Source organism: Myxococcus sp. AS-1-15 (assembly GCF_020037055.1).
Classification (GTDB): Bacteria; Myxococcota; Myxococcia; order Myxococcales; family Myxococcaceae; genus Myxococcus; species Myxococcus fulvus.
In genome coordinates, this window is record NZ_JAIQDF010000008.1 from 340,285 (window position 1) to 433,965 (window position 93,681).

Sequence of the window (93,681 nt, forward strand, 5' to 3'; positions counted from 1 at the left end):
GTGGGTTGAAACAGCTGCGCCTCCTGCTTCGCCGCCAGCTTGGGGGGCGCTCCTCGTGACCGCGAGGAGCGTGGGTTGAAACACCAGCAGAGGTAGAATTCAGGCGAAGTTGAAGGTCGCTCCTCGTGACCGCGAGGAGCGTGGGTTGAAACATCGGCGGCGTCTACGGCAGCCTCAACCAGCAGGGTCGCTCCTCGTGACCGCGAGGAGCGTGGGTTGAAACAGGGCCTCAAGCTCATCGTCGGTCAGCATCGGAAGTCGCTCCTCGTGACCGCGAGGAGCGTGGGTTGAAACTCAGGCGGGAGGCGCGTCAGTTTCTCGTACAGCGTCGCTCCTCGTGACCGCGAGGAGCGTGGGTTGAAACACGTGTCACCGGCCGATACGGCGTTGTCGAGAAGTCGCTCCTCGTGACCGCGAGGAGCGTGGGTTGAAACGCGCGCGCGGCCTTGTGCGCCGCGAGGTCCTTCGGTCGCTCCTCGTGACCGCGAGGAGCGTGGGTTGAAACATGTTGTTCGCACCGGCCGAGGCGGGCGGACGCCTGTCGCTCCTCGTGACCGCGAGGAGCGTGGGTTGAAACGCACCGTCCTCCGCGCCGAGTGTCTCGGCGCGGTCGCTCCTCGTGACCGCGAGGAGCGTGGGTTGAAACCCCGGGCCCGCGTTGCACAAGCTGCGCTCAGGTGGTCGCTCCTCGTGACCGCGAGGAGCGTGGGTTGAAACCAGGAGGAGATTCGCAGCATGCGCCCGGGGCAGTCGCTCCTCGTGACCGCGAGGAGCGTGGGTTGAAACCACTGGTCACGGCCGCCACGCCCAGGTGTCGGCGTCGCTCCTCGTGACCGCGAGGAGCGTGGGTTGAAACCACTCGGCGGGGAAGCGGTCCACGCGCGAAGGTGCGAAGTCGCTCCTCGTGACCGCGAGGAGCGTGGGTTGAAACTTGACCACTTGGCGCGCCTCGACCGCGCCGGAGGTCGCTCCTCGTGACCGCGAGGAGCGTGGGTTGAAACTCCGTCTCCGCTACCACCTCCCCATGCACCATGGTGTCGCTCCTCGTGACCGCGAGGAGCGTGGGTTGAAACTGGTTCGCGGTGCCCACGTCCTTGGCGCCCCGCGTCGCTCCTCGTGACCGCGAGGAGCGTGGGTTGAAACTCAGCGGTCAATGCTCATATCCGGGCGCTGTCCGTCGCTCCTCGTGACCGCGATGAGCGTGGGTTGAAACCCATGTCGAATGCGACCAAGCAGTACACGTCCACGTCGCTCCTCGTGACCGCGAGGAGCGTGGGTTGAAACTCCCCCTCGCCGCACCAGCGATGAAACGTGGTGTCGCTCCTCGTGACCGCGAGGAGCGTGGGTTGAAACACGTGCTCGGGGCGGTCGAGGGCGCGGAACAGCAGTCGCTCCTCGTGACCGCGAGGAGCGTGGGTTGAAACCAGCGAGTCGGGGCACCTCATGGGCGGCCCCCGCAGTCGCTCCTCGTGACCGCGAGGAGCGTGGGTTGAAACAACGCCGGGGCGACCGAGGCCGACATTTGGCCCGTCAGTCGCTCCTCGTGACCGCGAGGAGCGTGGGTTGAAACTTCTACGTGGCCAAGGCCTCCCGCTCCGAGCGCGGTCGCTCCTCGTGACCGCGAGGAGCGTGGGTTGAAACGATGACGTCGAACGCGGCGTCGCCGGGATCCACCGACAGTCGCTCCTCGTGACCGCGAGGAGCGTGGGTTGAAACGTGACCCCAAGGTCATGGCCGAAATCATCGAGGGTCGCTCCTCGTGACCGCGAGGAGCGTGGGTTGAAACTCTTGCATGCGTCTCTCCCGGCTGACGGTGGCGTCGCTCCTCGTGACCGCGAGGAGCGTGGGTTGAAACGCAATGGCGTCAAGCAACTCGGACTCAATGGGCGTCGCTCCTCGTGACCGCGAGGAACGTGGGTTGAAACACGGACCGCATCCTCGCGGAGAACGCCGGGCTGTCGTCGCTCCTCGTGACCGCGAGGAGCGTGGGTTGAAACCGGTTCCGGGGCCATCTGTCTTTGGCCCGCGTTTGTCGCTCCTCGTGACCGCGAGGAGCGTGGGTTGAAACCTCGATGTGGAGCCAGTCGTGCTGTTGCGTGCGTCGGGTCGCTCCTCGTGACCGCGAGGAGCGTGGGTTGAAATATCACGGACGCGGGCAACGAAATCCTGGTGAAGTCGCTCCTCGTGACCGCGAGGAGCGTGGGTTGAAACTCCATGTCCAGCCAGAGCGTGAGCTGCACCTGTCGCTCCTCGTGACCGCGAGGAGCGTGGGTTGAAACCAGGCGTCATCGTTCGACACAATCGGCTCGTCGTCGCTCCTCGTGACCGCGAGGAGCGTGGGTTGAAACGGTGCGCCGGCCCGGTGGCACCACCACGAACTGTCGCTCCTCGTGACCGCGAGGAGCGTGGGTTGAAACCAGCACGCTGGTTAGAATGCCCTGCAGATGGGGTCGCTCTCCGTCACGGCAGAGAGCCTGAGGCGCATGCCTCAACCAGATGATCTAAGGTCCAATGTCGGAGAGGGGATGGCGCGATTCTTCTGGGTAGACGAAGACAACGCGGTCGTGCGCCGGCATGGCGGTGAGGTTCATGGCGGGCGCAAGTGGAAGCTCCCTGGGTTGCTGCGGTGCCCGACGTGTGATGCCACGTGGAGTGGCTCCGGACATTTCTTCCCTGGCGTGGACCTGTCCTCGCTGCCAGAGCGTCGTGAACTCGAGAGGGCGAGGCCCGAGCCTCTTCCCGAGCTCGACCGCTTGCGTGCGCTGGTTCGCCCCTTCACCCCCTCAGGTGCCGCACTGCCTCCCGGAACAGGCTTCGGACCGCTGGAGGGAACGGGATTCGGAAAGCTCCCGGCGTTTGCCTGGGTCGTCGAGGTGCTGCTCGTCCACCAGCAAGCCCTGGAGATGCTCCAGGCGGAAGGTCTCCGAGGTCTCCAGGGGTTCCCTGCCGAGCTGAGGTTCCGACAGAAGAATCCACCAGCTCTGGTCGAGCTGCAGGCTCCGCCACTGGGACGACTGCACCCGGATTGCTTTCCTCCGAGTCATCCTCCCCCATGCCCGACCTGTGGTCGGCTGGGACTCCGGCGGCCTGATGAGCCCATCCTGGAGGCGGCTTCTCTTCCCACGGACATCGACCTGTTCCGTGTGGGCAACTTCGCCACGATGGTCATTGGCACCTCGCGCTTCAAGGAGGCAGTCGAACAACTCGGGCTCGATGGCCTCACCTTCCGCGAACTCCCCCTTCGTTGAGGCTCGTTCGGGAGACCGCGTGGGACTGTGCGAGGATGTCAGCCGCCTTCTCGACTCCAGGTCGTGGGCTTTGGCGCTCGATTGTTCCCAGCGAGGGGTGGTGGATGTCCGGTGAGAACTTCTACGACCTGGGGATTGCGGACCTCCCTCAGTGGGTCCTGGAGCTGCCTGTTCTGGCTGCTGGTGGCGAGTTGGAAGACCCCTGGATGTTCGGAGATGGAAGGCACCTTCCCGACCCAGGACCGCTGAGGAGCAGACCGTTTCGTGATGGACCGCAGCGGTCTTTCTCCGTGGCGAACGCAGGGCGAACTCCTATCGCGGATGAACAGGTCGCGAGGGTCTTTCTCACGCTGGCCCCAGACGACGTCCAGGCCTTCCTCATCGAGGTCGAGGGCGCGAAGACGGCGCTCTACATCATCAATGCAACCCGGTGCTTCAATTGCGTCGATGAGGAGAGCTCCTTGGAAGTGCAGCGCTACCCTCCAGAGGATGTCGCGCCTGAAAGGGTGGGGATGTACCGCGCTATTCACGGGCTGCGCATCGACCCGTCCAGGACAGCGGGAGCCCGTGTCTTCCGGCTACAGGGCTACTCCTCCGCGTTCATTGTCTCCGAGGAGATCAAGAGTGCATTGGAGGAAGTCGGGAATCTTGGAGTGACGTTCGAGCGCGTCACTGGACCGCGCTGAAGACGGATGAAGGTGGGGACACATGGGGCGGTTCTTCTGCATCGGTGAAGACACGGAGACCGTGGCCGGATACGGCGGGAGCTTCAATGCCGAGCATCGGTGGTTCCTGCCCGGAGTGAAGGACTGTCCCGGCTGTCGCGCGAGCTGGAGTGACCTCGGCTGCTCCTACCCCAGTGTCGACCTGTCCCCCATCGCGGAGCACCGCTCGTTCGAGGAGAACAGGTCCGAACCCTTCACGGAGTTCGTGCGACTGCGTGAGCTCGTCCGCCCGCTGCTCCCTCCCGGTTCCCCACTGCCTCCAGGCACGGAGCTCGGTCCCCTCACCGGCAAGGCGCTCGGGAAGTTCCCTTCGTTCTCCTGGTTCATCGCTTCGCTCGTCGTGAACCTCGGGGACCTGGAATCACTCCAGGAACAGGGACTGACAGGACTCGTCGGTCACCCCACCGCGCTGACGGCGCGTCAGAAGCCCGTGACGGACCTGGTGGAACTCGAGGTCCTCTCTCGCGGCTCCCTGCATCCCGCTTGCTTCCCTCGGAACACACTCGCGCCTTGCTCGACCTGCGGTCGGCTCGCGCTCCGTCGTCCCGACAAGCCCATCCTCGACGCGGCCTCACTGCCCACCGACCTGGACCTGTTCCGCCTCACGAACTCCTCCGCGCTGCTCATCGTCACCGAGCGCTTCAAGGACGCTGTCGAAGCGCTGGGACTCGATGGCCTCACCTTCGCCGAAGTGACCTCACGCTGAACCGCCCCAGGGGCGCAGGAACGCCTCCGTCTGCTCAAGGATGAAGGGCAGGGACGCGGTCAGCTCGTGGCCGTCGTCCACCTCCACCAGCTTCACGTTGCGACGGCCCTGGGCCCACCGGCGCGAGTTGGCGATGTCACACGTGTCGTCCGCGCGCCCATGGATTAACAGCGTGGGCACCCTCACGTCGGGCCAGTTCCCCAGGCGCTCGTCCAACGCCAGCGCGTCCTCGACGAAGCCCCAGTGGACTTTCGACGTGCGCTTCTCCACGAAGTCCTCCGTCGGAATCCAGCCCGTCGTCCGCCAGTGCTCCCAGAGCGCCTCGCCCATCCGCTTTCGCAGCTGCGTCACGATGTGGAACGCCGGCGCCATCAACACCAGGCCACACACCCGCGCGTCCTCCGCCGCGACTCTCGCCGCCGTCAGCCCTCCCAGGCTCGAACCCAACAACACCACCCGGTCCTGCTTCCCACCCAGCGCCGCTCTCACCGTGTCCGTGATGGCGCTCAGCTTCAGCTCCTCGAACGAGGGCACCCGCAGGTTCAACCGCTCGATGTGGACGCCCAACGGCTCGAAGTGGCGGCTCAACGCCAGACCCTTCGTCGAGTTCGGGCCGGACGCGAAGCCATGCAGATACATGAAGCGAGGAGCCAGGGGCGCGGGCGCTGGAGGAAGGTCGCTCATGTCCTCCACTGTAACGTCGCCCCGGGCCCCCGGCTCAGGTGATTCCCCGGTCACTTCACCTCACGCGCGAGCCTCGAGTCCCACGGGCACCAATGGCCACCCGGCAGGAACGCGCCCCCCGCCTCGTCCAGGTGGTCCTCCACGTACGTCATGTTCGCGTCGCAGACCTCGATGGCCACCTCGAAGAAATTGATGGTCGACGGGTCCAGGTGGAACGAGAACCTCGGGTTGTACGGCTGGGTCCGCTTCATGATGCGCCCATGCACGTGGATTCGGTTCTTCTCCTCGCCGGAGAGAATCCTCCGGGCGTGGGCAATCGTGTTCTCGTCCGTCAGCTCGATGACGAACTCGACACCGGGGGAGCTCGGCTGCGTGAAGGCGAAGCGGGCGGCGTTGGCCATGGGGCGACTCCTGTGAGGGTGAGGAGCGCCGATGTAGAGGCCCTTCAACTCCCTCACCACGCGCCCGCAGGGCAGGTGTGGAGAACCGGTGCATTCCTCGCGCTCCCCCGCAGCCTTTTCGACAGCGGGCCACTCACCCTCGCGGCTTGCGTCGCCTCGCGAGACGAGCCGCGTGCTCCGGATTCAACATCTTCACGTACGCCAGCATCCCGTCGATGCGCGCGCGCTGCTTCGCGTCCCCGCCGTCCTCCTGGTGGATCATCGCCCGCAGCTTGCGCCGCTCCTCGCGAGACAGCCCGAGCCCCGCGTTCACCGTCACGCCCGTGACGCGCTGTCGTCCACCCCGACGCTGCACCCGCGTCTTCGCGGCGTTCACCTCGAAGCCCTCGTCCCTCACGTACCTCGCGGCGAGCGCTCGCACCTTCTCCATCGCCCCCACGTCATCCCCGGAGAACGTCAGGTCATCCGCGTAGCGCGTGTACGTCGCCCCATACCTCCGCGCCAGCCCCGCGAGCCGCCGGTCCAAGCGCATCACCACCGCGTTGCACAGCCCGGGGCTCGTCGGCGCGCCCTGCACGCACGAGCGCGGCCCCACCGGCACGTGGAACACCGTCCCCTCCACCTCTACCGGCTGCCGCTCCGCCTCCGTCATCAACACCGCCAGCGTCGCCGCCACCGGATAGCCATACCCCAACGCGAGCAGCAGCCCGCGCACCCGCCCCACCGTGACCGACGGGAAGAAGTCCTTCACGTCCAGCTTCAACACCACCCGACGCCCCACGTGCGGCGCCGCGCCCGTCTTGATGGAGCGCCCCGACACGAAGCCGTGCGCGTGCTCGCTGCAAGGCAGCTTCGCCACCAGCAACGTCAGGAGCCGACGCTGCACCGCCTTGAGCTTGCGCTTGGGCGCATGCAGCAGCCGCGTGCCCCCCGAGCGCTTCGGCACCGAGAACGTCACGTAGTGCGACACCCGCTCCCGGACCCGGTGTGTCGCGTAGTGCCGGAGCTGGCCCACGGTGAGCTCCAGCGCCGCCGCCACGTCCTCCTCCGTCCGCCACACCGGCAGCCCGTAGCGCGTCAGCTGTGCCTCGTCCGTCAGCAGGTCGCGCACGTCGCGGTTGCGCGTGCGGAACGTCGTGGAGAAGAAGCGCCGCGCCTCACCCCGGGTCATCAGGGGCTTGCGGCCCGGGGTGTAGACGCGCCTGCCCTTGGGCAGGAGTCGCGCGTCCCGGATGATTTCGCGCCGGTGTCCGGGCTTCAGCGGGCCCGAGGTGGCCACCGTCTCCCGCACCACGTCCGCCGCGCGTCCGCTCGCGTCGCGCGTGGAGGCGTCGAGCCGCGAGACATCCCGCGTCACCGGCTTCGGGGTGAAGAGCCCCTTGAACCAACCCAGCGTCGAGTCGAACCAGCTCATGGTGCTCCGGGAGGGGCCAGGGGACGACCTGCGAGGCGCTGGACCCGGGGCTCCCTGCGTTCCGTACGCAGGGACCCTGGAGAAGAAGTGGGGACAAAACACCGCCGCGGCGAAACACCGCGGCACCGACGGCTCATCTGTGAGCCCCAGCCCTTCCCGTGAGCGTCACCGGTTATCGTCATCGCCGCCGTCCTCGTCAAGCGTCTCGCCCTCGCCGTCCTGGTCGCTCCGGGCCTCGGGCCTCTCCGCCTGTCGGAGCGCCTCCAGCGCGGCCTCCGAGGGCGCCGCCGAGCTCGCCCGCTCCTTGCGCCGTGCCTTCGCCACCCGCAGCAGCGCGAGCAGGTGCGCGCACGGCCCGTGGTTCATCAGGTTCTCGCGGAAGAACTCGCACTTGCACGTGCCGAACAGCAGCCGGTCCTCGTCGTTCAGCACCAGCTCCACGGCGGTCTGCGGACCCACGCTCCCGTGCACCACCCAGTCGCGATGCACGACCTCGCGCAGCACGTGGCCCTCGGGCGTCGGCAGCTTGCGCACCTTGCGCGTCTCGCGCACGTCCTCGCTCGTCACGACCACCTGGCCCACCGCCGTCAACCGCTCCGCCTCCTCGCGCCTCGGGTCCGGCGGATACATCCGTCCCAGGTCCACCGGCGTCGCGAACAGCTCACGGTGACGCCAGCGCCGCGCCTCGACGTCGAACATCACCCGTCCCGCCGCGCACTGCGCCGCCAGCGCTGTCGCCACTCGCGCCTTGTCCGCGCCCAGGGCCTGAACGACCTCCTCCGTGGACGCGTGGAAGCGCTCGCGCAAGAGCCCGAGCACGCGTGCCGCCAGCGCCTCGTCCCGCTCGGGCTCCAGGAGCAGGTCCATCCCCGCCGTGCCTGTCCACCGGTTCGCCGTCCACCCGGACAGCCCCAGCACGAAGCGCACGCGCGGCCCCAGGTGCACGCTGTAGAAGTGCGGCAGCGCGCGGCCCTTCAGGTACACGTCCACCGAGTCCGCGTACGGCAGCAGCGGCTCGAGCAAGCGCAGCCGACGCCGTCCCCACGTGCGCACCGTGCGCGGCTCCGTGTGTCCATGCACCGCGCCTCGCAGCGGCACCACCTGCTCCCAGGGCTCCAGCACCAGCCTCGCGTCCTGGTCCGGCGTGAACTCGTACCGCAGCGCTCGCGGTGACACCCGCGCCTTGGTGAACGTGAGGAAGCGCACCGCGGCGAGCAGGTCCACCGGACGCACCGTCAGCTTCGTGCCCGGCATCGCCATGCCGCCCTGGAGCTGGAGGAAGCCTCGCACCCAGTCGTCCGGCACCTCCACCTTCTGCTCGAAGCGTCCGCCCGCGCGCTCCGTGCGCACCTCGAAGCCCTCGGCGCCCACGCGCAGGTGCGTGTCCCGGCTGGTGCGCAGCTCCCCCAGCGCGGACCACAGCCACGCGGTGAAGTCCACGTTCGTCGTGCCGCAGGCCACCTCGCCCTCGGGCTCGAAGCACTCGCGGTCCACGATGACCATCCCGTACGCGCTCTGGTCCTGGCTGAACGCCTCGAAGAAGACCCGGTCCGGGTGCACGGTGATGATGGGGTCCAGCACTCCCCACCACGTCGAGGTCCACTCGTCCGAGTGCCAGATGAGCTGCCCCAGCGCCTGCAGCGCCAGTCGCAAGGGCAGCACGTCCTTCGCCACCTTCGCGTGGAAGCGCACCGGCCGGTGCTGGTCCACTGACAGGCCCAACAGTGAGCGCTCGCGCGTGGACTCGAAGACGGAGGGCGTCGCATACGACAGGCCAAAGGTCGTCACGGCGAGGTCTCCTTCGTGGGCGCTGAGAAGACGCGGGGTGTCTCGGCGGGGCCGCGCAGCTCGGGCCAGCGCCGGAGCACCTTCGCCAGCAGCTCCACCAGCTCCTCCTTGGGATAGCGCTGGTCGGGCAGCGCGAAGGCGTCGCGCATCCGGGCGAGCAGCCTTCGCGCCGTGTCCACGTCATGCAGCGCCGCGTTGGTCAGCGCGCCGAAGGCCATCAGCCGCGTGCGACGGTGCAGGGGCCGCAGGAGCGCGGCCTGGAGCACGTCCGTGTTGCTCGCGGCGAGCTCACGCGCGCGCGGGGCGTCGCGACCGAGCAGCCGGAACGCGAGCGCCTGCACGTGAATCTGCGGCGACTCCAGCAGGTCCCTCACCGCGCGCGGGTCCGCGAGGTAGAGGTCATCCGAGCGCATGAGCAACAGCCGCGCGAGCCGGTTCTGCGACAGGAGCGTCTTGTCCGCCCAGATGGCGTACGCCGGTATCGCCCCGAGCACGTTGGCGGCGCGGCGCGCGAAGACGCCGTCCTCCTTCGGCAGCTCCTCGTAGTGCGTGGCGAGCGCGTCCAGGACCCGAACCCACTCGCGCTGACGCTTGTTGCCCGCGTGCGTGGGCTGGGCCTGCGTCGCCGCGCGGCTGGCGAGGAAGTCCAGCAGCTCCTCGTCCCGGCGCTCCAGCGCGCGCCCCACCAGCTCCGGGTACGACGAGCGCCAGCCGGAGGACACGTGCATGCGGAACGGTCCGCGGAGCAGCTCCGGGAAGCGCGCGTACAGCATCACCGCCGTGGGGTCCGTCAGCGGCAGCACGCGGGTGACGCCGAGGCCGGGCCGGTTCCACTCGCCGCCGGTGCCCGCGACCTGGAGCAGCCGCCCGCGCGTCACCGCCGGGTCCGCCTTCGCGTCGTGCACCAGCTTGAGCACCTCCTGGTCGAAGGTCTCCGCCGTCGCCGACGTGCGCAGCGCCGCGCCCCACACGTCCTCCCAGCCGCGCACCCGGCACAGCTCCAGCAGGTCCGGCAGGCCCTTGGCGTTCTTGGCTCTGGCGCGAAGGCCGGCCCAACGCGGGAAGACCGTGGACAGGTGCGCGAGCAGGTAGGGCACCACGTCGCGCCCGCGCTTCTCCGCCAGCTCCACGAAGACCTCCGCCGCTCCCGTCGGCGCGACGTCCGGGTGGTGCTCCTCCAGCGCGCGCACCAGCGCCTGGGAGTCCTTCACCGACTGCGTGAGCGCGAACACGTCCGCGCGCCACGCGTCCTCGGTGACGAGCCGGCGATAGAGGGCCCAGGCGAGCTCGGTGTCGCCGCGCGCGAGCAGCCGCTCCCGCAGCGTGGTCCACATCGCGTGCTGCTTCTCCTGGGGAACCCCGGGACCCCACGCGAAGGGCAGGCGTTGACGGATGAAGGGCCGCGCCAGCTCCGCGTCCACGTCATCCAGCGCGAGCGCCGTCGCCTCGTCGAGGCGCCCCGTCTCCACGTCCAGCTTGGTCAGCACCAGCTGCCGGGCCGCCCGCGTCCTGGCATCACGGAAGCGCTGGGTGAGGTCCTCGCGCCAGCGGGCCTCGGCCTTCTTCAGGCCCAGGCCCTGCTGCCGCCACTCGTACAGCCGACGGAAGACCTCCACGTCGTCGTGGCGGTCCGCGTCCGCGAGCCACGTCTCCAGCGCGGCGGCGTTCTCGCCCTGCCAGGGGTCCACCCACTTCCCGGTCGCGGTGAGGTTGCCCACCCTCAGCCACGACAGGATGAGCGGACGGAACAGCACGCGGTCCCGCACGTGCAGCGACGGGCCCCACAGCCAGGAGAACTCCCGGAACCAGGGCCGCTGCGCGAGCGCCTCCAGCTGTGCGCGCAGCTCCGCGTTGGACTGTCTGCGCGCGAAGGTGCTCCGGATGGCGGCGTCCATCTCCCGCGCCTCGCGTCGTCTGCGCTGCTCCCAGCTCTCGCTCACACGTGGAGGTCTACACCGTCCGGCCGAGGGTGCGCACGATGGAAGGTGAGGCTCAGAAGCGGACCACCGGACCGACAATCACGGACTGGAGGAGCTTGGCGCACTCGTTCACCGACTCGCGCGTGAGCTTCACGTCGCAGAACTGGAACGCGGTGGCGGCGGAGATGCCCCAGCGCGAGCTGAACCAGCCATCCACGCCCACGCGGAAGGCCATGCTCGTGGTGTCCACGTTCTTGCGCAGGAAGGTGCCGAACTCGTCCGGCGCGAAGGTGCTGCCCCAGCTCTTCGACAGCCTGGCGCCCACCCACGGGTTGATGGGCTTGTCCCGGAAGAAGCGCAGCCGCGCCTCGATTCCCACCGCCTTGTAATCCAGTTGCGTCCGCTCCAGGCGGTCCTGCCGGGCCGCGTCCCGCAGCTCGTTGCCCCACGTCTCGGAGACCTCCGCGAGCAGGCCGATGGACAGCCCCGGCGGCGACTCCACGCCCAGGTAGCCGTGCAGCGCGGGGCCCTTCGCGCGCAGGTCGCTCAGGTGGTCCAGGGTGATGCCCGCTCCCAGCGACGCGTAGCCATGCCAGCCATCCGCCACCGCTTGCGTGCCCACACCGAGCACGCCCACCAGCGCCACCCACTTCGACATCTTTTTCATGGAACGCAGTCTATGTCCGACCTGACGCCGGGGCATGAAGAGGTGTGTCGTGTCATGAAGGCCGGTGGCGTCCCGTCACGAAGGCGCCCCCGGTCGGCCTGGGTGGGCGACCTGGCCATTCCTCTCGCGCTGGAATCCCGGCACCGCGAGGCAGGCGTGTGTCGACTGGAGGGTGTCCGGGGACTCTTCGCGCCGGCCAAGTCCGGCGGTTAGGCTTTCGTGCATGTCCGTCACCTTCGAAGCCGCGGCCAGCGCCGTCCGCGATGCCCTCTCCGACGCGGGTCGGGGGCTGGTCGAGCGCGAGGCCATGGTGGAGCTCATCGCGCTGTCCGCCGTCGCCGGTGAGCACCTGCTCGTCATCGGGCCGCCCGGCACCGCCAAGAGCGAGGCCGTCCGTCGCACCGCTCGCGCGCTGGGCGGCTCCTACTTCGAGTACCTGCTGGGCCGCTTCACCGAGCCGTCGGAGCTGTTCGGTCCGGTGGACCTGCGCAAGCTGCGCGAGGGGCTGGTGGAGACGCAGACCACGGGCATGCTGCCGGAGGCGGACGTCGCGTTCCTCGACGAGGTCTTCCTCGGCTCCACCGCCATCCTGAACACGCTGTTGGGGTTGCTCAACGAGCGGACGTTCCGGCGGGGGCACACGCGGATGAAGTGCCCGCTGCGCGTCTGCGTGGGCGCGGCGAACGCGCTGCCGGAGGACGAGTCGCTCGCGGCGTTCGCGGACCGGTTCCTGGCGCGCATCTTCGTCGAGCCGGTGCCGGACCCGCGACTGGAGGACCTGCTCACCGGCGGCGCGATGCCGTGGGACGCGGAGGGCGGGCGGTGGGTGTCGTTGGAGACGCTCGATGTGCTCTCGCGAGCGGCGCGGGAGGCGGACCTCGCGGCCGTCCGGCCGCAGCTGGCGCATGCGCTGCGCTCGCTGCGCGCGGCGGGGCTGGGGTTGTCGGACCGGCGCGCGGTGAAGGCGCAGCGGCTGGTGGCGGCCGCTGGGGTGCTCGCGGGGCGATTGGTGCCCACGGCCTCGGATTTGTGGCCGCTGGTGTACGTGGTGCCGACGAAGGAGGGACAGGCGCTCGCGCGCGATGTGCTGCGAGAGGTGCTGGCCTCGTCGGAGAACCCGGCGCTCGCGGCGGCGGCGCTGGAGGCGAGTGCCGGTCCCCGGGCGCGCGCGCAGCGGCTCGCGCAGGCGGGACAGGCGCTGCTCGCGGAGCGGCCCGCGTCGGACTCGGCGGAGGCGCTCGCGGTCTGGCGGCTGAAGCTGGAGGGCGTGGCGCGGGAGATGGACGCGAGCTTCGCTCCGGAGTCGCTGAGCGATGACCTGAAGGTGCTGCGCGCGGGGCTCACCGAGGCGCTCGCCGTGAATGGGGCGGCGACTTCCGAGACGGTGGCCCGGGTGCAAGGGGTCTGAGGCGCACCGAGGGGTCTTCTGGCCCCGGTGCTCGGACCCTGGCGAGGACAGGCTGTGGGGAGGCGTGTGTGTCGAAGCATGGACAGGCGCGGCGTGACGCGGGTGCTCGCCGGGAGCGGACGATGAGCGGGTGTGCGGCGGAGCGCGGACAGGCGCCGTGGGGCGCACGATGCCGCGCTGATGCGGCAGGCTTTCGGCTCGGAGTGCCCGGTGCGAGGCGTGTGGTGGAACACCGGCAGGCGCGGTGGGAGACAGGGCACTTCGTGGGTGCGACAGTCTGCTCGTCGGATGGCGCGCGGTGGTGCACGGACATGCGTGGTGAGTCGTGGGGCGCTTCGTGGGTGCGGCAGGCTTGCGCTTGGCGTTGCTCGTCGGACGGCGCGCGGTGGTGCACGGACATGCGTGGTGAGTCGTGGGGCGCTTCGCGGGTGCGGCACGCTTGCGCTTGGCGTTGCTCGTCGGGCGGCGCGCGGTGGTGCACGGACATGCGTGGTGAGTCGTGGGGCGCTTCGCGGGTGCGGCACGCTTGCGCTTGGCGTTGCTCGTCGGGCGGCGCGCGGTGGTGCACGGATATGCTTGGTGCGTCGTGGGGCGCTTCGTGGGTGCGGCAGGCTCAAGCTCGGCCTTGCTCGTCGGGCGGCGCGCGGTGGAACACGGACATGCGTGGTGAGTCGTGGGGCGCTTCGCGGGTGCGGCAGACTTGCGCTCGGCGTTGCTCGTCGGACGGCGCGCAGGGTGGAGCACGGGCATGAGCAGTGAGACACAGGGGGCCCTGCCGGTGCGGTGGGGCCCGCGCGCGCAGCCGCTGGAGCCGCTGGCCGTGGTGGGCGTGGGGGACGTGGCCCGTGCGCTCGCCCGGCGCGTGCTCCTGGCGGATGACGCTCGGCTGTCCACGTGGAGTGGTGTCGCGGGACGGGGTGTGCTCGTGCTGCTGGGCGCCTCCGAGTCCCTGCCGTGGGTGGATGGCGTCACGTACCTGGGGCGAGACGTCTCCGCGCCGTCGCTGCTGCTGCCGTGCGCGCTGGCTCCCGAGGTGCTGGTGTCCGTGCTGGAGCGGGCGCTGCTCTCGCGCGTGGAGGTCGGTGGCACGCCGTGGGCCGTGTTGCCCTCGGGGCCGTGGTTGCTGTCCGTCGCGTCGGCCCGGCCGGTGCACCGCGCCACGCTCGCCGCGTGGCTCGCGGACGAGGAGGGCGGGGCTTCATGAGCGCGCTGCCTCCCTCCCTGAGTCCCTGGGCCGAGTCCCTGTCGCTGTTCCCCGAGCCCCTGTCGCTCCACGTGGGCGCGTATGTCGCGCGACTGGCGGCGGCCGTGGGTGGGATGCGCTCGCGCTCCAACATGGAGGGCGGTGAGCCCGAGGGATATGACGGGCTGTCCCGGCGCGGCTCGTTCGACCGACTGCTCGTCAGTGAGTGGCTCTGGGCGCTGGAGGCTCCCGAGGAGCTGGTGCGTCGCGCCGCCTTCGGAGAGCTGTCGTACCTGAAGCCCTCGTTCCGACAGCCGCAGGGCGCGCGTCGCACGGTGGTGCTGCTGGACGCGGGGCCGGACCAGCTTGGCAACCCGCGCATCGCGCACCTGGCGCTGCTCATCGTCATGGCCCGCCGCGCCGAGGCCGCGGGGGCGGCGTTCACGTGGGGGGTGCTCCAGGCGCCTCCTCCGAAGCAGCGCCCGTACTCCGAGGTGACGTCGTCGCTGGTGTTGTCCTGGCTCGGCGCGAGGGACCTCGCGCCGCCAACGGAGGAGCAGCTCGCCGCGTGGCGTGAGGCGCTCGCGCTGGAGGCCACTCCGGAAGATGCGTGGCTCGTGGGCGATGCCCGGCTGGCGCGGCTTCCGAGCGCACGCGGGTTGTCTCGCGTGGAGGTGGGCGAGGTGATGGAGCCTGGCGAGCGCAAGCTCCAGGTGGACGTGCGCCCCGCGTCGCGTGAGGCGCGCTCGGTGGTGTTGGAGTTGCCGCCCGCGGACGACTGCGTCCGGCTCCTGAGAGACCCGTTCCAGGCGCGCGTCGCGAAGCCCGTGGTGCGCCTGTCCGAGGACCGGCCCACGTCGTTCCACTTCTCCGCGGAGGGCCGCCGGCTGGTGACGTTCCACGCGGATGGCAGTGTGTCCGCGATGGCCATCCCCGCCTCGCCGACGGCCACCCTCCCCAAGCCCCGGCGCATCAAGGTGAAGCCGAACCAGACGGTGCTGGCCGCGGGCTGGCGTCCGAATGGCGGGCTGCTCACGTTGATGGAGCGCGAGGACCGCTACGTGCTCCACGGCACGCTCTCCCAGCCGCGCATCCACCGGGGCGTGGGGTCGGCCGAAATCATCGGCGGCTGGTCGTCCGGCTATGCGCCCACGTTCCCCTCCGCGACCCCGGGACCGGGGCGCCTGTTCTCCTGGAGGGACCGGGGCCGTCACGAGATGGTGCTGCTGCTGACGCGCACCGGCGGGCTCTTCCTCGTGTATCGCGTCGAGGCCGAGCAGCGCATCGAGATGGTGGCGCTCGACTACCCGGTGACGGCGATGGTGGAGGTGGGCAACAAGCTCGTCTACATCCGTGGCGGCGCGAAGGTGCCCGTCAGCTCGCGGCTGGAGCGACTGAGGCGTGAGCCCTGGCAGACGGGGGACGCCGGCAAGCCGGTGTTCGTGCTCGCGCCGCAGGAGGATGCGCCCGCGCCTCCGCCCCGGACGTCGCTGCACGTCATGGGCACCTGGGACGCCGAGGACGTGGTGCTGAACGTGAAGCAGGGCGAGGCCTGTTTCGGTTGGGCGAGTGATGTCCCGGTGGTCCAGGGCATGGGGCTGCTCGCGGCGCGACACGCATCGAATGTGTGGCGCATGTTCCTCGCGGACCACCAGGTGGACATCACCGTGCCGGAAGGGGCGCGGGTCGTGGGCGTGGGCGTGGGCGGCTGTCACGTCGCGGAGCACCAGGTGGGACTGTTCGTCCTGGCCGCGGACCAGCGCACGCTCCTGTGGCTGACGGAGAAGCGCGAGACCGTGTTGAGGAAGGCGTCGGATGTGGTGACACACGCCGAGGTCAGCCACTCCGCGCCGCTGCTCGCGTGGCTGACGCGAAGTGGAGAGCTGGTGGTGATGGACCTGACGATGGGGCGGGTGCTCTACCGCGCGACGACGGGAGGGATGTGATGCGTCCTTCTCCCTCGCCACGTCAGCACCTGCATCGGGGCACGGTGAGCGCCGTGGCGTTCTGGTTCGACCCGGTGCTGCTCTCGGAGGACGAGGCGCGTCGGCGGGTGATGTCGCTGTGGGCGCCGGGGGCCTCCGTGCTGTGGGTCGCCAACGGGTACCTGCTGCGGCTGCCTGTCGCGCGTCGCTGTGACGCGGGGACGAGTCCGGGCCTCGCGCTCACGCTGGAGCGAGGGGTGCTCGTCTCGGCGCCGCTGTCGTCCGCGGAGTGGGAGCGGGTGGAGGCGCGGCCGGGTTCGCTCGTGCTCGTGCGAGGAGGCCGGGCCTGTGTGCATCCGGTGACGGGCGCGCTGCCGGTGGATGTGGCCTCGTGGCTGGACGTGTCGGCGTGGACGGCGGTGCCCACGCGGGGACTGGGTGCGCCACCGGCCCCCGTGGTGTCCGTGGTGGAGCCGAAGGCGCCGCTCACCCGGGCCTTCTTCGGCTCCGCGGTCCCCGAGCTGTCGACGGAGGCGAAGGAGGTGCTGGCGCGCATGCAGGGGCGCGTGGCGGAGGCGCCCGCCACGGTGAAGCCCGTGGGGTGGAGGGAGCGACTGCGCGCGGCGTTCGGACGGGGTGGTGCGATGGCGCGTGGTGGCTTGCTGTCGCGGTTGCGCGCGGCCCTCGGACCGGGGGATGAGGCGCGGCCTGGTGGGTTGTCGCGGCGCGGGAGCGATGGTTCAGGAACGCGTCCTGGGGTGTTGTCGCGACTGCGCGCGGCCTTCGGGCGAGGAGAGGGCGCTCGTCCAGGTTCGAGGTCGAGCTCGTCCGCCGCCAGGCGTGAAGGTTCGGCGGGGTGGTGGAGTCGGCTTCGCGCCGCGTTCGGCGGAGGTGCTGACGGCGCGCAGGCACGTGATTCGGCGCCGCGGGCCCGGTCCTCCGGTGGGAGCACGGACGGCTGGCTTGGCCGGTTCACCGCATGGCTCGGGAGCGGTGGCACCACGAGCGACGGCGCGCTCACCTCGGGAAAGCCGTCCTGGTTGGGTCGATGGTTGTCGTCCCTGTTCTCCACCGTGGAGGACGCGCAACCTTCGGGCACTCGCGCCCAGGCTCCGGGGCCGCGTCCCGCTCCTCCGAGCCCGGGTGTGTTCTCGCGCCTGTCCCAATGGCTCATCCACCAGTCTCCGCTGAGCCAACTGCTCCTGCGTCGCAAGGCGGAGTACCTGCGCCGCCTCTTCGAGATGTTCGAGGACGGGGACCTGAGAGAAGCCCTGCGCCACGCCGTGCCGCTGGGCGGAGGCGCCCCCGATGCGAACACCCGCGAGGCGCTCGGACTGCCGGGGCCTCGCGAGAAGCTCACGCTGCAGCTGGGGCCTCGGGGGCCCGCCACCACCTTCGCGGGCGGCGAGGACCTCTACGAGGCGCTGCGCCAACGCTACCGCGCGGCCTTCCAACGCTTCGAGCGCGAGGGCCGCATCGACGAGGCCGTGTTCGTGCTCTCCGAGCTGCTCGGCGCGCACCTGGAGGCCGTCGCCTTCCTGGAGAAGCACGGCCGCTTCCAGCTCGCGGCGGAGCTCGCCGAGGGCCGCGCCCTGGGCCCCGGGCTCGTCGTGCGCCAGTGGTTCCTCGCGAAGGACCCCCAACGCGCGGTGGCCATCGCCCGGCGCAGTGGCTGTTTCGCGGACGCGGTGCTCCGGCTGGAGCGCACGCACCCCGAGGAGGCCCGCGCGCTCAGGCTCCTCTGGGCCCAGGACCACGCCGACGCGGGCAACTGGTCGCAGGCCGTGCAGGTCATCTGGCCCGTGGTGGAGAAGCGGGAGCTGGCGCGCGGGTGGCTGGAGCGCGGCGTCGAAGTGGGGGGCCCCACCGGTTCGCGGCTGCTGGCCCGCTGGGCCTGCGCGTTCCCGGATGGCCTGTCCTCCACGCGCGCTCGCGTGTCGGCCCTGCTGGATGACGAGACGCCCCAGGGCGGCCTGGAGCGGCTCGCCTTCGCCGAGGCCCTGTCACAGGAGTCCGTCTCCGCCATGCGCGCGACGCTGCTCCAGCCCACGGTGCGCGCCCTGCTGAAGGACCGCGCCGCGGGCCGCGCGCACGTCACCGTCGACCTCCTCGAGCGACTGCTCAAGGAGCTGCTCGACGGCGCCCTGCGCGCGGACCTGCCCACGCTGCCCGCGCAGCGCCTCCCGGCCTGGGGCTCGGACCCGAAGCAGCCTCCCGTCGTCGCGTCCGCCTCGCTCGCCGACGCGGGGACCCACTTCGTCCACGACGCCGTGGCCCTGGCTGGCGGCCGCGTGCTGCTCGCGCTGGGGGAGGCGGGCGCGGTGCTGCTCAACGCCGAGGGCCGCAGGCTCGCGCACCTGGATGTCCCCGCCTTCTCGCTGGTGGCCTCGCTTCACGCGGACCGCGTGCTGGCCCTGGCGCCCCGGGGCGAGCTGTACCGCGTGTCCCGCGTCGACGTGATGGCGCGCACGGCCACGCACTGGTGCGACCTCGCCATGGAGAGCTGGGCGCCCACCTACGACGGCGGGAGCTGGTTCGTCGTGTCCGGCCACACGGTGATGATGCTGGACGCCCAGGCCCCCGACGCGCGGGCCCTGTGGCGCGTGGCGGAGGTGCCCGGCACCGTGCGCTCCCTGGCCGCGGACGACGCGTGGCTGAGCTTCGCCACCAGCCACCTGGAGCGCTGGACGTACGAGCTGCGCAACGGCCCCACGCTGCGCGCGCGTGGGCCGCTGGTGTCGGGACCGGCGGAGGAGGTGCTGGGGCTGCGCTCCTGCGCCCTCACCCCGGACGGCGAGGCCCGCGCGGCCGTGCTCATGGTCGACGAAGGGCCGCTGTTCCGCCGCGTCGACTGGCTGTGGCTGCCGCCCAACATCCCCCGACAAGCCACGCCGTGGGTCTCCGAGGCCGGGCTCGGTGAGCCCGTGCACCAGGTCCTCACCTCGACGTGGCGCGCGGAGGTGGTGCGCTGCGAGGAGGGCTGGGACGCGCGACTGCTCGACGCCCGGGGTGTCCTGCGCGCCCGGCTCACCCTCACCTTCGAGGGAGACACGCCGCCGCGCGTGCGGCTGGGCGGCTCGACGCTGCTCGTGTACGACGTGCACGGCCGCGTGCTGTGCCTGGACCTGGAGCACGGCGCCGTGCGCCACGTCGTCGCCGCGTGACGACAGGGACGCTCAGGAGCGGGTGAGCAGGTCCGGCGGCACATCGACGGAGGTGGCGCGCAGCACGCGGGCCTCGTCGTCCACGTCCAGCACCACGCGCACGCCCTCGACGGAGACGAGCAGCGCGGGAGGTGTGCCCGGCAGCGCCATCAGCCACGTGGACGCCATGGGCAGCTCGGAGCCCACCAGCTCCGCGGCGCGCAAGAGGTGCATGCGGACCGAGTGTCCCACCGGCGCGGGCAACAGGCGCAGCGGCAGGGACACGTCCTCGCGCAGCTCCAGCGAGTACGCGCCGGCCGGCTCGCGCGAGGGGAGCGCCGCCGCGAAGCGCAGGCGCGAGCGCACCGCGCCCATCATCGACTCGGGCGTGGGAGGCTTGTGCAGGTAGCCCACCACGCCGCCCAGCGGCACCTCCTGGCCGTGCAGCGCCTCGGAGAACATCAGCACGTTCAGGTGCCGCAACCGCGCATCCATGCGCAGCTGCCCGTACAGCTCCCAGCCATCCATGCGGGGCAGCATCAGGTCCAACAGGATGAGGTCGGGGTGCCCGGCGCGCGGGTGGGTGCGCAGCCAGTCCAGGGCCTCCACCCCGTCCGAGGCGTGGGTCACGGCGACGCCCTCCGCGTGGGCGGCGTCGGCCAGCCGCTTCCGCCAGGAAGGGTCATCCTCGACGAGGAGGAGATGGCGTACGGAGTGAGACATGAGGGACGGGGGGGAGGAGACCCGTTCTCATTAGCGCGCGCCACCTTTTCGCGCTCGCGGCCGCCGAAGCCCGTCGTTGGCTGGAGGACAGCCTGGCACCTGACGCGCGGCGGCTCGCGGGGAATCCAGATTCGCGGAAGTTGGAAACGAACGAGTGCCTTGGACCCCAGGCACGTCTTGTTCCAGGGGGCCGAGGTGGTCAACCTGACATGGACCATGGCACTGCGACTCCAGCTCATGCCCGAGGCCTTGTGTACGCTCTGCGAGTGTTCCGCGCCGGTCCGGCAGCAGCTCCAGGGGGAGCTGGCCGCGCTGGCCGCGGGGCTGCCGCTGGAAGGTCCCCTGTCTCCGGGACAGGCGGGCCTGGTGGTCCTGGGTTCGGGCTTCCGGGTCCATTACCTGCTGGAGCAGGAGCACCGCCTGCTGCGGCTGACGGAGGTCACCGCGCCCACCTCCCCGTGGGGGTGAGAGACAGGGCGTGAAGTGTGGGCTGGATGGCGCAAGCCATCTCGGCGGTTGTCCGGGCTCTGTGAGTGACCTAGACCCGGGGCACCCCCTGTGCCCGGAACCCCACCCCGACACGCCCTTGCCCATCCCCCTGGCTGACTTCCTGCTGAAGAACCGCGACGCCATCATGTCGGCCTGGGAGGTGGAGGTGCGCTCCATCCCCGCCGCCCAGGCGCTGGCGGGCCCCGCGCTGCGCAACGGCCTGCCCCGGTTGCTGGAGACCATCGCGTTGATGATGCGCGAGCCCCGCCCGGAGCTGGCCTCGGGGCTGGGCGCCATCAGCGACCACCACGCCCTGGAGCGGCTGGGCGAGGGCTTCGACCTGCGTCAGGTGGTGGTGGAGTACCGGCTGTTGCGCTCGTGTGTGCTGAGCCTGTGGTCCTCGCGCGGGAGCGCCACGCCGCGGCCGGAGGAGGAGCGCATCTTCCACGAGGCCATGGACGAGGCGGTGGCCGCGTCCGTCAGCCGCTACACCCGCGCGCGCGAGCGCACGCTCCAGGCGCTGGACCGCATCAGCGCGGCGGCGCTGGGCAGCCCCGACGTGGCGGGCTTCCTGCCCCGGCTGCTCCAGGTGCTGCGCGAGACGGTGGTCGCGGTGGACGTGGCCGTGGTGCTGCTGCGCGAGGGCGATGACCTGCTGCGCGTGGAGAGCGCCGTGGGTGAGGGCGTGGACGTGGGGGGGCGCGTCCCGGTGGGCCAGGGCTTCGCCGGCACCATCGCCGCCACCCGCAAGCCCCTGCTGGTGCACGACGCGAGCCGTGACGTGCGCGCCCGCTCGGACGTGGTGCGCACCTCCGACGTGCGCGCGCTGTACGGCGTGCCGCTGGTGCTCGACGACGCGCTCATCGGCGTGGCGCTGATGGGCAGCCGCGCCACCAGCGAGCTGTCCGAGGAGGACTTGTTGTTGTTCCGCGCGATGGCGAACCGGGCCACCGCGCTGCTCGCGCAGGCGCAGGCGCACGCCCGCGAGCGCGAGGCCCACGAGGAGGCGGAGGTGTCGCTGGGGCGGCTTCGCGAGAGCGAGGCGGGCCTCAAGCGCTGGGAGGAGGTCTTCTTCCGCCTGGGCGTGGGCGTGGTGGTGGTGGCCGGCGAGCACGACGTGCTGCTGGACGTGAACCCCGCCTTCGCGCGCATGCACGGGGCCACGCCCGAGGAGCTGGTGGGCAAGCCGTTGGAGACGGTCATCGCCCCGGAGGCGCGCGGCATGCTCCCGCGTCACGCGGCGGCGGCGCGCTCCAAGCCCTCGCACGAGTACGAGTCCCTGCACCTGCGCAAGGACGGCAGCCGCTTCCCCGCCTTCACCCACGTGACGGCCTTCCGCGACGAGACGGGCAAGGTGTCCCAGCGCGTGGCCACGGTGATGGACATCACCCAGCGGCGCGCGGTGGAGACGGACCGGCAGCGGCTCTTGTCCACCATCGAGTCGGAGCGCGCGCGGCTGGCGGCGGTGCTCGAGCAGCTCCCCGCGGGCGTGGTCATCGCGGACGCGGCCAGCGGCCGGCTGGCGCTCGCCAACCGGCAGGTCTCCACGCTCACCGGCCGCCCGTTCCAGCCCATGTCCAACGTGGACGCCTTCGCGGGGGACTACGGCGCCTGCCACCTGGACGGGCGCCCGTACGCGCCGGAGCAGTGGCCCTTGTCGCGCAGCCTGCGCACGGGCGAGGTGGTGCAGGGCGAGGAGGGGATGCTGCGGCACGAGGATGGCCGCTCGATGACGGTGCTCGTCTCCAGCGCGCCCATCCGCGACAGGGACGGGGACATCATCGCGGGCGTGGCCACGCTGACGGACGTCACCGAGCGCCGGCGCGCCCAGGAGGCCGCGCTGCAGGCGGCGCGCTTCGGCGAGCGGCTCATCGCCATCGTCAGCCACGACCTGCGCAACCCCCTCAACGCCATCCACCTGTCCACCACGCAGCTCTTGCACAGCGAGGCCCTGCCCGAGCGCGAGCGCCGGCTCGTCACGCGCATCGCCCGCTCCAGCGCGCGGATGACGCGGATGATTTCGGAGCTCCTGGACTTCACGCGCGGCCGGCTGGGTGGCGGCATCCCCGTGCATCGCACCGCGGGGGATTTGCGCGCCGTGGTGCGCCAGGGCGTGGAGGAGCTGGAGGCCGCGTGGCCGGAGCGCACCCTGCGCGTGGCGGGCGGCAGCGGGCGCTACGAGGGGCAGTGGGACGCGGACCGGCTGCTGCAGGTGGTGAGCAACCTGGGCGGCAACGCGCTCCAGTACAGCGCGGCGGAGGTGCCCGTCACCCTCACGCTGACGGACCAGGGCGACACGGTGGTGCTGGAGGTGCACAACCCGGGCGAGCCCATCTCCCCGGACGCGCTGCCCCACCTGTTCGACCCGTTCCGCCGCGCGGGCCACAGCCATCAGGGAGGCGGCAACAGCGGGGGCCTGGGCCTGGGGCTCTACATCGTCGAGCAGGTGGTGAAGGGCCACGGGGGCCACATCGAGGTGACGTCCACGCAAGAGACTGGCACGGTGTTCCGGGTGACGCTGCCGCGCGCGCCGCCGGCCTGAGGCAGGGCGGGGGCCTCCTTCAGCCCTGCGTGCTCACCACGCGGGCCAGCGTGGCGCGCAGCTCGGAGAGGTCCACCGGCTTGGGCACCGTGCCCTGGATGCCCTCGGGCAGGGCCTGGTGGTTGCCCGCGCCGGAGACGACGACGACGGGCAGCTGCTTGAGCCGGTCATCCTCGCGCACGTGGCGCATCAGCTCCCAGCCGCTCATCACCGGCATCATCAGGTCCAGCAGCACCGCGTCCGGACAGGGCGGCCGCGACAGGCGCTCCAGCGCGGACTGGCCGTTGCCGGCCGTCTCCACGGCGAAGCCCTCCAGGGTCAGGAACTCCTCCAGGAGCTCCCGACTGTCGACGTGGTCTTCCACCAGGAGGACGAGGCTGGGCGTGCACATGGAGACTCAGCCTCGTACCGGCGTCCGACATCCGCCAGCCGCGGCGCGTCGAGACGTCCTCGCGTGGACGTCCCGGGTGTCCACCCGTGAACATCGGGCGATTCGGAGGTGAGCGAAGCTCAGCTCGCGGGGTCCTCCTCCGGCAGCAGCCTGTCCTCCAGCACCTCCTCCGGGGACTCGCCCGCCTGCACGCGCAGCGCCGCGTAGCGCAGGCCCGTCACCTCCGCGAGCGCCTCCGCCCGGCCGAAGACCAGCCCCGCGCGGCGCGCGTACAGCCGCAGGGCCCGCGCCAGCTCCGCGCCCGTGGAGAAGCGCTCCTCGCGCGCCGGCGCCAGCGTGCCCCTCAGCAGCGGCTGGAAGGCCGCCGGCACCGAGCGCAGCGCGTCCTCCAAATCATCATGGCCGTAGGCGCGGATGCGGCGGCGCAGCTCCCGGGCGGCGGCCAGGCCCACCGCGTTCTTCATGGCGTCCTCCAGCGCCTCGCCGGCGTCGGACGGCGGCTGGGTGAGCGCGCGCTCGTGGCGGTGGCGGCGCTCGGCCTCGAAGCGGTCCGCGCCCTCGAAGAGGTGGCGGCCGGTGAGCAGTTGCAGCAGCACCAGCCCCAGGCCGAACAGGTCCGCGCGGCCGTCCAGCGGCTGGCGCGCGACGTGCTCGGGCGCGGCGTAGGCCAGGCTCACGGGGGGCGCGGCGCGCGCGGCGTCCCCGGAGAACACGCAGGTGGCGGCGCCGAAGTCGAGCAGCTTCACCGCGCCGTGCTCGGTGACGAGGATGTTGTGGGGTGCCACGTCGCGGTGGACCACGCGCAGCGGGTGGCCGTGCTCGTCGGTGAGGGTGTGGGCGTGGTGGAGCGCCTCGGCGATCTCGGCGGCGACGTAGAGCGCGAAGCCCTCCGAGAAGGGCAGGTGCGAGCGGGAAGACGCCTCCAGCAGCGCGTCCAGCCGGTGGCCGGGCGTGTGCTCGAAGACGAGCACCGGCGTGTCGTCCGGGCCCTTGAGGTGGTGCACGGAGACGACGTTGGGGTGGTGCAGCAGCGCGGTGAGCCGGCCCTCCTCCAGCAGCCGGTGGATGGCCGCGGCGTCCTCGCCCAGCGGGCGCTTGATGACCGCGTAGCCGCAGAAGTCCGCCTCGTAGCGACGACGGGCGAGCAGCAGCTCCCCATGGTGCGCGGCCCCCAAGGACCTCACGAACTCATACGACGCGCGGCCGGAGCGCAGCAGGACTTCCGGAGGCATGGAGGCGTCGGACGACGGGGGCGACATGGTCGGCTCTCCTTGCGACGGCGATGGGCCCGTGGGCGCACCGTGAAAAGTATGTTCGTCCTCCGGCTGGAAGTCACCCCATGGGTAGTGCGTGCCCCGTCCACCGCGGCCGGCTCCCAGCGCCCGTTCCTTTCGCGCGCCATCCGTCCGCTGACGGTGGAGCCCCTGCCCGGGGTGGTTCCTGTTTCCGACCTTGAACAGTTTGGGGCCGAAGTCTTGATTTTCAGTTTTGCGAATGGGAGGTGTGAGGTGGGCTCCGAGGGATGTCCAGGACCTGGGAGGGCGGTCCCGGATGGCCAGGGAAGTCCAGCGGTGGACGCTGGACGTCCCAGGTCGGATGGAGCGAGGCCCACCGAGGGGCGGCGGGGGGAGGGCGGTGGACGCGCGAGGCCGGGGTGGGAGGGGCGGCGGGAGGGCTGGACCCGGGTCCGAGGACTACCCGGCGTATCGGTATTTCGCCTGATGACGTGGTGGGTTATAAGCCGGTCCGGACACACGTCCGAGGGAGGCCTGAGGCGGTGCAGGCCGGGGCCTCGGTCCGAACTCACAAGGTTGACGCGGTGAAGACCCACCCTGCAGGTTCCTCCACCCCTCGCAAGTCGTCCCGCGCGTCCAGCAAGGGCCGACCGAGCGACCGTGCCCGTCAGTCGCGTCAGCAGCTGGAGCGGCGGCTGGCGGTGAGCGTGGGCGAGGAGGCCCGCTCGGCGCGGATGCGCGCGGGGCTGACCCAGGCGGACGTGGCCGAGCGCATCGGCATCGCCGCGGAGGTCTACGGGCGGATGGAGCGCGGGAAGATGATGCCCAGCGTGCCCACGCTGTTCCGGCTCTGCCTGGCGCTGCGGCTGTCGGCGGACGTGGGGCTGGGGCTCGTGACGGCGGCCTCGGTGGGGGCGGCGCTGTGGGAGGAGGACTCGCGGGACAAGGACCACCTGCCGGAGATGCGGCGCCTCTTGCGCACGCTGCGGCGCATGTCCCGCGGACAGCTCAAGCTCGTCAACCAGGTGGCCGCCGCCATCCTGCCGCAGCGCTGAGCGTCAGCGGCTCGGCAGGCAGAGCGTGTCGGCCGGGCAGCGCTCGGGGAGCGGTGCTCCGGGGCGCACGGACTCCCCCGGGTGCGTGGGCGTCTCACGGGGAGCCCGTGTCTGCTCCGCGGTGAGCGCGCCCCGCGCGGTGGACTCGGCCGAGGCGGCGGGCATGAAGCTCAGCGCCACCAGCACCAGCAACACGCCCAGCAGCAGCTGGAGCAGGCGACCTCGCAGGATGCGGAGGGAAGGCGGGGCGATCATCTCGCGAGCCTCCGCGCGGCGCGCGCTCGGGCGAGGACGACGCCCCGGCCCACCGGAGAGGCCGAGGACACGAGGGGAGACGGGGACGACGACGGGGCGATGACGGCCCGCCGGCACCAGGACAGGGACAGACGAAAACGCATGACGCGGGGCTCCGGAGTGCGGGGAAGTTGGTGAGCCCTCCCTCTGGTGTCCTCCCTCCCTCCAGGACAGGCCCGTTGTTCACCCCAGGACGTGCCACGTCCCCTCCGTCCGGCACCGGACGCGGGGCGCGCGCGACGATTGCCCGTGCTCTCCGGGTGACGCCTCGGCGGCCTGGGCGCTTGTCACCCCGCCGGGTCCCTGGCCTCATGGAGTCTTGAGGGGCCCACGAGAAGCGACGTGACGGATTCGATTCGGGGAAGGCGGCGGCGAGGACGCTGGCCGCGCGTGCTCATGGCGGTGTGGCTGCTGGCGCTGTGCGCGCCGGTGGGCCGCGCGAGCGCCCAGGCCCCGTCCACCCCCGACGCGGGCGTGCCCCCCGTGGCCGCCGAGGTGGACCTCTCGCGCACGGACGCGGGCTGGACGGTGGACACGGGGCCCTCCGACGCGGGGTCCGTCTTCCTGCCGCCCACGCTCGCCCAGGATGCCCCCGCGCCGTATCCGCCCCAGCTCGCCGCCGAGCGCGTCTCGGGTGTCGTCCGGCTGGAGCTGCTCATCGACGCGTCCGGCGAGGTGGAGTCCGCCACCCTGGTCCAGGGCATCCACCCGCTGTTGGACCGGGCCGCGCTGCACGCCGCGCCCGGCCTGCGCTTCACGCCCGCCACCGTGGACGGCCAGCCGGTGGCGGTGCGGCTGGGCTTCGAGTACCGCTTCGAGGCGCCCGTGCTCGCGCCCGACGCCGTGGCCCAGGCCCCCGTCACGCTGAGCGGGCGCGTGCGCACCAAGGGCAACCGGCGCCCCGTCGTCGGCGCCACGCTGGTGTCCGAGGCCGCCCCCGACGCGCCGGTGCAGACGGACGCGCAAGGGTTCTTCCAGGCGCGCTGGCCCGCGGGGGAGCACCGCGTGCGCGTGTCCGCGCCGGGCCACAAGGCGGGGACCTTCCGCGAGGTGCTCAAGGCGCAGGAGGCGCTGGAGGTGGTGTACGGGCTGGAGCCGCTGGTCATCAACCCGTACGAGACGGTGGTGCGCGCGGACCGCGAGCGCACCGAGGTCAGCCGCGTGACGCTGCACGACGCGGAGCTGCGCGAGGTGCCCGGCACCATGGGCGACCCGTTCCGCGTCGTCATGCTGCTGCCGGGCGTGGGCAGCATGCTGTCCGGCGTGGCCTACCCGGTGGTGCGCGGCAGCCAGCCCGCGGCCACGGGCTACTTCCTGGACGGCATCCGCGTCCCCATCCTGTTCCACCTGTTCCTCGGCCCCGCCGTCATCCACCCGGACTTCATCGACACCATCGACTTCTTCCCGGGTTCGCCGCCGCCGCGCTACGGGCGGCTGCTGGGCGGCGCCATCGAGGGCCGGCTGAGCCGTCCGCGCGATGACCGCGTCCACGGCAGCGCGTACGCGGACCTCATCAACGCGGGCTTCTTCCTGGAGACGCCGTTCCCGTCCACCGGCACCAACGTCAGCGTGGCGGGCCGCTACTCCTATACGCCGTGGCTCATCGCGCTGGCGGCCAACAAGCTGCAGGACCCGCCCGCGCCGGGGCGGCTCAACGAGAAGGTGGTGCTCGACTTCTGGGACTACCAGCTGCGCGTGGAGCAGGACGTGGGCCGGGGCAAGCTGCGGCTGTTCGCGTTCGGCTCGTCGGACACCTTCGGCACCGAGGCCCAGGATGAGTTCGGCGACACGGCGATGCAGTCCATCGTCTTCCACCGCATGGACCTGCGCCACCGCCACCCGCTGGGGGGCGGAGAGCTGGAGCTGGGCGTGACGTGGGGCCTGGACCGCTTCGCCATCGTCAGCAGCGACCCGCCGAGCGACGCCACCGCCATCCACATCGACCAGGGCACGTGGGCCGCGCGCGCGGGCTACACCGTGCCGTTGGACCCCGCCGTGACGCTGCGGCTGGGCGGGGACGTGGACCACAAGCGCGCCATCGTCGACTTCTACGAGCTGACGCCCGACGAGCAGACCGAGCAGCTGGCCCCCGTGGCGCTGGCCACGTTCATGGGCGCGTGGGCGGAGCTGGTGTACCAGCCCTCGCCCCGGTGGTCCTTCGTGCCGGGCCTGCGCGTGGACAACTACCACCTGTCGCCCGGCATCGACCACGCGGTGCTGGAGCCCCGGCTCACCGTGCGCCACCAGTTCAACGACGCGCTGGTGCTCAAGGGCTCCGCGGGCCTGTTCCACCAGCCGCCCACGTCCCTCATCAGCCTGCCCGTGGTGGACGTGGGCAGCCTGCTGTTGGGCCTGCAGCGCGGCGTGCAGCTGTCGCTGGGCGCCGAGTGGAAGGCGCTCAAGGGCCTGGAGCTGGGCGTGGACGCGTACGTCAACCCGCTGGTGCGCACGATTGAGCTGACGCCCTTCTCCGACGAGGGCCTGACGGACGAGGAGACGCCGCTGCCGGACCCGGAGCCCGGCATCCCCGACCGGGGCGACATCGACTTCCCGGACTTCCAGAGCAGCGGCGTGGCCTACGGCCTGGAGCTGCTCATCCGCCACCCGCTGGGGGACAACTGGTTCGGCTGGCTGTCGTACACGCTGCAGCGCAGCCTGCGCCGCACGCGCTTCTACCGGTACGACTTCGAGGGCAACGTCATGGGCGAGGCGACGGGGGATTTGCCCTTCGCGTTCGACCAGACGCACGTGCTCAACCTGGTGCTCAGCTACAAGTTCTCCAACAGCGTCACGCTGGGCGGGGTGCTGCACTTCAACACCGGCCGCCCCGAGTACGGGACGCTGGGCACCCAGACGCACCGTCCGGGACGCGACGCCACGGGCCGGCCGTCGTGGGTGAAGGCGGACCGGGACGCGGTGGACCGGCTGCCGCCGTTCTTCCGCTTCGACATGCGCCTGTCGAAGGCCTGGGTCTACGAGACGTTCAGCCTGGAGGCCTACCTGGACATGCTCAATGTCACCATCAGTCAGGAGACGGTGAGCTTCGAGTACGACGGGGGCGGCGGCCGGCCGCTGTCCAAGAAAGCCGTGGGGCTGCCCATCGTCCTGCCCATCCTGGGGATGAAGGGGCGATACTGAACCCCACGATTGATGGATAGCGCACGCTTGCCGGCCCTCCCCGCGAGCGGCTTGCCCCAGGAGGGGGAGGGCACGGTTTGATTCGGGCCTGGAGCGTGTTGAAGGGAGCCGACCTGCCCCCAGGACGGATGGACACTCCCAGGCTCGACGGTGGACCGCCCGACATCAGGTGAAGACGCCATGTTCCACGAAGGGATTGCGACGACGATGTCGGAACGGCCGCCGCGGCGGGAGACGTCTCCGCGCGGCGTGATGGGGCTGGCCAGCCTCCCCGCGCCGCAGGACAGTGCTTCCGACAACACCCTGCTGCAGGGCGCCGAGGCGCCCGGCGTGCTGGTGGTGGACGACAACCCCGCCAACCTGGTCTCGCTGGAGGCCATCCTCGAGCCGCTCGGCGTGCGCCTGACGAAGGCGAGCTCGGGGGAGCAGGCGCTGCGCTTCCTGTTGCGCGAGGACTACGCGGTCATCCTGCTGGACGTGCGGATGACGGGGATGAACGGCTTCGAGACCGCGTCGCTCATCAAGCAGCGCGAGCGCACGCGCAACGTGCCCATCATCTTCCTCACCGCGTACGGCCGCGACGACACGGAGCTCGTCACCGGCTACTCCACCGGCGCGGTGGACTTCCTGCAGAAGCCCTTCCCGCCGGAGGTGCTGCGCTCCAAGGTGTCCGTCTTCGTGGAGCTGTTCCGCGCGCAGCACCAGGTGCGGGCGCAGGCGGAGCTCTTGCGTCAGAAGGAAGCGGAGTCGCGGGAGCTGGCGCACCGGGCCGCGGGGCACATCGACCGGCTGCGCGACTTCACCGCGCGGCTGTCGGAGGCGAGCACCGTGGCGGAGGTGTGCCGGGCCCTGTTCGAGCAGGGGCTGGTGGCCGCGGGCGCCAAGGCGGGCGCGGTCAATCTCTTGAGCGATGACGGCGAGGCGCTCGAAATCGTGGACGCGGTGGGCTACCCGGAGCAGGTGCTGTCGCGCTGGCGGCGCATCCCCCTGTCCCAGCGCGTGCCCCTGACGGAGGCGGTGCGCGAGCAGAAGCCCATCTGGCTGGGCTCGCTGGAGGAGTGGACCGAGCGCTACCCGCACCTCAACGCGCACGGCATCCACGAGTCCGCCATCGCGCTGCCGCTGCTGGTGAAGGGGCGGGCGCTGGGCGTCATCGGCCTGTCGTTCGCGCGGGCGCGGCTGTTCACGGAGATGGACCGGGCGTTCTTCTCCGCGCTGGCGCACGCGTGCGCGCAGGCGCTGGAGCAGGTGCGCCTCGTCACCGAGGAGCGCCGCGTGCACGAGGAGCTGCGGCGGCGCTCGGAGTTCGAGCAGCAGCTGGTGGGAATCGTCAGCCACGATTTGCGCAACCCCCTGGCCGCCATCTCCATGTCGGTGGGGCTGCTGGAGAAGAAGAACGAGCTGTCCGACAGCCAGAAGCGCACGGTGCAGCGCATCGGCCAGGCCTCCGAGCGCGCGGCGCGGATGATTCGCGACCTGCTCGACTTCACCAAGGCGCGGCTGGGCGGCGGCATCGCCCTGCACCGCCAGCCCACGGACCTGAAGGACGTGGTGACGCAGGTGCTGGACGAGGTGCAGGTGGCCCACCCCGGGCGGCATGTCGACGTGGAGGTGGCGTCGGACGTGCGCGGGGAGTGGGACCCGGACCGCATCGCCCAGGTGCTGACGAACCTGCTCTCCAACGCGCTGGCCTACAGCCCGCAGGGCGCGCCCGTGCGGCTGCGCACGTTCGCGGAAGGGGGCCACGCGCTCATCAGCGTCTACAACGGCGGGGACCCGATTCCGCACGAGCTGTTGTCGCGGCTGTTCGAGCCGATGACGCGCGGCTCGCTCAAGGAGGGCCAGTCCAGCCGCAGCATCGGCCTGGGGCTCTACATCGTCCGGGACATCGTCCGGGGGCATGGGGGCAGCGTGGACGTGGTGTCCTCCCAGTCCGACGGGACGACCTTCACGGTCCGCCTGCCCCGGCTGACCGGGTGAGTCGCGCCCTGGCCCCTGTGGGTGCGGCGCCTTCCTGCCCTGGGGGGCAGTGGCGGGTGTCGCCCTGGGTGCATTTTGCTTCGGGGCGCGGGTCGGTAGGGGGCCGCGGCGCCCCGGGTGGGTTCGGGGCCGCGGGGCGGAGTGTCTCTCGCCAGCGCAATGCTTACGGGTGAGCACTGCGGGAAGGGCTGTACCCGAGGACAAGTTCGCGACACCTCGGACATGGCACTCTCTGCCAACGCGCGGTGCGCGCCCCGGTCCCCGCACGTGGGCTCCAGGGGTGCTGCTCGCCGGGGGGAAGTCGATGGTGAGCCTGTCGTCGCTGCCGGGGCCTGCCCTGGCACGGTCGCTCCATGCCGCAAGTCCCGCACCGTGCATCCGCCTGGAGGCCGTGCGGGGGAGCTCGGGAGAGGTGCTCGACTTCGAGTGCGCGTCGCTCAACGCGGCCGCGGAGCACCTGGTGCGCGACTGGGGCGTGCCCTCGTGTGTCTCGCGCTGGGCCCAGCAGGGGCTGGGCGGCGTGGACCTGGAGGCGTGCGTGCGCACGGCGTCGTCCGGTGTGCCCCTGGCCGCGACGCTGCGGCTGACGCGCGACGGGCTCCACGGGCGCTTCCAGGTGGTGGGCGTGAGGGAGGCGGAAGGGCTGGTGCTGTGGCTGCTGGAGCCGGAGGGGGGGGACCCGGCGGTGGTGGAGGGCGCGCTGGAGCGCGAGCGCGAGGCGCGGCGTCGGGCGGAGGCGGCGCTGGAGGCCGCGCGCGACGCGCTGGCTCGCGAGGAGCTGCTGCGACAGGCCTTGTCCAAGGCGCGCATGGTGGCGTGGGAGTGGACCGAGGCGCGGCGCGCGGTGACCTGGTCCCAGGACGCGGCGGGCTTCTTCGGCCAGTCGCCGGGCGCGCTGGGCGGCTCGCTGCCGTCCTTCCTGTCCTGCGTCGTGGTGGAGGACCGGCCCCGGGTGGCGCGGGGCATCGAGCAGGCGCTGGCGATGGACGGCGCGTACTCGCTCAAGTTCCGCTGCCGTCACCAGGACGGCTCCACGCACTGGTACGAGGCGGTGGGCCAGAGCTTCCACGAGGAGGAGCGGCCCCACCGCATGGTGGGCGTGGTGGCGGACTGCACCGAGCGCGAGGCGGCGGAGGCGGTGCTGCGCGAGGCGGAGGAGCGCTACCGGCTGGCGGCGCGCGCCACCCATGACGTGTTGTGGGATTGTGATTTGGAGACGGGCCGGGTGCGCTGGGACGGAGGCCAGGAGGAGCTGTTCGGCTACGGCCCGGAGGCGGCGGACCACGACTTCGCGTGGTGGACCCAGCGGCTGCACCCCGACGAGCGGGAGTCGGTGTCCCGGGGCCTGCACGACTTCATCGCGTCCGACGAGGACGCGTGGCAGGCGGAGTACCGCTTCCGCAAGGACGACGGCGGCTGGGTCCACGTCCTGGACCGGGGCGTGCTGTCGCGCGACGCGGCCGGGCGGCCGGTGCGGATGATTGGCTCCATGATGGACATCACCGAGCGCAAGCGCACGCTGGAGCGGCTGGCGGAGGAGGCGGAGTTCCGCGAGCGCTTCATCGGTATCCTCGGCCACGACTTGCGCAACCCCCTCAACGCGATAACGCTGTCCGCGCGCGCCCTGCGCCGGCGCGCGCCCCTGAGCTCCACCCAACAGCAGATGGCCCAGCGCATCGAGGCGAGCGCCGAGCGCATGGGCACCATGATTTCGGACATCCTCGATTTGACGCGCGCGCGGCTGTCCGGCGGCATCCCCTTGCAGGTGGCGCCGGCCAACCTGTCCAACGTGTGTCGACAGGTGGTGGAGGAGCTGTCGGCGGTGCATCCGGACCGCTACATCGCCTTCGACGTGGACGGCCGCTCCGACGGGCTCTGGGACGCGGACCGGCTGGCGCAGGTGCTCAGCAACCTGGTGGGTAATGCCCTGGAGCACGGCGCCCAGGATGCCCCCGTGCTGCTGCGATGTCTGGATTTGGAGACCCGGCAGGTGGTGGAGGTCCACAACCCCGGGGCGCCCATCCCCGCGCCGCAGCTGGCGACGCTGTTCGACCCGTTCCGTCAGGCGGGCGCCGCGCGAGAGAAGGGCCGGCGCCGCGGCGGGCTGGGCCTGGGCCTCTTCATCGTCCGGGAAATCGTCCACGCGCATGGCGGCAGCGTGGACGTGCGCTCCTCCGAGCTGGACGGCACCACCTTCACCGTGACGCTCCCGCGCGACGCGCGACGCGCGAGCCGGTAGATGTTTCACGCACGGCTCGCGGTGTGTCACGGCCCGTGAATCACCGTCCACCGTGAGGCGATACACGGCGCAAGCGTCAGCCGTCTCACGCTGACGCTGTCTGGCGAAGGACTTCCTCCCAGGAATTGGACGTGAGGACACCTGTCACCTCCGGCGACAGGGACTACCCGTTGTCTCAGCCGCGGAGGTGCCGCGGTGACCCCCAACGCGGAGCCTGTCCCATGCGCTTGTCCTTCATCCGTTCCCAGTCTCGTGGTTTCTCGTCCCGTCTCGTCCGCGCGTGGGCCCTGCCCGCGCTCCTCGCCGGCGCCGTCGGCTGTGGCCCGGAGGGCGTGAGCCCGGTCGACCCGAGCGAGTCGGTGGATACCCACGAAGCCGGCCTGGTGTCGACGAACGGCTTGTCGACGAACGGGCTCTCCACCAACGGGCTGTCGACGAACGGCCTGTCCACCAATGGCTTGTCGACGAACGGGCTCTCCACCAACGGGCTGTCGACGAACGGGTTGTTCAATACATGGTTCAGCTCGAACCCGGCGGCGGGCGACCAGCTGATGCGCTACGTGGCCCGCTGCGCTCTGTCGTCCTCCCAGACCCTGACGTACACCCATAACGGAACGACGTACTCGTGGCCCGGCTCACTGGGGCTGGCGCCGACCTGGTCCACCACGAACCAGCCCGCGTCGGTGGCGGAGCAGCAGGTGGTGTCCGCGTGCCTGGCGGCGCACGCGAACAAGTTCGGTGTGCACGTGAACATCTCCGTGCAGGGGCGCGGCGCGACGAACGTGAGCATCCCCACCACGACGGAGGAGGTCCAGACGTACAGCCAGAAGGAGGCGTGCTTCTTTGGCAACCTGTTCAACGGCGGGGGCCTCTTCGCGGCGAACGACGCCAACTACCTGGCCTATGACCAGAGCACGGTGCGCACCTGCGGCCTGTCGTCGTGGAGCGGCGACGCGGCGTGCGCGCCCACCATCCAGCACGTGGGCTCCTGCCTGGACCACTGTCAGCTGGACGCGACGCGCACGCACTACTCGCGCTGCACGTACAACGGCGTCGAGTACAAGCCGCTCGTCACCCGCATCCGTCCCCAGGACATCTACCGCTGCGGCGACGGCGTCTGCCAGGTCTCCGAGAAGTGCGGCACGGGCGTGACGCCGGACAGCTGCAAGGCGGACTGCGGCACCTGCCAGTGAGCTTCCTGGCGACCCGCCCATGACTCGCGGCTCCCCGCGCCGCGCGGAAGCGTGAGGCCCAACCCCGGGTGTCCTCCCCCTTCCCGATGAAGCAGCACCCCGAGCGTCCGTCCCAGACGCGCGAGTCGAGCCTTCCCCCATTCAGCACGCCCAGGTCTTCGCGAGGGACTTCCCCCGAAGTCTCCGAAGCCCGGGTCCCCCTCCTCGGTGAGTCGACTGCCCCTGGTTCCTGACCAGGCGGGCGGACGTGTGCGCCGGGATGACGGGGGGGACCCGAGGGCACGTCTGGCGGGGGACTGGCGATATGTCCGGATTCCGGCGGCGTTAGCGACCCCGGGGCTCCCGCCCGACGGCGGGCATTCCCGCCGCGACAACATGCCACAGCCGGCGGGTGTCCCCTTGCTGGTACCCATGCCTCATCGCTGAGTCACCGTCCTGGAGGTCATCTCGATGAACGCCGTCTGGAAGCCCCTGTCGCGAGCCCTGCTGCCCGCCCTGCTGCTCGCCGCCCAGGGCTGCGGCGGAGACGGTGACGTCGAGTCCAAGGCGTACACCGTGCGCTTCAGCCCGCAGGTCCGGCAGGAGGCGCTGTCGTGCACCACCAGCTTCACGGACATCGGCACGTCGCGCGGCGTCATCGAGCTGCTGGACTTCCGCATGTACGTGCGCGACGTCACCCTCATCCGCGCCAACGGCGAGCGCCACGCGCTGAAGCTCGCGCAGGACGGCGAGTGGCAGCGTGACGCCATCGCGCTCCTGGACTTCGAGGACGGTACCGGCACCTGCCGCACGGGCAGCCCCGGGACGCACCGCGAGGTGACGGGCACGGCGCCCGAGCACGACGACTACACGGGCCTGGAGTTCAAGGTGGGCCTGCCCCCGGACAGAAACCACCTGGACGTGGAGGTGGAGCCCGCGCCCCTGGACGTGCGTGACATGTGGTGGAGCTGGCAGGGCGGCTACAAGTTCGTGAAGCTGGACATCCGCTCGCAGCAGAACGCGACGTACTACTTCCACCTGGGCGCGTCCGGCTGTCAGGGCTCCAACGCGGATGGCTACACGTGCGGCGCGGCCAACCAGGCCACCGTCGCGCTGGACGGCTTCGACCCGGAGACGAACCAGGTGGTGCTGGACGTCGCGGGCCTGCTGTCGGAGCTGGACGTGAATCGCACGCCGACGGGCTCGGACATGATGCCCGGCTGCATGTCCGGCCCCACGGACCCGGAGTGCCCGCCGCTGTTGTCGCAGTTCGGCCTGAACGCGGACGGCACCCCCAAGGCGCTGCCGAAGACGTTCTTCAAGGTGCGCTGAGAGAAGGAGCGGGCTGATGTCTTCGCGTGCGGGGAAGCTGAGCGTGGCCGTGGCCCTGCTGTCGGCCGCGGGCTGTGGGGGTGACGCGCCGGGACGTCCGGCGCCGCCGGCCTACGCGTGGAGCCTGCCCGCGGGCTTCCCCGAGCCCTTCGTGCCCGAGGACAACCCCATGTCCGTGGAGAAGGTGGAGCTGGGGCGCCACCTCTTCCACGACGCGCGGCTGTCGGGCAACGGCACCATGTCCTGCGCGAGCTGCCACGAGCAGGCCCGGGCCTTCTCCGACGGCAAGGCCACGCCCACGGGCTCCACGGGCGACCACGTCGCGCGCAACTCGCCGGGCCTGGCCAACGTGGCGTACCTGGGCACGTACACCTGGGCCAACCCGCTCCTGGAGACGCTGGAGTCGCAGGCGCTGGTGCCGCTGTTCAACGAGTTCCCCACCGAGCTGGGGCTGACGCCGAAGCTGGAGGAGGCGCTCGAGCGGCTGCGCGCTGACGCGAAGTACCCGGAGCTGTTCCGCGCGGCGTTCCCGGACGCACCGGAGCCGGTGAGCCAGGGCTCCATCGTGAAGGCGCTCGCGTCCTTCCAGCGCACGCTGCTGTCGGGGAACTCGCCGTATGACCGCTACCTGCAGGGCGACAACGCGGCGCTGTCGCGCTCGGCCCGGCGGGGCATGGAGCTGTTCTTCGGCGAGCGGGCGGAGTGCTACCACTGCCACAGCGGCCGGCACCTCTCGAACTCGTTCCGCGCCAAGGACACCAAGCCCCAGGTGGCGCAGTTCTTCAACACGGGCCTGTACGACTTGGACGGCAAGGGCGCGTACCCGCCCGACAACCCGGGCCTGTTCGAGTTCACCCACGACGCGCTGGACCACGGCCGCTTCCGCGTGCCGCAGCTGCGCAACGTGGAGCTGACGGCGCCGTACATGCACGACGGCAGCATCCCCACGCTGGAGGCCGTCATCGAGCACTACACGTCCGGTGGCCGCAACGTGACGGAGGGGCCGCTGGCGGGTGACGGGCGCAACAACCCGAACAAGGACCCGCTGGTGCGGCCCTTCGAGCTGACCGACGAGGAGAAGCAGGACCTCATCGCCTTCCTGAAGAGCCTCACGGACACCGACTTCACCACGGACCCGCGCTTCTCCAATCCGTGGAAGTAGGGGCCGTGTTCAGCGTGGCTCCGGAGGCAGGCCCCACAGGCCCACGGTGCCGTCGTCCTCGCCCCACGCGATGACGGTGCCGTCCGGGCTGAAGGCCGCGTTGGCGGCGTAGAAGTCGTTGTCCACCTCGTGGCGGAACACGCGCGTGCTCGTCCGCGCGTCGAGCACGCTGAAGCCGTACCGGGTGACGGTGAGCAGTCCGCCGTCGGGGCTGAAGGTCGCCTGGCTCGAGCCCGCCACCGGGCCCCGGAGCGTCCCGGCGAGGCCCCCGTCGCTCAGGCGGAAGCGCTGGATGCGCGGGCCGGTCGTCGTGGCGACCAGCTCCGTGCCCGCGGGGTGGAAGGCGACCGAGACGAACTGCTCGTCGGCCTCCACGTGCACGAGGATGGGATTGCCGCTCGCCACGTCCCAGACGACGACGTGGCCGCGCAGGCAGGCGGCGGCCAGCAGCCGCCCGTCCGGCGAGAACGCGAGCCTGGCGACCTCCTGCTGGGGCCCCTGGAGCTGACCGAGCGACGTCCAGGTCCGCGTGTCCCACAACAGCACGCTGCCGGTGAGGTCGTGCATCGCCAGCCGGGTGCCGTCGGGGCTCACCTCCAGCCCGCGCACCTCGTAGTCCGGTACGCGGCTCAGCCGCAGCGGCCGGCCGTCCTCCAGCGAGTACAGCCCGACCTGGAAGCGCGCGTCCGTCACCGCGAGGCCGCCGAGCGAGGGCAGCGCCTGCACCGCCATGCCTTGCGAGACGGTGACCTCGCCCAGCTGCCGCTCCTCCCGCCAGCGCCACCAGCGCAGCCGCTCGCCGCCCTTCTGCTCCAGCGCCACCAGCAGCTCTCCGTCGGAGGAGAAGGCGACCTGCTGGAACTCGACGGGGCCGGGCGCGGGCGTGCCCAGCCGGGAGCGCTGAATCCAGCGCGGGCCATTGTCGGAACGGAGGACCTGCGTCATTCGGCGGACTCCCGATACAAGAGACACGAAGGCCCCGGGCCACCCGTGGTGTGTCACGGATGGCCCGGGGATTCATCATCGCACTACGGCAGCAGGTCGAAGTGCGTCTGCTTCATCCAGACCTTCTCCAGCTCGTTGATGGCGTCGGGGTACTTGCTCAGCACCTCGTCGGGGCGCACGTTCATCGTCGCGGCGAACCAGTTGCGGACCTGGAGCATGGCGCCCGCCGAGTCCGTCCACTCGGGCGGACTGAAGACGTCCTCGTCGATGGGATACCCGTCGTCGTCGAACTTCTTGGCGCCCGTCACCTTGGCCACGATGGCATCCCGGTTGATGTTGCCCGCGGGGTCGGCGATCTCCCGTCGGAAATAGGCGGGCCGGGAGGGGGTGGCCGCTTGGATGCGGACGACGGAGCCATCCACGTGGACCCAGTTTCCGGACCCCGTCGGAGCCAGCTCCGTGAAGTTCAATTGCTGCAGCCGCGTCTTGAGCTCCGCCACCGTCTTGCCGGGCATGGTGCCCAGCGCCTTGACCGCCTGGCCATGCGTCAGGGCGTACTGGCGCTTGAGCGCGGGGAGGCTGAGCATGCTCATCTCCTCCAGCTCCCGCAGACCCTTCTTCTTGAGGAGCTGGGCGAGCTTGCTGACGTGCTCCTCGCCCACGTTGACCATGATGCGTTTGACTTCCTTGCCGGTCAGCCCGCCCACGTGGGGGATGGCCTGGGGTCCCAGCGCCTGCACCATGTGCATGCGGGTGAAGTTGTCGGGGAGGTCGTTCCAGGCCCGGATGAGCGTCTCGCACTCGTTGGCGATGGCCTTGCCCAGGGGCGCCACGGCGTCGGCCACGCCGCGCCAGAACTTGCCGCTGCCGACGATGAGGCCCAGGCCGGAGAACATGCGCTCCCCCACCTCGAGCCGCCTGCCGCCGGGGATGCAGTGCTCCCAGCCGGTGACCACCTCGCACAGGTCGATGAAGTCGCCGACCGGCGTCAGCGCCAGGCCGAAGAACGCCACCTCCTTGATGATGACCTGGGCCTCCTCGCCGATGCCGAACAGCCGCGTGATGATGTTCGGGTCCTCGGCCATCGCGCCGTTCTCCACCGCCTGCCAGCCGCCGCGCAGACCGTCGAGCGTCTCCAGGATGGCGTCCTGCTGCGCGGTGGGCGAAGCGCCCTGCCAGAGGTTGAGGTTGGCCTGCAGCCCGTCCGCCTGGTTGCGGGTGTCCGCGCGTCCGCGCAGGTACTCGATGAGCGCCTTCGTGGACGGGCGCACCGGCGTGTCGAGGAACCAGCCCTCCTCGTCCATGTGCTGCCGCACCGTGTTCAGCACCAGGGTGCGGGCGTTGATGAACGCGCCCACCTCCTCCTGGGACACCGCCGAGCCGCGGCCCTGGATGGCCTTCTCGAAGATGTCCTGGTTCTGGCGCCAGGAGCGGGTGATGCTCATGAAGCCCGAGCGGTTGACCACCGCGCCGTTCTGCCGCGTCGTCTCCAGCTGCTGGAGCACCTGCTGCGCGTAGGCGAGGTACGGGTCGTTGTCCGGGTCGAAGTCGTCGGGCACGTTGAGGTCCGGCAGCTCCACGTCCGGGATGTCCTCGGCGTCCTTGCCCGGCTGGTAGGTGCCGGAGTCGCCCAGGTCCGGGCCGCTCGGCGGCGGCGTGCCCGCGAGCCAGTCATCCAGCCCGCCCAGCTGCCCGCGGAACTCGTCCATGATGCGCGTCAGCTCCGTGCGCAGCGCCTCCAGGTCCTTCTTCAAGTCGCGCAGCAGCTGCTGGAGCGCGCCGCGCACGCGCGGGTCGATGTCGCCGTAGCGCGAGAGGATGTCGTTGAGGTCCGCCTCGGTGATGGAGTCGAGCGGGCGCTTGGACAGCTCGTCGATCTCCGCCTTCAGCTCGGCGAGCCGGTCCAGCTCCGCCTGCGCGGCGGCGAGGTCGCCGCCGAGGCTGAGCAGCTGCGCCTTGCGGTCGTGCAGCGTCTGCTCCAGCCGCTCCAGGTTCGCCGACAGCCCGGGGTTGATCTCCTTCAGGTCGAGCATCACCGAGGACTCGCCCTCGAAGTGGGTGCCCCGGCGCTTGACCATGAAGAGGGGGCGGGCCGACAGGCCGCCCGTCTCCAGCGTGACGAAGTCATCCGCGATGACACACGTCTGCGTGGAGCCGGTGACGGCGGCGCCGAAGTAGAAGTGGTTCGCGCCCCAGCGCAGCAGCGTGGCGTTGAAGCCCGCCGTGAAGATGTTGGAGTCGTCGCCGTTGCCGTAGAGCACGTAGCGGTTCGGCGCGGTGTACGTGGGCAGGGGGACGGCGTTGACGGAGAAGTTCGCCTGGCCCTCCTGCGCCAGCCCGGTCGTGACCTGACAGCTCCCCTGGCTGCGGAAGGACGTGGACTTCCAGGCGATGGCGTAGTTGCGGTAGGTGGCGTCCGCGTCGTCGGGCGCCAGGGCCGTGCCCGCGAGCAGCAGGGCCAGGGCCCGTGACAGGAATGGTCTCATGGGTGGGGTCCTCACAGGTCCGAGGCGCGCAGCGCGACGTCGTGCGAGAGCACGGCCTGGCGCAGGTTGCCGTTGTTGAGGTGGGTCTCCACGTCCACCAGGAGCGCCTCGGTGACACCGGCGCGGCGCATCTGGGTGACGTTGAGCCGCACCATGTTGGGCAGCGTCGTGTTGAGGTAGTTGCGCGCGCTGGTGAACTGGCGCCGGAGCGCGATGCAGCCCGACTCCATCCAGCCCGTGGCGTTGGGGCCCACGTGCAGGCACAGGGGCTCCAGCTGGAGGATGCTCTCGAAGTCCACGTGCTTGGTGGCCAGGAAGAACAGGTTGAGCGTCTGGCTGCGGGGCGGCAGCTGCCACAGCGCGGTGGTGCGCGCGTTGGCGCTGGCGAGGAACTCCTGGGAGGCCTTCAGCGTGGCCGCGTTGGCCATCGTCTGGCGCGTGGCCAGGTCCGCCTGGGCCGCCACGAGCGCCGTCTGACGCGCCGTCAGGCCCTGCAAGAGCTTCTTCACCACCTCCGCGACGCGGGCGTAGCGCGCGTCCGAGTAGCCGGCGATGTTGTTGAGGATGACGCCGGAGCGCTCCGTGAGGTTCACCTGGGGGATGGCGTGCCGGGTGATGAAGTCCGCGTAGTGCGCGAGCCTCGCCTGGTGCAGCGTCTGGAGCTGCGACAGCGCGTTGCCCAGCCGGCGCGACTCCATCCAGAGCTCCTGGGGCCGCTGGCTCTCGGTGCGGGCGAGCGTCACCAGCTCCAACTGCAGGGGGCCCATCTGGGCGATGGTCGAGGTGGAGGCGCGCTGGGCGATGTCCTCGAGCTGCGCGAAGACGGCGGCCTCCGTGCCGCGGTAGGTGACGAAGTCCTCGTAGACGTCGGTGATGGCGGGCGCCAGGGCCTGCACGGCGGAGTGATAGGCGTTGAAGGTGGCCTCGTAGGCGGAGAGCAGCTCGCGCTGCTCGGCCAGGTCCGCCTTGGCGGTGCCCTGCTCGGCGGCCGCGCGCGCCTTGAGCTTCTCACCCAGCTGTCCCCGGCGCTCGGTGATGCGCGTGCGCCGCCGCTTGAGCTCCTCCTCGGACGGGCCGGTCATCTCCGAGGCGAGGTCCGCCATCTTCGACAGGCTCTCCTCGTAGATGGTCATGGAGGCGCCCATCGACAGCCGGAAGTAGGACTGCACGCTCTCCACGTCGGCAATCCACTGGAGCGGCGCGGCGGGGTTGCCCTTCGGGACGAAGACGTAGGGCGACTTGCCGAGGCACTGCTGCCGCAGCTCGGCGTTCTGCTCCTGGTTGCACATGGCCTCCTGCAGGGGGCGGAAGTCGGAGAGGAGGGTGTCGATGCTGGTGCCCAGGGGCTTGCACAGCTTGCGGTCCCTGCCCCAGAAGAACATCTGGACGCAGACGTCGCTGGTCGACAGGGATTGCTCCTGGGCGGTGGGCGTGGAGGGGGCCTGGGACTCGACGGCGGGCGGCGTGCTCGCGTCGGTGCCGCAGCCGGCGGCCCCCAGGCAAAGCAGCAGCGAACCGAGGACGCGAGTCCTCGCGGGTCTTCTCGACATGGTGTGACTCCGAGGTTCGGAAAGAAGGGGAGACGGACTAGAGGCAGGCGCCGCCGTTGGCGAAGTCCGGGTAGCACTGGGCGCCGAACATGCGGACCTTCCACAGCAGGTAGCGCATCTCGTGGTCCGCGCGGGCCTTGCCGCTCACCACGAAGCGCACCTCCTGGTTCGGGTACACGACGGCCTGGAGCTCATGCATCTGGCGCAGGTTGGTGATGGCGATGTGGCTGGTCGCCTTGTTCACCCAGGCGCCGTTCTCCTGGACCTGCAGGGCGAGCGTGATTTCGCTGGTGGCGGCACCGGGCAGCGGCCACTGGTTGGGGACGAGCAGCTCCACCGAGCCTCGCACCAGGCCCGGGAGGTCCTGCGGGTGGCTGTAGTAGCCCATCGTCTGCGCCATGGGCACGAAGCCGTCCGTGGCGGGCAGCTGCGTCATCAGCCGGCTGTAATAGAAGACCTCCTCCTGGTACCAGCTGTCCCGGCTCGCGTGGAACACGCTGTTGCCGCCGAGCCAGTCCATGGTGGCCTTGCCCGCGCCGTTACACGGCCAGATGTGTCCACCTCCCTCGACGTAGACGTAGCACCAGCCCGCGGGCAGCATCGACGGCCTGAACAGCGGCAGGTCGATTTCATAGCCATGCACGATGATGGGCGGGGGCGGGTCCTCCTCGCCGCCTCCGCCGCCGCCGCCCGGACACGTCTCGCAGCGCGCCTGCTGCTCGGTGGTGTCGAGCGACGCGCCCGTGTCGTCGGAGACGTCGGTGGAGGAGGGGGCGCCGCACGCGGTGGCGCCGAGGAACAGCAGGGTGCACAGGCTCTGGATGAAGGTCTTCATGAGGGTGTTGTCCTGGGAAAAGAGGGGTCAGGGGTTGAGCCAGGGGGCCAGCTGCGCGGTGGCCAGGTCGACCTGGGCCTGGGCGGCGGCGGCCTCCTGGGCGGCGACCAGGTACTGCGCCTGGTACTGCTCCTTGGCGCCGGCCGCGGAGAGCTGGGAGAGCTTCTGGATGACGGGCAGCGCCGCGGGGCCGATGAGCTCCTCGAGCGTCTTGGGCGAGCCGTCCGGGTGGTGGTACTTCGTGGGGTCGCCCAGCGAGCCGAGCACGAAGTAGAAGTTGGTGAGGGTGATGCTCTCCTCGGGGGTGAGCACGCCGCCGCAGCCCATGGCCGCCTGGAAGATGACGGGGCCGGCCTCCAGCGCCTGGGCGTGCAGCGCGTGCGCCGTCTCGTTGTTGAGGTCCACGAGGAAGCTGTTGGACAGCGTCTTCATGTAGTCGAAGGCGGCGCTGTACTCGACCAGGCTGGCCAGGTGCTCGCGCTGCGCCACCTTGGTGGCGAGCGTGCTTTGCAGGCCCTGGAGGATGGACTGCGCCTGGGCGGCGGAGTCCACGTCCACCTCGTTCCAGGTGATGTTGAGCGACACGCGGCACGTCTCGTTGAACGCGGCCGCGTTCGTCCACGGCGAGGAGTCCTTCAGCTCCAGCGAGGCGATGAGCTCGCGGTCCAGGTCCCTCAGGACGAGCTCCGGGGTGCCCAGGAAGGTGTAGCGGGTGCCGGCGTTGCCCGGCGGCGTGAGCGTCACCTCCAGCGGGTACTGGGTGGAGCAGTTGCCGGTGAGCACGCGCCGCACGGTGGTGCGCAGCGGCACGGCGCTGGTGAACGGCGTGGCGTTCAGCGTCTGCGTGGGAATGGCGCAGCGGGTGAGCCGGCCGCCGCTGAGCGTGCAGCGCGACGGTGAGATGAGGTCCACGACGGACGTCTCCGCGAGCGCGGGCGCGCTCCAGACGAACGTGGACAGGACTCCAACGGAGAGTGCGGTGGTGAGTTTCATGGCTGTCTTTGCGCGCGCTCCCGCTGACCGGGCGGGTCAGGGAAAAGCCGCGTGGAATGGCCCCCGCCGCTATACGCGCCGATGCGCCCGGGTTGGTCGTGGAGGGGGTCACCGGGAAAGTTCCGGGCGGTGGACAGTCGGGGTGGTGGGTGGCGCACACCGGGCCGTGTCCGCGGGGTGGTGTGAGCGTCCGTCAGCGTCGCTTGGGCGTGGGGCCGGATGGGCTTGCCGGGGCGGGCTTCCTATCTGGGGGAGCAACGCGAAGTCGGGAGTGGTGGCCATGCGCAGAAGTCTGTTGGCGGCGGTGATGGTGCTTCTCTCCGCGCTCGCCCTCACGTCGACCTTCGATGTGTCGGCGGGGAGCGGGGAGGAGGAGCGGGGGGCGTCCCGGGAACAGGTGGCCGCCGCCGTCGCCGAGCCGAGCGCGAAGAGCGAACTGGGGAGCGTGGTCGTCACGTGCCCGGTGGGGGTGAGCCAGGCGTCGTACCTGCCGGGGCTGTCGGAGGGGGCGAAGGACGTGACGGTGGCGGGGGCCACCACGTTGAGCAACTGCGTGACGATTCCGGCGTCCGGGGTGAAGTCCGCGAGCCTGCCGCTCGAGTCGAGCCTGCTGGCGGGCTACTCGTGCGCGGACCTGCTGACGCCCCGGACGGTGCGGCAGGTGGTGCGGTGGAACACGGGGGAGACGTCCACGTTGGTGTTCAGCCAATCGCGGGAGCTGGCGCAGGGGCCGCTGACGGTCTTCACGCTGACGGGCACGGTGGAGTCGGGGGCCTTCCTGGAGTCGATGGCCATCCTGACGGTGACGTACCTGAACGCGGACATCGAGAAGGGCTGTGACTCACCGGGCGGGCTCATCTGGTTGAGCGGACCGGCGACGCTCGAGCTCATCCGCACCGTGACTTGAATCAGGGGGGATGCACATGCGTGGGACGTCGGCGTGCGCGGTGTTGCTGCTCGGGGTGCTGGCCTGTGGAGGGGAGGGGCGTCAGGCGGCGGGGCCGCTGATGGAGGGCACCGGAGGGAGCGGGATGACGCTCGAGCGTCCGTTGGAGAAGGTGCTCATCACCTGTCCGCTCGGGCTGGGCGAGGCGAAGTACGGCACGGGGCTCAAGGGGGAGCCGGGGGACAGCGAGGTGTCGTTCCTGGCGAGCGTGAGCGGGTGCGTGACGGTGCTGGGCTCGGCGGTGACGTCGGCGACGCTGGGCTCGGAGACGCCCAGCCTGGTGCGAGGGCTGTCGTGCGCGGACCTGTCGCGCGCGGGGGCGGGCCGGCAGGTGGTGACGTGGAACACGGCGGAGACGTCCACGGTGTTGATGGGGCAGTCCCACGTGTCCGTGCAGGAGGCGACGACGCTGGTGACGCAGACGGGGAAGGTGCTGTCGGGCAAGTTCCAGGGCGCCACCGCGGTGCGGACCACCACGTACCTGACGGCCGACGTGGAGAAGGGGTGCCGCTCCTCCGAGGGCTTGAAGTACCTGAAGGGGCCGGTGACGTTCAGCGTGACGTATCCGTGAGCGCGGGCTGATGCGCTCCTGGCCACGTCGGGCTTGAGCTGCGCCTTCCTGGCGCGCGGCCAGGGACCGGGCCCGCGTCGCGTGTGAGGCGCGTCAGCGTGCGGGCGGGTACTTCTGCGGCTTGTGCTGGAGGGCCGAGCTCGCGTCGCGTGTGAGGCGCGTCAGCGTGCGGGCGGGTACTTCTGGAGCTTGCGCTGGAGCGAGCGGCGGTGGATGCCGAGCTTGCGCGAGGCCTCGGAGATGTTGCCCGCGCAGTCCGCGAGCACGCGGTGGATGTGCTCCCACTCCGCTCGCGCGAGTGACGGTGCCTCGAAGGTTTCGGGCGCGGCGAGCGAGGGCTCACCGCTGGCCCGCGCGAAGGCCGCGAGGATGTCGTCCACATCCGCGGGCTTGGGCAGGTAGTTCACCGCGCCCAGGCGGATGGCATCCACCGTGGTGGCGATGCTCCCATAGCCCGTGAGCACGATGGCCTTGGTGGACGCGTCCACGGCGAGCAGGTCCTTGACCACCTCCAGCCCGCTGCGTCCGGGCATGCGCAGGTCCACCACCGCGTACTCGGGGGACTCGCGCTTCGCCGCGGCCAGCGCCTCGTCGTAGTCGCCCGCCGTCGTCACCTCCCAGCCGCGCTCCCGAAACGCCCGCGCGAGCCGCTCGCGCAGCGTCGCGTCGTCGTCCACGAGCAGGAGGCTCGGGTGGTGGCCATCACCCACCGTGGTGCTCATGACGCCACCTCCGTGACGACGGGCGCACCGAGCGGAAGCGCCAGGCTCGCCACCGTGCCCTGTCCCGGCGTGGAGCGCAGCTCCAGCGACCCCCCGAGCTGCTCCGCCAGCGTGCGCGCCAGGAACAACCCCAGGCCCATGCCCTCGCCCGGCGCCTTCGTCGTGAAGAAAGGCTCACCCGCGCGCGCGAGCACGTCCGCGGGCATCCCTGCCCCCCCGTCGCGCACCTCCAGCCTCGCGCCGCCCTGGCCCTCCACCACCCGCAGCTCCACCACCTTGGACGCAGGCGACGCCTGCAGCGCGTTCTTCACCAGCCCGCGCACCACCCGCGCCAGCGCGCGCGGCGGCCCCTGCACCCACCGCCCGCTCAGCTCCGTCGGCAGCTCCACCTTCACCCGCTCCACCCCCGCCAGCTCCGCCAGCGAGTCCTCCACCAGCCTGCCCAGCGCCATCGGATGGAAGGCCTCGCCCGTCGTCTGCCCCGCGTCCGCGGACATCTGCACCAGCACGTCGCGGCAGCGGTCCACCTGCTGCCGGATGAGCCTCAAGTCCTCACGCACCGCCTCGGATGTCCCCGCCGACGCCAGCGCCCGCTCCACTTCCTTCGACACCACCGCGATGGTCGACAGCGGCGTCGACAGCTCGTGCGCCGCGCCCGCCGCCAGCGTCGCCAGCGAGGCCACCTTCTCCCGCCGCGCATGCTGCACGCGCGCCTGCGCCAGCTCCTCCTCGCGCTCCTCCAGCGCCCGCGTCACCCGCTGCACGAAGTACACGATGAAGCCCGCCGCCACCGCGAACGCCACCCACATGCCGTTCAGGTGCAGCCGCATCAGCGCCGCGTGGTCCGGACGCGACAGCCCCGGCACCAGCTCCACGTCCTGCAACACGAACAGCGAGCCGAACGCCGTCAACGTGAAGCCCAACAGGCCCCACATCCACCGCGCCGGCAGCAGCACCGTGCCCAGCGCCACGTTCACCAGGTACAGCGTCGTGAAGGGGTTGTGCGTCCCTCCACTGAGCGCCAGCAGGCCCGTGAGCACCAGCGTGTCCCACAGCATCAGCTTGCCGATGGTGGCCTCGCTCACCCGGGCCCGGCCGAGCCACGCGCGCACCGCCACGTTCGTCGCGGCCTCCAACCCCAACAGCCCCGCCAGCACCGCCACCGGCAGCGCCAGCTCCAGCCCGTACGCCGCCAGCGCGATGACCAGCGCCTGCCCCAGCAAGAGGCCCCAGCGCAGCCGCAAGAGCCACTCCAGGTTGATGCGGGCGCGAGAGGCGGGCTCGTTGGCGACAGGAGGCGTCATGGCACGACAGGAGGTTGCAGCGAGGCGGACCGGGCCACGTTGCCCAGCATGTCCACGTTGCGCGGCGACTCGCCGGGGCCCACGCCATCCAGCCACGAATCCCACGCCAGTGTGAAGACCCGCTCCGCCCTCGGCGAGGCCTCCGACAGCTCCACCCCATCCAACACCACGTCCACCGACGAGCGCCCGCGCGTCTCGAACTCGAAGTCGCGCGCCTCACCGTCCTCGAGCGTCCCGCGGACATGCAGGCTCAACCCCAGCATGTCCACCGGCCGCGCGCCCTGGAGCGCCGCGCCCAGGCCCTCCGCGTCCGAGTCCGCCGGCTCGAAGGTCAGCCGCGCCCGGCAGTAGCGCCCCGGCGGAGGATGCAGCACCCCGAGCGCCACCACCGCGCCGTCCGACTCACCCAGGGACACCACGTGCGGCGTGCCCAGCCGCAGCGCGTTCGTCGTCGAGTGCGCCCACGCCGTGCCCACCGGCGACAGCGCCCGCAGCCATTGACGCAGGCCCGTCTCCTCGCACCTGAACAGCTCCACGCTGCCCAGCGTGACGAGTGCCCTGGCGAGCGTGGCGCGAGCTCCCTCGTCCGTGACGAGCGTGCGAGCCCCCGCCGCCTCCGGGACGCTCCGCGCTCGGCCCGTGGTGAGCCCCAGGCTCAACTGCATCCCCTCGATGCGCTCCCCGCCGCCACAGCCGGTGAGACACACGAGCAGCACGAACGGCTTCACGACAGAGGCCATGGCGTCAGAGGTCGTACGCGACGGACAGCATCGCGATGGGAGTGGGCGCCACGCGACCGCGGAGCCGGTTGAAGAAGGGGACCCGCACACCCGCGGCCACCACCAGGTCCATCCGAGGACTGAAGAGGATGTCGGGAGACGCATATCCGATGACGCCCCCGCCGTTCTCCTCCTTCTCGCCGTCGATGTCCGCCGCCCCCTCGATGCGCCCGTCGAGCCCCAGCCGCAGGGCCCACCGCTCCGCCGGCTGGTACTGCGCCGCCATCGTCGTGCGCACCGACGCGCCCGCCCGGTAGCCCAGGATGCCGCGCGTGGGGAGGAACCCCGTGGCGCTCACCAGGAACGACCAGCTCCCCCGGAAGTGCTGGTACGCGAGCCCCGCCAGCGGGTCCACCGAGCCGCTGCCCAGCTGCGTGTCCAGGTCCATCAGCGTCCCGTCCTCCAGCCGCAGCTTCGGCGCGGTGGGCAGCTTCACGCCGACGAGTACGCTGAAGAGGTGGTCCGCGGAGAACGCACGGTCCTGGTACAGGAACGCCTTCGCCGTCAGCTCCACGTCGCCCACGCCCCAGCCCCGCTCGCGCGCCAGGCTGACCGAGCGCACCTCGCGCGCCTGCAGGGGCAGCGTCGCCGACAGGAACAGCCACGGCAGGGGGGCGTACGCCACCGCCACGTCCATGCGCGCCTCGCGCAGCCGCAGCGCGTCCACGTGGTCCTGTCCCACCGTGTGCCCCCAGCCCCGCAGGGTGGAGGAGAAGCGCAGCCGGCCCGAGAACGGCTGCTCGGTGCCCATGGACATGAGCGTGGGGTCGCCACACGCACAGGTGGCACACGCCCAGGCGGACGACACGGGCGCGAGGGCCAGCACCGCGCCCAGCAGGGAGGACAGGAGGGAGAGTGGGGCTTTCACGACGAGGAGCACCCTACGCCCCCGGCCCGCCCCCCGCGTGTGGCGTGTTGTCGCAGCTGTCCGGGACACAAGGCGGCGGCCCCCAGGGCACGAAGGAGGGCAGGCAGGAGGCCGGGCGCCGGCTGCCCCGCGGGAAGTCATGGGCAGGTTGAGAATGACTTCCACGCCCCGGCGTTGGTGGGACACAGGAGGCCATCCAATGGGAGTGCTCGTGCCGCTTGCTCGATTGCTGTTCTCAGCCATCTTCATCACCAGCGGCTTGAACCACTTCATCCAGCTCGACGCGCTGACGACCGTGGCCCAGAACGCGGGCGTGCCCGAGCCCCGCTGGGCGGTGCTGGTGTCCGGCGCGGCGCTGGTGCTCGGGGGGCTGTCGGTGCTGCTCGGTGTGCTCGCGCGCCTGGGGGCCGCGGCCATCGCCATCTTCCTGGTGACGGCCGCCTTCATGGTCCACCGCTTCTGGCTCGTCGCGGACCCGGTGCAGGCGCAGGATCAGCTCATCCACTTCATGAAGAACCTCTCCATGGCGGGAGGCGCGCTCTTCATCGTCTACTTCGGCTCGGGCCCCTTCAGCCTCCGGCGCGGAGGACGGCAGGAGAGCGGCCTGGGCGGTGGACGGCTGGGCTCACCCTTGAGGCACTGAGCGCGCGAAGGCTCTCGGGCCCGCGCGCGCTCAAGAGACCCGCTCAGCTGGCCACGGCCACGTGCGCCTGGGCGCGCAGGGTGAAGAACGCGACCTCCGGCTCGCTGCCCCGGCGCAGGTACGGCCCGCCGAAGCCGAAGCCCAGGCCCCGGTTCACGTACAGCTGGTTGCCATTCACGTGGTAGTGGCCGCGGATGTAGGGCTGCCCCGCGCGGCGGAAGATGGCCTCCGTCAGCCCCTGCACGATGAACTGGCCGCCGTGCGTGTGTCCGGAGAACTGCACCAGGCCCGCGTGCGCCGGCAGCTTGTCCACCGTGGGCGGCGTGTGGGCCAGCACCAGCCGCGTGCCGGACTCCGGCGCGCCCCGGAACGTGGCCTCCACGTCGTCGCGGCCCGTGCGCCCGTCGTCCACGCCCAGCACCGTCACCGGGGCGCCCTTCACGTGCACCACGCGGTGCTCGTTCTGCAGGACGGTGTAGCCCAGCCGCTCGAAGCTCTCGCGCAGGTAGGGCGCGTTCACCTGGTGGTCATGGTTGCCCAGCACCACGAAGACCTGGCCCCTGAGGCCGCTGAGCACGTCGCGCACGCGGGGCAGGGGCTTGGGGCTGTGGGTGACGTAGTCGCCGGTGAGGAAGACCAGGTCCGGGGCCTCCGCGTTGACGGCCTCCACCGCGCGGCGGATGCGCACGTCGCTGGTGGCCTGCCCCACGTGCACGTCGGACAGCTGCGCCACGCGCAGGCCGTCATGGTGGCCCGTCAGGTGCGGCAGGTGGAGCAGGTTCTCCGTGAGGGAGAAGTGGTCCCTCCAGCGCAGGCGTCGCTCGGGACGCAGTGGGTCCGCGCCGCTCCAGGCCACCACCTCGTTGCGTCCTCCGGCGACGGGCTCCAGGGGGGACTCACTGGACGGGGAGGCGGGGCGACGGCGGGCCAGACGTCTCAAGCGCATGCGGTGCGGTTCCTTTCCGGGCCGGGGAGGGACGGCGATTCTACGAAGCCAGGGGAGGTGGGTTGAAGCAGGTGTCCCGCGCACGCCTGCCCTCCTGTCGGCCGGCTCACGGGGTGAGGGAAAAACCCCAAGGATTCGAGGAAGATTCCGGACGAGCGTGGGAGCTTTCTTCCACCATTGGACACACGGCCAGGGGGCGAGCGGTGACGGCGTCCAGCGACGTTGGTACACAGCCGAGGACGATGAGCCCCCGGCTTGGAGTGGCCCCTGATCTCGGCCCGGATGTGACGATGCCAGCCGGTGAGAGACCGCGGAATGCATCGCTCGGTCCGGGCGCCGTCTGCCTCGCGGACCTGATGTCCACCATGCCCGTGGGCATGGCGGTGGTGGACCGGGAGCTGCGCTTCGTGGAGGTCAGCGAGACGCTCGCGGCCCTCAACGGCCGGCCGCGCGAGGCCCACCTCGGGCGCCACATGGACGAGGTGATGAACCCCCACTCCTCGCTCGGCGACACCTCGCGCCGCGTGCGCCGCGTGCTGGAGACGGGCGAGCCGCTGGACGGCGTCGAAATCATCCACCGCGAGCCGGGCGGCGGCGTGGAGCGCACGCGCGTCTTCCGCGCCAGCTACCACCCGGTGCGCCGCGACGGCGTGGTCATCGCCGCGTGCCTCTACGTGGAGGACCTCACCGAGCGCCGCCGCGTGGAGGCCCAGCGTGACGCGGGCGCGGCCCGGGAGCGCGCCGTGCGCGAGCAGGCCCTGCGCGAGACGCAGGAGGCGGTGCGCGCCCGCGACGAGTTCCTCAGCGTGGCCGCCCACGAGCTCAGGACGCCCCTGACCAGCATGCGGTTGCACCTGCAGCTCCTGCTGCGTCAGGTGGCGGGCGCGCAGCCCGCGCTGGGCCAGGAGCTGGCGCCCCGGGGCCAGGTGCTGGAGCGGCAGCTGTCGCGGCTGGGCAGCCTGGTGAACACGCTGCTGGACGTGTCGCGCGTGGCGGCGGGCAAGCTGAGCCTGGAGCCGCGCGAGCTGGACCTGGTGCAGGTGGTGCGGCAGATGGTGGACGCCTTCTCGGAGGAGTTCGCCCGCGCCGGCTGCGAACTGTCCGTGCACGTCTCCGGCACGCTGCCCGGGCAGTGGGATCCGCTGCGCGTGGAGCAGGTGCTGGTGAACCTGCTCTCCAACGCGGCCAAGTACGGCGCGGGCCGCCCGGTGGAGGTGTCGCTGGTGGGCGAGGGCACCATGGCGGTGCTGGCCGTGAAGGACCACGGCATCGGCATCTCCGAGGACGGCATGGCGCGGCTGTTCGGCAAGTTCGAGCGCGCCGTCTCCGAGCGCCACTACGGCGGCCTGGGCCTGGGGCTCTACATCACCCGTCAAATCGTGGAGGCCATGGGCGGCAGCATCACCGTGCGCTCCGCGCAGGGCCAGGGCTCCACCTTCATCCTGCGGCTGCCCACCCAGCCCCGCGCGGCCACCGCGCAGGGCGCCTCGGCGAGCCGGGCCCGCTGACTTGCGCGAAAGCGCCAGCGGGCGCCCCCGGAGTGTCCGGAAGGCGCCCGCCGTCACGGCCTCACGCTCCAGCGCGTCTTCAGTGCCCGCGCAGCACGTACACCTTGCCGTCGACCAGGACGTACAGCGCGCTGGGCGTCACGCGCGGGTCGTAGACCAGCTGCTGCACCTTGGAGCCGCCCACGCCCGGGACCTTCTCCAGCTGCTTCTGCGGCGTCAGGCGCCACAGGCCGCGTCCCTCGGTGCCCACGAAGAGCGAGCCGTCGTCGGTGGCCGCCAGCGCGGTGTAGCGGTCCGTGCCCGCGCCGTCGATGCGGACGTAGTCGGTGTCCGCGCTCTTGGTCGGGTCGTGCCGCGTGGGCTCGGCCTTGAACTGCCACAGGCCGCTGCCGAGCCCGGCCACGTAGTACAGGCCGTCCTTCGTCTGCTGGAAGCCGCGCCAGCGGTTCTGCGGGGCGACCTCCCAGCGCCTGTCCTCGGGCCCCGGGTTGACGGGGTCCACGAAGGTGTTGAGCCGGTAGATGGACAGCTCCGTGCCCTCGGGGATGCCCGCCTCGGGCTTCTCCCGGTCCCACCACTTGAGCTCCTTGTTGGGCGGGAGGATTCCAATCTTCCAGTCGTTGGCGATGAGCAGCTCGCCGGCCTGCGAGTAGCCCAGGCCGTAGGTGAAGCCCGCGCGCTGCGACTCCTTGACGACCTCCTGGTTCGGGTCCGTCGGGTGCGGCGTCCGGGTGAGCAGCCACCAGGCCGGGTGGCGGTGGCTGCTGTACTCGAGGTCGCGGATGCGCGTCACGCCGTGGTTGGTGCCGATATAGACCTCACCCTCGTACGGGCCCTTCATGACCCGCATGCAGGACAGGACGGAGCGGTCCTCGTCGTAGTGGAAGTCGTTGCTGTTGCGGATGCCGATGGCCTCGTTGCGGCTGGGACGGCTGGTGCCCACCGAGCGGTACAGGTGCTCGCGCAGCACGATGTCCGTGCCGTCGCCGTTGAGCTGCACCAGGTCCATGTCGCCCTTCTGGAACTCGAAGTAGCGCGCCTCGTCGAAGTCGGCCTCGCCCCGGCCGGCGATGCGCTGGCCTCCCGGCACGTTGTCGTACGTGAGGTAGCCCACGTACGCCTCGCCCGCCTTGCCGCCGCAGATGACGGTGGAGCCGGTGGCCAGCTGGTGCGGCTCCGAGCCGAAGCCCAGGCTGGCTTGGCCGACGGGCTGGCTCGTCCACACGAGCTTCTGCGTGTCCGCGCGCAGCACGCCGATGCGGTCCCCATCCAGCACCCAGATGTTGTGCGCGCCGTCCACGCCCACCGAGGCGACCTTGGGGATGCCGTACTTCGACGAGTAGTCCGTCAGCGCGTCCGTGGGCCACGGGCCCTCGGGCGTGGTGGGCACGCCGCCGTCCGGCACGGGGTCCGTGCCGCCATCGCCGCTGCCCGCGTCGGGCACCGGGTCCGTGCCGCCATCGCCGCTGCCCGCGTCGGGCACCGGGTCCGTGCCTCCATCCCCCGCGTCCGGAGTGCCCGCGTCATCCGGAGGAGCCTGGACGTCGCCATCCGTCGGCCCCTTGCCGGTGCCGTCCGAGCTGTCGCAGGCCACCGCCGTCATCATCACCGCCACACCGACACACGCGCCCAACAGTCGTCGAATCACCGCTTCCTCCCGTCCCCGGTGTGGAGCAAGCGGCGTACCGGCCCTTGCGCACATGCACCGTCATGGAAAGAGGGAAGCGGGCTTCCCACCGTGGGCACCCGGGCGGCGTGACGTGGCACTGGAAATGACCAGGCCCGCCCCCGGAAGGGAGCGGGCCCGTGAGACTGTCATTCGGGCGACGGCGCCCGGACTCAGTGCACGGCGTCGTCGACGTCCTGCTTCACGTCCTCGCCGGCCTCCTCCACCTTGTCGCCGGCCTTCTTGGCGTCCTTCTTCATGGTGTCCACGGCGCCGGAGCCGCCCGTGCCCTTGGGGCTGGTGGCGCGCAGCTCCACGGCGACGGCGTTGTCACCGTCCAACTGGAAGCGCGCGCGCACCTCGGAGCCCTCCGGAATCTGGTCGGCCCGCACCTTCTTGCCGTCCAGCATCACCACCGTCTGGGCCTTCACGTCCAACTCGGCGTCGGGCAAATCCTTGCGCGTCAGGTTCACGCTGTCGTCGTCGGCCTTCTTCAAGGTGCCCTTGAGGCTCAGCGAGTGCTCCTTCTTGAAGAGGTTGTCCTGTGCTTGCGCGTTGGAGGCCTCGCGGGTGGCGCCGCTGATGCCGCGGCCCACGTCGGTGGCGTTCACGCCCGTGTCCACGCGCGTGCTCGGGCCGGGAATCTGCGTCTGCGACGGCGCCGGTGCGCTCTGCGCGAAGGCGGCGGTTCCCAGACACACGGCGAACGTGGCGATGAGCTTCTTCATATGAGCGTCCCTCTCCCTTGGGTCCGTTGGATGACTTCTGGGAGCAAGGGTGGGGAGGCTGCCTCCCTCCGCCAACCCGCCCTGCATGGCCCCAGGGGCGGCCCGTCCGCAGGGCAGCCGGGCGAAGCAGGGACGACTTCAGTCGCCCTGGCTCAGCCGCTTCACCGTGGACAACAGCTCGTGCAGGTCCAGGGGCTTGCGCAGACAGCCGGCCACGTCCAGCTCGCGGGCGGCGGACTCCAAATGCAGGTCCGCGCTGGCCACGACGACGGGGATGTCCGCCAGCGCCGTGTCATGGCGCAAGGCCTCGCGGAAGGCGAAGCCGTCCATGCGCGGCATCATCAGGTCCAGCAGGATGAGGTGCGGCGGCGTGTCCTGCTGGCGCAGCTGCGCCAGCGCCTCCAGCCCGTCCGCGGCCAGCAGCACCGCGTAGCCCTCCAGCTCGAAGGCGTCCTGCAGCGCGTCCCGGATGTCCAGGTCGTCGTCCACGACGAGCAGTGTCTGAAGCGCTTGCACCGGTCTCCCCACCCTGGTCGGGGCCGACTCGCTCCCACACCACCTCAACCATGGGGCCGCGGGTGTCAGGACGGAAGCTTCCGGCGGCCGGGCGGGGTGAATCACGGTTCACCAGCCGACGCCTGCCCCCCCCACCGCCCGCCCGGAGTGCGGGATTTGCAATGGAGTTGCTTTAATCGAGATACACGGAAGCAGTTTTTATATCGGTTTGCTCGTATTCCTGGATGCCGTGAAGATGGCGGCGGCGGCCCGCCTCCCAGGCGGGCGCTCATTTCCAGGGAGCAGTCCTCATGCGAACCATGTCTCGAGTTGCGGGCAGGAAGCTGTTGGGAACGATGCTGTGCGCGCTGACGATTTCGGCCTGCGGTCCGGCGCCGGAGCAGCAGGGCGAGCCGCAGCCGGAGCAGCCGCAGACGGACACCACGCAGCAGCCGGTGGTGTACGGCACCGACGACCGCCAGGACGTGTACGCGCACCCGGACGCGACGCTGCGCCAGCGCGCCGAGCAGTCCACCGTGGCGCTGATGACGACGTCCGACTACACGGTGGGGAGCAACGGCAACGTGACGTTCAACGCGTCCACGCTGCAGTCGGCGTACAACCTGTGCTCCAACCAGCGCTTCCTCACCGACCTGACGCCGGCGTTCTGCTCCGGCACGCTCATCGATGACGACCTGGTGCTGACGGCCGGACACTGCATCACCAGCGCCTCGGCCTGCACCAGCACGCGCGTGGTGTTCAACTTCTACAAGACGGCGGCGACCACGCTCAAGCAGGTGACGAGCGCGGACATCTTCTCCTGCCAGTCCATCGTGGTGCGCCAGCAGACCAGCGGCACGCCCAACCTGGACTACGCCATCATCAAGCTGGACCGCGCCGCCACGCCGCGCTTCGTGCCCGCGCCCATCCGCGCCGGCAACGCCGCGCTGCCGGTGGGCACGGGCGTGACGGTCATCGGCTCGGGCAGCGGCATCCCGTTCAAGATTGATTCGGGCGGCAAGGTGCGCGACGCGCGCGCGGGCTCGCTGGACTACTTCAGCGCGACCACGGACACCTTCGGTGGCAACTCCGGCTCGGGTGTGTACGAGAACACCGGCTACACGGTGGCGGGCATCCTGGTGCGCGGCGAGACGGACTACGTGTCGAGCGGCAGCTGCCGCATCGTCAACACGTGCACGGAGACGGGCTGCAGCGGCGAGGACATCACCTACGTGCGTCCCGCGGTGAACGCGTACTGCGCGGTGGCCGGCAGCCTGCGGCTGTGCGGCACCACCCAGCCCCCGCCGTCCACCACCTTCACCTTCACCGCGTCCAACACCAACAACGCGCAGCAGAACACCACCAACCGCGCGGTGACGCTGGCGGCGGGCCAGACGATTCGCGTGGGCACCTGCTCGGTGAGCGGCGCCTCCGGCACGGGTGACACCTACCTGCGGCTGAGCAACGCGGCGGGCACGTCGGTGGCGAGCAACGACGACTCCTGCGGCACGCTGTCGTTCTTCTCGTACACGGCCACCACGGCGGGCACGTACACCATCCGCGCGGGCTGCTACTCCAGCAACAGCTGCAGCGGCACGGTGGCGTACACCATCCAGTAGTCCGCCGTCTCAGGGGCACGGGGCCAGCAAGCGCCCGTGCCGCGTGTCACACGCTCGGGCCGTCCCTCTTGCAGGAGTCGGGAGGGCCCGGGCGTTCGTGTTTCATCCCGGCCAGCGCGCGTGGCGGCGCGGGGGACGTCCTTCAGGCGCAGCGGTCGCAGAGGCCGCGCAGCTGCACGTCCACGCTCTTCTGGGCCACCGCGCGCGGCACGCCCTTGGAGGACGCGATGCGGATGGACTCCTCCGGCAGACACGCGACGGTGCCGCAGTCGGTGCAGGTGAAGTGCGGGTGGTTGCCGCTGTGCTCGTCGCCCGAGCGTCGCAGCTCGAAGCGCCACACGTGGTCTCCCAGGTCCGCGCGCACCACCAGCCCGGCCTCCGTGAGGTCCGTGAGGTTGCGGTAGATGGTCACCCGGTCATAGCCCTCGTCACCCAGTGCATCCACCAGGTCGGCGTGGCTCATTGGCGCGGTGGCCGACTCCAGCTCCCGGAGCACCGCCACGCGGGGCGCGGTGCTGCGCAGACCCGACGCGCGGATCCTCTCCTGGAAATCAGCGAGCTTCGGCTGCACGGCGATTCGTTTTGCTCCCATGATGTCTTTTCGCATAACCCATCTGCGGGACACTTTCACCTCGCCCGGAGTACGACGTCCGGCCTCGAGGACTGGAGTGGCTTGCCCGCCGGGTCCCCCCAGACTCCTGGATACGAGAGTGAGCACCAGGAGTCCAGGATACTGGTGCAATCCTTGTGCGTAATGATTCACCGCGCTTCCCGACTTCCGGTCAGTCACGCCTGGACGTCGGTGGACCCCGGATGCGGTGGAGTGGCCACGCCAGCGTCGCGAACCGGCGCGGGGGTGTCCGGCGCACGACAGTTTCCGCCGGGTGTCCCAGGGCCTCCCCGCGCGCGGCGAGGTGTCCGGGAGTCCAGTGATTCCAGGGTGCAGTTGCAACTCATGAGTCACCGGTGACGCGGTGCCCCGAGCACGGCGACCGGGTGGGTGCGGCCGGGCCCGGGCGCGTCGCGATGGCCCCGGCTGAGCGGAGCGGGGGGCCGGGGGGCGGGCGGTGGCGCGGGGGCGGGGTGGCGGGCGGGGCTTCATCTCGTATCTGAGTTGTAAAAGCATCCTAGGTGTTCTTGTCGCAGGCGTCCGCTGGGAAGAGGAGGGGAGGGCCCCCTGGGGTCGCCTGGAGGGCGACGGCGGGTGTTGGACCGGCGAACAGTCCATCCCGCGCTCCTTGACTGGGAGCGATGAGTGCCCACACTTGCGCCTTTGTCGTTCCGTCGGGGCCTCGACAGGCCCTGTTGCTCGTGTCTCCGGGTCCCCCTCGCCGTGACGAAGCCCAGTCTCCTGCTCATCGAAGAAGCCAGTGTGGCCCGGGAGCTCCAGGTGCTCGCGCTGGAGAGCCAGGGATGGCAGGTCGTGGCCCTGGCGGACGTGGCGGCGGCCGCCTCGCTGATGCAGACGCAGCCGGTGTTGCTCGTGGTGGCGGCGGCGGGCGTGCTGGCGGCGGGCAGGGAGGCGCTGGAGGCGTTCCGCGGCGCGCTGGAGGCGGCGTCGGTGGGGCTGTACGTGCGCGCCTTCCCCGCCGAGGAGGAGGTGGTGCGCAGGCTGGCGCTGCCGCTCACCGGCTTCTTCTGGCGGCCCCTGTCCCTGGGCGGGCTGGTGGAGAAGGTCCGACGCGTGGTGCCGGAGGAGGGCCCCCCGGAGGCGCGGCCGCTGGTGCTGGTGGCGGACGACGACCCGGTGTCGCGCAAGCTGTTGCAGCTGATGATGGTGCCCTTCCGCTTCCGGGTGGTGTCCGCGGACGACGGGATGCAGGCGCTGGAGGTCGCGAGGAGGCGGCGGCCCGACGTGGTGCTGGCGGACGCGCTGATGCCGCGCATGGACGGCTACAAGCTGTGCATGGCGCTCAGGCAGGAGTCGCGCTTCGCGCGCGTGCCGGTCATCCTCACGCACGCGCTGACGCCGGACGAGCTGGATTTGCGCATGGCCCACAACGTGGGCGCCAACGGCTTCGTGCGCCGCGCGCAGGACGGGGACGAGCTGGTGGGCGTGCTGCTGCGCGCGCTGAAGGCCGGGCCGCCCACGCCGCTGGGGCTCGCGCCGCCGGTGGGGCCCGCGCTGGAGCTGAACACCGAGGACCACCTGTACCGGATGGTACGCCAGCTGGAGCGGCGCGTGGGGCTGCTCGAGCAGGCGGAGCGCGGCACGCGCGAGAGCGAGGAGCGCTTCCGCCTGGTGGTGGAGGGCTCCTACGACGGCATCTGGGACTGGGACTTGCGGCGGGGCACGCTGTACTGGAGCCCGCGCCTCCTGGAGATGCTGGGGCTGACGCCCGAGACGTTCGCCGGCACGCACGAGGCCTTCGTGGAGCTGCTCCACCCGGAGGACCGCGCCGGCGTGCTCGCGGCCATGACGGAGCACCTGGAGCGCGGGGCGCCGTACGACGTGGCCTTCCGGCTCCGACACGCCACGGGCGGCTATCGCTCGTGCGTGGGGCGGGGGCGCGCGCTGCGCGACGAGCAGGGCCGGCCGGTGCGCATGGCGGGCATCATCGGCGACGTGACGGAGCAGCTGCGGCTCTACCGCGAGGCGAACGAGGCGGTGCGCGTGCGCGACGACTTCCTCAGCGTGGCGGCGCACGAGCTGAGAACGCCCCTGGCCGCGCTGCGCTTGCGGGTGCAGGGCGCGCAAGGGGCGCTGCGCATGCTGGGCGCGGCCCAGGCGGCGCCGCGGCTGGAGCGCGCGCTGGAGGCCGCGGACCGTCAGGTGCAGCGGATGTCGGACCTGGTGGAGTCGCTCCTGGACGTGTCCCAGTCGCAGGGCGGACCGCCCAGGCTGCAGCTGGAGGTGGTGGACCTGTCCAACGTCGTGCGCGACGCGGTGACGCGCTCGGAGCCGGCCGCGGCGAGAGCGGGGTGTGAGCTGGTGCTCGGGCCCATGCCGCCCACGCCGGGCCGGTGGGACGGCGCCCGGCTGGGGCAGGTGGTGCGCCACCTGTTGTCCAACGCGATGAAGTTCGGCCCGGGCCGCCCCGTGGAGGTGGCGCTGGAGCAGCAGGACGCCACGGCCACGTTGGTGGTGAAGGACCACGGCATCGGCATCTCCCCGGAGCGGGTGGACGGGCTGTTCCGCCGCTTCGAGCGCGCGGTGCCGGTGCGGCACTACGGCGGCCTGGGGCTGGGCCTGTACCGCCTGCGCCGCATCGTCGAGGCGCACGGCGGTCAGGTGTCCGTGGACAGCACGCCCGGCGAGGGCTCCACGTTCCGCGTGCGCCTGCCCCTGGGCGGCCCCCCCGTCGCCCGCGCCTGACTCAGAGCGAGTCGAGGAAGGCCACCAGCGCCTCGCGCTCCCCGCGCGACAGCGCCTTCACCTGCTCGCGCGAGGACTCGGCCTCGCCCCCGTGCCACAGCACGGCCTCCAGCGGCGTGCGCGCCCGTCCGTCATGCAGCAGGCGCGAGTGTCCGCTCACCGTCCGCGTCAGGCCCAGGCCCCACAAGGGCGGGGTGCGCCACTCGCGGCCGCTGGCGAGGAAGTCCGGACGTCCGTCCGCGAGCCCCTCTCCCAGGTCATGCAGCAAGAGGTCCGAGTACGGCCAGATGAGCTGCCCGGACAGCTCCGGGTAGCCCTCCAGCGTGCCGGTGGTGACCGACGGCTTGTGGCACCTGGCGCAGCCCACGCGGTGGAACACGGCCTTGCCCTGGAGCACCCGGGCGTCGTCGACGCCCGCGCGCGTGGGGAGCGCCACCGTGTGCGAGTAGAAGTCGAGCGCCGTCAGCTGCCGGTCCGTCACCTCGGGTTCACCGCCGTGGGGCGCCGCGAGGCACACGGCCTGCGCCTGGGTGCACGTGTCCTTTGGAAACAGCGTGGTGGTGAGGCCCAGGTCGCCCAGCAGCGCGGACGCGTTCTGGTGCTCGATGTCCGGCTGGTTCGCCTTCCACCCGAAGCGGCCCAGCGCCACGCGGTTCGTGCGCCCGTTCCACACGCGGTTGACCCGGCCGGACACGCCGTCGCCGTCCGCGTCGTCCGGGTCCGCCCACGCCAGCAGCGTCTCGTTGGGGATGGCCGCCAGCAGGCCCAGGCCCACCATGTTCTGGGCCACGCGCGCGGACATCATCGTGTCCGCCGACAGGGGCCCGTGGGCCAGGTCCGTCAGCACCAGCGTGGGGGACTGGAGCGTGTAGGGCTCGCCGTCCGCGAAGGTGCCGGAGACTTCGGTCCACTCCACCCGCGCCTGTCCCTCCGCGGGTACGCCGGGGATGCCCCGGGGCTGGAGCTGGTCTCCATAGGTGGGCTCGGGCACGGGCTCGCCGTGGGGGCCGGTGCCCGGGATGGACAGGCGCACGAGCAGCGTGTCCGCCACCTCGTCGCCCTCGGGCGGACGGCCGCGGCCGTTGCCCAGGTGGCAGGCGAGGCACGAGACGGAGTGGAACAGGGGGCCCAGGCCGTCCCGGTCCTGCTGCGAGGTGCTGGGCGCGCGCACCCAGTCCGCCTCGAAGACGGACTCGCCCACGAAGAACTCCGCGCGCCGGGCCAGGCCGAGGTTGGCCGCCGGCTGGGTGAAGGCGCCCGCGCCCGTCACCGTCACGCTGGTGGCTCCGCCGGGGTGGTCCTCGCCCGCTTCCACCACGTCGAAGCGGGGCGGAGGGGGCGGCTCGGGAGGAGGCGGCTCCGGGGGCGGCTCACCCGGAGGCGTGATGGAGGGCGGGGCCCCGGAGTCACCGCACGCGGCGGCGGCCCCGAGGAGCGCCAACAACAGACCCAGACCGACGGCGTGCTTCACGGCAGGGGGACCGGGATGGGGTCGGTGTAGGACCAGCGGTCGATGACGCCGTCCGGGCCGAGCGAGCCGTTGAGGTTCCAGCCCCAGGCGAACACCGAGCCGTCCTCGCGCACGGCGATGACGTGGGTGGCGCCCATGCCCATGGCCGTCAGCGGCGTCAGCGTCCCGGAGGAGGCGCGCGCCTCCAGCTCGTTCGTCTCCTTGATGCCGATGCCCAGCTGGCCGTTGAAGTTCGAGCCCCAGCCCAACAGCGAGCCGTCCTCGCGGCGCGCGAAGCTGTAGTTGCCGTTGGCGAACACGGCCGTCGCGTCGGTGACGCCCTTCACCTTCACCGGGGTGGCGCTCTCGCCGCCCGCGCTGAGCGCGCCCGTGCCCAGCTGGCCGGTGGCGTCCAGGCCCCACGCGGACACGGTGCCGTCCTTGTGCACCGCGAGGATGTGGTCGCGGCCGTTGGCGATGTCCACCACGTCGGTGATTCCCGGGACCTGGCCAGGCAGCGGGTGGCTGTCACCGTCCACCACGCCCGTGCCCAGGTTGCCGTAGTCGTTGCGGCCCCACACCCAGACGGTGCCGTCGGCCTTGAGCGCCACCGAGTGCATGGAGCCGCCCAGCACCTTCACCACGTTCGTCAGGCCCTGCACCGGCATCGGGTAGCCGCGCGCCACGGTGGTGCCGTCGCCCAGCTGGCCGTTGGCGTTGTTGCCGAAGCTCTGCACCGTGCCGTCCTCCATCAGGATGAGCGCGTGGCGGAAGCCGTTCGCCACCGACACCGCGCCCGTCAGGTTGGGAATCCTCGTCGCCACGTAGCGCGGGGTGACATCGGGGGTGCCCGGCGTCTCGCCCGAGGGCGGGGTGGACAGGCCCAGCTGGCTGTCGTTGTTCTCGCCCCAGGACCACACGCTGCCGTCGGCCGTCAGCGCCATGGCGAAGTTCTGGTTGAAGGCGATGGCCGTCGCGTTCTCCAGGCCCGGCACCGGCTGGGGTTGGGTCTGGTCCGTGCGCACGTCGTCCCCCAGGCCCAGCTGGCCCCGGTTGTTGCGGCCCCACGTGTACACGCGGCCGTTCTTGAGCGTGCCGCTGTGCAGGCCACCGGCCGAGGCAAGCTGGCCGAAGTGGAACGACACCGCCTGCTCGGCCTCATTGCCCGCCGCGTCCCGGGCGTGCAGCACCACGGTGTTGCGGCCGGCGCGCGGCGTCACCTCGAAGGACACCGGCTCGCCCGCGGTGGCCGGCAGCGTGAGCGCCTGCTCGGTGCCGTCGTTGAGCGTGTACGCAAGCTGGGTCACCGCCACGTTGTCCGTGGCCGTGAACTCCACGTGCATCCGCCGCACCGTGGTGGCCACGCCCTCGCGGGGCGAGCGGACCTGGACCACCGGCGCCTCGTCGAAGCGCAGCGCCAGCGTGCGCTCCGTGCGCGCGCCCGTCTGGTCCACCGCCGCCAGGGTGATGTCGTTGTCGCCCTCCTCCAGGGTCAGCTCCAGCGTGAAGCTCGCGCTCGTGGGCGTGCTCGTCTGGAACTCCACCGCGCGCGGCTCGCCGCCGTTGAGCCGCGCCGTGAGCTCCGCGAGCCTTCCCGGCGCGCTCACCGAGCCTTGCAGCTTCACCTGCGCGCTCTCGGCGCTGGCGCCGGAGACGTGCGAGTGCAGCTGGACGTACGGCGCCACGGGGATGCCGGGCGTGGTCTCCACATCCGACCCACACGCCGCCAGCCACACGGCCGCCAGCGCGAGGACACAGGCTCGGGACTTCATCAGGACTCCTGGTTTGTTGGGTTTTATTGAGATTGATTTGCAGAGTCAGAAAGTGCCCGGGCTCATACCCCTCGCACCTCGGGGCACGCAAGCGGCCGGCGGCTCAATTTGGCGTTTGCTCCCGGGGATTTCCCGAGGGAGAAGCACCTGCCGGAAAGCCGGTGAAGTGCTTCAGCTTCCACGGAGTGGGGCTGAAGTCGGGGTACGCGGAGCTTTGGGGGCAGGGTGCCCATCCACTCGGGAAGCGTGGGGGCGTCCGAGGGCTCGCACTGCGGGTGCCTGTCCCAACGTACGATTGTCGACCACTGGAAGGTGGCGGACGGGGGGCCCCGCCGTTCTCTTTCCCGCCCGGGAAATCGCTCTAGGGTCGCGGCTCGTCTTCAGGGGAATCCATGGCAGAGGTGCTCGTCGTCGATGACAGCAAGGTGATGCGGGACATGGTGGTGGCCTGTCTGAGGCCCTACCCGGGGCTGAACTTCACCCATGCCTCGAGCGGGCTGGAGGCCATCGAGCGGTTGTCGCTGAGCCCGTACGATTTGCTGGTGCTGGACCTGAACATGCCGGACATCGGAGGCATCGAGGTGGTGGAGTTCGTGCGGGGGCAGGACAAGCTGCGCACGCTGCCCATCATCATCGTGACCACGCGGGGGGACGAGGCGTCGCGCGCGCGGGCGCTGGAGGCGGGCGCCAACCGCTTCATGACCAAACCCTTCACCCCCGACGCCATCCTCGCGGAGGCGCGGGGGCTGCTGGAAGAGACGCGGGCTTGACCGCTTCCGTGGACCTCGCGGACTTCCTCCCCGCCTATCTGGCGGAGGTGGAGGAGCTGCTCGACTCGGCGCACCGCCACCTGCTCGCGGTGGAGGCCAGCGCGCGTCGGGGCGCGGCCCACCCCAAGGCCGTGCGGGAGCTGTTCCGGGCGCTGCACACCATCAAGGGCCTGTCCGCCATGGTGGACGTGGAGCCCATCGTCTCCATCTCTCACTGGATGGAGACGTCCCTGCGTCAGGCGGACCAGGCCGGCGGCCGGCTCCCGGAGTCCAGCGTGGAGCCGCTGATGGAGGGCCTGCGCGCGGTGGAGCAGCGCATGCGCCAGCTCGCCTCCGGCAAGCCCGCGGCCCCGGTGCCCTCGGGGCTCCTGGAGCGGCTGGAGGCGCTGGAGGCCTCCGAGACGGCGCCGGCGGCCTCGCGGCCCGTCGCGGTGGTGCTCGACGAGACGCTGGCGCTCGGCGCCAAGCTGACGCCCACCGAGCGCGAGCAGCTCACCGCCACCGCGGGCGGCCGCCGCCCCGTGCGGGTGGACTTCATCCCCGGCGCCGAGCGCGCCGCCAAGGGCGTCACCATCAACAGCGTGCGCGAGCGGCTGGCGGCGCTGGGCGAGCTGGTGAAGGTCGTCCCGCTGTCGGGGCCCGTGCCCGGGGGCGGCTCGCTCACCTTCGTGCTGCTGCTCAGCACCGAGGCCGCGGACGGCGTGTTGATGGACGCCGCCGGGGGCGAGCCCGCCCTGGTGCGCCCGCTGGCCGTCGAGCAGGCCCTGTCGCCCGTGCCCGTGGTGAGCCCGCCCGCGCGGCTGGACGGGGAGCTGGACGAGGAGCCGGAGGAGCTGCGGCGCGGGGGCGGCACCCTGCGGGTGGAGGTGTCCCGGCTGGACGAGGCGCTGGAGCGGCTGGCGGCGCTCGTCGTCAACCGCTCGCGGCTGCAGCGCGCGGTGGCGGACCTGACGGCGGCGGGCGCGCCCACGCGGGAGCTGCGCGCCATCCTCCAGGAGAACTCGCGCCAGCTGCGCGACATGCGCGCGGCGATTCTCCGGCTGCGCATGGTGCGCGTGGGGGACGTGCTGGAGCGGCTGCCCCTCCTGGTGCGCGGGCTGCGCCGGGCCACGGGCAAGGCGGTGCGGCTGGAGCTGGACGTGGGCGACGCGGAGCTGGACAAGGCGGTGGCGGACCGGCTGATGCCCGCGCTGGTGCACCTGGTGCGCAACGCGGTGGACCATGCCCTGGAGTCGCCCGAGGAGCGCCGCATGCTGGGCAAGGCCCCGGAGGGGCTGGTGCGCCTGGCATGTCACGCCCAGGCCAACGGCTTCGTGGAGTTGCTCGTGCGCGACGACGGGCGCGGCGTGGACGGGGCGGCGGTGGCGAAGCGCGCGGGCGCGCCGGCCCCGCGCACGGACGATGATGTGCTGGAGCTCTTGTGCCGGCCGGGCTTCTCCACGCGGGAGTCGGTCACCTCCACCAGCGGGCGCGGGATGGGCATGGACATCGTCCGGCGCATCGTCGTGGACCAGCTGGGCGGGGAGCTGCGCATGGAGACGCGGCCCGGCGTGGGCACCACGTTCCGGCTGCGCGTGCCGCTGACGATTACCCTGCTGGACGCCATCGTCTTCGAGTGCGCCGGCGCGCGCTACGCGGTGGCGGTGTCGTGCGTGGAGGAGCTCTTCGAGGTGGACGCCTCCCGCGTGGTGCGTCCCCCGGGGGGCCGGGGCGTGGCCCTGGTGGAGCGGCGGGGACAGGCGGTGCCGCTCGTGTGGCTCGAGCGCCTGCTGGGGCAGGGGACGGCCAGCGCGGCCGACACCGTGCCCGCGCGGGCGCTGCTGGTGCGCCAGCGCGGGGAGCTGGTGGCCTTCGGCGTGGGGCGGCTGCTCGGGCAGCAGGAGATCGTCCTGCGCCCGCTGGAGGACCCGTTGGTGAAGGTGCCTGGCGTGGCGGGCGCCACGGACCTGGGCGATGGACAGCCCACGCTGGTGCTGGACCTGCCCACGCTGGGCGCGTCGCGCCGGCAGGGGGGCGGGGGACGAGAGGAGCGCGCGACATGAGCGTGCTGCATGTGGTGTTCAAGGTGGATGGCGCCGAGTACGTGCTGCCGGCGTCGAACGTCCTCCAGATGGAGTCCTTCAACGGCGCCACGCCCGTGCCGGGCGCGCCCGCGCACGTGGCGGGGCTGGTGCAGGTGCGCGGCCGGGTCATCCCGGTGGTGGACGCGCGGCGCCGCTTCGGCCTGCCGGCGGTGGAGCGCACGCTCGACTCGCGGGTGGTGGTGGGGCAGCTGGGCGCGCGCGTGGTGGGGCTGCTCGTCGACAGCGCGCGCGAGGTGCTGAAGCTGGACCCGGGCCAGTTCAAGCCGCCGCCGCCGCTGGTCACCGAGGGCGCGCAGGGTTTCGTGAAGGCCGTGGCGCAGGTGGGTCCGCGGCTGGTGATGCTCATCGATTTCCCCCGAGTCATCGGGGAGGAGACGCCGGATGGCGACGCAGGACACTGACGCCCCCAAGGGGCAGGACGACGCGCGCGGGCTGGCCGAGCGCCTGACCCGGAGCCTCCGTGAGAGCACCACGCTGCTCCAGGAGCTGGAGGCCATGGCCACGCGCGTGGCCGGCAGCGGCAACGAGCAGGCCGCCGGCACCGAGCAGGTGCGCGCCGCCATCGAATCGGTGGCGACGCACGTGGAGCAGACGGGGCTGGCGGTGCAGTCGCTGGTGCGCACGCAGCGCACGGTGAGCGACTCCTCGCGCCAGCTGCAGCAGGAGTCGGAGGCGACGGCGGGCTCGGTGGAGGAGGTGAGCGCGTCGGTGTCCAACGTGCGCAAGGACGCCGCCCACCTGGCGGCGGAGGCGGACACCACCGCGGCCACGCTGGAGGAGGTGTCCCGCTCGGTGAAGGGCGTCAGCTCCAACGCGGAGGACCTGGCCGCCTCCAGCGAGGAGCTGCTCGCGTCCATGACGGAGATGAACGCCACCGTCGCGGACCTGGTGACGCGCAACCAGTCCGGCGCGGCCTCCGCGGAGCAGGTGGGCGCCACCATCGAGGAGATGGCCAAGGGCATCGCCCGGCTGGCCTCGGACGCGCAGGGCGTGGGTGAACGCGCCACGCAGGTCGCCCACGCGGTGGGCCTCTTGGGCCGCTCGCTGGGGGACGTGGCGCGCGACTCCACCTCCATGGCCTCCAGCGTGGAGGAGGTGGCCGCCACCGCGGAGGAGCTGGCGCGCAGCGTGCGCGGCGTGGCGGAGAGCGCGCGCGTGCTGGAGACGCACGCGGCCTCCAACGCCTCCGCCATGGAGGAGGTGGCCGCGAGCGTGGAGGAGGTCGCCGCCACCGCGGAGAAGAACGCCGCCGTGGTGGACGCCAACGCCTCCACCATTGAACAGCTCGCGCGCTCGGCGCAGGCGGTGGCCAAGGCCGCTGAGTCCATCAACGGCCAGGCCGCCTCCGGCGCCTCGGCCTCCACTCAGCTGGAGACCTCCACGCGCCGCGTGGCGCAGATGACGGAGGAGGCCCGCGCCACCGCGGACCGGGTGGGCACCATCGCCCGCGAGGGCGGCGCCACGGTGGGGCGCTCCATGGCGGGCTTCGGCCGCATCCGTCAGTCCATCGTCGAGTCGTCGGGCGTGATGAAGGAGATGGCCAAGCGCGCCGAGGAGATTGGCGACATCGTCCAGACCATCAACCTCATCGCCGACCGCACCAACCTCCTGTCCCTCAATGCGAGCATCGAGGCGGCGCGCGCCGGGGAGCACGGCCGGGGCTTCGCGGTGGTGGCGGAGGAGATTCGCGCGCTGGCGGACCGGGCGGCGGCGGCCAGCTCGGACGTGGCGAAAATCGTGCGCGGGCTCCAGACGACGGCGCGCGAGGCGGCGGCCGCCACGGGCGAGGGCATGCGCGCCGCGGACGAGGGCTCGGCGCTGGCCTCCGAGGCGGAGAAGGCGCTGACCACCATCCTCAAGGGCGTGGATGACCTGGGGCAGAACGTACGCGAGGTGAGCCGCGCCACCGGGGAGCAGGTGCAGGCGGCGCAGGCGCTGGCGCAGGGCAACGTGCGGATGAGCGAGCAGGGCCGCGTCATCGCCACGTCCGCCGCGGAGCAGGCCCAGGCGGCGCAGTCCCTGTCGCAGGGCGGCTCGGAGATGCGGCGCATGGCCCGGCAGACGATGCAGGCCTCCGGGGAGCAGGCGCGCGCGCTGCGCGACGTGGTGCGCGCCAACGGGCAGCTCGCGGAGGTGTCCCAGAAGGTGGCGCGCGCGGTGCAGGAGCAGGCCGCGGCGTCGACGGACCTGTCCAAGGCCGCGGCGCAGATGCGCCAGCTGGTGCAGACCGTCAGCAACGTGGTGGGCACGCAGAGCAAGGAGGTCACGGGCGTGAGCGCGCTGGCGCAGGACATGGCCAGCACCACGCAGCGCACGCTGGCGGGCCTGGCCGAGCAGGCCAAGGCGGCGGCGGAGGTGACGCGGGCCATGGACGCCACGCGCAAGGAGGTGGCCCAGTCCGCGCGCGGCATGGCGGAGCAGGCGCGCGCGCTCAAGCAGGGCGAGGCGGCCAGCCGCCAGGTGGCGCAGCTGGCGGGCGCGGTGACGCGGGCCACCGACGAGCAGGCCCAGGCGCTCGTCGCGCTGGTGAAGGGCGCGGACGAGGTGCGCCGGGTGGCCAAGAGCACGGCGCGCGCGCTGGACGAGCAGTCGGAGGTGCTCGGTTCGCTGGCGGTGTCCGCGCAGCGGCAGGCCACCGGCATCGCCTCCGTGGCGCGCGCCAGCGCGGAGGCCACCCAGGTGACGGAGGGGCTGGCCCGGGGCGTGGAGGAGATGCGCACGCGGGCGCGGGAAATCACCGTCACCACCGCGCAGCAGGTCCGCGCCGTGGCGGGCAACGCGGCCGAGGTGCGCGAGGTGTCCAACCGCCTGGGGCAGCTGTCGCGACTGCAGGCGGAGCAATGGGAGAGCCTGTCCCGGATGGGGGGCGTGAAGCCCTCCGAACCGGCGGGCGTCGAGTCGACGAGGGAGCGGCAGGCATGACGGCGACGATGTCTTCGGCGGTGGGCGCCTCGCCCCTGTTCCTCTCCGCGGAGGACCGGGCGCAGGTGGACGCGGTGGAGCAGCTGGCGCGCGGCGGCGCGGACAACCTGGCGCGGCTGGTGGCCGGGCTGGACACGCCGAGCTGGGCGGTGCGCCGCGCCGTCGTCGCGGCCCTGGCGAAGCTGGGCACCCAGGCGGTGCCGCCCCTGTGCGAGGTGCTCAGGAGCCGCCGCGACAGCGAGGCGCGGCTGGCCGCGGCGGTGGAGGCGCTGGTGGCCTCCACGGGCGCGGTGGAGGAGTCGCTCGAGGTGCTGGCGGACAGCCCCGTCGCCGCCATCGTCTGTGACGCGGCCCAGGTGCTGGGCCGCAGGCGCAGCCGGCGCTCGGTGCCGCTGCTCGCCCGGCTCACGGTGCATCCGGACGACAACGTCGCGGTGGCGGCGATTGAAGCGCTGGGCCGCATCGGCGGCGGCGCGGCGGTGGACGCGTTGCTGGCGGCCCTGGGCAGCGGCAACTTCTTCCGCATCTTCCCCGCCATCGACGTGCTGGGCCGCTGCGGCGACCCGACGGTGGTGCCCGCGCTGCTGGGCCTGCTCGCGGACCCCTTCTATTCGCTGGAGGCCGCCAGGGCGCTGGGCCGCACGGGCCAGGACGCGGCGGTGCCCGCGCTGGTGGGGCTCTTGCGCCGGGGCAACGACAGCCTGGTGCGCGTGGTGGCGGTGGCGCTGGTGGACATCCACGAGGCGCAGGTGCAGCGCTTCGGCGGCGCGCGCGCGGTGCAGGCGGCGCTGCGCTCCGGCGGGGACCTGTCCGTGCTGGGCCGCAAGCTGGCGCAGGCCATCAGCACCGCGGACTCCGCGGAGCGCGCCGCGCTGGCGCGGCTGCTCGGCTGGATTGGGGGCCAGGACGCGGCGGCGGGGCTCTTGCGCCTGCTCGACGCGCCGGACCCGACGGTGGCGCGCGCGGCGGCGGCGGCCCTGGCGGAGCTGGGCTCGGACGCGGACGAGCAGATCCTGCAGGCGCTGCGCGACGGGGACAGCGCCCGGCGCCGGGTGCTCCTGCCGCTGGTGGGGCGCCGCGTGGCGTCCGTGCCGGAGGTGCTGGTGTGCCTGGAGGACCGGGACGCCTCGGTGCGCGCCATGGCGGCGGACACGCTGTCGCGCATCGGCGACGCGTCCGCGGTGGGCGCGCTCTTCGAGCGCCTGGTGGACGACGACCCGCGCGTGGTGCAGGCCGCCACGGGCGCCATCCAGTCGCTGGGCAGCGACGACACGGAGGCGCTGGCGCTCCAGGCGGCGCGCTCCCCGGACGCGCGGCTGCGCCGGGCGGCGCTGCGCATCATCTCCTACTTCGGCTATCCGCGCGGGCTGGAGGTGCTGCTGTCGGCCATGCGCGACTCGGACGAGCGGCTGCGCGACGCGGCCATCTACGGCCTGCCCTTCATCGAGGACCCGCGCGCGGTGGACGCGCTGCTCACGGCGGCCACGCACGAGTCGGAGCGCACGCGCGCGGCGGCCATGCGCGCCCTGGGACAGACGCAGAAGGAGGCCCGCATCACCAGCATGCTGCTGGGGGGCCTCAATGATCGCGACCCGTGGGTGCGCTACTACGCGTGCCAGTCGCTGGGGAAGCTCAACGAGGAGGCCGCCGCGGACGCCATCGTCGCGCTGGCGGACGACGACGCGGGCCAGGTGCGCGTGGCGGTGGTGGACGCGCTGGCCCACATGCACACGGAGAGCGCCATGACGGCGCTGCGGCGCGCGGCGGCCAGCGCGGACGCGGACGTGCGGCGCGCGGCGCTCCTGGGCCTGGGCGTGGCGCGCCGGCAGGACGCGCTGCCGGTGCTCCTGGAGGCCGCCTCGTCCGAGGACGCGGCCACGCGCCTGGTCGCCCTGTCCGCGGTGGCCGAGTACGAGGCCCCGGAGACCCTGCCCGCGCTCCTGCGCGCCGCCAGCGACCGGGACGACAGCGTGCGCAGCGCCGCGGTGGGCTTCCTGGCCACGCGGCCGGGCATCCCCTCCACGCAGGCGCTGGTGTCGCTCCTGGGAGACCTGACGGTGCGCGAGCGGGTGGTGAGCGCGCTGGCCCTGCCCATGGAGGGGCGGCTGCCGGGGCTGCTCGCCGCGCTGGACGCCGCGGACGAGGTGACGGCGCCGCTGCTGGTGGCGGCGCTGGCGCGCATGCGCCGGGCGGACGCGCGCGCGGGCCTGCTCCAGGCGCTGGAGACGGCCAGCCCCTCGGGGCGCCGCGCGGCGGTGCCCGCGGTGGGGGCGCTGGGCACGGTGGAGGCGCGCGACGCGCTGGAGCGCGCCTCGCTCCGGGACGAGGACGAGGAAGTGCGCCGCGCCTGTCTCGTGGCGCTGGGGCGGTGACAAGGACGCCATGCCTTCGTTGCCGATGTCTCCCCAGGTGTTCGCCATCCTCGCGGCGCTCATCGAGCAGCGCGCCGGGCTGCACTACTCGCCCGAGGACCGGGAGTTGATGGCGGACAAGGTGTCGGACCGCGCGCTGGAGGCGGGGTTCGACTCGTTGCTCGACTACTACTACTTCCTTCGCTACGACCCGGCGGGCGCCGAGGCGCTGGACGCGCTGGTGGACTCGCTGCTGGTCCACGAGACGTACTTCTTCCGCGAGGCCCAGCCCCTGCAGGTGCTGGTGGAGGACGTGCTGGTGCCCCTGGCGAAGCAGGGGCGCAAGCCGCGCGTCTGGTGCGCGGCGTGCTCCACCGGCGAGGAGCCCCTGACGCTGGCCATGATGCTGGCGGACCGCGGCGCGCTGGCCGGCGTGGAAATCGTCGCCAGCGACTTGAGCTCCCGGGTCCTGGAGCGCGCGCGCGCGGGGGACCACAACCTGCGCTCGCTGCGCGCCCTGCCTCCGGGCGTGGAGGGGCGCTGGCTGGAGCGCGGCGTGGAGGGGCGCGTGCGGGTGAAGCCGGAGCTGGTGGACAGGGTGCAGTGGATGCGCGTCAACCTGGTGGACGAGGCCGCGGTGGCGCGGCTGGGCGCCTTCGACGCCATCCTCTGCCGCAACGTGCTCATCTACTTCCAGGACGCCACGGCGCGCCGGGTGGTGGAGTCGCTGGCGAGCGCGCTCAAGCCCCACGGCCAGCTGCTGGTGGGCACCTCCGAGTCGCTCATGCGCTTCGGCACCGCGCTCTGCTGCGAGGAGCGCCGGGGCGTCTTCTTCTACAACAAGGCGGACACATGATGACCCCGGCCCCCATCCGCGTGCTGGTGGTCGACGACTCGGCCTTCGCGCGCAAGGTGCTCAAGCAGGTGCTGTCCAACGCGCCGGACATCCAGGTGGTGGACACCGCCCGGGACGGCCTGGACGCACTGGAGAAGGTGGCGGAGCTGTCGCCGGACGTGCTCACGCTGGACCTGGTGATGCCCAACCTGGACGGGCTGGGCGTGCTGCGCGCCCTGTCCTCCATGGAGCTCGCGCCGCGCGTCGTCGTGGTCAGCAGCGCGGGCGAGGAGAGCGAGCTGGCGGTGGCGGCCCTCCAGAACGGCGCGGTGGAGCTGGTGCACAAGCCCACCGCGCTGGCCACGGACCGGCTCTATGAGCTGGGCGCGGAGCTGGTGGAGAAGGTGCGCGTCGCGGCCCGCGCCGCCCGGCGCCCCGTGGCCTCGCCCGTGGCCCCCTCGTCCTTCGCGTCCCCGGACGCGCTCCCGCCCGCCCGGCAGCTGGTGGTGGTGGGGACCTCCACGGGCGGCCCGCAGGCCCTGACGAAGCTGCTGTCGGAGCTGCCCGCGGACTTCCCCGCGCCCATGGCGCTCGCGCTGCACATCCCCCCCGGCTACACGGAGGCGGTGGCGCGGCGGCTGGACGCGCTGTGTCCGCTGGAGGTGCGCGAGGCGGAGGACGGCATGGAGCTGTTCCCCGGGCGCGTCGTCCTCGCCCGCGCCGGCCAGCACCTCAAGGTGGAGCGTCACGGCGCGCTCAGCCTGGTGCGCCTGGACCGTCACCCCCTGCGCATGCCCCACCACCCCTCCGTGGACGTGCTCTTCCAGAGCGCCGCCCGCGTCTGGGGCAAGGACACGGTGGGCGTGGTGCTCACCGGAATGGGAGACGACGGCCGCGACGGCGCGCGCGCCATCCGCGAGGCGGGCGGCGTGGTGCTCACCGAGTCGGAGAGCTCCTGCGTCGTCTACGGCATGCCCCGCGCCGTCGACGATGCGGGCCTGGCCACCGCGAGCGCGCCCCTGGGCGGCATGGTGGAGCTCCTGCGCTCGCACCTGCGCTGAAATCCCTGGAAGCGCGGGTGGGGAGAGCGTCGCCCGCTCTCCTACACGGCGAGGGGGAGAGGGAGGCCCCGCTGGAGGGCGAGCGATAGATTTGGGCCTTCACTGTGGCGTAAGGCACACTGCGCGCCATGCTCCGTTACAGCGCCGACATCCGCACCCTCCTCTGGTGCCTGGCGATGCCCGTGGTGGCCCTCACGATGTTCTGGGACCCCGGGCTCATCCCCTACCTGTGCCCGCTGGCGTGCTACCTGGCGCTGTCGGCGGGTGTCATCGCCCACAACCACAATCACTGCCCCACCTTCCGCAACCGGAAGATGAACGAGGCGATGGGCATGTGGCTGTCGCTGTTCTACGGCTACCCGACCTTCGTGTGGATTCCGACGCACAACCTGAACCACCACAAGTTCGTGAACAAGGCGGGCGACGCCACCATCACCTGGCGCTACTCGAAGAAGCACAACTTCCTCGTCGCCTTCTTCTTCCCCTTCGTCTCCACCTACTGGCAGCAGGAGCCCACCAAGGCCTTCATCGACAAGGCCCGCGCGCGCAACCCCGCCCTGTTCCGCCAGATTGTCCTCCAGTACGTCGTCTGGGGCGGCACCCACGCGGCGCTCGTCGCGCTCGCCATCTACCTGCACGGCATCGGTGGTGGCCTGCGCGTCTGGGCCTTCGCGTTCCTGATTCCGGCGGTCTTCTCGCTGTGGACCATCATGTTCTTCAACTACATCCAGCACGTCCACGCGGACCCCTGGAGCGAGCACGACCACAGCCGCAGCTTCACCGGCCGCCTCATCAACTTCTTCCTCTTCAACAACGGGCTGCACGCGGTGCACCACGAGACGCCGGGGCTGCACTGGAGCCTGTTGCCCCAGGCGCACGCGAAGATTGCCGCCTCCATCGACCCCCGGCTCAAGCCGGTGAGCTTCTTCGGCTGGTGCTTCCGCTCCTACGTGCTGGCGCCGCTGTTCCCCCGCTTCGGCACCACCCAGGTCGGCCGCGCGCCCTATGACCCGCCCCAGGGCGGCGCCGTGGACGTGTCCTTCGGCGACGAGCTGCAGGCGGTGGACTCGGGCGTGAACGTCGCCCGCGTCTGACGTCGCCCGCACCGAAAGGTCGGGCTGATTCTCTCTGTCCTGTATTCCTCACCTCTCCCTGGAATCCGACCAGGGGGAGTATTCACCGTGTGGCTGTTTCCCATATCTCGCCAACAACGCGAGTGGCGGGGCCGGGGGGAACCAGACACGGAGAATCCGCATGAGGATGGCCTCAGGCCCGGTCCGGCCCGTCATTGGCGAGACGCCCGGGGCGCCTCGTGTGCTGTGGGTGGGCGTGGTGGGCGAGGCGTGGCTGTGTCTGTCGCGCGCCGCCCGGGCGCTGGGGTGTGAGCCGGTGCAGGCGGCCGTCGCGGGTGGAGTGGCGGGTGAGCCCTCCTCGCGAGCCCGGCCCCGGCTGGTGCTGGTCCACTGGCGGCACGTGCGTGAGCGTGGCCCTGGAGGGCTGGGGGGGCTGAAGGCGCGCGTGGGCGCGTCCGGCGCGCCGCTGGTGCTGGTGGCCGAGCCGGAGACGCCCGCGGAGGTGCTGGAGGCGGCGGACGCCGAGGGCATCGAGGACTGCCTGGTGACGCCCGTGAGCGAGGCGGCCGTGCGCGCCCGGCTGTCCGCGCTGCTGGGCAAGAGCCCCGCAGCCCCCGCGAGCGAGCGCTACAGCCCGCGCGTGGTGCTGCTCGCGGGCGCGGGCGGCGCGCGCACGTGGACGGGGCTGGGCTCGCTGCTGGAGGCCTGTGGCCATCACCTGCTGTACAGCGCCACCGTGGAGGGCGCCGCCTCGCGCGTGGAGGAGCACGGCGCCCGGCCCCACCTGCTCGTCGTCGCGGGTGACGGCGCCTGGGGTGGGGTGTGGGCCCGCGCGAGCGCCACGGCGCGCGCGCTCCTGGACGGAGTGCCGACCTTGTCGGTGACGCCCGCGGAGTGCGCGCGGGCGGGGGCGCTCCTGCCGCGCGTGCACACGCTCCTGGGCCGCGACGGCGCCTCGCTCCGGGTGGAGGAGCGGGTGCCCTTCTGCTGTCCGGTGGAGTTCGCGGAGGGCGAGAGCAAGGCCGCCCCCTGGACGTCGGGCGTGTCCTTCGCGATGAGCCCCGCGGGCCTCTTCGTGCGCACGCTGGTGCCGGCGCGCCCCGGCGCGGCGGTGACGCTGCGGCTGCACCTGCCCACCACGGGTGAGCGGCTGGAGTCCCACGGCGTGGTGGCGTGGGCCAACCCCTGCGCGCAGCGTGAGAGCCTGTGCGCGCCCCACGGCATGGGGGTGCGCTTCCTGGGCATGGGTCCTCCGCGCCTGATGCACCTTCGTCAGCTCTGCCAGGCCACGTCCCCCGCGTGAACCCTGGTCCCCTCGAGGAGACGTCATGCGGCGCAAGAAGGTCCTGCTCGTCGACGACTCGCACACGGTGTTGATGCTCCACCAGATGATGATGGTGGAGCGCGGCTACGAGACGCTCATCGCCCGCGACGGGCTGGAGGCGCTGGCGCGCGTGGAGGTGGAGGCGCCGGACTTGGTCGTGCTGGACATCCACATGCCGCACCTGGATGGCCTGCAGACCTGCCGCGCGCTGCGCGAGCGCGAGCCCACGCGCCACACGCCCATCATCCTGTGCAGCACGCGCATGGAGCCCGCGAGCGTGCAGGCGGGCTTCGACAGCGGCTGCACCGACTACCTCACCAAGCCCTTCGCGGGCTCGGAGCTGGCGGCGCTGCTCAACCGCTACCTGGGCTCGGAGCGCGGCACCCGCGGCGACTGAGCCTGGGGCCGGGCGGGCAGCGAGCGGCGCGGCAGCGTCACCGTGAAGGACGTGCCGTCCTCCTCGGTGGAGCTGACCTCGATGCCCCCGCCGTGCGCCTGCACGATTTCCCGGACGATGTAGAGCCCCAGCCCGTAGCTCATCTTCAGCGTGCGCGTCGTCTGCGGGCCGCTGCGGAAGGGCTCGAACAGGTGCGGCAGCAGGTGCGCGGGGATGGGCCGCCCGCCGTTGTGCACCTCCAGCACCACCTTGTTGCCGCGCGTGGCCCGGACCTCCAGCCGCACCGGCGTGTCCGAGGGGCCGAACTTCAGCGCGTTCTCCAGCAGGTTGCTGGCCACCTGCCCCAGCCGGTCCGGGTCCCACATGCCCTGCGTGTTGCCCTTGTGCTCCACCTCGATGACGCGCTCGGGGTAGGCCACGCGGAACTCGTGCGCCACGCGCAGCGCCAGGTCCTTCAAGTCCATGGGCCTGGGCTCAATCGCCACGCCGCCCATCAGCCGGGTGCGAGTGAAGTCGAGCAGCAGGCGCGTGAGCCGCTCGATGCGCACCGCCGCGGTGGCGATGCGCTGGCTGGTGCGCCGCGCGTCCTCGGCGGTGCCGGACTCGGCCATCACGCGCGACCAGTTCATGATGGCGCCCAGGGGGCTCCTGATGTCGTGGCTGACGATGCCCATCAGCTGCTCCTGGAACTCGGAGTGGCGGCGCGCCTCCTCCTCGGCCCACTTGCGCTGGGTGATGTCGCGGCTGATGCCGAACAGCCCCACCACCTTGCCGTCACCGTCGCGCAGCACGCCCTTGGTGCTCAGCCACACGCGCGGGCCCTCCACGCCCGGCTGCGCGTCCTCGTACGTGACGGTGCGGCCGAAGGCGAGCACCTCCCGGTCGTTGGCGGCGTTGACGCGGGCGACCTCGGGCGCGAACAGCTCGTGGTCCGTGCGGCCCACCATCTGCTCCACCTCGTAGCCCACCGCGCGCGCGCCCGAGGCGTTGATGAGCTGGTAGCGGCCCTCCAAATCCTTCGTGTAGACGGAGTCCGTCGTCCCCTCGTGGATGGCGCGGAACACCTCGCTGGCGCGGCGCAGCTCCTCCTTCGCGCGCTTCTCCCCGCTGATGTCCCGGCAGTGGACCAACAGCCCCCCGGGCACCACGCGCGCGCGCACGTCGAACGTCGAGTCCCGCTCCGGCCAGCCGTGCTCGAAGCGCGTGGCGGGCTGCTGGGTGGCGGGCTGCTCGAAGCGCAGGTGGCGGCGCAAATCCAGCAGCTGGGGGCACGCGCGGCGCACGTCGTCGCCGACCGTGGCGGAGCCCTCCAGCAGCTCCGCCATGCGCGGGCTCAGGTAGGTGAAGCGCCAGCCGGCGTCGAGCGTGAAGAACGCATCCGGCAGTCCCTCCAGGAGCGCATGCAGCGGTACGCCGGCCGACGCCTCGGAGGGGAGGGCCGGGGCCGGGGATCGCGGGCGCTTCTTGGCGGGGGTGGAGGGCATGCGTCGTGGGTTTTCGCGGGAGGAGCTGGAGGTCGAGGAGAGGAGGCGGGGCCGTGTCAGGAGGGAGGACAGGCTGCCTCGGGATTCTCCGGGCTCCTCGTCGAGAAGGTGCTCCGCGCAAAGGGGCGGCATGGCGCGGCGGCCGTCCCCCGCGCACGGGGTGACGTCGTCAGCGCGTGGCATCCCCGCGCTTCCGCGTGGGCCGAGGCACGGAAGGGGGTGGGCTTGAGTGCTGCGGTGAGGCCGAAACGCATCCGGGCAGAACCATACTCCGCTCCGTGTCTGGCGCGAGCGGCCCCCGCTGCTCCTTCCTCGCTCGGTGCGCTCCAGGTCCCTGCCTGCCGTTCCGAACGGCCGGTTCTTGCAGCGTGACTGCAATTCGGCCGGCCGGATGCGCCCGGGGTGAATGCGGGTTCAGATAACCCGGGAAACGGGGTGGGTCTGGGATGTGGCGTTTTCGTCTGGAGTCCGGAATCCCAGGGAGGTGGGTCAGTCCAGGTCGGACGTGATGAGGGGCGCTGTCCGGGAGCACCCGGCTCGCGAGGGTGGGGCGGCTCAGGCGGACTTCTTCTGCTCGGCGTCGTCCTCTTCGAAGAGGCGCTCCAGCTCCTTGCGGGCGCGGGCGGCGGCCTCCACCAGCCTGGCCTCGTCGCGGTGGAAGCGGGCCGTCTCGCGCAGGAGCTTCTCGTCGTGCTCTCGCAGGCGCTCCATGACGCGGTGGCTCTCGGAGAAGGTGAGCCCCATCGTCTGGAGGATGTCGCCGCCCAGCTCCATGCTGCCGGCGAACGTCTCCCGCATGACGTGCTCGATGCCCAGGTCCAGCAGCTGGTAGGCGTGCACGCGGTTGCGGGCGCGCGCGAAGATGACCAGGTGGGGGAAGTGCTCCTTCACCGTCTTCGCGGTGCGCAGGGACGCCTCCATGTCGTCGATGGCGAGCACGAAGACGCGGGCCTTGTCGGCGCGGGCGGCGCGCAGCAGGTCCAGCCGGGACGCGTCGCCGTAGAACACCTGGCTACCGAAGCGCTTCATGAAGTCGATGTGCTCGGGGCTCGCGTCGATGGCGGTGAACCCGATGCGCTTGGCGCGCAGCAGTCGGCCCACCACCTGACCCACGCGGCCGAAGCCGGCGATGATGACGGGGTGGTCCTCCTGGGGCGCCACGTCGAACTCGCGCGTCTGGGCCTTCTTCTGGAAGCGGGGGCGGACGTAGCGCTCGTAGGCCGCGTAGAGCATGGGGGTGGTGGCCATGGACAGGCCCACGACGACGACGAGCAGGTCCGCCTCCTGGGCGCTCATGACGTGGAAGGACACGGCGAGCGCGAAGAGGACGAAGGCGAACTCGCCGCCCTGGGAGATGACCACGCCCAGGCTGAGCGAGGGCTCGTTCTCCTTGAGGCTCAAGCGGCCCAGGCCGTAGAGCACGGCGCCCTTGAGGGCCACCAGCCCCAGGACGAGGGCGGTGACGAGCACGGGCTGCTCGACGATGAGGCGCAGGTTGACGCTCATGCCCACGGCGATGAAGAACAGGCCGAGCAGCAGGCCCTTGAAGGGCTCGATGTCGGCCTCCAGCTCGTGGCGGTACTCGGACTCGGACAGGAGCACGCCGGCGAGGAACGCGCCGAGCGCCATGGACAGGCCCACGGCATGGAGCAGGGCGGCGGTGCCCACGACGACGAGCAGCGCGGTGGCGGTGAACAGCTCCTGGCTGTGGAACGAGGCCACGGCGCGGAAGAGGGGGCGCAAGAGGAAGCGGCCCGCGAGCACCACGCCCGTGAGCACGGCCACGACCTTGAGGCCGGTGAGCCAGCCGGGCTCGGGTGACGCGGTGCTCGCGTGGCCCAGCAGGGGCAGCAGCGCGAGCAGCGGGATGACGGCCAGGTCCTGGAACAGGAGGATGCCGAAGGCGAGGCGTCCGTAGCCGGTGGTGAGCTGGTTGCGCTCGGCGAGCAGCTGGAGGGCGAAGGCGGTGGAGGAGAGCGACAGGCCGAAGCCCGCGATGATGGACGCCCCGGGGGACAGGCCGAACAGCCAGCAGACGCTCGCGAGCAGGGCGCCGGTGACGACGACCTGGGCGCCGCCGATGCCGAAGACGGAGTGGCGCAGGCTCCAGAGGCGGGAGGGTTGCAGCTCCAGGCCGATGACGAACAGCAGCAGCACCACGCCCAGCTCGGAGAAGTGGAGCACGTTCTGCACGTCGCCGATGAGCTTCGCGCCCGAGGGGCCGATGACGGCGCCCGCGACGAGGTAGCCCAGCACCGAGCCTAGGCCGAGCCGCTTGAACAGCGGGACGGACACCACCGCGGCCGCCAGGAACACCAGCGCCTGATGCAGGAAGGACATGAACCCGCTTCCTGTCACGGACGCCTGGGACGAGCAATCACAGCCACGGCGGCACGCCGATGATTCGACGGCAAAGCATCGGCGCTCCGGCCGGGCCCAGCGCACGCGCGCCTACTCGTCCTCCTGCTGCCCGAAGAGCAGGCGCAGCAGCGGCAGGTCCTCCGCGTGGCCGAAGACATACACGTGGTCGCCGGGCTGGAACACGGTGTCGCCCTTGGGCGCGAGCAGCTCCTGCCCACGCACCAGCAGCATCGCCGCCGAGCCCGGCGGGAAGGGCAGGTCCGCCAGCCGCTCGCCCGCCACCGCCGACGCCTTGTCGATGTAGAACGAGCTCAGCTCCCCCTTGAGCAGTTGCGTGGACGCAATCTCCAGCACCGCCTGGGGCGGCTCGGGCACGTTGGCCGCCAGGCCCAGCTTCTTCGTCACCCACGGCACCGTCGCCCCGGGGATGAGCCCGTTCACCACCACGATGAAGAACACGATGTTGAAGATGTCCCGCGAGCCCGGCGCGTTCGCCAGCACCGGGAACGTCGCCAGGATGATGGGCACCGCGCCCCTCAACCCCACCCAGCCCGTGTAGACCATCTCCCCGAAGGGGAAGCGGAACGGCAGCAGGCACAGGAACACCGCCAGCGGCCGCGCCAGGAACGCGAGCACCAGGCCCAACCCCAGCCCCTCCCACGCCACCTCCACCAGGTTGCGCGGATACACCAGCAACCCGAGCACCAGGAACATCAACACCTGCGACAGCCACGCCAGCGCGTCGTGCACGCGCAGCAGGCCCGTGCGGTAGCGGATGCTCTCGTTGCCCAGCGCGATGCCCACCACGTACACCGCCAGAAAGCCGCTGCCGTGCAGCAGCGTGGGCAGGCCGAAGGACAGCAGCGCCAGCGCCAGCGTCATCACCGGGTACAGCCCCGCCACGCGCAGCCGCAGGCGCTTGAGCAGGAGCCTCGCGCCCATGCCCATCGCGAGCCCCAGCCCCGCGCCCACCACCATCTGCACCACCGCCTCCACCGCCAGGTCCCACCCCGGCGGCTTGCCGCTCGCCAGCGTGTGCGTCAGGCCCGTGGTGAGGATGACGGCCATCGGGTCGTTCAACCCCGACTCCAATTCCAGCGTCGTGCCCACCCGCCGCTTCAGGTGCAGCCCGCTGCCGCGCAGCACGGAGAACACCGCCGCCGCGTCCGTGGACGACACGATGGCGCCGAGCAGCAGGGACTGCGTCCACCCGAAGCCGAAGATGAAGTGCGCCGCCGCGCCCATCAGCGCCGCGGTCGCCACCACGCCCACCGTCGCCAGCACCGCCGCCGGCTTCAGCGCGGAGTGGATGGCGGCCAGGGGCGTGTTGAGCCCGCCGTCGAACAGGATGAGCACCAGCGCCACCGTGCCCAGCCGGAACGCGAAGCCGTAGTTGTCGAAGGCGATGCCGCCCGGGCCGTCCGAGCCCGCCGCCATGCCCACCCCCAGGAACAAGAGCGCCACGGGGATGCCGAAGCGGCCGGACGCCCGGCTGAACAACACGCTGAGCGCCAGCAGCGCGCCGCAGACGGCGAGCAGGAACGCGGTGGGGAGCGGCTCCGTGGTGATGGGCATGACCGGGCGAGGACTCTAGCCGTCCTCGCCCCGTCTCAGGCGTCCAGTCGCGCGCGGGACGCGCCGGAGTGCGGCGCGGTGGACACGCCCGTCAGCGGCAGCGTGAAGGAGAAGGTGCTGCCCTCGCCCTTCGTGCTGCGCGCGTGGATGTGGCCGCCGTGCGCCTCCACCAGTCCCTTGGCGATGGCCAGCCCCAGCCCCGTGCCCCGGCTGGCCGCGTCGCGCGCCTGCCAGTACCGGTCGAAGATGTGCGGCAGCGCCTCCGGGTCGATGCCCGAGCCCGTGTCGCGCACGTGGATGCACACCTCGCCGTTGCGCACGGACACCCCCGCCTCCAGGTCTCCCCCCGGCGGGGTGAACTTCACCGCGTTGCCCAGCAGGTTGCCCAGCACCTGGAGCACCCGCGTGCGGTCGCACTTCGCGCGCACGTCGTCCTCGGTGGAGCGCGTGTGCAGGTGCAGCCCCTTGGCCTCGGCCAGCGGCCGGATGGCGTCCATCGCCTCCGTCACGAGCGCCGTCATGGAATGCTCGCCCAGCTCCAGCGGCAGCCCCCCCGCCTCCAGCCGTCCCCAGTCCAGCAGGTCCGAGATGAGGCGCGACATCCGGTCCGTCGCGTCCTGGATGCGCGTGGCCTGCTTGGCCACCATCTCCCCGCCCGGCCGCGCGCCCGGCCCGCGCAAGAGCAGCGCCGAGCCCAGCTGCACCACGCCCAGCGGGTTCTTCAGGTCGTGCGACACCACCGCGAGCAGGTCCTCACGCGCCCGGGCCGCGCGGCGCGACTCGCCCACCAGCCGCGCGTTGTCGATGGCCAGGCTCGCGCGAAGGCACAGGTCCTCCGCCAGCGCCAGGTCATCCGGCCCGTACCGCCGGCCCGAGCCCGAGGCAACGAACGTCACCGCGCCCAGCGTGTTCCCGCGCGCGCGCAGCGGGATGATCATGTACGAGCGCGCCTGCAGCGTGCGCAGGAGCGTCGGGTGCGCGGGCTCGGCCGCCGCCGCGCGCAGCAGCGAGTCCGTCACCGCCGGCACCAGCTCCGGCTCCCCGGTGCGCAGGACGCGCAAGAGCCCCACGGGCGCGTCGTCGCGCCGCTCCATGCGCTGGGGCAGCGCCGCCGCGCGCTCCTGCTGCGTCGGGTCCAGGCACGCCACCGCGACCCGCGACACCCAGTTGCCCTGCTCCAGCGCGTCCACCAGACACCAGTCCGCCAGGTCCGGCACCGCCAGGTGCGCCAGCAGCGTGTACATGCCGTGCGGGTCGGGCGGGTGGGTGAACAGCGTCGTCATCGCCTGGTAGAGGAACGAGCGTCGACGCTCGGCCTGCTCCACCTCCGCGCGCGCCAACTGCTCCAGCTCCAGCGCGCGCGAGTACACCGCCTCCGCCTCCGTCAGCGGCCGCGCCGTCACCAGCACCAGGCCCTGCTCGCTGTCGGACGCGGGCAGCGGGGTGAGCACCAGCGCGTGCCGCCGCAGGCCCGAATCCATGGGCCAGGGCAGCTCCACCGTGACGCTGTCCCCCAGCGACGAGGCCCGCGCTCGCGCGGACTCCAGCCTCGCGGCGTCCTCGACCGGCAGGCCCAGCTCACTCCAGCTCCGGCCCACCAGCCCCTCGGGCCCCTGTCCGAAGGCCCGTGCGCCCGAGGCGCTGGTCGCCATGAGTCGCCCCACCGCGTCCAGGACGTAGGCGGGGTCGGGGAGCGCCATGAAGGCGGACAGGAAGGAAGGCAGGGATGTGCTCATTGGAACGGGGGGATGGGCCTGATGGGATATTGACACCCCTCGACACGAAGACCATTCCTCCGTGTCCAGTCAGGCTCCAAGATTTAACAAGCGGATATTATGGCTCACCCCGACTGTGCGCCTGCCCGGACGGCGAGCGTCAGTCGGGCGGGCAGCGAGGCCAGGGAGACGACCTCGTCCGCCAGCCCCGCCCCCACCACCACGCCCGGCATGCCGAAGACGACGGAGGACTCCTCGTCCTGCGCCAGCACCCGGCCCCCCGCCTCGCGCAGCTCGCGAATCCCCTCCAGCCCGTCCTGGCCCATGCCCGTCAGCACCACCGCGAGCGACTCCGCCCCATGCGCCCTGGCCACCGAGCGGAACAGCCACGTCGCCGAGGGGCGGAAGCCGTTGACGGGCGCCGCCTTGGACACCTGCGCGCGGCCGTCCTGGATGCCGAGGTGTCGGTCGTCCGGCGCCAGGTAGACGTGGCCGGGCAAGAGCAGCTCTCCCTCCTCCGCCACCCGCACGGGCAGGGGCCCCGCCGTGGCCAGCCAGGACGCCAGGCCCTGACCGAAGCCGAGCGCGATGTGCTGCACCACCAGCACGGGCGAGGGGAAGTCCGAGGGCAGCTCCGACAGCAGCCGGAACAGCGCGGCCGGTCCTCCCGTCGACGCCGCCAGCGCCACCACCGCCGTGCGCGGCGGCGACTTGCGGGGCGCGGGCGTGGCGGGAGGAGGCGGCACGGGCGCGGTGCCCCGGTCCGGCCAGCGGCGCACCACCTTCACCTCCGCCATGGCCTTCAGGGTGTCGCGCAGTCGACGGCTCTCCGCGTCGAAGTCCGGGGACTCGGGGCCCAGGGGCTTCTGGAGCACCGCGAGCGCGCCGGCGCGCAGCGCGGCCATGGACGTCTGGATGTCGCGCTCCACCAGCGTGGACACGACGACGACGGGGGTGGGCACCTCCGTCATGATCCGGCGCGTGGCCTCCAGGCCGTCCATGCGCGGCATCTGGATGTCCATCGTCACCAGGTGGGGCCGCAGCCGCTGGGCCAGCTCCACCGCCTCCACGCCGTCCTTCGCCTCGCCCACCACGCTCAGCGCGGGGTCGGCGCGCAGGATTTCCACCAGCAGCCGGCGGGCGGTGGGCGAGTCCTCGGCCACCACGATGCGCAACGGTTCAGTCCTCATAGCAGTCGTCTCAGGGTCTCCAGCAGGCTCGTCGGGTCGAACGCGCTTTTCACAAGATAGGCACTGGCCCCCGCTTGCAGCCCGCGCGCCTTGTCCTCGGGCTTGCCCCGGGCGGTGACCAGCACCACCGGCAGCCGCGAGAAGCGGGGGGAGGCACGCACGGCCTCGGTGAGCGCGATGCCGTCCATGCGCGGCATCTCCACGTCGAGCACGAGCGCCTCGGCGCCGACGGTCTGCAGCCGCTCCCAGGCCTCGGCCCCGTCCGCGCACGCCACCACGTCGTAGCCGGCGCCCTCCAGGATGCTCTGCTCGAGCGCGCGCGTGGTGGGCGAGTCGTCCGCCAGGAGGATGCGCCGCCGCGCCGCCCGGGCCGCCGGGATGGGGAACAGCGCCGTGGAGGGTCGTCCCCCCGCGGCCCGCACCAGCGAGGCGGGGTTGAGCAGCAGGGACAGCCGTCCGTCCGGCAGCACCGCCGCCGCCGACACGTGACGCGCGCGGCGCACCCGGGGGCCCAGCGCGCGGACGAGGGCCTCCTGCTCGGCCAGCACCTCGTCCACCACCAGCGCGGCGCGCGCGGTGCCGGCCGCCAGCACCACCGCTCCCCGGCGCTGACGCGGAGGCCCTGCGGGCAGGCCCAGCACGTCCGACAGCGAGGCCAGGGGCACCAGCGCGTCCTCGGCCACCCAGGTGGGTCGGCCCTCCACGTCGCGCACCTCCTCGGGCGCCAGCCGCACCAGCCGGGCCACGCCCTCGCTGGCCAGGGCCAGCGTCTGTCCTCCGGTAGACACCAGCAGCACCCGCAGGGTGCTCAGCGTGAGGGGCACGTCGAGCGTGAAGCGCGCGCCCTTGCCGGGCTGGGTGGCCACCTCCACCGTGCCGCGCATCGCCTCCACCTGGGTGCGCACCACGTCCAGGCCCACGCCGCGTCCGGCGACCTCCGTCACCCGCGACGTGGTGGACAGGCCCGCGTGGAAGGCGAGCCGCGCCGCGTCCGCGTCGTCCTCGGGGACCTCGATGCCTCGCTCGAGGGCGCGCGCGCGCAGCGCCTGGAGGTCCAGGCCGCGCCCGTCGTCCTCCACGGTGACCTCCACGCGGCTGCCGCGCAGGCGCGCCGACAGCGTGACGAGCCCCTCCTCGGGCTTGCCCGCGCGCTCGCGCTCCTCGGGGGACTCCAGGCCGTGCGCCACGGCGTTGCGGACCAGGTGCAGCATCGGCTCGCGCAGGGACTGGAGCAGGGAGCGGTCCAGTTCCAGCGTGCCGCCCTGGATCTCCAGGCGGACCTTCTTGCCCTCGGAGCGGGCCACGTCGCGCGCGGCGCGCTCCAGCCCGCTGCAGCCTTCGACGAAGGGAAGGGTGCGCGCGCGGCGGACCTCGTCATCCATGCCGGTGGCCACACCGCCGAGGGCCCGCTGGTCCGCGGCCAGCTCGCGCGCCACCCGCGCCAGCTCCGTCTCCGCGCGGCGCAGCGCGGCCTCGCCGTCGGTGCCGCGCACGGCGTCGCGCACGCGGGCGAGCTCCTCGCGCACCGTCTCCAGCGTCTCGGCGCGGCCCTCCAGTCGCAGCGCGGCGACCCGCAGCTCCCCGCTGCGCGACAAGAGCGCGTCCAGCTTCTGCGCGGACACGCGCACCGGCAGCGTCGTCTCCAGGCCGGCGCCACCGGACGAGGACTCCAACGGCTCCGCGCCCGGAGCGCGAGAGGACCCCGCGTCACGAGAGGCGTCCGCACCACCGGCACCCGGAGCGCGTGAACCTCCACCGTCGCGAGAGGACTCCGCGCCGCCGGCACCCGGAGCGCGTGAACCTCCACCGTCGCGAGAGGACTCCGCACTGCCGGCACCCGGAGCGCGTGAACCTCCACCGTCGCGAGAGGACTCCGCACCGCCGGCACCCGGAGCGCGTGAACCTCCACCGTCGCGAGAGGACTCCGCACCGCCGGCGCCCGGAGCGCGTGAACCTCCCGCGTCACGCGTGGAGGAGGGCCCGCTGGCGCCCGGCGCGCGTGAGGCGCCCCCGTCGTGCGCGGACGCCGCACCGCCGGCCCCCGAGTTGCCCACGCTCCCGCTCGTGCGCGAGCCCTCCGACACCGAGGGACGTGCCGGCGCCGCCGCGTCCTGGGCCGCGCGCTCCAGGTCCGGCAGCAGCAGCTCCAGCGGCGAGCCCGTCAGCTCCTGCCGCGAAGCCAGTCGCCGCCCCGCGTCGTCCAGCGCGTCCACGGCGGCGAAGCACAGCTCATACAGCTCCGGAGGCGCGGTGCGCCGGTCGCGCAAGGGCTCGAGCACCTCCTCCAGCCGGTGACAGGCCGTCTCCACCAGCAGGGCGCTGGCCGCGCGCGCGGCGCCCTTCACGCTGTGCAGCGTGCGCAGGAGCGCCGACACCCGCTCGGTGGCGGGCGGTGTCCCCTGCTCCCGCTCCAGCGCGAGCAGGTCGCGGTTGAGCGACGTCACATGTCCCTCGAGCTCCTCGAGGAACGTGGCGAGCAACGCCTGTGCGAGCCTGTCGCGGTCCATCAGCGGCCGTACTCTTCGAGCAGACCCTTGAGCTTCTGCCCCATGCCGTTGATGTCCTGCATGGCCCGCTCCGTCTGGCGCGACGACAACAGGCCCTGCTGCGTGGCCTGGTTGACGTCATGCATGGCCTGGCGGATCTGCGCGATGCCCGTGGCCTGCTGGTTGGCGGAGGCGGCGATCTGCGCGGCGGTGAGCGACGCCTGCGCGAGCAGGTCCGACAGCGTCTGGATGGTGGCGCCCGCCTCGGACACCACGCGGGTGGCGGTGGCCACGCTCTTGGTGCCCTCCTCGGTGGTCATCACCGCGCCGTGCGTGGCCTTCTGAATCTGTCCGAGAATCTGCCGCACCTGGCTGGTGGCCTTCTTGGACTGGTCCGCCAGCGCCTTCACCTCGGCGGCGACGACGGCGAAGCCCCGGCCGTTCTCCCCCGCGCGGCTGGCCTCGATGGAGGCGTTGAGCGCGAGCATGTGCGTCTGCTCGGAGATGTCGTTGACGGTGGTGATGATGTCGCCGATGGCCTGCGCCTGCTCGGCGAGCGCGAGGATGCGCTGGGCGATGGACTCCACCTGCTCGCGCACGGTGCCCATGGAGGACACGGCCTCCTCCACGGAGCGACGGCCGGAGCGGCCCACCTCCTCGGCGTGGCGCGCGGAGTCGCTGACGTTGCGCGCGCGGCCGGCGGCCTCCTCGGACGTCTTGGTGATCTCCTCGATGGTGCTCACCGTCTCCGTCACCGCGCTGCCCTGCTCCTGGGCGCCAGCCACCTGCTCGGTGGTGCTGGCGAGAATCTGCGAGCTGGCGCCCGCGAGCTGATTGACGAACTCCGCCACGGTGCGCAGCGTGTGCTCGCGCTGCTCGGACTGCCGGGCGATCTGCGCCTCGGATTGCTGACGGCGCTCGGCCATGTCGTTGAAGGCGCGCGCCAGCTCCGCCGTCTCGTCGCGGCCCTTGATGTCGATGCGGTGGGCCAGCTTCCCCGAGCCCAGCTGCTCCACGCCCAGCATCAGCCGGCGCAGCGGCACGGTGATGCTGCGGGTGATGACGTAGCTGCCCACGGAGACGATGAGCAGACCCATCACGGCGCAGATGGCGAGCACCCACATGATCTGCCGCGCGGCGGCCTGGGCGGCGTCGGCGTGCTCCTTCCAGCGCTCCTGCTCCTCGGCGAGCATCTCGTTGATGACGCCGCGAATCTGGTCCATCAGCTCCTTGCCCCGGTGCCCCCGGACGATGGGCAGCGCGTTCTCCAGGCCCTTGTCGCGGCGCTGGCGGATGCCCTCCTCGAGCAGGGCCAGCCGCCCCGTGATGAGCGGCTCCAGGCGCACCATGCGGTCGCGCTGCTGGCGGAAGGGCGCCATCGCGTCGCGCAGCAGGTTGATGTCCTGCTGGAGCGTGGCGACCGCCTGCTGATAGGGCTCCAGGTAGGAGTCCTCGCCGGTGAGCAGGAAGCCGCGCTGTCCCGTCTCCGCGTCGACGATGAGCGCGCGCACCTCGCGCACCAGCTTGTAGTTCTCGTGGGCCTTGAGCAGGCCTTCGGTGGTCTCGTTGAGCTGGCGGGCTCCCTGGAACGCGACGACGGCCAGGATGAGCAGCACCATCAATGAGAGTCCGAAGCCGACCGCGATGCGGTTCCCGATGTTCATACGACTCCTTCGTCGGACAAATCGAACACGAGGCGACTGTCACTCAGCAACGCGTCGCCCTCCAGCAAGAGAGTTCCATCCCTGTCGGCCGCGAACACCAGACCGCCGGCGGTATCCACGAGGGCCTCGGGGGTGGGCAGCAGGTCCAGGCTGGACACCTGGGTGACCTCCTGGACTTCCTCGGTGCGCACGCCCAGCTCGGCCCGGTGCGTGCCCACGACGAGCAGGGGGCCGGTGGCGCTCGACGGCGCGCGGCCGAAGAGCGGGGCCAGCTCGACGACGGGGAGCACCTCCCCGTGCAGCAGCGTGAGGCCGCGCAGGGCGGCGGGGGCGCCGGGCAGGGGGATGACCTCCGCGGAGCGGACGACCTCGAGCACGAACCGGGACTCCAGGGCGTAGGTCTGGCCGGAGGCGCCAAAGCGCACCACCTCGCGCAGGGTGTCCGGGGCGAGGTCGGGCGTGAGGGGGCGGCCGAGGGCGCGGGCGCGCTCGTCGAGCAGCGCGGCCTCCTCCTCGGGGGTGAGGTCGCCCTGGGCCTCGCGAGAGGACTCCAGCTCGGCGAGCCGGGCCCGGACGGCGGTCCAGTCGATGTTCTTGGAGTGCGGCATCAGGAGCCTTCCATGCGGACGCGCTCGTCGCGGGCGGCGCGTGCCAGCTCACGTGCGCGCTCGCCCTCCGCGAGTGGCACGGCGGTGTCGGGGGGCAGGGCCTCGCAGAGCGTCTCGGCCTCGCGCAGGGCCTTCCGGGCGCCGGGGAGGTCGCCGAGCCGGCGCAGCACGCGTCCGAGGACGAGCCAGGCGACGGCGAGGGTGGGCTCCAGGTAGAGGGCCTGACGGACGGCGCGCTCGGCGTCGGGGAGGCGGCCCTGGCCGAGGAGGAGGAGGGCTTCGAGGTAGCGCAGGCCGGGCACGAGCGGATGGCGGGTGGCGGCCTCGGCGCTGACGTAGAGGGCGGCCTGGGCATCCAGGTTGGCGATGGCGCGCACGGCGGTGGTGGCGATGTCCGGGTCGGGGTCCAGCGCGCCCAACCGTGTCGCGGCCTCGCGCCAGTCGCCGCGCTCCAGTGCGCGACGGGCGGTGGACAGCTCCGCGGGATGGAGGACCCGGGGGTGGGGGCCACGAGGCGCGGAGCCCTGCGTGTTCGCACCGGAAACCGTGGCCGCGGACGAGGCGCCCGGTCCGCGGTTGACTGCGCCCGCCTGACCTGGCAACGCGCCCGCGGAGCCGGCATCCTGCGCGGAGCCTGGCCCGCGCTGGAACGCACCGGCATCGCCTGTCGCGGCGCCGGCATCGCGCGCAGAGCCCTGCTCGCGCTGAAACGCGCCCGCATCGTACGGAGCGCCCGGCCCGCACGGAAACGCGCCACCCTGTCCCGCGCCACCCGCCTCGGGATGAGCGCCCGAGCCCTGCGCCCAGGCGCCGCCCACGGGCTGCGACGGCCACGTTTCATGCGGTGCCCGAGCCCCATGACCCTCATGTGCCGCACCCGCCGGGTGCGCGCCGAACGGCGCCCCATCGGGAACGGCCACGGTGGTGCCGGGAGGAAGCCGCCGATAGAACACGCCCCACTCGGTGAGCACGGGCTCCAGCGGAGCCAGCCCCCCGAGCGGTGGGTCCGAGGGACCGGTGAACAGACACCCTCCCTCCGCCAGCGACGCATGGAGGCGGCGGGCCACGGCCTCGATGGTGGCGTCGTTGAAGTAGATGAGGACGTTGCGACAGAACACGACATCCAGCCGCCAGATGCCGGAGTCGGGCGAGGGCCACGTGTCGAGCGCGAGGTTCAGGTAGCTGAAGCGCACGTGCTGTTTCACATCCGGCGCCAGGATGTACTGGCGGCCCTCGGGGCGCAGGTGCGCGCGCATCCGCTCGGCCCAGGGGCCCCGAAGGGACCACTCGCCGTAGTGCGCGCGCCGTGCGCGAGCGAGCGCCGTGCGCGACACATCCGTGGCGAGCACCGTCATGTGCTGGCCCCAGCCCTCGTTCATCATCAGGGCCGCCAGCGAGTACGGCTCCTCGCCGGACGAGCACGCCGCGCTCCACAGGCGCGCGCTGTAGTCCTGTCCATGGCGCTCGCGCAGACCGGGGAGCACGACGCGGCGCAGGTGCTCGAAGTGCTCGGGGGTGCGGAAGAAGTACGTCTCACCGATGGTGAGCTCGGTGAGCAGGTCGTCCATCGCGGCCGCGTCATCGCTGATGCGCAGGCGATAGGTCTCGAAGTCCCGGACGCCGGCGCGAGCCATGGCGCGGCTGATGCCCTCCTCGGCGGAGGCGGGGCAGGAGGGTGGAGCGAGCCCCGCGCGCTCCTCGACGAGCGCGAGCACGGCGGGAAAGCCCGGATGGCTCCACGGCCCTTGCCTCACGCACGCTCCGTCGAGGACGCGAGCGCCGCGTCCAGGGCCAGGGACTCGGCCTCGGAGAGGAACCCGCGCAGGTCGTGGACCAGGACCAGGCCGTCCTCCAGCTTGGCGGCGCCGGTGACGTAGCCGACGCCGGGCAGCTCGCGGGGCGTCTCGTCCCACTCCTCGGGTGCGACCACCCGCAGGCCCTCGGCGCGGTCCACGCGCAGGGCGACCTGTCGGGGGCCGGCCTGGGCGATGATGAGGTGGTCGAAGGAGGACAGGGGCCGGGCGGGGTGCCGGAAGCGCCGGCGCAGGTCGAGCACGGGGAGCAGCTGGCCGTGCAGGTTGAGCAGTCCCTCGACGACATCCGGTGCTTGGGGCAGGGGTGTCAGGCGCACGGCGCGCACCAGCTCACGCACGTCCTCGGTGGGGAGGCCGTAGCGTTGACCTGCCAGGGTGAACAGCAGCACCTCTCGCGGAGCGGACACCATGCAAGGGAGGACATAGACGCTGGTTTGCGGGCTGTCGAACCCGGCGTGGACCCCGCACGTCCTCTGTCCACCAGTGCCCAATGTCGCAAGCCCCGTGTCTCACCGCCCGTGTCCCCCTGTCTCCCGGAGGAGTGGGCCGGCGAGCCCGCCCCCGGGGGAAGGGGCCCCCGGAGCGCCGGACCTGTGAGAGCCTCCTTCGCGCATCCCCGTGAGCGAGCCACCCCTGTCCCCGCGCCTCTTCGATTCCCCGCCCCTGCCCGGAGAGGTGCCCCCGCGTCTGCCCAGCCCCTTCGCGCCCGGGGCGCCCGGGCCGCTCGCCCGGAGGGCCGCCGAGATGCTCCGTCAGCGCCTCGAGCTCGAGGCCCCTCGCTGGGAGTCCCTGTGGCGTCCGGGTGGAGGAAAGATGTTCGGCGTCCTGGTCGTCTCCACGCCGCAAGGGCCACCAGGCTTCCTGAGCGCCTTCTCAGGGATGCTCGGAGGCCGCTGGGAGGTGGACGGCTTCGCGCCCCCACTCTTCGACTTGAGCGCGCGAAAGACCTTCCTGCCCCGGGGCGAAGTGGAGCTGGCCGAGCTGGGCCACCGTCTGCGCGAGCTCTCCAGGGACCATGAGCGCGCCGTCCTGGACTCGGGGCCCTCCAGCGCCCAGGCACGAGCGCTCAGCGAACGTCGAGACGCCCTGTCCCATGAACGCGCGGAGCGCTCACGGGCCCTGTGGCACCGGCTCACCTGGGACTATGACATCCCCAACGCGCGAGGAGGCCGGGTCCCCCTGGCGAGCCTGTTCGACCCGCGTCCCGTCCCCGGAGGCGCGGGGGAGTGCGCGGCGCCCAAGCTGCTGGCGCAGGCCTACCGTCATGGCCTGAAGCCCCTCGCGCTCGCGGAGTTCTGGTGGGGCGCACAGCCCGAGGGCGGCGGCCGGGTCTCCGGGGCGTACTACCCGGCGTGTGACAGCAAGTGCCGCGTGGTCCTCGGCTTCATGCTGGAGGGGCTCGACGTGGACCCCGCTCCGCCGCTCCCCACCGGAGGCACGGTGAGGGTGGTGCACGAGGACGCGGCATTGCTCGTGGTGGACAAGGACGCGGGGCTCGCCTCGGTGCCGGGGCGTCATGCCCCGGGCCGGGACTCCGTGCTCGTCCGCCTCCAGTCGCGCTACCCCGAGCTGACCTCCGCGCATTTCCTCCACGCGCTGGACGCGGAGGTCTCCGGCCTCCAGGTGCTCGCGCGGGACGTCGAGACGCGGGCCGCGCTCCAGCGCCAGCTCTCGCGGGGGGAAGCGGAGCATCGCCATGTCGCCTGGGTCGAAGGGGGACTCCCGGGCACGGAGGGCCGAATCGACCTGCCGCTGCGAGGCACCACCTCCGGCGCGCTCGAGTCCCTGGCGGGGCGCGCCCACGGCAAGCACGCGGTGACGGACTGGCGTGTCGTGGAGTCACACGCGGGCCGCACGCGCGTATGGCTCTGGCCGAGGACACGCCACGCATGGCAGCTGCGCATCCACACCGCGCATCCCGAGGGGCTCGGTGCCCCCATCGTCGGAGACACCCGCTTCGGGAGCGAAGCCGGGCCCTGGCGATTGCACGCCGAGGGACTCGTCTTCACGCATCCGCGCACGGGCGCGCGACACGACTTCCACGCCCCAGCCCCCTTCTGACGTGACGGCCGAGCGTCTCAAGCCATCCGCTGGATATGAAGAGGAGCGGGTCTTTCTGACGGACGAGCACCCGTCGCTCCACCACGGCGTCGAAGACTCGCTCTCGCGGCAGTGACGCCATGTCGCAATGCTGGAACCGTACCTGCGACAGCCCTCGCTCCCGAGCGCGGCGCCAGGCCCACTCGAGGGACTGCGCGGCGCCATCGATGCCCACCACCTCGCCCGAGGGACCGACGAGCTCCGCGGTGAGGGGGCTCACCTCACCTCACCTCCCCACGCCACAGCCGACGTCCAGGACCCGCATCCCGGGCCGCAGCCCCGCGGCCCGGAGCACGCCCTCCGTCAGCGGACGGAAGACGCTCGCCTGGTACTCCATCGCCTCATCTCCTCGTCCGAGTGGCATGGCTGATATCCGGTGGTGTCCGAGCCTGTGTCTCGTCTCCGGTGTCTGTCTTCAGTCAAGGACAGTGTTCACGGGGCGAGCACATCCCTCATCCCGAGGGCTGGTTTCCTGAACGAGCCACACGGGAGAGGTCTTTCAGCGCTCGGCGGGATTGGACGAGGGGCCAGGTCCGGTGCGGGGAACGAGGTGTCGCCGGTGTGGGCCTGTCTGTCATTGCGGGGCCCTTCGTGAAACGACGACGGGCCCGGTGGAGCGCACCGGGCCCGTCCTGATGTCTCACGCGGCGGAGCGGCTCAGCCGCCGAGCGCCACGTTCTCCAGTACGCCCAGCGCGTCGGGGACGAGCACGGCGGCGGAGTAGTAGGTGCTCACCAGGTACTGGGTGAGGGCCTGGTCGTT

72 protein-coding genes and 1 CRISPR repeat array (1 of these 73 only partly in view) are annotated in these 93,681 nt (G+C 71.9%); of the genes, 33 read left to right on the forward strand and 39 right to left on the reverse strand.

The genetic code is table 11. The features are described from left to right. A CRISPR array of direct repeats spans positions 1–2,417; the repeat unit is 37 nt; unit sequence GTCGCTCCTCGTGACCGCGAGGAGCGTGGGTTGAAAC (it extends 2,992 nt beyond the left edge of the window). 108 nt (positions 2,418–2,525) lie between these two features. The 3 genes from K8625_RS23040 to K8625_RS23050 all read left to right on the forward strand — a co-directional run bounded on the left by K8625_RS23040 (position 2,526) and on the right by K8625_RS23050 (position 4,679). Beyond that, positions 2,526–3,248 carry a double-CXXCG motif protein gene (locus K8625_RS23040; RefSeq protein WP_223751142.1) on the forward strand — a complete coding sequence of 241 codons (723 nt, stop codon included), beginning with the start codon at positions 2,526–2,528 and terminating at the stop codon, positions 3,246–3,248. A gap of 104 nt (positions 3,249–3,352) precedes the next feature. Beyond that, positions 3,353–3,934: an imm11 family protein gene (locus K8625_RS23045; protein WP_223751141.1), complete on the forward strand. Its 582-nt coding sequence runs from the start codon at positions 3,353–3,355 to the stop codon at positions 3,932–3,934. A 22-nt stretch (positions 3,935–3,956) separates the two neighbouring features. After that, the gene (locus tag K8625_RS23050) at positions 3,957–4,679 is read left to right on the forward strand and encodes a double-CXXCG motif protein (RefSeq protein ID WP_223751140.1); all 723 of its coding nucleotides are present in this window, start codon (positions 3,957–3,959) and stop codon (positions 4,677–4,679) included. Here the strand turns inward: K8625_RS23050 and K8625_RS23055 are convergent. From K8625_RS23055 to K8625_RS23080, 6 genes are all read right to left on the reverse strand, one after another. Next, positions 4,671–5,363 carry a YqiA/YcfP family alpha/beta fold hydrolase gene (locus tag K8625_RS23055; protein WP_223783916.1) on the reverse strand — a complete coding sequence of 231 codons (693 nt, stop codon included), beginning with the start codon at positions 5,361–5,363 and terminating at the stop codon, positions 4,671–4,673. The two genes, K8625_RS23050 and K8625_RS23055, sit on opposite strands and share 9 nt — an antisense overlap. Before the next feature lie 50 nt (positions 5,364–5,413). Next, complete coding sequence (locus K8625_RS23060) at positions 5,414–5,764, reverse strand: calmodulin (RefSeq protein ID WP_223751138.1); 351 nt, start codon at positions 5,762–5,764, stop codon at positions 5,414–5,416. A gap of 133 nt (positions 5,765–5,897) precedes the next feature. Beyond that, complete coding sequence (locus K8625_RS23065) at positions 5,898–7,178, reverse strand: reverse transcriptase family protein (protein WP_223783917.1); 1,281 nt, start codon at positions 7,176–7,178, stop codon at positions 5,898–5,900. Positions 7,179–7,343: 165 nt separating this feature from the next. Next, positions 7,344–8,966, reverse strand: coding sequence for an SWIM zinc finger family protein (locus K8625_RS23070; protein WP_223783918.1), 1,623 nt, complete (start codon positions 8,964–8,966; stop codon positions 7,344–7,346). Further along, on the reverse strand, positions 8,963–10,906 hold the full coding sequence (locus K8625_RS23075; RefSeq protein ID WP_223783919.1) for a gliding motility protein: 1,944 nt from the start codon (positions 10,904–10,906) through the stop codon (positions 8,963–8,965). Before K8625_RS23075 ends, K8625_RS23070 begins: the two co-directional genes overlap by 4 nt. A 52-nt stretch (positions 10,907–10,958) precedes the next feature. Beyond that, positions 10,959–11,552 carry a hypothetical protein gene (locus tag K8625_RS23080; protein ID WP_141323493.1) on the reverse strand — a complete coding sequence of 198 codons (594 nt, stop codon included), beginning with the start codon at positions 11,550–11,552 and terminating at the stop codon, positions 10,959–10,961. A 223-nt stretch (positions 11,553–11,775) separates the two neighbouring features. Between K8625_RS23080 and K8625_RS23085 the strand changes: the two genes are divergently transcribed. The 4 genes from K8625_RS23085 (at position 11,776) to K8625_RS23100 (ending at position 19,232) form a co-directional block, all read left to right on the forward strand. Beyond that, positions 11,776–12,960 carry an AAA family ATPase gene (locus K8625_RS23085; protein WP_223783920.1) on the forward strand — a complete coding sequence of 395 codons (1,185 nt, stop codon included), beginning with the start codon at positions 11,776–11,778 and terminating at the stop codon, positions 12,958–12,960. 748 nt (positions 12,961–13,708) lie between these two features. Further along, positions 13,709–14,164, forward strand: a complete 456-nt coding sequence (locus K8625_RS23090) for a hypothetical protein (protein ID WP_223751940.1) — start codon at positions 13,709–13,711, stop codon at positions 14,162–14,164. Then, positions 14,161–16,089: a hypothetical protein gene (locus K8625_RS23095; protein WP_223751939.1), complete on the forward strand. Its 1,929-nt coding sequence runs from the start codon at positions 14,161–14,163 to the stop codon at positions 16,087–16,089. Before K8625_RS23090 ends, K8625_RS23095 begins: the two co-directional genes overlap by 4 nt. Next, complete coding sequence (locus K8625_RS23100; protein ID WP_223783921.1) at positions 16,089–19,232, forward strand: bpX6 domain-containing protein; 3,144 nt, start codon at positions 16,089–16,091, stop codon at positions 19,230–19,232. The genes K8625_RS23095 and K8625_RS23100 overlap by 1 nt, the downstream gene beginning before the upstream one ends. A 12-nt stretch (positions 19,233–19,244) precedes the next feature. Here K8625_RS23100 and K8625_RS23105 read toward each other — a convergent pair whose 3' ends face one another. Beyond that, positions 19,245–19,934, reverse strand: a complete 690-nt coding sequence (locus K8625_RS23105) for a response regulator (protein WP_223751937.1) — start codon at positions 19,932–19,934, stop codon at positions 19,245–19,247. 216 nt (positions 19,935–20,150) lie between these two features. Between K8625_RS23105 and K8625_RS23110 the strand changes: the two genes are divergently transcribed. Beyond that, positions 20,151–20,402 carry a hypothetical protein gene (locus K8625_RS23110; RefSeq protein ID WP_143097427.1) on the forward strand — a complete coding sequence of 84 codons (252 nt, stop codon included), beginning with the start codon at positions 20,151–20,153 and terminating at the stop codon, positions 20,400–20,402. A gap of 166 nt (positions 20,403–20,568) precedes the next feature. Further along, entirely contained in the window at positions 20,569–22,965 is a 2,397-nt protein-coding gene (locus tag K8625_RS23115; protein WP_370641952.1) for a PAS domain S-box protein, read from the forward strand. A 19-nt stretch (positions 22,966–22,984) separates the two neighbouring features. Here K8625_RS23115 and K8625_RS23120 read toward each other — a convergent pair whose 3' ends face one another. Then, positions 22,985–23,356: a response regulator gene (locus K8625_RS23120; protein WP_141323501.1), complete on the reverse strand. Its 372-nt coding sequence runs from the start codon at positions 23,354–23,356 to the stop codon at positions 22,985–22,987. 119 nt (positions 23,357–23,475) lie between these two features. Next, a complete protein-coding gene (locus tag K8625_RS23125) occupies positions 23,476–24,615 on the reverse strand; it encodes a protein kinase (RefSeq protein WP_223751934.1) in 1,140 nt (379 codons plus the stop codon). Between the two features lie 560 nt (positions 24,616–25,175). On the opposite strand from K8625_RS23125, the gene K8625_RS23130 reads away from it, so the two are divergent. Next, positions 25,176–25,646, forward strand: coding sequence for a helix-turn-helix domain-containing protein (locus tag K8625_RS23130; protein WP_324289143.1), 471 nt, complete (start codon positions 25,176–25,178; stop codon positions 25,644–25,646). A gap of 3 nt (positions 25,647–25,649) precedes the next feature. Here K8625_RS23130 and K8625_RS23135 read toward each other — a convergent pair whose 3' ends face one another. Continuing rightward, positions 25,650–25,901: a hypothetical protein gene (locus K8625_RS23135; protein WP_223751933.1), complete on the reverse strand. Its 252-nt coding sequence runs from the start codon at positions 25,899–25,901 to the stop codon at positions 25,650–25,652. 435 nt (positions 25,902–26,336) lie between these two features. Here K8625_RS23135 and K8625_RS23140 point away from each other — a divergent pair, with 435 nt between their 5' ends. From K8625_RS23140 to K8625_RS23165, 6 genes are all read left to right on the forward strand, one after another. Then, the gene (locus K8625_RS23140; RefSeq protein WP_223783953.1) at positions 26,337–29,078 is read left to right on the forward strand and encodes a TonB-dependent receptor domain-containing protein; all 2,742 of its coding nucleotides are present in this window, start codon (positions 26,337–26,339) and stop codon (positions 29,076–29,078) included. A gap of 180 nt (positions 29,079–29,258) precedes the next feature. Beyond that, on the forward strand, positions 29,259–31,058 hold the full coding sequence (locus K8625_RS23145) for a response regulator (RefSeq protein ID WP_223751932.1): 1,800 nt from the start codon (positions 29,259–29,261) through the stop codon (positions 31,056–31,058). A gap of 391 nt (positions 31,059–31,449) precedes the next feature. After that, entirely contained in the window at positions 31,450–33,297 is a 1,848-nt protein-coding gene (locus K8625_RS23150) for a PAS domain-containing sensor histidine kinase (RefSeq protein ID WP_223751931.1), read from the forward strand. Between the two features lie 221 nt (positions 33,298–33,518). Continuing rightward, complete coding sequence (locus K8625_RS23155) at positions 33,519–34,490, forward strand: hypothetical protein (RefSeq protein WP_223751930.1); 972 nt, start codon at positions 33,519–33,521, stop codon at positions 34,488–34,490. A 450-nt stretch (positions 34,491–34,940) separates the two neighbouring features. After that, positions 34,941–35,801 carry an MbnP family copper-binding protein gene (locus tag K8625_RS23160; protein WP_223783923.1) on the forward strand — a complete coding sequence of 287 codons (861 nt, stop codon included), beginning with the start codon at positions 34,941–34,943 and terminating at the stop codon, positions 35,799–35,801. Positions 35,802–35,817: 16 nt separating this feature from the next. Then, positions 35,818–36,963, forward strand: a complete 1,146-nt coding sequence (locus tag K8625_RS23165) for a methanobactin export MATE transporter MbnM (RefSeq protein WP_223751928.1) — start codon at positions 35,818–35,820, stop codon at positions 36,961–36,963. 9 nt (positions 36,964–36,972) lie between these two features. Here the strand turns inward: K8625_RS23165 and K8625_RS23170 are convergent, their stop codons facing one another. The 5 genes from K8625_RS23170 to K8625_RS23190 all read right to left on the reverse strand — a co-directional run bounded on the left by K8625_RS23170 (position 36,973) and on the right by K8625_RS23190 (position 43,772). Beyond that, a complete protein-coding gene (locus K8625_RS23170; protein ID WP_223783924.1) occupies positions 36,973–37,908 on the reverse strand; it encodes a WD40 repeat domain-containing protein in 936 nt (311 codons plus the stop codon). An 83-nt stretch (positions 37,909–37,991) separates the two neighbouring features. Continuing rightward, on the reverse strand, positions 37,992–40,394 hold the full coding sequence (locus K8625_RS23175) for a hypothetical protein (protein ID WP_223783925.1): 2,403 nt from the start codon (positions 40,392–40,394) through the stop codon (positions 37,992–37,994). An 11-nt stretch (positions 40,395–40,405) separates the two neighbouring features. Further along, a complete protein-coding gene (locus K8625_RS23180; protein ID WP_223783926.1) occupies positions 40,406–41,944 on the reverse strand; it encodes a hypothetical protein in 1,539 nt (512 codons plus the stop codon). 37 nt (positions 41,945–41,981) lie between these two features. Then, positions 41,982–42,779, reverse strand: a complete 798-nt coding sequence (locus K8625_RS23185) for a hypothetical protein (RefSeq protein WP_223783927.1) — start codon at positions 42,777–42,779, stop codon at positions 41,982–41,984. A gap of 27 nt (positions 42,780–42,806) precedes the next feature. Continuing rightward, entirely contained in the window at positions 42,807–43,772 is a 966-nt protein-coding gene (locus tag K8625_RS23190; RefSeq protein WP_223783928.1) for a hypothetical protein, read from the reverse strand. 280 nt (positions 43,773–44,052) lie between these two features. Here K8625_RS23190 and K8625_RS23195 point away from each other — a divergent pair, with 280 nt between their 5' ends. Together K8625_RS23195 and K8625_RS23200 are read left to right on the forward strand one after the other, a co-directional pair. Then, the gene (locus K8625_RS23195; protein ID WP_223751922.1) at positions 44,053–44,679 is read left to right on the forward strand and encodes a hypothetical protein; all 627 of its coding nucleotides are present in this window, start codon (positions 44,053–44,055) and stop codon (positions 44,677–44,679) included. A 16-nt stretch (positions 44,680–44,695) separates the two neighbouring features. Next, complete coding sequence (locus tag K8625_RS23200; RefSeq protein WP_223751921.1) at positions 44,696–45,289, forward strand: hypothetical protein; 594 nt, start codon at positions 44,696–44,698, stop codon at positions 45,287–45,289. 161 nt (positions 45,290–45,450) lie between these two features. Here the strand turns inward: K8625_RS23200 and K8625_RS23205 are convergent, their stop codons facing one another. The 4 genes from K8625_RS23205 to K8625_RS23220 are packed head-to-tail and all read right to left on the reverse strand — an operon-like array spanning position 45,451 to position 48,962. Then, positions 45,451–46,011, reverse strand: coding sequence for a response regulator transcription factor (locus tag K8625_RS23205; RefSeq protein ID WP_223751920.1), 561 nt, complete (start codon positions 46,009–46,011; stop codon positions 45,451–45,453). After that, positions 46,008–47,315 (reverse strand): ATP-binding protein, encoded by a 1,308-nt coding sequence (locus K8625_RS23210; RefSeq protein ID WP_223783929.1) that lies wholly within the window; start codon positions 47,313–47,315, stop codon positions 46,008–46,010. Before K8625_RS23210 ends, K8625_RS23205 begins: the two co-directional genes overlap by 4 nt. Beyond that, positions 47,312–48,055 (reverse strand): hypothetical protein, encoded by a 744-nt coding sequence (locus K8625_RS23215; RefSeq protein WP_223751918.1) that lies wholly within the window; start codon positions 48,053–48,055, stop codon positions 47,312–47,314. Before K8625_RS23215 ends, K8625_RS23210 begins: the two co-directional genes overlap by 4 nt. A gap of 4 nt (positions 48,056–48,059) precedes the next feature. After that, positions 48,060–48,962 carry a transporter gene (locus K8625_RS23220; protein ID WP_223783930.1) on the reverse strand — a complete coding sequence of 301 codons (903 nt, stop codon included), beginning with the start codon at positions 48,960–48,962 and terminating at the stop codon, positions 48,060–48,062. 199 nt (positions 48,963–49,161) lie between these two features. Between K8625_RS23220 and K8625_RS23225 the strand changes: the two genes are divergently transcribed. Further along, positions 49,162–49,605 (forward strand): DoxX family protein, encoded by a 444-nt coding sequence (locus K8625_RS23225; protein WP_046716769.1) that lies wholly within the window; start codon positions 49,162–49,164, stop codon positions 49,603–49,605. Between the two features lie 43 nt (positions 49,606–49,648). On the opposite strand, the gene K8625_RS23230 is transcribed toward K8625_RS23225, so the two are convergent. Beyond that, positions 49,649–50,551 (reverse strand): metallophosphoesterase, encoded by a 903-nt coding sequence (locus K8625_RS23230; RefSeq protein ID WP_223783931.1) that lies wholly within the window; start codon positions 50,549–50,551, stop codon positions 49,649–49,651. A gap of 356 nt (positions 50,552–50,907) precedes the next feature. Here K8625_RS23230 and K8625_RS23235 point away from each other — a divergent pair, with 356 nt between their 5' ends. Further along, positions 50,908–52,059 carry a PAS domain-containing sensor histidine kinase gene (locus K8625_RS23235; RefSeq protein ID WP_223783932.1) on the forward strand — a complete coding sequence of 384 codons (1,152 nt, stop codon included), beginning with the start codon at positions 50,908–50,910 and terminating at the stop codon, positions 52,057–52,059. 79 nt (positions 52,060–52,138) lie between these two features. Here the strand turns inward: K8625_RS23235 and K8625_RS23240 are convergent, their stop codons facing one another. The 3 genes from K8625_RS23240 to K8625_RS23250 all read right to left on the reverse strand — a co-directional run bounded on the left by K8625_RS23240 (position 52,139) and on the right by K8625_RS23250 (position 54,969). Next, positions 52,139–53,707: a hypothetical protein gene (locus tag K8625_RS23240; protein ID WP_223783933.1), complete on the reverse strand. Its 1,569-nt coding sequence runs from the start codon at positions 53,705–53,707 to the stop codon at positions 52,139–52,141. A gap of 191 nt (positions 53,708–53,898) precedes the next feature. Further along, a complete protein-coding gene (locus K8625_RS23245; protein ID WP_223751913.1) occupies positions 53,899–54,453 on the reverse strand; it encodes a hypothetical protein in 555 nt (184 codons plus the stop codon). Between the two features lie 138 nt (positions 54,454–54,591). Then, complete coding sequence (locus K8625_RS23250) at positions 54,592–54,969, reverse strand: response regulator (RefSeq protein ID WP_046716766.1); 378 nt, start codon at positions 54,967–54,969, stop codon at positions 54,592–54,594. A 290-nt stretch (positions 54,970–55,259) separates the two neighbouring features. On the opposite strand from K8625_RS23250, the gene K8625_RS23255 reads away from it, so the two are divergent. Then, positions 55,260–56,567: a serine protease gene (locus K8625_RS23255; protein WP_223783934.1), complete on the forward strand. Its 1,308-nt coding sequence runs from the start codon at positions 55,260–55,262 to the stop codon at positions 56,565–56,567. 142 nt (positions 56,568–56,709) lie between these two features. Here K8625_RS23255 and K8625_RS23260 read toward each other — a convergent pair whose 3' ends face one another. Further along, entirely contained in the window at positions 56,710–57,159 is a 450-nt protein-coding gene (locus K8625_RS23260; protein WP_141332778.1) for a Fur family transcriptional regulator, read from the reverse strand. A gap of 741 nt (positions 57,160–57,900) precedes the next feature. On the opposite strand from K8625_RS23260, the gene K8625_RS23265 reads away from it, so the two are divergent. After that, on the forward strand, positions 57,901–59,883 hold the full coding sequence (locus K8625_RS23265; protein WP_223783935.1) for an ATP-binding protein: 1,983 nt from the start codon (positions 57,901–57,903) through the stop codon (positions 59,881–59,883). A gap of 1 nt (position 59,884) precedes the next feature. Here K8625_RS23265 and K8625_RS23270 read toward each other — a convergent pair whose 3' ends face one another. Both K8625_RS23270 and K8625_RS23275 read right to left on the reverse strand, forming a co-directional pair. Further along, positions 59,885–61,354: a di-heme oxidoredictase family protein gene (locus K8625_RS23270; RefSeq protein ID WP_223783936.1), complete on the reverse strand. Its 1,470-nt coding sequence runs from the start codon at positions 61,352–61,354 to the stop codon at positions 59,885–59,887. Continuing rightward, the gene (locus tag K8625_RS23275; RefSeq protein ID WP_223751909.1) at positions 61,351–63,105 is read right to left on the reverse strand and encodes a chromosome condensation regulator RCC1; all 1,755 of its coding nucleotides are present in this window, start codon (positions 63,103–63,105) and stop codon (positions 61,351–61,353) included. Before K8625_RS23275 ends, K8625_RS23270 begins: the two co-directional genes overlap by 4 nt. Positions 63,106–63,497: 392 nt before the next feature. Between K8625_RS23275 and K8625_RS23280 the strand changes: the two genes are divergently transcribed. From K8625_RS23280 to K8625_RS23325, 10 genes are all read left to right on the forward strand, one after another. After that, positions 63,498–63,875, forward strand: coding sequence for a response regulator (locus K8625_RS23280; protein WP_141330663.1), 378 nt, complete (start codon positions 63,498–63,500; stop codon positions 63,873–63,875). Next, positions 63,872–65,917, forward strand: coding sequence for a chemotaxis protein CheA (locus K8625_RS23285; RefSeq protein WP_223783937.1), 2,046 nt, complete (start codon positions 63,872–63,874; stop codon positions 65,915–65,917). Before K8625_RS23280 ends, K8625_RS23285 begins: the two co-directional genes overlap by 4 nt. Next, the gene (locus tag K8625_RS23290; protein WP_141330659.1) at positions 65,914–66,360 is read left to right on the forward strand and encodes a chemotaxis protein CheW; all 447 of its coding nucleotides are present in this window, start codon (positions 65,914–65,916) and stop codon (positions 66,358–66,360) included. The genes K8625_RS23285 and K8625_RS23290 overlap by 4 nt, the downstream gene beginning before the upstream one ends. Next, positions 66,341–68,881, forward strand: coding sequence for a methyl-accepting chemotaxis protein (locus K8625_RS23295; protein ID WP_223783938.1), 2,541 nt, complete (start codon positions 66,341–66,343; stop codon positions 68,879–68,881). Before K8625_RS23290 ends, K8625_RS23295 begins: the two co-directional genes overlap by 20 nt. Continuing rightward, entirely contained in the window at positions 68,878–71,253 is a 2,376-nt protein-coding gene (locus K8625_RS23300; RefSeq protein WP_223783939.1) for a HEAT repeat domain-containing protein, read from the forward strand. The genes K8625_RS23295 and K8625_RS23300 overlap by 4 nt, the downstream gene beginning before the upstream one ends. A gap of 10 nt (positions 71,254–71,263) precedes the next feature. Beyond that, positions 71,264–72,088 (forward strand): protein-glutamate O-methyltransferase CheR, encoded by an 825-nt coding sequence (locus tag K8625_RS23305; RefSeq protein WP_223751905.1) that lies wholly within the window; start codon positions 71,264–71,266, stop codon positions 72,086–72,088. Then, positions 72,085–73,128: a chemotaxis-specific protein-glutamate methyltransferase CheB gene (gene cheB / locus K8625_RS23310; RefSeq protein WP_223783940.1), complete on the forward strand. Its 1,044-nt coding sequence runs from the start codon at positions 72,085–72,087 to the stop codon at positions 73,126–73,128. The genes K8625_RS23305 and cheB (K8625_RS23310) overlap by 4 nt, the downstream gene beginning before the upstream one ends. A 128-nt stretch (positions 73,129–73,256) precedes the next feature. Beyond that, the gene (locus K8625_RS23315; RefSeq protein ID WP_223783941.1) at positions 73,257–74,222 is read left to right on the forward strand and encodes a fatty acid desaturase; all 966 of its coding nucleotides are present in this window, start codon (positions 73,257–73,259) and stop codon (positions 74,220–74,222) included. A 160-nt stretch (positions 74,223–74,382) separates the two neighbouring features. Then, on the forward strand, positions 74,383–75,504 hold the full coding sequence (locus tag K8625_RS23320; protein ID WP_223751902.1) for a PilZ domain-containing protein: 1,122 nt from the start codon (positions 74,383–74,385) through the stop codon (positions 75,502–75,504). A 25-nt stretch (positions 75,505–75,529) separates the two neighbouring features. Further along, entirely contained in the window at positions 75,530–75,922 is a 393-nt protein-coding gene (locus K8625_RS23325) for a response regulator (RefSeq protein WP_141330647.1), read from the forward strand. On the opposite strand, the gene K8625_RS23330 is transcribed toward K8625_RS23325, so the two are convergent. The 10 genes from K8625_RS23330 to K8625_RS23375 form a co-directional block, all read right to left on the reverse strand. Continuing rightward, the gene (locus tag K8625_RS23330) at positions 75,886–77,406 is read right to left on the reverse strand and encodes an ATP-binding protein (RefSeq protein ID WP_223751901.1); all 1,521 of its coding nucleotides are present in this window, start codon (positions 77,404–77,406) and stop codon (positions 75,886–75,888) included. The two genes, K8625_RS23325 and K8625_RS23330, sit on opposite strands and share 37 nt — an antisense overlap. Before the next feature lie 555 nt (positions 77,407–77,961). Further along, positions 77,962–79,746 (reverse strand): monovalent cation:proton antiporter-2 (CPA2) family protein, encoded by a 1,785-nt coding sequence (locus tag K8625_RS23335; protein ID WP_223783942.1) that lies wholly within the window; start codon positions 79,744–79,746, stop codon positions 77,962–77,964. A gap of 111 nt (positions 79,747–79,857) precedes the next feature. Beyond that, positions 79,858–81,342 carry a potassium/proton antiporter gene (locus K8625_RS23340; protein WP_223751899.1) on the reverse strand — a complete coding sequence of 495 codons (1,485 nt, stop codon included), beginning with the start codon at positions 81,340–81,342 and terminating at the stop codon, positions 79,858–79,860. 35 nt (positions 81,343–81,377) lie between these two features. Then, positions 81,378–83,078 carry an ATP-binding protein gene (locus tag K8625_RS23345; protein WP_223783943.1) on the reverse strand — a complete coding sequence of 567 codons (1,701 nt, stop codon included), beginning with the start codon at positions 83,076–83,078 and terminating at the stop codon, positions 81,378–81,380. A 104-nt stretch (positions 83,079–83,182) separates the two neighbouring features. Further along, the gene (gene cheB, locus K8625_RS23350) at positions 83,183–84,247 is read right to left on the reverse strand and encodes a chemotaxis-specific protein-glutamate methyltransferase CheB (protein WP_223751897.1); all 1,065 of its coding nucleotides are present in this window, start codon (positions 84,245–84,247) and stop codon (positions 83,183–83,185) included. After that, positions 84,244–86,754, reverse strand: coding sequence for a hybrid sensor histidine kinase/response regulator (locus K8625_RS23355; RefSeq protein ID WP_223783944.1), 2,511 nt, complete (start codon positions 86,752–86,754; stop codon positions 84,244–84,246). Before K8625_RS23355 ends, cheB (K8625_RS23350) begins: the two co-directional genes overlap by 4 nt. Then, positions 86,754–88,397: a methyl-accepting chemotaxis protein gene (locus K8625_RS23360; protein WP_223783945.1), complete on the reverse strand. Its 1,644-nt coding sequence runs from the start codon at positions 88,395–88,397 to the stop codon at positions 86,754–86,756. Before K8625_RS23360 ends, K8625_RS23355 begins: the two co-directional genes overlap by 1 nt. Further along, positions 88,394–89,005: a chemotaxis protein CheW gene (locus K8625_RS23365; protein ID WP_223751894.1), complete on the reverse strand. Its 612-nt coding sequence runs from the start codon at positions 89,003–89,005 to the stop codon at positions 88,394–88,396. Before K8625_RS23365 ends, K8625_RS23360 begins: the two co-directional genes overlap by 4 nt. Next, positions 89,005–90,759 carry a CheR family methyltransferase gene (locus K8625_RS23370; protein ID WP_223783946.1) on the reverse strand — a complete coding sequence of 585 codons (1,755 nt, stop codon included), beginning with the start codon at positions 90,757–90,759 and terminating at the stop codon, positions 89,005–89,007. The genes K8625_RS23365 and K8625_RS23370 overlap by 1 nt, the downstream gene beginning before the upstream one ends. Further along, positions 90,756–91,229, reverse strand: a complete 474-nt coding sequence (locus tag K8625_RS23375) for a chemotaxis protein CheW (RefSeq protein ID WP_141332646.1) — start codon at positions 91,227–91,229, stop codon at positions 90,756–90,758. Before K8625_RS23375 ends, K8625_RS23370 begins: the two co-directional genes overlap by 4 nt. 403 nt (positions 91,230–91,632) lie before the next feature. Between K8625_RS23375 and K8625_RS23380 the strand changes: the two genes are divergently transcribed. Further along, the gene (locus tag K8625_RS23380) at positions 91,633–92,880 is read left to right on the forward strand and encodes an RluA family pseudouridine synthase (protein WP_223783947.1); all 1,248 of its coding nucleotides are present in this window, start codon (positions 91,633–91,635) and stop codon (positions 92,878–92,880) included. Here the strand turns inward: K8625_RS23380 and K8625_RS44515 are convergent. The 3 genes from K8625_RS44515 to K8625_RS23395 form a co-directional block, all read right to left on the reverse strand. Continuing rightward, positions 92,825–93,139 (reverse strand): methyltransferase domain-containing protein, encoded by a 315-nt coding sequence (locus K8625_RS44515; protein WP_223783948.1) that lies wholly within the window; start codon positions 93,137–93,139, stop codon positions 92,825–92,827. The genes K8625_RS23380 and K8625_RS44515 overlap by 56 nt on opposite strands. 6 nt (positions 93,140–93,145) lie before the next feature. Next, entirely contained in the window at positions 93,146–93,283 is a 138-nt protein-coding gene (locus K8625_RS23390) for a class I SAM-dependent methyltransferase (protein WP_223783949.1), read from the reverse strand. Positions 93,284–93,576: 293 nt separating this feature from the next. Next, positions 93,577–93,681: hypothetical protein (locus K8625_RS23395; RefSeq protein WP_223783954.1), on the reverse strand; the 105-nt coding region annotated here is incomplete at its 5' end.

Excerpts from the sequence above, each read along its gene's own strand:
- K8625_RS23040 (WP_223751142.1), top strand. The coding sequence starts at position 2,526 with ATGGCGCGATTCTTCTGGGTAGACGAAGACAACGCGGTCGTGCGCCGG.
- K8625_RS23045 (WP_223751141.1), top strand. The coding sequence starts at position 3,353 with ATGTCCGGTGAGAACTTCTACGACCTGGGGATTGCGGACCTCCCTCAG.
- K8625_RS23050 (WP_223751140.1), top strand. The coding sequence starts at position 3,957 with ATGGGGCGGTTCTTCTGCATCGGTGAAGACACGGAGACCGTGGCCGGA.
- K8625_RS23055 (WP_223783916.1), bottom strand. The coding sequence starts at position 5,363 with ATGAGCGACCTTCCTCCAGCGCCCGCGCCCCTGGCTCCTCGCTTCATG.
- K8625_RS23060 (WP_223751138.1), bottom strand. The coding sequence starts at position 5,764 with ATGGCCAACGCCGCCCGCTTCGCCTTCACGCAGCCGAGCTCCCCCGGT.
- K8625_RS23065 (WP_223783917.1), bottom strand. The coding sequence starts at position 7,178 with ATGAGCTGGTTCGACTCGACGCTGGGTTGGTTCAAGGGGCTCTTCACC.
- K8625_RS23080 (WP_141323493.1), bottom strand. The coding sequence starts at position 11,552 with ATGAAAAAGATGTCGAAGTGGGTGGCGCTGGTGGGCGTGCTCGGTGTG.
- K8625_RS23085 (WP_223783920.1), top strand. The coding sequence starts at position 11,776 with ATGTCCGTCACCTTCGAAGCCGCGGCCAGCGCCGTCCGCGATGCCCTC.
- K8625_RS23090 (WP_223751940.1), top strand. The coding sequence starts at position 13,709 with ATGAGCAGTGAGACACAGGGGGCCCTGCCGGTGCGGTGGGGCCCGCGC.
- K8625_RS23095 (WP_223751939.1), top strand. The coding sequence starts at position 14,161 with ATGAGCGCGCTGCCTCCCTCCCTGAGTCCCTGGGCCGAGTCCCTGTCG.
- K8625_RS23100 (WP_223783921.1), top strand. The coding sequence starts at position 16,089 with ATGCGTCCTTCTCCCTCGCCACGTCAGCACCTGCATCGGGGCACGGTG.
- K8625_RS23105 (WP_223751937.1), bottom strand. The coding sequence starts at position 19,934 with ATGTCTCACTCCGTACGCCATCTCCTCCTCGTCGAGGATGACCCTTCC.
- K8625_RS23110 (WP_143097427.1), top strand. The coding sequence starts at position 20,151 with ATGGCACTGCGACTCCAGCTCATGCCCGAGGCCTTGTGTACGCTCTGC.
- K8625_RS23115 (WP_370641952.1), top strand. The coding sequence starts at position 20,569 with ATGTCGGCCTGGGAGGTGGAGGTGCGCTCCATCCCCGCCGCCCAGGCG.
- K8625_RS23120 (WP_141323501.1), bottom strand. The coding sequence starts at position 23,356 with ATGTGCACGCCCAGCCTCGTCCTCCTGGTGGAAGACCACGTCGACAGT.
- K8625_RS23125 (WP_223751934.1), bottom strand. The coding sequence starts at position 24,615 with ATGTCGCCCCCGTCGTCCGACGCCTCCATGCCTCCGGAAGTCCTGCTG.
- K8625_RS23135 (WP_223751933.1), bottom strand. The coding sequence starts at position 25,901 with ATGATCGCCCCGCCTTCCCTCCGCATCCTGCGAGGTCGCCTGCTCCAG.
- K8625_RS23140 (WP_223783953.1), top strand. The coding sequence starts at position 26,337 with ATGGCGGTGTGGCTGCTGGCGCTGTGCGCGCCGGTGGGCCGCGCGAGC.
- K8625_RS23145 (WP_223751932.1), top strand. The coding sequence starts at position 29,259 with ATGTTCCACGAAGGGATTGCGACGACGATGTCGGAACGGCCGCCGCGG.
- K8625_RS23155 (WP_223751930.1), top strand. The coding sequence starts at position 33,519 with ATGCGCTTGTCCTTCATCCGTTCCCAGTCTCGTGGTTTCTCGTCCCGT.
- K8625_RS23160 (WP_223783923.1), top strand. The coding sequence starts at position 34,941 with ATGAACGCCGTCTGGAAGCCCCTGTCGCGAGCCCTGCTGCCCGCCCTG.
- K8625_RS23165 (WP_223751928.1), top strand. The coding sequence starts at position 35,818 with ATGTCTTCGCGTGCGGGGAAGCTGAGCGTGGCCGTGGCCCTGCTGTCG.
- K8625_RS23170 (WP_223783924.1), bottom strand. The coding sequence starts at position 37,908 with ATGACGCAGGTCCTCCGTTCCGACAATGGCCCGCGCTGGATTCAGCGC.
- K8625_RS23175 (WP_223783925.1), bottom strand. The coding sequence starts at position 40,394 with ATGAGACCATTCCTGTCACGGGCCCTGGCCCTGCTGCTCGCGGGCACG.
- K8625_RS23180 (WP_223783926.1), bottom strand. The coding sequence starts at position 41,944 with ATGTCGAGAAGACCCGCGAGGACTCGCGTCCTCGGTTCGCTGCTGCTT.
- K8625_RS23185 (WP_223783927.1), bottom strand. The coding sequence starts at position 42,779 with ATGAAGACCTTCATCCAGAGCCTGTGCACCCTGCTGTTCCTCGGCGCC.
- K8625_RS23190 (WP_223783928.1), bottom strand. The coding sequence starts at position 43,772 with ATGAAACTCACCACCGCACTCTCCGTTGGAGTCCTGTCCACGTTCGTC.
- K8625_RS23195 (WP_223751922.1), top strand. The coding sequence starts at position 44,053 with ATGCGCAGAAGTCTGTTGGCGGCGGTGATGGTGCTTCTCTCCGCGCTC.
- K8625_RS23200 (WP_223751921.1), top strand. The coding sequence starts at position 44,696 with ATGCGTGGGACGTCGGCGTGCGCGGTGTTGCTGCTCGGGGTGCTGGCC.
- K8625_RS23205 (WP_223751920.1), bottom strand. The coding sequence starts at position 46,011 with ATGAGCACCACGGTGGGTGATGGCCACCACCCGAGCCTCCTGCTCGTG.
- K8625_RS23210 (WP_223783929.1), bottom strand. The coding sequence starts at position 47,315 with ATGACGCCTCCTGTCGCCAACGAGCCCGCCTCTCGCGCCCGCATCAAC.
- K8625_RS23215 (WP_223751918.1), bottom strand. The coding sequence starts at position 48,055 with ATGGCCTCTGTCGTGAAGCCGTTCGTGCTGCTCGTGTGTCTCACCGGC.
- K8625_RS23225 (WP_046716769.1), top strand. The coding sequence starts at position 49,162 with ATGGGAGTGCTCGTGCCGCTTGCTCGATTGCTGTTCTCAGCCATCTTC.
- K8625_RS23230 (WP_223783931.1), bottom strand. The coding sequence starts at position 50,551 with ATGCGCTTGAGACGTCTGGCCCGCCGTCGCCCCGCCTCCCCGTCCAGT.
- K8625_RS23235 (WP_223783932.1), top strand. The coding sequence starts at position 50,908 with ATGTCCACCATGCCCGTGGGCATGGCGGTGGTGGACCGGGAGCTGCGC.
- K8625_RS23245 (WP_223751913.1), bottom strand. The coding sequence starts at position 54,453 with ATGAAGAAGCTCATCGCCACGTTCGCCGTGTGTCTGGGAACCGCCGCC.
- K8625_RS23255 (WP_223783934.1), top strand. The coding sequence starts at position 55,260 with ATGCGAACCATGTCTCGAGTTGCGGGCAGGAAGCTGTTGGGAACGATG.
- K8625_RS23260 (WP_141332778.1), bottom strand. The coding sequence starts at position 57,159 with ATGGGAGCAAAACGAATCGCCGTGCAGCCGAAGCTCGCTGATTTCCAG.
- K8625_RS23275 (WP_223751909.1), bottom strand. The coding sequence starts at position 63,105 with ATGAAGTCCCGAGCCTGTGTCCTCGCGCTGGCGGCCGTGTGGCTGGCG.
- K8625_RS23280 (WP_141330663.1), top strand. The coding sequence starts at position 63,498 with ATGGCAGAGGTGCTCGTCGTCGATGACAGCAAGGTGATGCGGGACATG.
- K8625_RS23290 (WP_141330659.1), top strand. The coding sequence starts at position 65,914 with ATGAGCGTGCTGCATGTGGTGTTCAAGGTGGATGGCGCCGAGTACGTG.
- K8625_RS23295 (WP_223783938.1), top strand. The coding sequence starts at position 66,341 with ATGGCGACGCAGGACACTGACGCCCCCAAGGGGCAGGACGACGCGCGC.
- K8625_RS23300 (WP_223783939.1), top strand. The coding sequence starts at position 68,878 with ATGACGGCGACGATGTCTTCGGCGGTGGGCGCCTCGCCCCTGTTCCTC.
- K8625_RS23305 (WP_223751905.1), top strand. The coding sequence starts at position 71,264 with ATGCCTTCGTTGCCGATGTCTCCCCAGGTGTTCGCCATCCTCGCGGCG.
- cheB (WP_223783940.1), top strand. The coding sequence starts at position 72,085 with ATGATGACCCCGGCCCCCATCCGCGTGCTGGTGGTCGACGACTCGGCC.
- K8625_RS23315 (WP_223783941.1), top strand. The coding sequence starts at position 73,257 with ATGCTCCGTTACAGCGCCGACATCCGCACCCTCCTCTGGTGCCTGGCG.
- K8625_RS23320 (WP_223751902.1), top strand. The coding sequence starts at position 74,383 with ATGAGGATGGCCTCAGGCCCGGTCCGGCCCGTCATTGGCGAGACGCCC.
- K8625_RS23325 (WP_141330647.1), top strand. The coding sequence starts at position 75,530 with ATGCGGCGCAAGAAGGTCCTGCTCGTCGACGACTCGCACACGGTGTTG.
- K8625_RS23330 (WP_223751901.1), bottom strand. The coding sequence starts at position 77,406 with ATGCCCTCCACCCCCGCCAAGAAGCGCCCGCGATCCCCGGCCCCGGCC.
- K8625_RS23335 (WP_223783942.1), bottom strand. The coding sequence starts at position 79,746 with ATGTCCTTCCTGCATCAGGCGCTGGTGTTCCTGGCGGCCGCGGTGGTG.
- K8625_RS23340 (WP_223751899.1), bottom strand. The coding sequence starts at position 81,342 with ATGCCCATCACCACGGAGCCGCTCCCCACCGCGTTCCTGCTCGCCGTC.
- K8625_RS23345 (WP_223783943.1), bottom strand. The coding sequence starts at position 83,078 with ATGAGCACATCCCTGCCTTCCTTCCTGTCCGCCTTCATGGCGCTCCCC.
- cheB (WP_223751897.1), bottom strand. The coding sequence starts at position 84,247 with ATGAGGACTGAACCGTTGCGCATCGTGGTGGCCGAGGACTCGCCCACC.
- K8625_RS23355 (WP_223783944.1), bottom strand. The coding sequence starts at position 86,754 with ATGGACCGCGACAGGCTCGCACAGGCGTTGCTCGCCACGTTCCTCGAG.
- K8625_RS23360 (WP_223783945.1), bottom strand. The coding sequence starts at position 88,397 with ATGAACATCGGGAACCGCATCGCGGTCGGCTTCGGACTCTCATTGATG.
- K8625_RS23365 (WP_223751894.1), bottom strand. The coding sequence starts at position 89,005 with ATGCCGCACTCCAAGAACATCGACTGGACCGCCGTCCGGGCCCGGCTC.
- K8625_RS23375 (WP_141332646.1), bottom strand. The coding sequence starts at position 91,229 with ATGGTGTCCGCTCCGCGAGAGGTGCTGCTGTTCACCCTGGCAGGTCAA.
- K8625_RS23380 (WP_223783947.1), top strand. The coding sequence starts at position 91,633 with ATGTTCGGCGTCCTGGTCGTCTCCACGCCGCAAGGGCCACCAGGCTTC.
- K8625_RS23390 (WP_223783949.1), bottom strand. The coding sequence starts at position 93,283 with ATGCCACTCGGACGAGGAGATGAGGCGATGGAGTACCAGGCGAGCGTC.